At 70.8% G+C, this 113166-nt stretch carries 100 protein-coding genes and 1 pseudogene (1 of these 101 only partly in view); 29 read left to right on the forward strand and 72 right to left on the reverse strand.

Features of this window, described 5'->3' with window-relative positions:
- Window positions 1-72 precede the first annotated feature (72 nt).
- The 5 genes from GWK16_RS22050 to GWK16_RS22070 form a co-directional block, all read right to left on the reverse strand.
- Window positions 73-1836 (reverse strand): thiamine pyrophosphate-dependent enzyme, encoded by a 1764-nt coding sequence (locus GWK16_RS22050; RefSeq protein WP_170056143.1) that lies wholly within the window; start codon window positions 1834-1836, stop codon window positions 73-75.
- Window positions 1837-1900: 64 nt separating this feature from the next.
- Window positions 1901-5032 (reverse strand): efflux RND transporter permease subunit, encoded by a 3132-nt coding sequence (locus tag GWK16_RS22055; RefSeq protein WP_170056144.1) that lies wholly within the window; start codon window positions 5030-5032, stop codon window positions 1901-1903.
- 16 nt (window positions 5033-5048) lie between these two features.
- Window positions 5049-6164, reverse strand: a complete 1116-nt coding sequence (locus tag GWK16_RS22060; protein WP_170056145.1) for an efflux RND transporter periplasmic adaptor subunit — start codon at window positions 6162-6164, stop codon at window positions 5049-5051.
- Window positions 6165-6239: 75 nt separating this feature from the next.
- On the reverse strand, window positions 6240-7232 hold the full coding sequence (locus tag GWK16_RS22065; protein WP_170056146.1) for an ABC transporter ATP-binding protein: 993 nt from the start codon (window positions 7230-7232) through the stop codon (window positions 6240-6242).
- Complete coding sequence (locus GWK16_RS22070; protein ID WP_170056147.1) at window positions 7229-8281, reverse strand: ABC transporter ATP-binding protein; 1053 nt, start codon at window positions 8279-8281, stop codon at window positions 7229-7231. The genes GWK16_RS22065 and GWK16_RS22070 overlap by 4 nt, the downstream gene beginning before the upstream one ends.
- 212 nt (window positions 8282-8493) lie before the next feature.
- Here GWK16_RS22070 and GWK16_RS22075 point away from each other — a divergent pair, with 212 nt between their 5' ends.
- Both GWK16_RS22075 and GWK16_RS22080 read left to right on the forward strand, forming a co-directional pair.
- A complete protein-coding gene (locus GWK16_RS22075) occupies window positions 8494-8748 on the forward strand; it encodes an Lrp/AsnC ligand binding domain-containing protein (protein WP_170056148.1) in 255 nt (84 codons plus the stop codon).
- Between the two features lie 84 nt (window positions 8749-8832).
- A complete protein-coding gene (locus GWK16_RS22080) occupies window positions 8833-9090 on the forward strand; it encodes a hypothetical protein (protein ID WP_170056149.1) in 258 nt (85 codons plus the stop codon).
- Here GWK16_RS22080 and GWK16_RS22085 read toward each other — a convergent pair whose 3' ends face one another.
- From GWK16_RS22085 to ggt (GWK16_RS22100), 4 genes are all read right to left on the reverse strand, one after another.
- A complete protein-coding gene (locus GWK16_RS22085; RefSeq protein ID WP_170056150.1) occupies window positions 9091-9816 on the reverse strand; it encodes a transporter substrate-binding domain-containing protein in 726 nt (241 codons plus the stop codon).
- 5 nt (window positions 9817-9821) lie between these two features.
- Window positions 9822-11318 (reverse strand): amidase, encoded by a 1497-nt coding sequence (locus GWK16_RS22090; RefSeq protein ID WP_170056151.1) that lies wholly within the window; start codon window positions 11316-11318, stop codon window positions 9822-9824.
- On the reverse strand, window positions 11315-11818 hold the full coding sequence (locus GWK16_RS22095; RefSeq protein ID WP_170056152.1) for a macro domain-containing protein: 504 nt from the start codon (window positions 11816-11818) through the stop codon (window positions 11315-11317). The genes GWK16_RS22090 and GWK16_RS22095 overlap by 4 nt, the downstream gene beginning before the upstream one ends.
- Before the next feature lie 86 nt (window positions 11819-11904).
- Window positions 11905-13509 (reverse strand): gamma-glutamyltransferase, encoded by a 1605-nt coding sequence (ggt, locus tag GWK16_RS22100; RefSeq protein WP_170056153.1) that lies wholly within the window; start codon window positions 13507-13509, stop codon window positions 11905-11907.
- A 161-nt stretch (window positions 13510-13670) separates the two neighbouring features.
- Here ggt (GWK16_RS22100) and GWK16_RS22105 point away from each other — a divergent pair, with 161 nt between their 5' ends.
- Together GWK16_RS22105 and gpt are read left to right on the forward strand one after the other, a co-directional pair.
- Window positions 13671-14012 (forward strand): tRNA-binding protein, encoded by a 342-nt coding sequence (locus GWK16_RS22105; RefSeq protein ID WP_170056154.1) that lies wholly within the window; start codon window positions 13671-13673, stop codon window positions 14010-14012.
- Window positions 14012-14488 carry a xanthine phosphoribosyltransferase gene (gene gpt, locus GWK16_RS22110; RefSeq protein ID WP_170056155.1) on the forward strand — a complete coding sequence of 159 codons (477 nt, stop codon included), beginning with the start codon at window positions 14012-14014 and terminating at the stop codon, window positions 14486-14488. The genes GWK16_RS22105 and gpt overlap by 1 nt, the downstream gene beginning before the upstream one ends.
- Window positions 14489-15058: 570 nt before the next feature.
- On the opposite strand, the pseudogene GWK16_RS25920 reads toward gpt, so the two are convergent.
- A pseudogene (locus GWK16_RS25920) lies at window positions 15059-15322 on the reverse strand (DMP19 family protein); the annotation flags it as partial.
- Window positions 15323-15493: 171 nt separating this feature from the next.
- Complete coding sequence (locus GWK16_RS22120; RefSeq protein ID WP_170056157.1) at window positions 15494-16792, reverse strand: hemolysin family protein; 1299 nt, start codon at window positions 16790-16792, stop codon at window positions 15494-15496.
- A gap of 294 nt (window positions 16793-17086) precedes the next feature.
- Here GWK16_RS22120 and GWK16_RS22125 point away from each other — a divergent pair, with 294 nt between their 5' ends.
- From GWK16_RS22125 to GWK16_RS22140, 4 genes are all read left to right on the forward strand, one after another.
- Window positions 17087-17386 (forward strand): hypothetical protein, encoded by a 300-nt coding sequence (locus GWK16_RS22125; protein WP_170056158.1) that lies wholly within the window; start codon window positions 17087-17089, stop codon window positions 17384-17386.
- Window positions 17387-17447: 61 nt separating this feature from the next.
- The gene (locus tag GWK16_RS22130; RefSeq protein ID WP_170056159.1) at window positions 17448-18074 is read left to right on the forward strand and encodes a bifunctional 4-hydroxy-2-oxoglutarate aldolase/2-dehydro-3-deoxy-phosphogluconate aldolase; all 627 of its coding nucleotides are present in this window, start codon (window positions 17448-17450) and stop codon (window positions 18072-18074) included.
- Window positions 18075-18077: 3 nt separating this feature from the next.
- Window positions 18078-19004 (forward strand): sugar kinase, encoded by a 927-nt coding sequence (locus tag GWK16_RS22135; protein WP_170056160.1) that lies wholly within the window; start codon window positions 18078-18080, stop codon window positions 19002-19004.
- Between the two features lie 11 nt (window positions 19005-19015).
- A complete protein-coding gene (locus GWK16_RS22140; RefSeq protein WP_170056161.1) occupies window positions 19016-19402 on the forward strand; it encodes a hypothetical protein in 387 nt (128 codons plus the stop codon).
- Window positions 19403-19413: 11 nt separating this feature from the next.
- Here GWK16_RS22140 and GWK16_RS22145 read toward each other — a convergent pair whose 3' ends face one another.
- The 8 genes from GWK16_RS22145 to GWK16_RS22180 form a co-directional block, all read right to left on the reverse strand.
- Window positions 19414-21345, reverse strand: a complete 1932-nt coding sequence (locus GWK16_RS22145) for an FG-GAP-like repeat-containing protein (protein WP_170056162.1) — start codon at window positions 21343-21345, stop codon at window positions 19414-19416.
- Window positions 21346-21448: 103 nt separating this feature from the next.
- Window positions 21449-22948: a M81 family metallopeptidase gene (locus GWK16_RS22150; RefSeq protein WP_170056163.1), complete on the reverse strand. Its 1500-nt coding sequence runs from the start codon at window positions 22946-22948 to the stop codon at window positions 21449-21451.
- Window positions 22949-22952: 4 nt separating this feature from the next.
- Window positions 22953-24209, reverse strand: coding sequence for a Zn-dependent hydrolase (locus GWK16_RS22155; RefSeq protein ID WP_170056164.1), 1257 nt, complete (start codon window positions 24207-24209; stop codon window positions 22953-22955).
- A complete protein-coding gene (locus tag GWK16_RS22160) occupies window positions 24209-25501 on the reverse strand; it encodes an ArgE/DapE family deacylase (RefSeq protein ID WP_170056165.1) in 1293 nt (430 codons plus the stop codon). The genes GWK16_RS22155 and GWK16_RS22160 overlap by 1 nt, the downstream gene beginning before the upstream one ends.
- 10 nt (window positions 25502-25511) lie before the next feature.
- A complete protein-coding gene (locus GWK16_RS22165; protein WP_170056166.1) occupies window positions 25512-27119 on the reverse strand; it encodes an ABC transporter ATP-binding protein in 1608 nt (535 codons plus the stop codon).
- Entirely contained in the window at window positions 27116-27961 is an 846-nt protein-coding gene (locus tag GWK16_RS22170; RefSeq protein WP_170056167.1) for an ABC transporter permease, read from the reverse strand. Before GWK16_RS22170 ends, GWK16_RS22165 begins: the two co-directional genes overlap by 4 nt.
- On the reverse strand, window positions 27958-28944 hold the full coding sequence (locus tag GWK16_RS22175; RefSeq protein ID WP_170056168.1) for an ABC transporter permease: 987 nt from the start codon (window positions 28942-28944) through the stop codon (window positions 27958-27960). The genes GWK16_RS22170 and GWK16_RS22175 overlap by 4 nt, the downstream gene beginning before the upstream one ends.
- A 3-nt stretch (window positions 28945-28947) precedes the next feature.
- Window positions 28948-30537 carry an ABC transporter substrate-binding protein gene (locus GWK16_RS22180; protein WP_248291560.1) on the reverse strand — a complete coding sequence of 530 codons (1590 nt, stop codon included), beginning with the start codon at window positions 30535-30537 and terminating at the stop codon, window positions 28948-28950.
- 117 nt (window positions 30538-30654) lie between these two features.
- Here GWK16_RS22180 and GWK16_RS22185 point away from each other — a divergent pair, with 117 nt between their 5' ends.
- Both GWK16_RS22185 and GWK16_RS22190 read left to right on the forward strand, forming a co-directional pair.
- Complete coding sequence (locus GWK16_RS22185) at window positions 30655-31689, forward strand: histone deacetylase family protein (protein WP_170056169.1); 1035 nt, start codon at window positions 30655-30657, stop codon at window positions 31687-31689.
- The gene (locus tag GWK16_RS22190) at window positions 31686-32696 is read left to right on the forward strand and encodes a dipeptidase (RefSeq protein ID WP_170056170.1); all 1011 of its coding nucleotides are present in this window, start codon (window positions 31686-31688) and stop codon (window positions 32694-32696) included. The genes GWK16_RS22185 and GWK16_RS22190 overlap by 4 nt, the downstream gene beginning before the upstream one ends.
- Here GWK16_RS22190 and GWK16_RS22195 read toward each other — a convergent pair.
- On the reverse strand, window positions 32693-33265 hold the full coding sequence (locus GWK16_RS22195; protein WP_170056171.1) for a hypothetical protein: 573 nt from the start codon (window positions 33263-33265) through the stop codon (window positions 32693-32695). The two genes, GWK16_RS22190 and GWK16_RS22195, sit on opposite strands and share 4 nt — an antisense overlap.
- A gap of 141 nt (window positions 33266-33406) precedes the next feature.
- On the opposite strand from GWK16_RS22195, the gene GWK16_RS22200 reads away from it, so the two are divergent.
- Window positions 33407-34924 (forward strand): YifB family Mg chelatase-like AAA ATPase, encoded by a 1518-nt coding sequence (locus GWK16_RS22200; RefSeq protein WP_170056172.1) that lies wholly within the window; start codon window positions 33407-33409, stop codon window positions 34922-34924.
- Here GWK16_RS22200 and GWK16_RS22205 read toward each other — a convergent pair.
- Window positions 34921-35313, reverse strand: a complete 393-nt coding sequence (locus GWK16_RS22205; RefSeq protein ID WP_170056173.1) for a YraN family protein — start codon at window positions 35311-35313, stop codon at window positions 34921-34923. The genes GWK16_RS22200 and GWK16_RS22205 overlap by 4 nt on opposite strands.
- 17 nt (window positions 35314-35330) lie before the next feature.
- Here GWK16_RS22205 and ggt (GWK16_RS22210) point away from each other — a divergent pair, with 17 nt between their 5' ends.
- Together ggt (GWK16_RS22210) and GWK16_RS22215 are read left to right on the forward strand one after the other, a co-directional pair.
- On the forward strand, window positions 35331-37013 hold the full coding sequence (ggt, locus tag GWK16_RS22210) for a gamma-glutamyltransferase (protein ID WP_170056174.1): 1683 nt from the start codon (window positions 35331-35333) through the stop codon (window positions 37011-37013).
- Window positions 37006-37737 carry a hypothetical protein gene (locus GWK16_RS22215; RefSeq protein WP_170056175.1) on the forward strand — a complete coding sequence of 244 codons (732 nt, stop codon included), beginning with the start codon at window positions 37006-37008 and terminating at the stop codon, window positions 37735-37737. Before ggt (GWK16_RS22210) ends, GWK16_RS22215 begins: the two co-directional genes overlap by 8 nt.
- On the opposite strand, the gene GWK16_RS22220 is transcribed toward GWK16_RS22215, so the two are convergent.
- The 6 genes from GWK16_RS22220 to GWK16_RS22245 form a co-directional block, all read right to left on the reverse strand.
- Window positions 37734-38765: an ABC transporter ATP-binding protein gene (locus GWK16_RS22220; RefSeq protein ID WP_338144541.1), complete on the reverse strand. Its 1032-nt coding sequence runs from the start codon at window positions 38763-38765 to the stop codon at window positions 37734-37736. The genes GWK16_RS22215 and GWK16_RS22220 overlap by 4 nt on opposite strands.
- A complete protein-coding gene (locus GWK16_RS22225; protein WP_170056176.1) occupies window positions 38758-39744 on the reverse strand; it encodes an ABC transporter ATP-binding protein in 987 nt (328 codons plus the stop codon). Before GWK16_RS22225 ends, GWK16_RS22220 begins: the two co-directional genes overlap by 8 nt.
- A complete protein-coding gene (locus GWK16_RS22230) occupies window positions 39744-40658 on the reverse strand; it encodes an ABC transporter permease (protein ID WP_170056177.1) in 915 nt (304 codons plus the stop codon). The genes GWK16_RS22225 and GWK16_RS22230 overlap by 1 nt, the downstream gene beginning before the upstream one ends.
- A gap of 3 nt (window positions 40659-40661) precedes the next feature.
- Window positions 40662-41645 (reverse strand): ABC transporter permease, encoded by a 984-nt coding sequence (locus GWK16_RS22235; RefSeq protein ID WP_170056178.1) that lies wholly within the window; start codon window positions 41643-41645, stop codon window positions 40662-40664.
- 54 nt (window positions 41646-41699) lie between these two features.
- The gene (locus tag GWK16_RS22240; protein WP_170056179.1) at window positions 41700-43283 is read right to left on the reverse strand and encodes an ABC transporter substrate-binding protein; all 1584 of its coding nucleotides are present in this window, start codon (window positions 43281-43283) and stop codon (window positions 41700-41702) included.
- A gap of 63 nt (window positions 43284-43346) precedes the next feature.
- The gene (locus GWK16_RS22245) at window positions 43347-44435 is read right to left on the reverse strand and encodes an AI-2E family transporter (RefSeq protein ID WP_248291561.1); all 1089 of its coding nucleotides are present in this window, start codon (window positions 44433-44435) and stop codon (window positions 43347-43349) included.
- 104 nt (window positions 44436-44539) lie between these two features.
- Between GWK16_RS22245 and otnI the strand changes: the two genes are divergently transcribed.
- On the forward strand, window positions 44540-45319 hold the full coding sequence (otnI, locus tag GWK16_RS22250; RefSeq protein WP_170056181.1) for a 2-oxo-tetronate isomerase: 780 nt from the start codon (window positions 44540-44542) through the stop codon (window positions 45317-45319).
- Here the strand turns inward: otnI and GWK16_RS22255 are convergent.
- On the reverse strand, window positions 45307-45843 hold the full coding sequence (locus tag GWK16_RS22255) for a hypothetical protein (RefSeq protein WP_170056182.1): 537 nt from the start codon (window positions 45841-45843) through the stop codon (window positions 45307-45309). The genes otnI and GWK16_RS22255 overlap by 13 nt on opposite strands.
- 255 nt (window positions 45844-46098) lie before the next feature.
- Between GWK16_RS22255 and GWK16_RS22260 the strand changes: the two genes are divergently transcribed.
- Both GWK16_RS22260 and GWK16_RS22265 read left to right on the forward strand, forming a co-directional pair.
- On the forward strand, window positions 46099-46983 hold the full coding sequence (locus GWK16_RS22260) for a 2-hydroxy-3-oxopropionate reductase (protein WP_170056183.1): 885 nt from the start codon (window positions 46099-46101) through the stop codon (window positions 46981-46983).
- A 137-nt stretch (window positions 46984-47120) separates the two neighbouring features.
- Window positions 47121-48005 (forward strand): helix-turn-helix domain-containing protein, encoded by an 885-nt coding sequence (locus tag GWK16_RS22265; protein ID WP_170056184.1) that lies wholly within the window; start codon window positions 47121-47123, stop codon window positions 48003-48005.
- Between the two features lie 16 nt (window positions 48006-48021).
- Here GWK16_RS22265 and GWK16_RS22270 read toward each other — a convergent pair whose 3' ends face one another.
- Entirely contained in the window at window positions 48022-50652 is a 2631-nt protein-coding gene (locus GWK16_RS22270) for a bifunctional acetate--CoA ligase family protein/GNAT family N-acetyltransferase (protein ID WP_248291562.1), read from the reverse strand.
- A 136-nt stretch (window positions 50653-50788) separates the two neighbouring features.
- On the opposite strand from GWK16_RS22270, the gene GWK16_RS22275 reads away from it, so the two are divergent.
- The gene (locus GWK16_RS22275) at window positions 50789-51742 is read left to right on the forward strand and encodes an alpha/beta hydrolase (RefSeq protein ID WP_170056185.1); all 954 of its coding nucleotides are present in this window, start codon (window positions 50789-50791) and stop codon (window positions 51740-51742) included.
- 3 nt (window positions 51743-51745) lie between these two features.
- Here the strand turns inward: GWK16_RS22275 and GWK16_RS22280 are convergent, their stop codons facing one another.
- The 10 genes from GWK16_RS22280 to GWK16_RS22325 all read right to left on the reverse strand — a co-directional run bounded on the left by GWK16_RS22280 (window position 51746) and on the right by GWK16_RS22325 (window position 61998).
- On the reverse strand, window positions 51746-53470 hold the full coding sequence (locus GWK16_RS22280; protein WP_170056186.1) for an ABC transporter ATP-binding protein/permease: 1725 nt from the start codon (window positions 53468-53470) through the stop codon (window positions 51746-51748).
- 10 nt (window positions 53471-53480) lie between these two features.
- Window positions 53481-53921 (reverse strand): DUF1499 domain-containing protein, encoded by a 441-nt coding sequence (locus tag GWK16_RS22285; RefSeq protein WP_170056187.1) that lies wholly within the window; start codon window positions 53919-53921, stop codon window positions 53481-53483.
- Complete coding sequence (locus tag GWK16_RS22290; RefSeq protein WP_170056188.1) at window positions 53918-54166, reverse strand: DUF3253 domain-containing protein; 249 nt, start codon at window positions 54164-54166, stop codon at window positions 53918-53920. The genes GWK16_RS22285 and GWK16_RS22290 overlap by 4 nt, the downstream gene beginning before the upstream one ends.
- The gene (locus GWK16_RS22295; RefSeq protein WP_170056189.1) at window positions 54163-54735 is read right to left on the reverse strand and encodes a pyridoxamine 5'-phosphate oxidase family protein; all 573 of its coding nucleotides are present in this window, start codon (window positions 54733-54735) and stop codon (window positions 54163-54165) included. Before GWK16_RS22295 ends, GWK16_RS22290 begins: the two co-directional genes overlap by 4 nt.
- Window positions 54732-55688: an NAD(P)/FAD-dependent oxidoreductase gene (locus GWK16_RS22300; RefSeq protein WP_170056190.1), complete on the reverse strand. Its 957-nt coding sequence runs from the start codon at window positions 55686-55688 to the stop codon at window positions 54732-54734. Before GWK16_RS22300 ends, GWK16_RS22295 begins: the two co-directional genes overlap by 4 nt.
- A 48-nt stretch (window positions 55689-55736) precedes the next feature.
- The gene (locus tag GWK16_RS22305; protein ID WP_248291563.1) at window positions 55737-56498 is read right to left on the reverse strand and encodes a DUF1194 domain-containing protein; all 762 of its coding nucleotides are present in this window, start codon (window positions 56496-56498) and stop codon (window positions 55737-55739) included.
- A gap of 212 nt (window positions 56499-56710) precedes the next feature.
- The gene (locus GWK16_RS22310; RefSeq protein ID WP_170056191.1) at window positions 56711-57412 is read right to left on the reverse strand and encodes a hypothetical protein; all 702 of its coding nucleotides are present in this window, start codon (window positions 57410-57412) and stop codon (window positions 56711-56713) included.
- Between the two features lie 120 nt (window positions 57413-57532).
- Entirely contained in the window at window positions 57533-58105 is a 573-nt protein-coding gene (locus GWK16_RS22315) for a DUF924 family protein (protein WP_170056192.1), read from the reverse strand.
- Complete coding sequence (locus GWK16_RS22320) at window positions 58102-61011, reverse strand: FAD-binding and (Fe-S)-binding domain-containing protein (protein WP_170056193.1); 2910 nt, start codon at window positions 61009-61011, stop codon at window positions 58102-58104. The genes GWK16_RS22315 and GWK16_RS22320 overlap by 4 nt, the downstream gene beginning before the upstream one ends.
- Before the next feature lie 6 nt (window positions 61012-61017).
- The gene (locus GWK16_RS22325) at window positions 61018-61998 is read right to left on the reverse strand and encodes a quinone oxidoreductase family protein (RefSeq protein WP_170056194.1); all 981 of its coding nucleotides are present in this window, start codon (window positions 61996-61998) and stop codon (window positions 61018-61020) included.
- Between the two features lie 148 nt (window positions 61999-62146).
- Between GWK16_RS22325 and GWK16_RS22330 the strand changes: the two genes are divergently transcribed.
- The gene (locus GWK16_RS22330) at window positions 62147-63331 is read left to right on the forward strand and encodes a pyridoxal-phosphate-dependent aminotransferase family protein (protein WP_170056195.1); all 1185 of its coding nucleotides are present in this window, start codon (window positions 62147-62149) and stop codon (window positions 63329-63331) included.
- A 10-nt stretch (window positions 63332-63341) separates the two neighbouring features.
- Here the strand turns inward: GWK16_RS22330 and GWK16_RS22335 are convergent, their stop codons facing one another.
- Entirely contained in the window at window positions 63342-64208 is an 867-nt protein-coding gene (locus GWK16_RS22335; RefSeq protein WP_170056196.1) for an alpha/beta hydrolase, read from the reverse strand.
- Between the two features lies 1 nt (window position 64209).
- The gene (locus GWK16_RS22340; RefSeq protein WP_170056197.1) at window positions 64210-65196 is read right to left on the reverse strand and encodes a Bug family tripartite tricarboxylate transporter substrate binding protein; all 987 of its coding nucleotides are present in this window, start codon (window positions 65194-65196) and stop codon (window positions 64210-64212) included.
- Window positions 65197-65268: 72 nt separating this feature from the next.
- On the opposite strand from GWK16_RS22340, the gene GWK16_RS22345 reads away from it, so the two are divergent.
- Window positions 65269-66018: an aspartate/glutamate racemase family protein gene (locus tag GWK16_RS22345; RefSeq protein ID WP_170056198.1), complete on the forward strand. Its 750-nt coding sequence runs from the start codon at window positions 65269-65271 to the stop codon at window positions 66016-66018.
- On the opposite strand, the gene GWK16_RS22350 is transcribed toward GWK16_RS22345, so the two are convergent.
- The 20 genes from GWK16_RS22350 to GWK16_RS22445 form a co-directional block, all read right to left on the reverse strand.
- Complete coding sequence (locus GWK16_RS22350; RefSeq protein ID WP_170056199.1) at window positions 66019-66852, reverse strand: flagellin; 834 nt, start codon at window positions 66850-66852, stop codon at window positions 66019-66021.
- Window positions 66853-67003: 151 nt separating this feature from the next.
- A complete protein-coding gene (locus tag GWK16_RS25405) occupies window positions 67004-67762 on the reverse strand; it encodes a cold shock domain-containing protein (RefSeq protein ID WP_170056200.1) in 759 nt (252 codons plus the stop codon).
- A 108-nt stretch (window positions 67763-67870) separates the two neighbouring features.
- Window positions 67871-69133 carry an NAD(P)/FAD-dependent oxidoreductase gene (locus tag GWK16_RS22360; RefSeq protein WP_170056201.1) on the reverse strand — a complete coding sequence of 421 codons (1263 nt, stop codon included), beginning with the start codon at window positions 69131-69133 and terminating at the stop codon, window positions 67871-67873.
- A complete protein-coding gene (locus tag GWK16_RS22365; RefSeq protein WP_170056202.1) occupies window positions 69130-69780 on the reverse strand; it encodes a 2-hydroxychromene-2-carboxylate isomerase in 651 nt (216 codons plus the stop codon). Before GWK16_RS22365 ends, GWK16_RS22360 begins: the two co-directional genes overlap by 4 nt.
- Window positions 69781-69785: 5 nt before the next feature.
- Complete coding sequence (locus tag GWK16_RS22370; protein ID WP_170056203.1) at window positions 69786-70190, reverse strand: AtzH-like domain-containing protein; 405 nt, start codon at window positions 70188-70190, stop codon at window positions 69786-69788.
- Between the two features lie 134 nt (window positions 70191-70324).
- Entirely contained in the window at window positions 70325-71116 is a 792-nt protein-coding gene (locus tag GWK16_RS22375; RefSeq protein ID WP_170056204.1) for an FAD binding domain-containing protein, read from the reverse strand.
- A 12-nt stretch (window positions 71117-71128) separates the two neighbouring features.
- Entirely contained in the window at window positions 71129-73519 is a 2391-nt protein-coding gene (locus GWK16_RS22380) for a xanthine dehydrogenase family protein molybdopterin-binding subunit (protein ID WP_170056205.1), read from the reverse strand.
- Between the two features lie 99 nt (window positions 73520-73618).
- A complete protein-coding gene (locus GWK16_RS22385; protein ID WP_168037915.1) occupies window positions 73619-74122 on the reverse strand; it encodes a (2Fe-2S)-binding protein in 504 nt (167 codons plus the stop codon).
- 90 nt (window positions 74123-74212) lie between these two features.
- A complete protein-coding gene (locus tag GWK16_RS22390) occupies window positions 74213-74422 on the reverse strand; it encodes a hypothetical protein (protein ID WP_170056206.1) in 210 nt (69 codons plus the stop codon).
- Window positions 74423-74489: 67 nt separating this feature from the next.
- Window positions 74490-75521 carry an ABC transporter ATP-binding protein gene (locus GWK16_RS22395; RefSeq protein ID WP_170056207.1) on the reverse strand — a complete coding sequence of 344 codons (1032 nt, stop codon included), beginning with the start codon at window positions 75519-75521 and terminating at the stop codon, window positions 74490-74492.
- Window positions 75518-76507 (reverse strand): ABC transporter ATP-binding protein, encoded by a 990-nt coding sequence (locus GWK16_RS22400; RefSeq protein WP_170056208.1) that lies wholly within the window; start codon window positions 76505-76507, stop codon window positions 75518-75520. Before GWK16_RS22400 ends, GWK16_RS22395 begins: the two co-directional genes overlap by 4 nt.
- Window positions 76508-76512: 5 nt before the next feature.
- Entirely contained in the window at window positions 76513-77439 is a 927-nt protein-coding gene (locus tag GWK16_RS22405; protein WP_170056209.1) for an ABC transporter permease, read from the reverse strand.
- The gene (locus GWK16_RS22410) at window positions 77439-78380 is read right to left on the reverse strand and encodes an ABC transporter permease (RefSeq protein ID WP_170056210.1); all 942 of its coding nucleotides are present in this window, start codon (window positions 78378-78380) and stop codon (window positions 77439-77441) included. Before GWK16_RS22410 ends, GWK16_RS22405 begins: the two co-directional genes overlap by 1 nt.
- Before the next feature lie 25 nt (window positions 78381-78405).
- Entirely contained in the window at window positions 78406-79998 is a 1593-nt protein-coding gene (locus GWK16_RS22415; RefSeq protein ID WP_170056211.1) for an ABC transporter substrate-binding protein, read from the reverse strand.
- Between the two features lie 168 nt (window positions 79999-80166).
- On the reverse strand, window positions 80167-81753 hold the full coding sequence (locus GWK16_RS22420; RefSeq protein WP_170056212.1) for an ABC transporter substrate-binding protein: 1587 nt from the start codon (window positions 81751-81753) through the stop codon (window positions 80167-80169).
- Window positions 81754-81765: 12 nt separating this feature from the next.
- Entirely contained in the window at window positions 81766-83358 is a 1593-nt protein-coding gene (locus tag GWK16_RS22425; RefSeq protein WP_170056213.1) for an ABC transporter substrate-binding protein, read from the reverse strand.
- Between the two features lie 66 nt (window positions 83359-83424).
- Window positions 83425-85014: an ABC transporter substrate-binding protein gene (locus tag GWK16_RS22430; RefSeq protein WP_170056214.1), complete on the reverse strand. Its 1590-nt coding sequence runs from the start codon at window positions 85012-85014 to the stop codon at window positions 83425-83427.
- 83 nt (window positions 85015-85097) lie between these two features.
- Window positions 85098-86693, reverse strand: a complete 1596-nt coding sequence (locus GWK16_RS22435) for an ABC transporter substrate-binding protein (RefSeq protein WP_170056215.1) — start codon at window positions 86691-86693, stop codon at window positions 85098-85100.
- A 137-nt stretch (window positions 86694-86830) separates the two neighbouring features.
- Window positions 86831-88357 (reverse strand): aldehyde dehydrogenase family protein, encoded by a 1527-nt coding sequence (locus GWK16_RS22440; RefSeq protein WP_170056216.1) that lies wholly within the window; start codon window positions 88355-88357, stop codon window positions 86831-86833.
- Window positions 88354-89268: an NAD(P)-dependent oxidoreductase gene (locus tag GWK16_RS22445; RefSeq protein ID WP_211187657.1), complete on the reverse strand. Its 915-nt coding sequence runs from the start codon at window positions 89266-89268 to the stop codon at window positions 88354-88356. Before GWK16_RS22445 ends, GWK16_RS22440 begins: the two co-directional genes overlap by 4 nt.
- Window positions 89269-89298: 30 nt before the next feature.
- On the opposite strand from GWK16_RS22445, the gene GWK16_RS22450 reads away from it, so the two are divergent.
- Window positions 89299-89751, forward strand: a complete 453-nt coding sequence (locus tag GWK16_RS22450) for a GtrA family protein (protein WP_170056217.1) — start codon at window positions 89299-89301, stop codon at window positions 89749-89751.
- Between the two features lie 5 nt (window positions 89752-89756).
- Here GWK16_RS22450 and GWK16_RS22455 read toward each other — a convergent pair whose 3' ends face one another.
- Complete coding sequence (locus tag GWK16_RS22455; RefSeq protein ID WP_170056218.1) at window positions 89757-90959, reverse strand: glycosyltransferase family 2 protein; 1203 nt, start codon at window positions 90957-90959, stop codon at window positions 89757-89759.
- A 291-nt stretch (window positions 90960-91250) separates the two neighbouring features.
- On the opposite strand from GWK16_RS22455, the gene GWK16_RS22460 reads away from it, so the two are divergent.
- The 3 genes from GWK16_RS22460 to GWK16_RS22470 are packed head-to-tail and all read left to right on the forward strand — an operon-like array spanning window position 91251 to window position 94656.
- Entirely contained in the window at window positions 91251-92936 is a 1686-nt protein-coding gene (locus tag GWK16_RS22460; protein WP_277613670.1) for a type I secretion system permease/ATPase, read from the forward strand.
- The gene (locus tag GWK16_RS22465; RefSeq protein WP_170056220.1) at window positions 92933-94318 is read left to right on the forward strand and encodes an HlyD family type I secretion periplasmic adaptor subunit; all 1386 of its coding nucleotides are present in this window, start codon (window positions 92933-92935) and stop codon (window positions 94316-94318) included. Before GWK16_RS22460 ends, GWK16_RS22465 begins: the two co-directional genes overlap by 4 nt.
- A gap of 17 nt (window positions 94319-94335) precedes the next feature.
- Window positions 94336-94656 carry a hypothetical protein gene (locus GWK16_RS22470; RefSeq protein ID WP_170056221.1) on the forward strand — a complete coding sequence of 107 codons (321 nt, stop codon included), beginning with the start codon at window positions 94336-94338 and terminating at the stop codon, window positions 94654-94656.
- Window positions 94657-94659: 3 nt separating this feature from the next.
- Here the strand turns inward: GWK16_RS22470 and GWK16_RS22475 are convergent, their stop codons facing one another.
- Together GWK16_RS22475 and GWK16_RS22480 are read right to left on the reverse strand one after the other, a co-directional pair.
- Window positions 94660-96090, reverse strand: a complete 1431-nt coding sequence (locus tag GWK16_RS22475; RefSeq protein ID WP_170056222.1) for an NAD(P)-binding domain-containing protein — start codon at window positions 96088-96090, stop codon at window positions 94660-94662.
- A gap of 63 nt (window positions 96091-96153) precedes the next feature.
- Window positions 96154-96552, reverse strand: coding sequence for a cupin domain-containing protein (locus GWK16_RS22480; protein WP_170056223.1), 399 nt, complete (start codon window positions 96550-96552; stop codon window positions 96154-96156).
- A gap of 180 nt (window positions 96553-96732) precedes the next feature.
- Between GWK16_RS22480 and GWK16_RS22485 the strand changes: the two genes are divergently transcribed.
- Window positions 96733-97104 (forward strand): hypothetical protein, encoded by a 372-nt coding sequence (locus GWK16_RS22485; RefSeq protein WP_170056224.1) that lies wholly within the window; start codon window positions 96733-96735, stop codon window positions 97102-97104.
- Window positions 97105-97110: 6 nt separating this feature from the next.
- On the opposite strand, the gene GWK16_RS22490 is transcribed toward GWK16_RS22485, so the two are convergent.
- The gene (locus GWK16_RS22490; protein ID WP_170056225.1) at window positions 97111-98262 is read right to left on the reverse strand and encodes an amidohydrolase; all 1152 of its coding nucleotides are present in this window, start codon (window positions 98260-98262) and stop codon (window positions 97111-97113) included.
- On the opposite strand from GWK16_RS22490, the gene GWK16_RS22495 reads away from it, so the two are divergent.
- Both GWK16_RS22495 and GWK16_RS22500 read left to right on the forward strand, forming a co-directional pair.
- Complete coding sequence (locus GWK16_RS22495) at window positions 98261-100147, forward strand: autotransporter assembly complex protein TamA (protein ID WP_170056226.1); 1887 nt, start codon at window positions 98261-98263, stop codon at window positions 100145-100147. The two genes, GWK16_RS22490 and GWK16_RS22495, sit on opposite strands and share 2 nt — an antisense overlap.
- Window positions 100147-103941 (forward strand): translocation/assembly module TamB domain-containing protein, encoded by a 3795-nt coding sequence (locus GWK16_RS22500; RefSeq protein ID WP_170056227.1) that lies wholly within the window; start codon window positions 100147-100149, stop codon window positions 103939-103941. The genes GWK16_RS22495 and GWK16_RS22500 overlap by 1 nt, the downstream gene beginning before the upstream one ends.
- A 6-nt stretch (window positions 103942-103947) precedes the next feature.
- Here GWK16_RS22500 and GWK16_RS22505 read toward each other — a convergent pair whose 3' ends face one another.
- The 4 genes from GWK16_RS22505 to GWK16_RS22520 all read right to left on the reverse strand — a co-directional run bounded on the left by GWK16_RS22505 (window position 103948) and on the right by GWK16_RS22520 (window position 108696).
- Window positions 103948-105447: an SLC13 family permease gene (locus GWK16_RS22505; RefSeq protein WP_170056228.1), complete on the reverse strand. Its 1500-nt coding sequence runs from the start codon at window positions 105445-105447 to the stop codon at window positions 103948-103950.
- A 68-nt stretch (window positions 105448-105515) separates the two neighbouring features.
- Window positions 105516-106670 carry an NADH:flavin oxidoreductase/NADH oxidase gene (locus GWK16_RS22510; protein WP_170056229.1) on the reverse strand — a complete coding sequence of 385 codons (1155 nt, stop codon included), beginning with the start codon at window positions 106668-106670 and terminating at the stop codon, window positions 105516-105518.
- A gap of 53 nt (window positions 106671-106723) precedes the next feature.
- Complete coding sequence (locus GWK16_RS22515) at window positions 106724-107593, reverse strand: metal ABC transporter permease (RefSeq protein WP_168037867.1); 870 nt, start codon at window positions 107591-107593, stop codon at window positions 106724-106726.
- Window positions 107594-107946: 353 nt separating this feature from the next.
- Window positions 107947-108696 carry a metal ABC transporter ATP-binding protein gene (locus GWK16_RS22520; RefSeq protein ID WP_170056230.1) on the reverse strand — a complete coding sequence of 250 codons (750 nt, stop codon included), beginning with the start codon at window positions 108694-108696 and terminating at the stop codon, window positions 107947-107949.
- A 181-nt stretch (window positions 108697-108877) separates the two neighbouring features.
- Between GWK16_RS22520 and GWK16_RS22525 the strand changes: the two genes are divergently transcribed.
- Window positions 108878-110158 (forward strand): DUF445 domain-containing protein, encoded by a 1281-nt coding sequence (locus GWK16_RS22525; protein ID WP_170056231.1) that lies wholly within the window; start codon window positions 108878-108880, stop codon window positions 110156-110158.
- Between the two features lie 10 nt (window positions 110159-110168).
- Here the strand turns inward: GWK16_RS22525 and GWK16_RS22530 are convergent, their stop codons facing one another.
- From GWK16_RS22530 to GWK16_RS22540, 3 genes are read right to left on the reverse strand one after another with little or no spacing between them, the layout of a single operon-like run.
- Window positions 110169-110648 carry a hypothetical protein gene (locus GWK16_RS22530; RefSeq protein ID WP_170056142.1) on the reverse strand — a complete coding sequence of 160 codons (480 nt, stop codon included), beginning with the start codon at window positions 110646-110648 and terminating at the stop codon, window positions 110169-110171.
- A 40-nt stretch (window positions 110649-110688) separates the two neighbouring features.
- Complete coding sequence (locus GWK16_RS22535; protein ID WP_170056232.1) at window positions 110689-111168, reverse strand: hypothetical protein; 480 nt, start codon at window positions 111166-111168, stop codon at window positions 110689-110691.
- The gene (locus GWK16_RS22540; RefSeq protein WP_338144543.1) at window positions 111165-111665 is read right to left on the reverse strand and encodes a nucleoside deaminase; all 501 of its coding nucleotides are present in this window, start codon (window positions 111663-111665) and stop codon (window positions 111165-111167) included. The genes GWK16_RS22535 and GWK16_RS22540 overlap by 4 nt, the downstream gene beginning before the upstream one ends.
- Before the next feature lie 234 nt (window positions 111666-111899).
- Here GWK16_RS22540 and GWK16_RS22545 point away from each other — a divergent pair, with 234 nt between their 5' ends.
- Both GWK16_RS22545 and GWK16_RS22550 read left to right on the forward strand, forming a co-directional pair.
- A complete protein-coding gene (locus GWK16_RS22545; RefSeq protein ID WP_170056234.1) occupies window positions 111900-112163 on the forward strand; it encodes a hypothetical protein in 264 nt (87 codons plus the stop codon).
- Window positions 112164-112236: 73 nt separating this feature from the next.
- Window positions 112237-113166, forward strand: the 5' portion of a protein-coding gene (locus GWK16_RS22550) for an LLM class flavin-dependent oxidoreductase (RefSeq protein ID WP_170056235.1). It continues 123 nt past the right edge of the window; 930 of the gene's 1053 nt are visible here — the first part of the coding sequence; the start codon lies at window positions 112237-112239; its stop codon lies beyond the right edge, outside the window.

Below are 113166 nucleotides of genomic sequence, written 5' to 3' on the forward strand. Positions count from 1 at the left end.
AGCTGGTGAGATGGGTGCATAGGGGCCACGCGTACAGACCCCCACTGAAGTTTGAAAAAAAAACAAATTCCATCAGCGCGCCCGCGGCCCCGTCCGCCGCGGCGCCGGCGTGCGCACGGCCTGGGCGGGGGCGGCCTGCGTCGCGCCTGCCGCCGCCTTCGCCGCCTGCGCCCGCAGGTCGGCGATGGTCGCGCGGTTGGTCACCTGCTCGGGGTTGGTCCGCACCTCGACGATCGCGGGCTTGCCCGAGGCGAGCGCGCGCTTCACCGCGGGCACCAGTTCCTCGGTGCGCTCGACGACCTCGCCATGGCCGCCGAAGGCGTCGATGAACTTCGCGAAGTCGGGGTTGGTGAGCGCCGTGCCGGAGACGCGGTGCGGATAGGTGCGTTCCTGGTACATCCGGATGGTGCCGTACATCTGGTTGTTGAAGACCAGGATGATGGGGTTCACCGAGTGGTGGAACGCAGTGGCGATCTCCTGCCCCGTCATCAGGAATCCGCCGTCGCCCACGAAGGCGATGACCGCGCGGTCGGGGTGGGTGATCTTGGCGCCGATCGCCGCCGGGACCGAGTAGCCCATCGCGCCATTGGTCGGGCCGAGGAAATCCTGCTTCTCGCTGAAATGCATGAAGCGGTTCGGCCAGGTGGCGAAGTTGCCGGCGTCGGTGGTGAAGATCGTGTCCTTGGGCAGCTCCTTCTCCAGCGCCTGCAGGGCGGTGGCGAGGTTGAGCGGCCCTTCGTAGTCCTGCGGCTTGGCCTGGGCGACGCGCAGGTCCCGCAGTTCCTTGGTCCAGGCGCTCCAGGCCGGCTTCTTCACCGCGCCGGCGGCCTTGGCAGCGGCGGCGAAGGCGTTGAGCTCGGAGACGATGCCGAGCGCCGGACGATAGACGCGGCCGATCTCGGCCTGGTCCGGGTAGACGTGCACGATTGGCGTCGCACCGGCCATGTCGAGCAGCGTGTAGCCCTGGCTCACCGGCTCCCCGATGCGGGTGCCGATGGCGAGGATGAGGTCGCTTTCCTTCGCCTTGGCGACGAGGCCGGCATCGGCGCCGACGCCGAGGTCGCCGACGTAGTTGGCCGAGGTGCCGTCGAACAGCCCCATGCGGCGGAAGGCGACCGAAACCGGCAGGTCGTTGGCGACCAGCCAGTCGCGGATGTCCGCCTTGCCCTGGTCCGTCCAGCGCGACCCGCCGAGGATGGCGAGCGGCTTCTTGGCCGCGCCGAGCATCTTCATCACCCGCGCCATCGCATCGGGCGCGGGGTGCGGCGGCAGGACCTCGGCCGGGCCGATGTCGGGCACGTTCGCGAGGCGCTTCTGCATCTCCTCGCTGATCGCGACCACCACCGGACCGGGGCGGCCGGAGGTCGCGACGTCGAAGGCATGGGCCATCAGCTCGGGAATGCGCTTCTCGTCGTCGATCTGCGTCACCCACTTGGCGAGCGGGCCGAACATCCGGCGGTAGTCGACTTCCTGGAAGGTCTCGCGGTCGGTCTCGTCGACCGGGATCTGGCCGACCAGCAGCACCAGGGGCGTCGAATCCTGGAAGGCGACATGCACGCCGATCGCCGCATGGCAGGCGCCCGGGCCGCGGGTGACGATGGCGACACCCGGCTTGCCCGTCAGCTTGCCATAGGCCTCGGCCATATGGACGGCACCGGCCTCGAAACGGCAGGTGACGAGCTGGATGCGGTTGCGGACCGAATACAGGCCGTCCAGCAGGTCCAGATAGGACTCACCCGGGACGCAGAAGGCATGGGTCACGCCCTGCGCGACCAGCGCATCCGCCAGCAGCTTTCCCCCCGTGCGCCCAGCAGCGGCGCGACGTGCCTCGGTCATCCGGACATCCTTCCCGTGAATCGAAACAGAGCGGCGCGAAACCTAGCCGTTCCGGCCGCGCCCGTCACTCCGCCGGCTGCGGCCCGTGGCCATGACCTTTCCCGCGGCTGGCCTCGAGTTCGGTCAGCTTCGCCGCGATCGCCCCGATCGGCTTGGTGTAGGGGGCAAGCAGCAGATACAGCGCCGGCACGGCATACAGCGTCACGAAGGTCGACAGGGTGATGCCGCCGACGATGACCACCCCCAGCGCCTGGCGGCTTTCCGCCCCTGCTCCGGTTGCGGCGGCCAGCGGCACCGCCCCCAGTACGGTGGCGATGGAGGTCATCAGGATCGGCCGCAGCCGCACGACGGAGGCCTCGAGCACCGCCTCGCGGATCGACAGGCCGCGGTCGCGCAACTGATTCGCGAACTCGACGACCAGGATGCCGTTCTTCGCCATCAACCCGATCAGCAGGATCATGCCGATCTGGCTGAAGATGTTGAGCGACTGCCCCGTCCACCACAGGGCCAGCAGCCCGCCCGTTACGGCGAGCGGCGTCGAGAGCAGGATGACGAAGGGGTGGATGAAGCTCTCGAACTGCGCGGCGAGCACCAGGAAGACCACCAGCAACGCCATGGCGAAGGTGACGTAGAGCGCGCCGGAGGATTCGCGGAACTCCAGCGACTGGCCGCGGTAGGCGATGCGCGCTTCACCCGGCAGTACCTCCCGCGCCACGCCATCGAGATAGTCGAGCGCGTCGCCCAGCGAATAGCCGGGGGCGAGCGAGGCCGTGATGGTGATGGCCCGCACCCGGTCCTCGCGCGCCAGGGTCTGGGCGCGGGCGCGCTCGGACATGGTCACGACGTTCGCCAGCGGCACCAGCCCGCCCGACGATGTCCGAACGAAGACGTTCTGCAGGTCGTAGGGCGACAGACGGAGTTCCTCCGGCGCCTGGAGCAGCACCTTGTATTCCTGCCCGCCCACGACATAGGTCGTGACCTCGCGCGAGCCCATCATCGTCTCGATGGTGCGGCCCACGGCGGCGATGGAGATACCGAGGTCGGCGGCCTTGCGCCGGTCGATCTCGACGCGGACCTCGGGCTTCGTCTCCTTGAAATTGTGGTCGAGGTTGAGCAGGCGTGGATTCTCGCGCGCGCGCTCCATGAAACGGTCGCGCCACTGGATCAGCGTGTCGTAGTCCGGCCCGCCGATGACGAACTGGACCGGCGGCTGGAACCCGCGCTGGCCGAGCGAGGGCGGGTTCAGCGCGAAGCCGCGCACGCCGGGGATCTGCGAAATGCGGGGGAAGACCTCGGCCGCGATCTCCTGCTGCTTGCGGCTGCGGTCGGCCCAGGGCGCGAGACGGATGAAGATGTTGGCGATGTTGCCCACCGCCGGCCGCTGGAAGCCGCCGACGGTGGCGAAGACCGCCGCCGCCTCCCCGTTGTCGACGTAGCGCTGGAGCAGGCGCTCGATCTGCGTCACGTGCTCCATCGTGTAGCCGAAGGACGCGCCCTCGGGCCCCGTGGTCGGGATGATGACGACGCCGCGGTCCTCGGTCGGCGCGAACTCCTTGGGCAGCGCGGCGTAGAGCAGCACGCCGACGCCGCAGAGGGCGGCCGAGGCGCCGAGCACCAGCAGCGGCGCCCGCAGCGCACGATCGAGCGTCCAGCGCAGCGCGGTGTTCATGCCGAGGAAGACCGGCTCGGTGACGCGCACCAGCCAGGTCTCCCCCTGGTGGGATTTCAGCAGTTTCGAGCACATCATCGGCGTGAGCGTCAGCGCGATGAGGCCCGAGAAGAGCACGGAAGCGGCCAGCGCCAGCCCGAACTCGGTGAACAGCCGCCCCGTATTGCCGCCCATGAAGGACAGCGGCACGAAGACGGCGACGAGCACGAGGGTCGTCGCGATGACTGCGAAGGCGATCTCCCGTGCGCCATAGAGGGAGGCCAGCAACGGCTCTTCCCCTTCCTCGATCCGCCGGTGGATGTTCTCCAGCACCACGATGGCGTCGTCGACCACGAGCCCGATCGCCAGCACCAGGCCCAGCAGCGTCAGCACGTTCACCGAGAAGCCGAGCGCGGCCATGGCGATGAAGGAGGCGATGATCGAGACCGGTATCGCCACCGCCGGGATGATCGTCGCGCGCACCGATCGCAGGAACAGGAAGATGACGCCGATGACGAGCGCGAGGGCGATCATCAGCGCGTGCTCGACCTCGTAGATCGACTGGCTGATGAACAGGCTCTCGTCGTAGCCGATGATGGTGTCCACGCCCTCGGGCAGCGAGGGACGGATCAGCTCCATCTCGGCCTTCACGCCGTTCGCGACGGAAAGCGTGTTGGCGGTGGACTGGCGCAGGATGCCGAGCCCGATGGCGGGCCGGCCGTTGATGCGGTACGCGCCGCGGGTGTCCTCGGCGCCAACCTCGATGCGCGCGACCTCCCCGAGCAGCACCTGCGCGCCGCCGGCGCCGCGCGAGACGACGATCTCGCGGAACTGCTCCGGCCGGCTCATGCGGCTGTCGGTGCGCACGGTCAGCTCGCGCTGCTGGCTTTCGATGCGCCCGCCGGGGAGTTCCACATTCTCCCGCCGGATCGCCTCCTCGATGTCCTGCACGGTGAGATTGCGCGCGGCGAGCGCCTGGCGGTCCAGCCAGATGCGCATGGCGAAGCGTCGCTCGCCCTGAATCAGCACCTGGGCGACGCCTTCGACGATCGCGAGGCGGTCGACGATGCGCCGCCGCGCGATGTCGGTCAGGTCGAGCGGCGACAGCCGGTCGGAGGCCAATGCGATCCACAGGATCGGCCGACTGTCGCCGTCCACCTTGGCGACGACGGGCGTGTCGGCCTGTTCCGGCAGCCGGGCCAGCGCGCGCGCCACGCGGTCGCGCACGTCGTTCGCCGCGGCATCCACGTTCCGCGTCAGGCGGAACTCCATGATGATCTGGCTGCGCTCGTCCCGCGATTGGGAGGAGATCGTCTTGATTCCCTCGATCCCCGCGACGGCGGCCTCGAGCAGCTCGGTGATCTGGCTGTCGACCACGGGGGCGGAGGCGCCCGTATAGGTCGTCGTGATCTGGATGATCGGCGGGTCGATCGCCGGATATTCGCGGATCGGCATGCGCATCAGCGCGAACAGGCCAAGCACCGTCAGCATCAGGCTGATGACGGTGGCGAAGACGGGTCGCTTGATCGAGACGTCGGACAGGACCACCGGCGCGCCCTCCCCCTCAGCTCGTCGGTCTGGCCAGCGTCTCGACGACGCGCACGGGCAGGTCGTTCCGCAGGCGCTGGACGCCGCGGACCACCACCGGCTCGCCGGCGTTCAGCCCATCGCGTACCTCGACCTCGCCGGGCAGCCGCAGGCCGAGCTTCACCTCCTGGCGCCGGGCGCGGCCGTCGCGCACGACGAAGACGAAGGCGCGGTCGCCGACCGGGTCGATCGCCTCCTCGGCGACCAGCAGGGCCCGCTCGCGTTCCTCGAGCACCAGTTCGACCGTCAGGAACAGGCCGGGGCGCAGCGCCTCATCGGCATTGTCGAATTCGGAGATAACGCGGACCGAGCGCGTCGCCGGGTCGAGGCGCGTGTCGATGACCGCGACGGTGCCCTGGAAGCGGCGGTTGCCGTAGGCGCTGCTGCGCGCGGTGACCGCGCTGCCGACACGCACACGGGCGAGGTGCACCTCGGGGACCGAGAATTCCACCCGCACCCGCGCCGTGTCGTCGAGCGTGGTGATCGCCGTGCCCGGTTGGATCAGCGCGCCGGGGCTGACCTGGCGCAGGCCCACGCGGCCGCCGAAGGGTGCGGTGACGCGCAGTTCCTCGAGCCGTGCCTCCGCCTGACGGACCCGGCCTTCGGCTTGGCGCGACAACGCCTCGAGCGTCTCGAGCCGCTGGGCGGCGATGGTCTGGCCTGGCTGGAGCTGACGGGCGCGGATCAGCTGGTTGCGCGCGTCGTCGAGGAGCGCCCGCGCCTGATCGAGCTCGGCGCGCAGGGCGGCGGCATCGAGCTGGACGAGCGTATCGCCGGCGCTGACGCGCTGGCCCTCGGTGAAGCGGATCTGCTCCACGATGCCGGCGACCTTGCTGGTGATGGTGACGGCCTCGCGCGCGCGCACGGTCCCGACGCTTTCGACGCGCTCGACCACCGGAGCAATGCGGACAGGCTGCACCACCACGCCCACCGGGCCACCGGTGCCGCCGCCGCGACTGCCCCCCTGCGGCGCGGGCTGAAGGCCCACCAGCTGCAGCGGCGGCGGCAGGCCAACCCGATCACCGTAGTAGTGCCAGCCCGCGCCGGCCCCGGCCACGAGGGCCAGAACCGCCAGCTGCGTTACCGTCCGCATTGCCGCCCTGCCATGAAACTCGCCCGAATGTGACCACGGCCACGCGTTTCGGCAAGATTCCGTCCGCCCGATCGCTCACGCCGCCGGGATGCGGATGCAGCGGGCCATGCGGTCCGGCCGGACGAGGCGCGCCGGCGGCACGCCCGCAAGGCAGGCAGGTTCCGCCGTAGGACAGCGCGGGGCGAAGGCACAGCTGGTCGGCTCCTTCTCGAGGCTCGGGGGGGCACCGGGAATGGTGGTCAGCCGCTTGCCGCGCATGCTCGGGTGGACGGTGGCGCCCAACAGCCCCTGCGCATAGGGATGCATCGGGCCGCCCATGAAGGGGCCGATCGCGGCCTCCTCGACCACCCGGCCGGCGTACATGACAGCCACGCGGTCGGCGATCTCGCCCGCCACGCCGAGGTCATGGGTGACGAAAATGACACCCATGCCGAGCTTTTCCTGAAGCTCCCGCAACAACAGCAGGACCTGGATCTGCACCGTGGCGTCGAGTGCCGTGGTCGGCTCGTCCGCCAGCAGCAACTTGGGCTTGCAGGCCAGGGCGACCGCGATCATCGCCCGCTGGCGCAGCCCGCCCGACAATTCGTGCGGATAGGCCGCCAGTCGCCGCTTGGCCGAGGGGATCTGCACCAGCTCGAGCAGCTCCAGCGCGCGCGCATCGGCCGCGGAGCGCGAGACGCCCTCATGCCGCTGCACCGCCTCGGCGATCTGCCGGCCGATGGTGAAGACCGGGTCCAGCGCGGTCATCGGCTCCTGGAAGATCATCGCGATGTCGCCGCCGCGGAAATCGGCCAGTTGCCCCTCGGACATCGCCTGCACGTCGCGCCCCGCGACCTCGATGCTGCCGCCGACCTTCGCCTGGCGCGGCAGCAACTTCATCAGGGCCCGCAGCGTGACCGACTTGCCCGAACCGGACTCGCCGAGCAGGCAGAGCACTTCGCCCTGCGCGAGGTCGAGGTCGACGCCGTTTACCGCATGGACGGTGGCATCGCGGTTGACGAAGCGGACCGTCAGATCCCGCGCGCGGACCAGCGGCGCGGGGGCCTCGGGCTTCAGGGCGGCGCTCATGCCGCGATCCTCGGGGCGGCGGAATGGCCGCTGCCCGGCATCACGGCATGGCAGGCAGCCTCGTGACCAGCCGAGAGTGGCGCCGCGACGGGCACGCGTTGGGCACAGACATCCTCGGCCAGGGTGCAGCGAGTGCGGAAGCGGCAGCCGGAGGGCGGGTTGACCGGGTTGGGCGGATCCCCCGTCAACGGGGGCGCCGTGCGGCGCTTGGCCGGATCCATCGAGGGCCGGGAGGCGAGCAGCGCGCGGGTATAGGGATGCGCCGGACGTTCGTAGATCTCCTCGACCGGCCCCTGCTCGGCCACCTGGCCGAGATACATCACCAGCACGCGGTCGGAGATGTACTGCACCACGTTCAGGTCGTGGCTGATGAAGGCGTAGGTCAGGCCGAACTTCTCCTTCAGGTCGACGAGGAGGTTCAGCACCTGCGCCTCGACCGACTTGTCCAACGCGCTCACCGGCTCGTCGAGGATGACGAGGCGCGGCTGCAGCGCCAGCGCCCGGGCGATGTTGATGCGCTGGCGCTGGCCACCCGAGACCTCATGCGGATAGCGCCGGGCGAATTGCGCCGGGGCGAGGCCGACGGCGGCGAGCAGCTCATGCGCCCGTTCCCGCGCCTCGCGACCCGACACGCCATGGACCTGGGGGGAAAAGGCGATCGTCTCCTCGATGGTCAGGCGCGGGTTCAGCGAGGCGTAGGAATCCTGGAAGACCATCTGCACCTGGCGGCGATAGTCGCGCAGCGTCACGCCGCCGGTCTGGTCGGTGCCGCCGACCTGTTCCCCGTCGAAGACCATCTCCCCGGCGTCGGGATCGAGCAGGCGCATCAGCAGCCGGGCGGTGGTGGATTTCCCGCAGCCGGATTCCCCCACGATGCCGAGCGTCTCGCCCTTCCGGATCGTCAGGCTCACCCCGTCCACCGCGCGGACCGTCGCGACCTGGCGGCCGAGCAGCCCGCCATGGATGGGAAAATGCTTCACGAGGCCGGTCACCTCGAGCAGCGGCTGGGCGGGTCCCCCCCGGTCGGGGGCCTGGGTGAGTGCGGTCATGCCCGATCCGAAAGCAACCGGCGTGCCGCGGTCTGACCGCCCTGCGACTCCGCGCCCGCACGGCGACTGCCCAAGCCTTGGGCGCTCCGCCCTGCCCCTGGCCACGCCATGCCCAGCCAGGGGCCGGCCACTCCTGCTTCTGCCGCGCTGCCGGACGTGGGACACTGCGTCAGAACGGGCCGCCTGGCGGCCCCAGTGTCGAGGGACTGCGGATGCGCGCGATTTTCGTCATGGTGAAATGCGAGATGGGCCAGGCCTACCGCGTGGCCCGCGAGATGGCCGACACCATCGAGGAACTGTCCGAGATGCACTCGGTGTCGGGCCAGTACGACCTGCTCGGGAAGTTCTACCTCGAGCCCGGGCGGGACATCGGCCTGTTCGTCGTCGAGAAGATCCAGACCGTGCCCGGCGTGAAGGACACCTATACGCTGCAGACCTTCAACGCCTTTTCCGGCGCGCGCGCCTGACCGGATCATGGCACGGCGCCGCAATGGCGCCGCGCTGCCGACACCAGGGCTGCCGATCATGCAGGGGTCAGGAGGATCCCTGCCATGCGTACCCTTCCCGCCTTTGCCCTGTCCGCCAGCCTGCTGATCGCGGGCTGCCAGCACCCGGACGGCACGACCGACTGGGGCAGCACCGCTGCCCTCGGCATCGGGGCCGCGGCGCTGGTGGGCCTCGCCGTCGCGGCGTCGAACAGCCAGGACGACGGCTACCGCTCCTACCAGCGGCGGCCCTATGACCGCCGCGGTGACTGGCGGCGCTACGGCAGCTACCAGGACCGGCGCTACAACCGCGCCTATTGGTGATCAGCCCGGCGGGGCGACCGACAGCCCCTTCACGCCATGCTTCGCGATCAGGCGGGCGACCAGGCCGCTCGCCTTCGCCTCCTCGACGAATGCGCGCAGGAAGGCGGCGCCCGCAGTATTCTTCCGGGCCGTGCCGATCGCCTGCTGCACCGCGCTGAACTGGCCATCCAGGATGCGCGCACCGGGCATCGACGCCGCATCGGAGATGAGCTTGGGCCGCAGCCCGGCCAGAGCGTCGAGCCCCTTCTCCCGGAACAGCGCGAAGGCGCCGTCCAGGCTCTCCGCCCGCAGCAGCGTCGCCACGCGGATGTTGCGCTCGAGCCAAAGGTCGTAGGCCGCGCGCGCCGTGCTCGCGATGCGCACGCCGGGGCGGTCGACCTCGGCGATGGAGCCGATGGGCGATCCCGGCGGCACCAGGAAGGTCGCCTCGATCTCCGCATAGGCCGCCGAGAAGGCGATCGTCTCGGCCCGCTGCGGCTCCGCGCCGATCAGGCCGATGTCCCACGCATCGGTGCCGCAGGCATCCGCCAGCAGGCCGGGGCTGGCAAACGGCACCAGGCGCAACGGCACGCCGAGCCGCTCGGCCACCGCGCGCGCCATGTCCGGGGCGACGCCCTCGGGGCTGCCGTGCTCGTCACGGCCGGTGACGAGCAGGAAGTTCGAGAGGTTGATGCCAGCCCGTAGCACCCCGCGCGGTGCGAGCTCGGCAATGACCGTGGCGTCCATGGAGATCAGTCCCACCCCACCGCGCCGGGCATCTCCTTGACCGGCGGCGCGGCGCGCAGCGCGGCGAGGTCGGGTGCGGGGCGGCGCAGCACCGGGTCGTGGACGAAGGCGTCCTCGATCGCCGCGGCAACGCGCAGCACCAGCGCATCCCCGCCGCGCGGCCCGACGATCTGCAGGCCGAAGGGCATGCCGAGCTTGTCGACGCCCATCGGCAGCGAGATCGCGGGATGCCCGCACAGCGTCACGTAGTAGGCGCAGGCGAGCCAATGGAAGTAGGTCCGCGTCGGCTTGCCGTCGATCTCGGCCGGATAGAGCTCCTTCCAAGGCCGCGGGGAGAGCGTGATCGCCGACGTGATCAGGATGTCGTGCCGGGCGAAGAAGTGCTGCCAGGCGCGGTACATGCGCGTCTGCGCCGCCGCGGCATTGGCCGCGTCCTCGAGCGTGTAGCGCAGGCCTTCCTCGACATTGGCGCGCACGTTGGGACCGACATCCTGCGGCCGCTCCCGCACCTTCTGCAGGTGGGAAGAGAGGAACCCCGTGGCGCGCAGCACCTCGAAGGCCTCGTCGCCGCCGCGGCAATCGGGGTCGGCCTCCTCGGCCACGCCGAACAGCTTCGCCACTGCCTGGGCACGGCCGGCGAAGACCTCGCGGATGTGCTTCTCGACCGGCGCCTGGCCGAAATCGACGCTGACGGCGAGGCGCAGGGTCGAGAGATCGATCGGCTTCAGCGGATGGTAGTCCTCCGGCACGCCGCGCACGGCGCGCTGCGGCAGGGTGTAGGCGAGCGGGTCCATCGCGTCGTCCGACGCCATCGCCGAGAGCAGCAGCGCCGCGTCCGGCACGGTGCGCGCCATCGGCCCCAGCACCGGCAGGCCCGACCAGCCATGGCCGCGCTTCTCGGACGGCACCAGGCCCGGGGAGGGCCGGTAGCCGACGATGCCGTTGAAGGCCGCCGGGTTGCGCAGCGACCCGCCGGTGTCCGAACCCGAGCAGATCGGCGCCATGCCGGTCGCGAGCGCCACGCCCGACCCGCCCGAGGACCCCGCCGCGGACTTGGTCGGATCGAAGGGATTGCCCGTCACGCCATAGACGGCGTTGCGCGTGTTCGCCCCGGCGCCGAATTCCGGCGTGTTGGTCTTGCCGATGACGACCGCGCCCGCCTTGCGCAGGTTCGCGACCATGCCGCAATCGGCCTCGGGCACGAAGTCCTTGAAGATCGGGCTGCCATAGGTGGTGCGCAGGCCCTTGGTTTCCTCGAGGTCCTTGATGCCGACCGGCAGGCCGTGCAGCGCGCCGAGGCGCTCGCCCTTCATCACCGCCGTTTCGGCCGCCTTGGCGCCGGCGCGGGCGGCGGCCTCGTCCACCGCGACCATCGCGTTCACGGCGTGGTTCACCTCGCCGATGCGCTTGAGGCAGGATTCCATCAGTTCGACGGGGGAGAGCGCCTTGCGCCCGATCAGGCGCCGCGCCTCGAGCGCGGAGAGGTCGCAGGGTTCCGTCATGCACTCAGTTCCTTCGTGTAGGTGTCGAGCGTGTGCTGGTCGAAGCAGGCGAAGGTGACGTCGAGATCGCCGTGGGCGGCAATCTCCTCCCGCACGGTCGCGACGGCAATCCGGGTCGCGGCGGCGAGCGGGTAACCGAAGATGCCGGTGGAGATCGCCGGGAAGGCGATCGAGCGCCCGCCCGCCTCCCGCAGCAGGCGCAGGCTTTCGCGGTAGCAGGATGCGAGCAGCGCCGGCTCGTCCCGGTCCCCGCCGTACCAGACGGGGCCGACCGCGTGGATGACGTGGCGCGCCTTCAGGGCGAAGCCCGGGGTGATGCGCGCCGCGCCGGTCGGACAGGGCGCAAGGGGCGCGCAGGCGCGCGCGAGGAGCGCTTCCCCGGCTGCGCGGAAGATCGCGCCGCAGACGCCGCCGCCCTGGGCGAGCCGCTCATTGGCCGCATTGACGATGGCGTCGACGTCGAGCGCCGTGATGTCGGCGCGGATGGCGCTGAGCGTCATGGCTGTCCTCCCCGCGCCCGCTGCCGGACGCGGGGGGCAGTCTCGACCCGCGGGCCGGGGGCGGCAAGCGCCCCTGGCCCGGCGGATCAGTAGCCCATCGCGCAGCCGTCCTTGCGCGGGTCGGACCCGCCGACCAGGCAGCCCTTCTCCCGGTCGATCAGGATCGCCTGGCCGCCGCCATGCGGCTTGTCGATCAGCTCGCAGACATGACCCATGCGGTTGAGCTGGTCGACGACCGACCCCGGGATGCCGCGTTCGATCTGCACCTTGCCGTCCTGCGGCATCAGGCGCGGGAAGTCGATCGCCGCCTGGACGTCCATGCCGAACTCGAAGTGGTTCGCCAGGAACAGCGTCTGGCCGGTCGGCTGGAAGCGGCCGCCCATCACGCCGTAGGGCATGATCGCCTGGCCGTCCTTCATCACCATGCCGGGGATGATGGTGTGCAGCGGGCGCTTGTTCGGCGCGATGCAGTTCGGGTGGCCTTCCTGGATGCGGAAGCCGAAGCCGCGGTTCTGCAGCATGACGCCCGCCTTCTCGGCGAGGATGCCCGACCCGAAGCCCTCGAACAGCGAGTTGATGAACGAACAGGCGTTGCCGTCCTTGTCGACGACGCAGAGGTAGACGGTGTCCTTGTGCTTCGCGAGGTCGCTCTCGCCCGCCGGCGGCAGTTCCGGCAGCGCGGCGTCGTCGCGAATCAGCGCGGCAAGGCGCTTCAGGTAGTCGGCCGAGGTCAGCTTCGCGACCGGCACGTCGACCATGGACGGATCGGCGAGGAAGGCGTCGCGGTCGCGATAGACCATGCGCGCCGCCTCGATGTGCCGGTGGTAGCGCAGGGCGGAACCGGCGCCCTCCTCAGGTGTCTGCAGGTTGCCCAGGATGCCGAGGATCTGCAGCACATGCATGCCCGAGCCGTTCGGCGGGCACTGGAAGACCTCGAGGCCGCGCCACTTGATCGAGATCGGCTCGACGAACTCCGCGGCGTCGGCGCCGCGGGCGAAGTCCTCCTCGGTGTGCAGGCCGCCGGCGGCGCGCAGGGTCGCGACCATGTCGGCCGCGATCTCGCCCTCATAGAAGGCCTTCTTGCCGCGGGTGGCGATGGCGCGCAGCGTGCGGGCCAGTTCCGGCTGCACGAAGCGGGTGCCGAGGGCGGGTGCCTCCCCGTCCTTCAGGAAGCGCCGCGCGGAGGCCTCGTTCTTCGACAGCTTGCCGACCGAGCCCTCCCAGTCCGCGGCAACGCGCGGGGACAGGGCGAAGCCTTCCTCGGCATAGCGGATCGCCGGCTGCAGGATGGCGTCGAGGCCGAGCCGCCCATGCGTGCGGTTCAGCAGCTCCCAGGCGCTGATCGCGCCGGGGATGGTCACCGAATGGGCCGAGGTATTGACCATGGCGGTCAGCCCGGCGGCGCGCAGCGCCTCGGGCGTCGCGGCACCGGGCGCGCGGCCCGACCCGTTGATGGCGATGACCTTGGCGGAGCCCGCCGGGACATAGAGGCAGAAGCAGTCGCCGCCGATGCCGGTCGACTGGGGCTCGATCACGCACTGCACCGCGCAGGCGGCGATGGCGGCGTCGAGCGCATTGCCGCCGGCGCGCAGGATGTCGAGCGCGGCGAGCGTCGCCTGGGGCATGGAGGTCGCCGCCATGCCGTTGGTGCCATAGGCGGCGCTGCGGCCGGGAAGGTGGAAGTCGCGCATCTCGGGTCCGTTTCCGTGAAGACGTTGCGCCTTCCATGCAACGAGAGGGCCGTCAAGGAAAGGCCACCCCGGCGCCGCCCTGCCCCGCGCCGGGGCGATGGCGGGCCGGGCAAGCGCCGGAACCCCTCGCGCGGCGGGCGCTTCTGCTCTAAGGGCCGGGGATGGACAGCACGGCCACCATCGAGGATTTCGACCGCCTCGACATCCGCGTCGGCACCATCGTCGACGCCCAGCCCTTCCCCGAGGCGCGCAAGCCTTCCATCCGTCTCTGGGTGGATTTCGGCGGCACCCTGGGCGTGAGGCGATCCTCGGCGCAGATCACGGTGCACTACGCGCCGGACCGGCTGATCGGGCGCCAGGTCATGGCGGTGGTGAACTTCCCACCGCGCCGGATCGCGGGCTTCGAAAGCGAGGTCCTGGTACTCGGCGTGCCGGACGAGAACGGTGCGGTCGTGCTGCTGAAGCCGGACCTGCGAGTGCCGGACGGAGGGAGGATGTTCTGATGGCGCCGCGCTACTACACCGTCACCTGGGACCAGTTGCACCGCGACAGCAAGGCGCTGGCCTGGCGGCTGCTCGAACGCGGTCCCTATAAGGGGATTGTCGCGATCACCCGCGGCGGGCTGATCCCGGCCGCGATCATCGCCCGCGAGCTCGATTGCCGGCTGATCGAAAGCGTCTCGATCGTCACCTATGACGAGGAGAAGCGCGGCCAGCCCCATGTCGCCAAGGCGCCGGACGCGGCGGGGGACGGGGCCGGCTGGCTGATCGTGGACGACCTGGTCGACACCGGCACGACCGCCCGCGTCATCCGCGCCCTGCTGCCCAAGGCGCATTTCGCGACGGTCTATGCGAAGCCGGCAGGAAAGCCGACCGTGGACACCTTCATCACCGAAGTGTCCCAGGACACCTGGATCCTGTTCCCCTGGGACACTGAGCCGCAGTTCATCGCGCCGATCGCGCGGAGTGCAGCGCAATAGCAGCGAGGGCGGGGACCAGCAGCGCCTCGAGCGGCCGGCCCGTCCGTTCCGCCACGGCCGCCTCCAACGCGCGCGTCGGCACATCCACCACCGGTATCGCAGGATGCCGGCGGCGGAACAGCCGGCCGAGCCCGAAGGCGGCCCCAGCCGCCCCGCCGCCAGGGCATCGAGTTCCTCCGGCGTACCGAGATACAGACGCGCCAGCGCTGCATCCAGCACCGCCAGCGCCGCGCCGGCATCCGTCTCCAGGGACAGCAGATAGGCCGTCACGCCGTCGGTCCACGGCCCGCAGCGCGGCCACTCCCAGCGGCGCACGCCGAGCGGCGGCACGGACATGCGCGCGAGCACCTGCCCCACGATGAAGTGCCCGTCCTGCCGGTGCCGTTCGCCTTCGAGGGCCAGGCGTTGGGCGCGACGCACCTCGCCCCTGGCCCGGGCGGCCAACAGGCGTTCGATGTGGACGGCCGGCGCCGCGGCTGGCAGAGGGCGCAGGTCCGGCAACGAGCACAGCCAGGCGGCATTGGCCGCGGTCAACGCCCGGACCCCGCCGGCCGCGAAGAACGCCGCATCGGTCTCGTCGAGCATCCGGTCCGGGCCGTCGAACCCCGCCTCGGAGAGTATCCACAGCGCGTCGGGATGGGCCTCGACGAAGCCGACGAAACGATCAAAGACGGTGGCGAAGGCGGCGTCGGGCAATGCACGCAACGCGGCTCGGCACTCCGCCACCGCGGCGGGCGTCCACTCCGGATTGGCCACGAACTGCCGGTGCCCGCCGTTGTGGACCTCGCCGCGGTAGCGGTCGACCGCGACGGACCGCAGCAGGCTGCCGGGCAATTCGTCGCGCGCGTAATGCCCGTCCCGCGTCAGCGTCTGGGCGAGGCCCCCGAGGTCGGCGATCAGTTGCTCGCCGGTCTCCTGGTCACCGGTACCCGGGCCACCACGGCCGCGTCGACGGGGATCTCGGTCAGCCCTTGATCCTCCCCGTCGTCATGCCGCAACGGCAGCCTAGACCGACGCCTCCTCCCGCATCGCCAGCACCTTGTCCACGCGCCGGCCATCCATGTCGACGATCTCGAAGCGCCAGCCGGCCCAGACGATGCGGTCGCCCTCCTTCGGGACGCGCTTGAGCAGCGCGAGCATCAGCCCCGCCACCGTGTGGTAGGTGCCGGCCGCGGGAAGTTGCGGCAGGTCGAGCCGTGCCCGCAGTTCGTCCGACGGCATCGAGCCGTCGAGCAGCAGGGACCCGTCCGCACGCTCGATCGCGACGCCGTCGGCGACCTCCTCGGCCGGGCCGAGCTCGCCGACGATGGCTTCCAGAAGGTCCGAGGCGGTGACCACGCCCTCGAAGGACCCGTACTCATCCATGACGAGCGCCATGCCGAGCGGATCCTCCCGGAGGCGTTCCAGGGCGTCGAGCGCCGTCAGCGTATCGGGCAGCACCAGGGGCTGGCGCAGGGCGGCCGCGATGGACATCGGCGCGCCTTCCAGCATCTGGTCCAGCAGATCCTTCGCCGCCACGACGCCGACCACGTTGTCCACCCGCCCGTCCGCGACGACGAAACGGGTGACGTGGCTCGCGCGCAGCCGCGCGGCGATGTCCTGCGGCGGGTCCGAACGGTCGAGCCAGGCGAGGTCGTTGCGCGGCGTCATCAACGCGCGGACCGGCTTGTCGGCAAGCCGCAGCACGCGCTCGATCATGTGCCGCTCCTCGGTCTCGAGGGCGCCGGCCTCCGCACCCTCGGCGACCACGGCCTTCACCTCCTCTTCGGTGACGGCCTGCTCGCCGGTCGGAGCGGGGCCGAGCAGCCGCAGCACGACGGCGGAGGACTTTCCGAGCACCCAGACGATCGGCGAGGAGAAGCGCGACAGCGCCGACAGAGGCCGCGCGACGACCACGGCGACGCGTTCCGGATTGCGCAGCGCGACCTGCTTCGGAACCAGTTCGCCGAGGATCAGGCTGAGATAGGTGATGGCGATGACCACCAGGCCGAAGGCCATCTCGGAGCCATAGGGCGCGAGAAGGGGGATCGCGTTCAGCACTTCGCCGAGCGTGGTTGCGAGGCGGGCGCCGCCGAAGGCGCCGGCGACGATGCCGACCAGGGTGATGCCGACCTGCACCGTGGGCAGGAATCGCTGGGGATCGTCCGCCAGCGCCAGGGCCGCTTCGGCCCCGACGCTGCCCTTGCGTTGCAGCGCAACCAAACGCGAACGACGGGATGAGACGATGGCCAGTTCGCTCATCGCGAAGGCGCCGTTCAGCAGCACGAGCATGACAATGACGGCGATTTCGAGAGCTATGCCCATCTGATCCTCTGTTTCCATGCGGGTCTTAGAGCATCGGGGCGCGCGCTGGAATTGGCGGTGCGATGACGGCAGGTCGAGCGCTCGGGATCGGAGCGGCGCAGCCCGCATCTACCGATCAGCTTGAGATTTATCCCATAATAAATTGATATAATTGAATTCTTCTTCGATCTCGACCGATCCTGGCATCATCCAGAAGATTTTTGGCGACGAGATTGAAAAATCGAGACGAATTCACCTCGCCTCAGCTGTTGAGATTCGCTAATAATTCGTTAACGAACCGTCGCCGAGGTCCCCATGCCTGCCGTCGATACGCCTGAGGATCCGAGCGAAACGCCTCGGCTCGCCATCTTCCCCCAACGTCCGGAGGACCGGCTTCGCCTCGCGCTGCGGCGCCTGGAGGACGCGCTCGGCGAACAATCCCAGGCCGCCCAGGGGCTGCGCTCGGCGATCGGCGACCTCACGGGCACGATGGCACGGCTCGGTGCCGGCGTGGCCGGCTATCGCTGCGCGCTCGACGTGGCCGCGACCGAGATCGAACGGGCGCTCACCGCGACCCGAACCCTCCAGGGCACCGCCGACCGCATGATGGGCTGACCGCAGCGCCCTTGCCCGGGGCGCGCGGACGGCCAAGCATGGCGGCCGGAGGATCACTGCCATGCACCCCCTCGTTCCCCGCCTCAGGGCGGCGCGCATCATCCCCGTGGTGCGGGCCTCGACCGCCACGCGCGCCGCGACCGCCGTCGCCTGGCTGCAGGAGGCCGGGATCACCGTCTTCGAGATCACGATGACGGTGCCCGAGGCGCCGGCCCTGATCCGCGCGCTGGCCCAGGATCCCGCCCTGCTGGTCGGCGCCGGGACGGTGCCCGACGCCCGCACCGCCGAGACATGCCTCGAGGCCGGGGCGAAGTTCATCGTCGCCCCCTGGGTCGATGCGACCCTCGCCAGCCCCTGCCAGGATGCCGGCGCTTGCCTGATGCTCGGGGCGATGACGCCGACGGAGGTCCGCGCCGCACTCGACGCCGGCGCCGACGTGGTGAAGATCTTCCCCGCGAGTTCCGCCGGCGGTCCGGCGCATATCCGCTCGATCCGCGCGGTGTTTCCCGATGTCGCCTTCTGCCCGACGGGCGGCGTCGATGCCCGCAACGCACCGGACTATCTGGCGGCAGGGGCCGCCTTCGTCGGCATCGGCGGCAAGCTGGTGGACGAGACGCTGGTCGCCGCCGGCGACCGCGCCGCGGTGCAGCGCGCGGCCGAGGAAGCGCTCGGCATCATGAAGGCCTGAGGCATGCCCGACCTGCTCTGCATGGGCGAGCCGATGCTGGAGTTCAACCAGCAGGCGGTGGGGCCGGACGGCCGGGTGCTCTACCTCGAAGGCCATGGCGGCGACACCTCGAACGCCGCGATCGCGGCGGCGCGGTCGGGGGCGTCCGCCGGCTACGTCAGCGGAATCGGCCAGGACGGTCCGGGCGACTCCTTCCTCGCGCTCTGGGCCCGGGAAGGCGTGGATGCGGCGACTGTGATCCGTCGACCGGAGGCACCAACCGGAATCTACTTCGTCACCCACGATGCGCGCGGGCACCACTTCACCTTCTACCGGACCGGCAGCGCCGCCGCCCTCTACGCGCCCGAGGAGGTTCCCGAAGCGGCGATCCGCAGCGCGCGGATCCTGCACCTGTCCGGCATCAGCCAGGCGATCTCGGCGAGCGCCTGCGACGCCGGCTTCCGCGCCATGGAGGTCGCCCGGGCGGCGGGGGTGAAGGTCTCCTACGACACCAACCTGCGGCTCCGGCTCTGGCCAGCGGCCCGGGCCGCCGCGGTGATCCATGCGGCGATCGGGATGGCCGACATCGCCCTGCCTTCGCTCGATGACGCGACGGCGCTGACGGGCCTGACCGACCCCGATGCGGTGGCGGACTTCTACCTGCGCCTCGCGCCGTTGGTGCTGCTGAAATGCGGCGCGGCGGGCTGCCTGGTCGCCACGCGGCAGGGCCGCACACGCATCGCCGCCCACAAGGTCCAGGCGGTGGACGCGACCGGCGCGGGGGATACCTTCGCCGGCACCTTCCTGGCCCGTACCCTGGCCGGCGATGACCCGGTCGCGGCGGCACGCTACGCCAACGCCGCGGCGGCGCTGTCGACGACGGGATACGGCGCCGTCGCGCCGATTCCGCGTGCACCTGCCGTGCGCGCCCTGCTGGAGGCTTCAGCCTGAAACTGGTCGGCGTGGCGATGATGCTCGCCCTGCTGCTCGGCGGGGCGGACGAGGCCCCGACGGACGCGATCACCTCCTATTGCGGTGGCGGCGTCACCGGCGGGGGCGGCGGGTTGCGCATCGCACCGGACGGTGCCGTGGTCCGCCTGCGGCGCCCGCACGCCGGCGCGCCGCTCGAGGAAACGCGGCTCGAGGATCGCGCCGAGGCCTATGCCCGCATCGCGGCCCTGCTCGACACGGCCCGTTTCGAGCGCATGCCGCGCGGGGAGCCGTCGAACATGACCTGCTCGCTCGCGCGACGGCGGGGCGGCCAGTCCCATCTGGTGATGTGGGGCATCGGCCGTGCGCCGGCCGCGCTGCAGCCGGCGTTGCGCGAGATGGAGGCGCTGGGGCGCTGACGCCCCGGACGTCAGATGCCGAAGAGCGGCTCGGTGACCGTGACGCGCAGCACGAGATCGTTGAAATCGGCGTCGCCGTTGGCGAGGCGCAGATCCTCCATCCCGATCACCAGGCTGCCATCGGCATCGAGGCGCGACAGCATCTGCACCCGCCCGCCCGAGTTCAGCGGATTGACGGCATCGAACGGATTCGCATCGAGGCTGTGAAAGATGTCGCCGACGATCGCCCCGCCCCCGGGGCCGTCGCGGACCAGCATCGGGTCATGGGAGCCGAGCCGGGCATCCTCGCCGGTCTGCCTGTCGACGAAGCGGAATGCCCCGCCGAGATCGTCGTTCAGGAAGGCCCCGTTGGCCACGAGGAAGAGCCCGATGCGGCTGCCTGCGTCCGGGGTGCCGAGGTCGATGCCCTGCGTCGCGGCCTTGAGATCGATGAACCGGGCCGGGCCGAAGCTGCCGTCCGCACGCATGTCGAACCAGCCCAGCGCGTTGTCGTAGGACGATCGGCCACCAAGGACCGTCACGGTATAGGCCGCGTCGCCGCCACCGGTCATGAAGCCTGCGCCGACGCCGTTGATGGCGCGCCCGGCGACCGGAATGCCCTCGTTCAGCCTCACCTGGCCGACGTCGGAGGTCGTCGCGGTGGTGTTCTCGTAGACGTAGAGATAGTCCTTGAAGGGCCCGAAGAAGTCCGGCTTGCCATCGCCGTTGAAGTCGAGCCCGGCGCCGCCGTCGATGTCCGTGCCCAGCGTCATGCCGCCCGCCCCATAGGCGAAGCTGCTGCCGGTCGCGGTCCAGTCGAAGCCGAAGAACATCCCGGAAGCGTTGCCATCCGCGACCATGACGTCCGGGCTGCCGTCGAGGTCGTAGTCGAGCGACGTGCCGAGATTTCCCCGCGGGGTATTCGAGATGGAGGTGTCCTGGTTCAGCGTACGGTCGGCGTTGAAGCTCGCGATGTGCAGCGAGGAGTTGAACGCGATGACCAGCTGGTCCGCCGTGGCCGAGGCCGAGGGTCGCACGGCGAGCGCGTCCTGCGGATTGTCCCAGCTGTTCGTGTAGGTGTTGCTGGACGCCACGTTGAGCACCGGCGTGCTCGAGGAGGAGCCGGCATCGCCCCAGACGATGAACGCGGTCGGATAGGGGGTCGAGAAAGGCAGGCCGTTGTCGGGGTGATAGGCGAAGGCGACGTCGACCAGGCCGTCGCCGTCGAAATCCCCCGCCGTCACGCGGGCCAGGATCCCCGATTGCAGCCCGGCGGTCCCGCTCTGCCCGCCGGCTTCGGTGCTGGTGTACTGGAAGCCCTGGAAGGCGAAGGTGCCGTCGCCGTTGCCAAGGCCGATGGCGTAGCAGCCATAGACGTCGATATCGTTCCCGCCGCTGACGCCGCTGACGTCGTATTGGTTCACGCCGGCGACGATGATGTCCATCCTGCCGTCGCCGTTGAAGTCGGCGAAGGCCGAGTCATGGACCTGCACGATGTCGTTGCTGCTGAGCATGACCATCGCGCCGATCGGGATCGTGTTGTAGGAGCCCGCGCTGAAGGGTGCCGCGCCGGGCGCGGCGTCCGGCTGCGCGACGTAGTTGTAGACGCGGACGCTGTTTGGATCCCCGGAGGTCGGGCTGTCGCGGTTGGTGCCGACGAGGTCCAGGAAGCCATCATTGTTGAGGTCGACGGAGTGGACGTAATAGGCGTCGCCCGCGCCCCCGAAGACGACAGACCCGTCGAAGGCGTTCGACGACGGGTCATAGGCTCGCCAGTGCAAGCCGTCCGCCTGCGCGAAGACCAGGTCACTGTAGGGGCCCTCGCGATACAGGCCACCTGTGACGCTGTAGATCTCGTTCGATTCCTTCAGCGACTGGAACAGGGTGTAGCTGAAGGTCCCCGATGAACTCGACTGCGCCCCGATCACGACATCATCGGGCAGACTATCCAGGCCAACCGGCAAGACCGCGTTCCCATTCCCAGCGCCGCAGAAACGCGACCAGAACGAATTTGGCGATCCCGATCGATCCGCTCAAGTCACGATTCTGCGGCGCAGGCGCGCAGATTCAGCCGGTGCGGCGGTTGTCGCCCGGCCGGAGGCGCAGTCCAGGTCGCAAATTCGTGAAGGGCAGCACCGCGGGATCTGCCACCACGGGGCCCGGCGCCGTCACGACGATCACCTCGGAGGCAATCGGCTGGAAGTCGGCACGGAAATGCACACTCGACTTCACCGCGACGATCTTCTGCTCCGCGGGCTCGATGCCGAGGAAGCGGAACAGCGCCTGGTCATGCGCCTGCATCTTGCGGCTGACCAGCACGACGCGCACGCCCGGCGCCACGCGGATCAGGGCGGAGGGGCCGAGATTGGCCGGATTCCCCTTCCCCATCGGGCCGGTCAGCGTGAACTTGCCGTCCGACAGCTTCTCGACCAGCGCAGTCACGCGCAGCGGCGCGCCGTCGCTCTTGCCGCCGAGGTCGAGCTCGATCGTCGCCCCCTCCCCGGCCGCATGGCAGGCGGCGGCGGCCTCGGCATCGTTCATCGGCGCCAGCACCGCGCCCTGCGCGTCCTGGCGGATGAGTTCCGCCAGCAGCCCCGTCGTGTCGCCGTGCCCGCCGCCGCCCGGATTGTCCTGCGTGTCGGCGAGGATGACGGGTCCCTCCCCGCGCATGGCCATGGCGCGCTTGACGCCTTCCGCCGCCGCGACGACGCCGAGCGCGAATTCGGGTTCCTTCGCCGCGATGAAGCGGGCAAGGCCGTCGGCCGCCGCATCCGCCTGGTCGAGCGTATCGGCATAGGTCGCGATCGCCATGCCGCAGCCCGGGAAATCCGCATAGGGAAAGCCGAAGCAGAAGCCGACTTCCCAGACGCCCTCGCCCTCGCCGAGGCGCGCGCGTTCCTCCATCACCTCGGACATCGGCGCGACCATCGTGCACTGGCCGGGCAGCGGGGTCCAGAAATCGAGCTCGCGGAACGCCTTGGCGGGCTTGCGGCCTTCCCGGATCATCCGCAGCAGCAGGCGCATCGCCTGGGCGCCCGCGGGCTTCATGTCGATGTGCGGATAGGTGCGGTAGGGCACCAGCACGTCGGAATGCGCGACCATCGCCGCCGTCTTGTTGGCATGCGGGTCGAGGCTGACGGCGATCGGCCGGTCGGGGCCGACCACGGCGCGGACACGACGCAGCACCTCGGCCTCGGCATCGGGGAAGTCGTCCGAGACCATCGCCCCATGCAGTTCGAGGTAGACGCCGTCGAGCGGCCCGGCGTCCATCGCGTCCGACAGGGCGGCGACGATCAGCGCCGTGATGCGCTCGAAGGCCTCGCGCGTCACGGGGCCGGCGGGGTTGGCGAAGGCCCAGGCGAGCGGCGCGATCTCGACGCCCTCCGCCTCGGCCACCGCGATGGCGCCGGCGCAGGGGACCGAGGTCGGGCGCAGCGTGTCGAGCAGCGTCGCCGCGTGCTGCACGGGCGGGAAGCCGCCCGGCTTCACGAAATCCATCCACGCGGTAGGGCGCGGGGCGAAGGAATGGCTCTCGTGCTGGAAGCCACCGATGGCGATGCGGGTCATGGGGTCAGTCCTTGGCAATGCCGGCGGTGGCGAGCACGGCGTCGGCGAGCACGCGCATGCCGGCCTCGGCCCATTCGGGGGTGATGCTCTCGGCCTCGTTGTGGCTCAGGCCGCCATGGCAGGGGCAGAAGATCATCGTCGTCGGCACGCGGCGCGCGACATAGACAGCGTCGTGGCCGATGCCCGTCGGCATGTCCATGTGCGGATAGCCGAGCCGCTCGGCCGCATCCCGCACGCGCCCGACCAGCACCGGGTCGAAGGGCGTCAGCGGCGAATACCAGAAGTCGGCGACGGTGATCCTCACGCCGCGCGCGGCGGCGATCGCTGTGGCCTCGGCGCGGATCTCCTCGGCCATCTTCGCGAGCAGGTCCGGGTCGCCATGGCGCGTGTCGACCGAAAACCAAATGCGGGAGGGGGCGATGTTGCGGCTGTCAGGATAGACGGTCAGGCGCCCGACCGTCGCACGGCCCGGTTCACCCGATGCGCTGACGGCGCCGAGCGCGATGCGCTCGATCGCCGCGATCAGCGGGGCGGCGGCCATCAGCGCGTCGCGCCGCCCGGCCATGGGGGAGCCGCCATGCGCCTCCTCGCCCTCGACCGTCACCTCGAGCCAGTTCTGTGCCAGCGCCTTGGTGACGACGCCGATATCCTTGCCGGCATCCTCGAGCAGCTTCCCCTGCTCGATATGCAGCTCGAGATAGGCGCCGATGTCGCGCAGCGCGGCGGGGTCGGCCGCGCCCTTCCAGCCGATCCGCGCGAGTTCCTCGCCGAAGACCTTGCCCTCGGGGTCCTGCTTCGCGAGGACCTCTTCCTCGGTGAAGATGCCCATGGCTGCACCGCTGCCCATCATGGGGGGCGAGAAGCGCGCGCCTTCCTCGTTGGTCCAGTTGATGAGCATGAGCGGCGCCTCGGTCTCGACGCCGGCCTCGTGCACCGCGCGCAGGATCTCGAGGCCCGCCAGCACGCCGAGGATGCCGTCGAACTTCCCGCCCGTCGGCTGGGTGTCGAGATGACTGCCGAAGGCGACCGCCTTGCGCGAAGGATCGCGGCCGGGGCGCGTGAGCACCATGTTGCCGACGCGGTCGACGGACATGGTGCAGCCCGCCGCCTCGGCCCAGCGCTGCAGAAGGTGGCGGCCTTCGGAATCGAGGTCGGTCAGCGTCTGCCGGTTGCAGCCGCCCTTCGCGGTGCCGCCGATCTTCGCCATCTCCATCAGGCTGTCCCAGAGCCGCGCTCCGGACAGGGGGACGTTCGTCGCCATCACGTCGTCTCCACCCCGCACCACTCGGCCATGGTCAGCGCGATGGTGCGCGTGATGTCGTGCATCGAATCCAGCCCGACACTCTCGTCGATGCCATGGATCTCCTGCGCGTCCGGCCCGAAGCAGGCGACCGGCGTTTCCTGGTACAGGGTGAAGAAGCGCCCGTCGGTCAGCCCCGTCGCCGGGTAGTCGCGCAGGAAGCCACCCGAGACATCGGCGAAGTTGCGCTTGGCCATGGTCACGATCGGCGCGTTCATGTCGAAGACGCAGGGGTCTGCCATGAAGCCCTTGAATTCCAGCTTCACGGTCGCGCCCTTCAGGGCGGGATCCTGCGCGGCCTCGGCCACCAGGCGCTCGATGTCGGCCTTCGTCTGCGCCGCCGTGTAGCCCATCATCACGCCGACGCGCATGCCGATGCGCGCGCGGGTGGGCACCGAGGAATTCCACTCCCCGCCCTCGATGGTGCCGAAGTTCACGTTCACCGGATGGTTCACGCCGCGGAAGGAGGGATGGATGCGCTCGGCCTTGTTCATCTCGGCCTGATAATCCTCGAAGCGCGCGGCGATGGCGTTGGCGGCCTTGATCGCGTTGAGGCCGGCCTGCATGTCGCGCACATGTGCCGGCCGGCCGCTGACCGTCACCCAAGCCCAGACCACGCCGACCTCGGCCGAATACATCGCCGGCAGGCCGGGGCCGGGTTCGGGGATGATGACCGCATCGGTGCGCGGCAGCGCCAGCATGGCGGCGAGCGCGCCGTTGCCGGTGCATTCCTCCTCGATCACCGACTGCATCTGCACTTCGGCGGCCGGCTGCAGGCCGGCGAGGCGCAGCGCCTTGAAGGCCGTGACGTAGGACACGATGCCCGCCTTCATGTCGCCCGCGCCGCGACCATACATGCGGCCGCCGCGGATGGCGGGCTCGTAGGGCGGCGTCTCCCACATGTCGGCCGCCCCTTCGGGCACCACGTCGACATGTCCCTGCAGGGCGAGGCTGCGGCCCTGCCGCTCGCGCGGCGTGAACACGGCAACGACGTTGTCGCGGCCTTCATAGGAGACGAGCGGCGGCGAGAAGCCGGGATGCGACGCAAGCCGAGCCGGTACCGTCGGCACGCGGCGCGGCGCGAGGCCCAGCCCTTCGTAGATCCGCGCCATTTCGTTCAGCGCCGACTGCTCGTTGCCGAGCGTCGAGGGGCAGCGCACCAGGCGCTCCAGCGTGCGGACGGCGTCGTCGCGCAACGCGTCCACGGCATCCAGGATCGAGCGCCGCGCGCCGGGGTCCAACATTTCAGTCATCATCAACTCCTCAGGCGGCGATCACCGGCGGGGTCCAGGACCGCCCCGGGATGCTGTCCAGCAATTGCCGGGTATAGGCGTGCTGCGGGCTGCCGAACACCTCTGCGGTCGGCCCCTGCTCGACGATCGCGCCGCGCTGCATCACCGCGATGCGATCGCAGACCTGGGCCGCGACGCGCAGGTCATGCGTGATGAAGAGCATCGTCAGCCCAAGCCGTGCGCGGATGTCGGCAAGCAACGCCAGCACCTGCGCCTGCACCGAGACATCGAGAGCCGAGACCGGTTCATCCGCGATCAGCAGTTCCGGTTCCATGGCGAGCGCCCGGGCGATGCCGATGCGCTGCCGCTGCCCGCCGGAGAATTCATGCGGATAGCGGTCCATCGCGCCAGGATCGAGCTGCACCAGCCGCAGCAGGTCCCGCGCCCGGGCCAGCGCCTCGCCCCGTTCGACGCCATGCGTGACGGGCCCCTCGGCGATGATGTCGCCGACGCGCCGCCGCGGGTTCAGCGAGGCGAAGGGGTCCTGGAAGACCATCTGGATCTTCTTGCGATAGGGCTTCCAGGCCCCCCGCGAGAGCGGGCGGAGGTCGGCGCCTTCGAAGATGATCTCGCCCTTCTCGGGTTCGACCAGGCGCACGACGCAGCGCGCGAGAGTCGACTTGCCGGAGCCGGATTCGCCAACCAGGCCGAGCGTCTCGCCCTTGCGCAGGACGAAGTCGGCGTCGTGGACCGCTTTCACGACCGGCTTCGGGCCGAACCAGCCGCCGGGGCGACGGTAGGTCTTCTCGACGCCCTTGGCCTCGAGGACCAGGGGCGCCGTCGAGGCCGCGGCGCCGCTCGGCGCGCCATGCGGCACCGCGGCGATCAGCGCGCGCGTGTAGGGGTGCTGCGGGTTGTTCAGCACCTCCGCGGCCGTGCCCTGCTCGACGATGCGGCCCTTCTGCATCACGGCGACGCGGTCGGCGATCTCGGCCACCACGCCGAAATCATGGGTGATGAACATGACGCCGGTGCCGCGGCGCGATTGGATCTCGCGGATCAGGCGCAGGATCTGCATCTGCGTGGTCACGTCGAGCGCCGTCGTCGGCTCATCCGCGATCAGCAGCGAGGGTTCGAGCGCCAGCGCCATGGCGATCATCACGCGCTGCCGCTGGCCGCCCGACAGGCGGAAGGGATAGGATCGCGCCGTCGCTGCCGGATCGGGCAGGTTCACCGCGGCGAGCAGTTCCGGCACGCGCTTCGCGGAATCGCCGCCGGCGCCATGGACGCGCATCGCCTCCGCAATCTGGTCGCCCACCCGCATGACGGGGTTCAGCGCCGTCATGGGCTCCTGGAAGATCATGGAGACCCGCGCGCCCCGCAGGCGGCGCATGGCCTCGGGGCCAAGGGGCAACAGGTCCTCGCCCTCGAACAGGATGCGGCCGGACGTTACCGGCAGGCCCTTGGGCAGTAGCCCCATCACGGCATTGGCGGTGATCGACTTGCCGGATCCGGACTCGCCCACGACGCAAACGATCTCGCCCGGGTTCACCGACAGGGTGATGTCTTCGACAGCGTTGGGGCGGTCGCCGCCGGGGGGCAGGGCGACGGTCAGCCCTTCGACCGACAGGAGGCTCATGCCGCGCCTCCCCGCTGGCGGGCGAGGCGCGGATTCAGCGCGTCCGACAGCCCCTCCCCCACCAGGTTGAGCGCCAACACGGTGAGGAAGATGGCGAGGCCCGGAAAGACGCTCATCCACCACGCCAGTCGGATCACGGACCGCCCGGACCCGATCAGGAAGCCCCAGGTCATCAGGTTTGGATCGCCGAGGCCAAGGAAGGACAGCGCGCTCTCGAGCAGGATCGCGGAGGCGACCATCAGCGAGGACAGCACCACGATGGGCGACAGCGCATTCGGCAGGATGTCGGTCACCACGATGGCGATGCGCGACTTGCCCAGTACCTCCGCCGCCTGGACGAATTCGCGCGAGCGCAGGGAGAGGAACTCGGCCCGCACAACCCGCGCGACCGGCGGCCAGGAGACGACGGCGATGGCGAAGACCACGGACCCGATGGTCGGCGTGAAGATCGCCACCAGCAGGATGGCGAAGACGAAGGAGGGGATGGTCTGGAAGAACTCGGTGAAGCGCATCACCGCATCGTCCGCGACGCCGCCGAGATACCCGGCAACGGCCCCGAGCGAGACCCCGATGAACAGCGCCGCGACCGTCGAGACCGCGCCCACCATGAGCGAGATCCGCGCCCCATGCGCGATCCCCGCCGCCACGTCGCGCCCGAGGCTGTCGGAGCCAAGCAGCATCCCCTCCTCGCCCGGCGGGACGAAGGGGGCCGTCGCCATGTCCCAGGGGCTGCCCGGGAAAAGCACGGAGGCGAAGGCCGCGACCGCGATCACCAGCGCCAGGATCACCAGGCCCACCACAGCGCCGCGGTTGCGGCGGAAGCGTCGCCAGAAGTCGCTCATCCTTCGACCTCCACGCGCGGATCGACGACGGCATAGAGGAGATCCGTCACGAGATTGAATCCCACCACCATGACCGAGGTGCAGAAGAACACGCCGAGCAGCACGGCGTAGTCGCGTGCCAGCAGCGCATCGAAGGCAAGGCGCCCGATGCCCGGCCAAGCGAAGACCGTCTCCACCAGGATCGACCCGCCGATCAACTGCCCGGCCTGGATGCCGGCGAAGGTGATGACCGGCAGCAGCGCGTTGCGCAGGATGTGCCGCCGGACGACCTGCCCTTCCGGCACGCCCTTGGCACGCGCGGTCTTCACGAAGTCCTGGTCCGCGACCTCGAGCATCGTCGCGCGCGTCAGCCGCGCATAGACCGCGAGGTAGAAGAGCCCGAGCGTCAGCGCCGGCAGCAGCAGGTGCTTCGCGACGTCCAGCACCGCGTCGATGCCGTGCAACTCGACGCCGACCGTCGCCATGCCGAAGCTCGGCAGCCATTCCAGCCACACCGAGAAGAACAGCACCAGCATCAGCCCGACCCAGAAGAGCGGCGTCGCGTAGAAGGTCAGCGCAATGACGGTGATGATGGAATCCGCCCAGGTGCCGACCCGCCGCGCGGCCAGCGTCCCGAGCGTCACGCCCGCCGCGACGGCGAAGGCGAAGGCCGCCCCCGTCAGCAGCAACGTCGCCGGCAGTCGTTCCCGGATCAGCGTCCAGACCGGCATCTGCTGGCGATGGCTGAAGCCGAGGTCGAGCGTCAGCACGCCCTTGAGGTAGATCCACAACTGCACATGCAGCGGCTGGTCCAGGCCGAACTGCTGGCGGAGCTGCGCGAGAAAGCGTTCATCCGCTGCACCGGACTGCCCGGCGATGACGCTCGCCGGGTCGCCGGGCGCCGCATGGATCAGGAGGAAATTGCAGACGACGATCGCCAGGATGACGACCGCCGCCTTGACACCACGCCGCAGCAGGAAGCCGGGCAGCCGCGACGGGTCCATCCGTCAGCCGGCGATGAAGACGTCGTCGAAGGACTTGCTGACGCCGAGGCCGGTGGTGATGACGTTGCGGACCTTCTTGTCGTAGACGGTCGGGAAGGACAGCTCCATCAGCCAGATCTGCGGCACATCCTCCACCAGGATCCTCTGCACCTCGCTGAAGGCACGGGCGCGGTCGGCCGCCGCGGCCGCGGCGCGCGCCTGCTGGAACAGCGCATCCACCTGCGGATTGGCATAGCCGCCGGTGTTGGTGAAGGTGACCTTCTGGATGTTGGTCGAGACATAGGTGCGCTCGACGCCCAGCGTCGGGTCGCCGAACTGGTAGACGAAGTTGATCGTCGTCTCGTACTCCCAGTTGCCGACGCGCCGCGCCCAGGACCCGGCATCGGTGCTCTCGAGCTCCAGCGCGATGCCGACGTTGCGCATCGCCTGGCGCAGGTACTCGGACAGGCGCGTCCAGATCTCGCCATAGGGCAGCGGGATGTGCTTCAGCGTGAAGCGCACGCCCTGCGCGTTGCGCGGATAACCCGCCTGGTCGAGCAGCGCATTGGCCTGCTGCACGTTGAAGGCGGCGATCTTCGCATTGGCGTCGAAGAAGCGCGTGGTCGACGCCACCGGCCCGGTCGCAGGCTTGCCGACGCCGAACCACAGCCGGTTGACGATGAAGTTGCGGTCGATCGCCATCGACATCGCACGCCGCACGCGCGCATCGTCCAGCGGCTTCACACGATGGTTCAGCTCGATCCATGACAGCGGGGAGAAGTACTCCCAGCCCTTCGTCTCGACCTCGAGGTTCGGCCGCTGGCGCAGCTGCGGGATGTCGAAGGGCTCGATGTCCGAGGACTGGCTCAGCAGCACCTGGCCGGATTCCAGCGCGAGGCGACGGCTCTGGCTGTCGGGGATGATGCGGTAGATGATGGTGTCGAGGTAGGGCTGACCCGGCTTCCAGTAGGTCTCGTTGCGGTCCATGCGCACGAAGTTGCCGCGCTGCCATTCGGTGAGCTTGAACGGACCGGTGCCGACCAGGCGCTGCACCGCCGGCGCCGTGCGGTAGTCCTGCCCATCGAACAGGTGCTTGGCCACGATCGCTGCCGCGGTCGCGTCGAACATCAGCAGGAAAGGCTGGAAAGCCTGCTTCAGCACGATCCGGACCGTGAGAGGGTCCTTCGCCTCGCAGGTCTCGATCAGGCTGAAGATCGCCCGCGCGCGGGGCGAGAGCTCCATGTGGAACTTCATGATGGAGAAGACCACGTCGTCCGCTGTGAAGGGCTGGCCGTCATGCCACTTCACGTTCTCCTGCAGGGTGAACACGTATTCCTTGCCGTCCGGGCTGATCGTCCAGGACTTGGCGAGGACCGGCTGCGGTTCGAGCGTCGGGGAGAAGGTCAACAGCCCCTGGAAGATCTTCGGCGCGGCCGCGAGCGTGGGTCCCTGCTGGTTCACGCCGATCTGCAGCACCGGTGGTTCCGGCGTCAGCATCATCTGCAGCGTCCCGCCGCGACGCGGGGCGACGCCCTGGGCCATCGCTTCCTGCACGGTCATCAGGACGGGGGCGGAAGCAGCGGCAGCCATGAAGCCACGACGCGAGACGGCCATGTTCGAAGTCTCCCTGGATTGTGCCGCGAGGCTATCCCCCCGGCCGCAAGGGGGACAAGGGGACCCGCGCCTCGGTGCGTGGACAAGCGCGACGTGCCTGCCTAGCCTCGCGCCACGATGAAGACCTTCGCGCATCCCGATCAGGCAGGGCATACGCCCACCTTCTTCCTCCAGCGCGGCCAGGTTCGCCGCAACTTCGAGATTCCGGCGCGCGCCGAGGCGCTCGAAGCGGCGCTGCACCGGATGGGGCTCGCACCTTCCGCACCGCCGCCGCTCGCACCCGGCGCGCTCGAGGCCGTGCATCGCGCGGATTATCTCGACTTCCTCGCCACGGCCGCGACCGACTGGGCCAAGCTGCCCGAGCCGGGCCCGGAGGTCGTCGCCAACATCCATCCCGTCCCCGAGATGGTCGCGCAGGGCGGGCGCACGGGCGCCAACATCATCGCGCGGACTGGTTGGTACACCGCCGACACGGCCTGCCCGATCGGGCCCGGATCCTGGGCCGCCATCCAGGGGGCGGCGGCCTGCGCGCTCGCCGCCGCGGCGGAGGCGGCCCAGGGCCGCACCGCCTATGCGCTCTGCCGTCCGCCCGGCCATCACGCCTATGCGGGCCGCGCCGGCGGTCATTGCTATGTGAACAATGCGGCGCTCGCGGCGCAGGCGCTGCGCGACGCCGGGGCGGCGCGCGTCGCGGTGCTCGACATCGACAGCCACCACGGCAACGGTACGCAGGGTATCTTCTGGGAGCGCGGGGACGTGCTCACCATCTCGATGCATGGCGATCCGGACAACTACTATCCCTGGTTCGTCGGCCGCACCTCGGAACGCGGCGCGGGCGCCGGCGACGGACGCAACATGAACCTGCCCCTGCCCTTCGGCACGCCGGATGAAGGATGGCTCGATGCGCTGCGCTACGCGCTCGCGCCGATCCGCGACTTCAAGGCGGATGCGCTGGTCGTGGCGCTCGGCTTCGATGCATCGAAGGACGAACCGCTCGGCGCCCTTGCCGTAACGGAAGACGGCTTCGCCCGCGCCGCGCAGATGATCGGCGCGCTGAAGCTGCCGACCGCGATCACGCAGGAAGGCGGCTACAACGTCGACGTCATCGGGACGCTGCTCGAGCGCTTCCTCGGCGCCTGGGGTGACGCATGACCGACGCCGCGACGATCCACGCCGCCACGCTGACGCTGGACACGCATATCGACATCCGCTGGCCCGAACCGCCGGATGCGACGCGCGAGACCGACCGGCGCGTCGACTTCCCGAAGATGCTGCGCGGCGGCCTGAAGGCGGCGGTCTTCATCGCCTATACGCCGCAGGGCAAGCGCGATGCGGAAGGCCTCGCCGCCGCCGCGACGCGGGCGGATGCGATGCTGCGCCACATCCGGTCCCGCGCGGACGGCAAGGCGCGCCGCTTCTGCGCCACGGCCGCGGAACTGGAAGCCGCGCATGCGGCCCGCGCGCTCTGCGTCCTGTCCGCCGTCGAGAACGGCAACGCGCTCGCGCGCGACCTCTCGCGCCTGGCGCTGTGGCGGGATCTCGGTGCGATCTACCTCACGCTGACCCATGACGGGCACAACGACCTCGCCGACGCGGCGCGGCCGCGGCCCGAACTCGGCGACGGCCCGTCCGAACATGGCGGGCTGTCGGAGCTCGGGCGCGCCGCCATCGCCGAGATGAACCGAGTCGGATTGCTGGTCGACGTCTCCCACGCCGCCAAATCCAGCATGATGCAGGCGGCCGAGCTCTCCCGCGTGCCGGTCGTCGCGACCCATTCCTGCTGCAAGGCGCTGTGCGACCATCCGCGCAACCTCGACGACGAACAGCTCGACATGCTGCGGGCGACGGCGGGGCTGGTGCAGATCACCGCGCTCGACAGTTTCCTCCGCGCGGCGCCGTCCGGCGGGAAGTCTCCGGCGACGGTGAAGGACATGGCCGACCACGTGGACTACGCGGTCGCGCGCATCGGCATCGACCATGTCGGACTGTCCTCGGACTTCGATGGCGGTGGCGGCATTCCCGGCTGGAAGGATGCCTCCGAGACGATGAACCTCACGGCCGAACTGCACCGCCGCGGCTATGGCGCGCGGGAACTCGACCTGCTGTGGTCGGGCAATTTCCGGCGGCTGATGCGGCTCGCGCAGCGCGCGGCCGCCTAGTTCCGCGCTGGCTCGCAGCGGCCCGAATAGGCGAGCGCGCCGCCGCCGCCGAGGCGGAACCAGATCTCGCGCGTCTCGCCACTTGCCGGGTCGCGCGCCGTCTGGACGTCGTAATAGCAGCTGCCGCGGTTGACCAGAGCCTGCACGCCCCGCTCCAGGCCCATCAGGCGCAGGATCGCATATTCCGCGGGGATCGCCCCGCCGACCACGAAAGCCGTCTCCGGCGTCAGCCCGTCGCCCGATGTCAGGATCCGGCGGACGTTCCGCTCCGCCTCCCGCTGCTCGGGCGGAAGGGTGTCGGGCGCGGGCACGCGGAAGTGGATCTCGTGCTCGGCGCCATCCGTGCCGCGCACTGTCCAGATGTCGAGCACGGTCGCGTTCTCCTCGACGGATCGCTGCCGGAGGAAGGGCGACCTCAGGTGCAGGATCACCGAATGCGCCTCGATCGCGCGGGCCACGACATAGGCCGTGGCGGGTCCACGGCCATCACCACTCGCCAACACACGGGCGATCGCCGCATCCCGCTCCGCTTGGGCGGCATCCGGCGCCTGCGCCCGGGCAGGCAGCATCAAGGCGATCGCAACCAGGATGAGACATGCAGCGCGCATGACAATGACCATTGGCTCAGACCGTAGCTGGTGGGGCAGTGGGTTTGAGAAGGAAACTAATAGGTTGATTATTGCATCAACCAACGCTCGTATGCAGCAATCATGTCCATCGCGCGCATTGCCACCTTCGCCTTTTCCGGCGTCGATCCCGTGCCGGTCGAGGTGCAGGTCCAGATCGCGCCTGGCTTGCCGGCCTTCCTTCTCGTCGGCCTGCCTGACAAGGCGGTCGCCGAAAGCCGCGAACGCGTCCGCGCGGCGCTGACCGGGCTCGGCCTCTCCCTCCCGCCGAAACGCGTGCTGGTGAACCTCGCGCCCGCCGACATCCTGAAGGAGGGGTCGCATTTCGACCTCCCCATCGCGCTCGCCCTGCTCGCCGCGATGGAGATCGTCCCGAAGGAGGAAGCGGCGGGCTATGCCGCGCTTGGTGAGCTGGCGCTGGACGGGTCGATCAATCCAGTCGCCGGGGTGCTGCCCGCGGCCCTCGGCGCGAGCGAGCGCGACCTCGGCCTGATCTGCCCCGCCGCGCAGGGTGGCGAGGCCGCCTGGGCCGGGCGGATAGAGGTGCTCGCCGCCCCCGACATCCATGCCCTGCTGAACCATTTCCGCGGCACGCAGTTGCTCTCGCCGCCGGCCCCGCCTGTGGCCGAAGCCGCTCCGCGCGCCCTGCCCTGCCTGTCCGAGGTGAAGGGACAGGAAAGCGCGAAGCGCGCGCTCGAGATCGCCGCCGCCGGCGGGCACAACCTTCTCATGATCGGGCCTCCAGGTGCGGGGAAGTCGATGCTGGCAGCCCGGCTGCCGGGCCTGCTGCCGGACCTCTCGCCGGCGGAGGCGTTGGAGGTTTCCCTCGTCCACTCCGTCGCCGGGATGCTGGAAGGCGGGCGCCTGGTGATGCGGCCGCCCTTCCGCGACCCGCACCATTCGGCCTCGATGCCCGCGCTGATCGGCGGCGGGCACCGCGCGCGCCCGGGCGAGATCAGCCTCGCGCATCGCGGCGTGCTGTTCCTCGACGAATGGCCGGAGTTCCCGAGGCCGGCGCTGGAGGCGCTGCGTCAGCCGATGGAAACCGGCCGCACCGTCATCAGCCGCGCGAACGCGCATGTCACCTATCCCGCACGCTTCCAGTGCATCGCCGCGATGAACCCGTGCCGCTGCGGCTATCTCGGTGAGGCCGGGCGCGAATGCGGCCGCGCGCCGCGGTGCGGGGAGGACTACCAGGGCCGCCTCTCGGGCCCGCTGCTGGACCGCATGGACCTCACGATCGAGGTCATGCCCATCCCCGCGTCCGAACTGACGCGCGCCCCGGCGGGCGAGACCAGCGCCACCGTCGCCGCCCGCGTCCAGGCCGCGCGCGACGCCCAGCGCGCCCGCTGGAGCGATGCGGGCCCACGCAACAACGCAGAGGCCGAGATCGGCCACCTGCACCCCCTGCTCGACGCCGAGGCCGAGGCGCTGCTGGAAACCGCGGCGACGCGGCTGCGCCTGTCCTCCCGGGCCCATGTGCGCATGATGCGGGTCGGCCGCAGCATCGCCGACCTGGCGGGCAGCCCGACCATCCGCCGCGCCCATGTCGCGGAGGCCCTCGCCTTCCGCCACCGCATGCCGGGTCGCGCCGCCGCCTAGTCGCCGATCCGGAAGGCGTCCGCTATCCGCCGCACGGTGCCGTCCGCCGCGACGATGACGACGTCGAAGCGCATCCCCGCCTCCCCGTGGCCGGGATTCGCCGCGACCCACCATTCGGCCGCCGCGACCAGGCGCATCCGCTGCCGGGCGCCAAGGGCGAAGGCGGCCTCGGTCAGGGACGGCCTCGCCTTCACCTCGACGAAGGCGAGCAGCCCGTCGCGTTCCGCCACCAGGTCGAGTTCCCCCGCCGGAGTCCGCGTCCGCCGCGCCAGGACCCTCCAGCCGTCGCGGGCCAGCGCGGCCGCGGCGACATCCTCGGCACCGCGCCCGGCGGCCTCGGCACGCCGCCCGCGCAGCAGGCGTCGTGTCGTGTCGCCGAAACCGCTCATGCCGCTATCATGCCGGCATGATCCTGCGCCGCGCCATCCTCCTCCTGCTGCTCCTGACCGGCGTCGCCGCCGCGCAGGCGCCGGCGCGACGGCAGATGGTCGCGGCGGGCCATCCGCTGGCCGCCGAGGCCGGGCTCGAGATGCTGCGCGCCGGGGGCAGCGCCGTCGACGCCGCGGTCGCGACGCAGATGGTCCTGACGCTGGTCGAGCCGCAATCCTCGGGCATCGGCGGTGGCGCATTGCTGCTGCACTTCCAGGGCGGATCCGGCCGCATCGTCGCCTGGGAGGGCCGCGAGGCCGCACCCGCCGCGGCGGGTCCGGACCTCTTCCTCCGCGACGGGCGGCCCATGCCCTTCCTGCAGGCGGTGGCGAGCGGCCGCTCCGTGGGAGTGCCAGGCACCGTCGCGATGCTCGAGGCCGCGCATCGCGAGCATGGTCGCCTCCCCTGGGCGCGCCTGTTCGATCCGGCGATCCGCCTCGCCGAGGAGGGCTTCCCGGTGAGCGAGCGCCTGGCTCGCGACATCGCCTCCGACGCGACGCTGCTGCGACGCGACGCGAACGCCGCGCGCTACTTCTTCACCGAGCAGGGCGCGCCCCTGCCGGCCGGGCACCGCCTGCGCAACGCCGCCTTGGCCGCGACGCTGCGCGCCATCGCCGCAGAGGGTGCGGCGGCCCTGGCGCAGGGGCCGATCGCCGAGGACATCCTCGCCGCGGTCACGCACCATCCGGTGCTGCCGGGGGCCATGGCGGCGACGGATCTGTCGACCTACGCGCCACACCGGATGGAAGCCGTCTGCGCGCCCTATCGCCGCTGGCGCGTCTGTGGCTTCCCCCCGCCCTCCTCGGGCGGGATCGCGGTGGCGCAGATCCTCGGCCTGCTGGGGCATTTCGACATGCCGCGGATCGATCCGCGCGGCGTCGATGCAGCGCATCTGATCGGGGAGTCCGGGCGCCTCGCCTTCGCCGACCGCAACGCCTATGTCGCCGATCCGGCCTTCGTCTCCGTGCCGGTGCTGGGTCTCGTCGATCCGGGATACCTCACGACGCGCGCGCAGCTGATCGACCGCGACCGTGCCATCGCCGCCCCGCGCGCCGGCAACCCGCCCTGGCGCGAGGCGACCTATGCCCCCCAGACCCAGGACCACGAGGCCGGCACCAGCCATGTCTCGATCGTCGATGCCGAAGGCAATGCGGTGTCCATGACCACGACGATCGAGGCGCTGTTCGGCGCCCGCATCATGGTCCGTGGCTTCATGCTCAACAACGAGCTGACGGATTTCTCGTTCATTCCCGAACAGGATGGCCGCCCGGTTGCGAACAGGGTCCAGGGCGGCAAGCGGCCGCGGTCGTCCATGTCGCCAAGCCTCGTCCTGGATTGCGAGGGACGACTGTCCATCGTCGCGGGATCGCCGGGCGGGGCGCGCATCATCGGTTATGTCGCGCAGGCGTTGGTGGCGATGCTGGACTGGGGGATGACGCCGCAGGAAGCGGCCGCGCTGCCGCATGTGGGCAGCGTCGGCAACGGGATCGAAGTGGAGGCGGACACGCCGGCAGCCGCGCTCGCCCCCGCGCTGCGCGCGCTCGGGCACGAGGTGCAGGTCCGCGAGATGAATTCCGGCCTGCAGATCATCCGCGTGACGCCCGAAGGCCTGGTCGGCGGCGCCGATCCGCGGCGCGAAGGCGTCACGATCGGTGACTGACGCCCTGCCCTACGCCGTCGAACAGGCCGCCGCGTCGAAGGCCGAGACGACGCGCATGCGCAAGCGCGCCGACGAGATGGATGGCGGCGGACGCACGCATTTCGGCATCGCGCCGGTCGTGCTGATCATCTTCGCAGCGCTCGGGCTGCTCGACTACGCCTTCGGCATCATCGACACCGCGTCCTGGATCGTGCTGATCGTCGGATCGATGATCCTGCTGATCCCGGCGGCAATCATCCATCGTCGCGGCGCCGCGGAATCGGAGCGCGTGCGGCAGGTCGCCCTCGCGCTGCGGCGCGACGCGAAGGCCGGGTGTGTCCAGCGCCACACGCTGCATCGCGACGCCCGCCACTGGTTCGTGGAGCACGAGCACGGCGTGATGCACCTCAGCCCAGCCGGGCCGGGCCGGACGCTGTTCCTCGACCTGTCGAGCGTCAGCGACGACCCGCGCCACGATGGCTGGTACGCGAAGCGCCGGATCGACCGCGACACCTGGCGATGGACCAGCGCGGCCGATGGCGCCGTGCTGCTGTTCTTCGCCGCCGAAGGCGCGCCGGTGGCGCCGAACAGCTTCGCCGCCGCGCTGGGCCGCGAGGATTCCGACCTTGCCGCGGCGATCTTCGAGGCCGTCGGCTCCCCGGGCGACGGCGACATCATCCCGCGCGACTTCGCGGAGATCGACGCCGATCTCCGCGCGCGGATCGCCGCCGCGAAGGCGACCTAGGCCGCCGTCCGGGCGATCGCCGGCATCGGCATGGCGTCGTCGCGGCCTTCCTCGACGGCGTGGCAGGCGACCATCGCGTCGCCCGCCGGCTTCATCTCCGGCCGTTCCCGCTTGCAGCGTTCGTTCGCCAGCGGACAGCGCGGATGGAAGGCACAGCCGGACGGCGGGGTGATCGGGGACGGCACCTCCCCACCCACCGGAATGCGCTCCCGCCCCGTCATGTCGAGGTCCGGGATCGCTTCCATCAGCGCGCGCGTATAGGGATGCCGCGGGCGCTTGAAGAGGCTTTCGGCCGGCGCGAGTTCCGCCAGCCGCCCGAGATACATCACCCCGATGCGGTCCGAGATCTGCCGCACCACCGCGAGGTTGTGGCTGATGAAGAGGTAGGTCAGCCCGAGCCGCTGCTGCAGTTCCTTCATCAGGTTCAGGATCTGTGCCTGCACCGAGACGTCGAGGGCCGAGGTCGGCTCGTCGCAGACGAGGAATTCCGGGTTCGAGGACAGCGCGCGCGCGATCGAGATGCGCTGCCGCTGGCCGCCCGAGAATTCGTGCGGGAACTTCTCGCCATCGAGCGGGGAGAGGCCCACCTGCGTCAGCAGCTCGGCGACGCGGTTCTCCTCCTCGCCCTTGCTCTTCACCAGGCCGAAGGCATGGATCGGCTCGGCGATGATGTTCTTCACCCGCCAGCGCGGGTTCAGCGAGGCATAGGGATCCTGGAAGATCATCTGCATGCGCCGGCGCTGGTCGGCGAGCGACCGCGCCTCCGCGAGGTCGCGGCCCTCGAAGCGGACGGACCCCGCGGTGGGGCCGTAGAGGCCGACGGACAGCCGCGCCACGGTCGACTTGCCGCAGCCGGATTCCCCGACCAGGGACAGCGTCGTTCCCTTCGGAATGGTGAAGGAGATGCCGTCCACCGCGCGGAGCGTGCGTCGTTCCTCCCGCGCCAGCAGGCGCTGCAGGAAGGGACGCGAGACGTCGAAATGGCGCGCCAGGTCGCGCGCCTCGAGCATCGGCACCGGGTCAGCCACGGGGCGCCTCCGTGTCGTAGAGCCAGCACGCGGCCTGTGTCGTACCGGCGTTGATCAGGTCCGGACGGTAGGTCCGGCATTTGTCGAAGACCTGCGGGCAGCGCGGGTTGTAGGCGCAGCCCTTCGGGATGGCCGACAGCCGCGGCATCGCACCGTCGATCTGCGCGAGGCGTTCCACTCGCCGGTCGAGCGGCGGAATCGAGGCCATCAGGCCCGCCGAGTACGGGTGGTTGGCGTGCTTCACCACCTCCCGCACCGGGCCGATCTCGGCGACGCGGCCGGCATACATGACCGCGACGCGGTCGGCGGTCTCGGCGATGACGCCCATGTCGTGCGTCACCAGCATCATCGCCGTGCCCTTCTCCCGCGCCAGGCGCTTGAGCAGCGCGATGACCTGCGCCTGGATCGAGACGTCGAGCGCGGTGGTCGGTTCGTCCGCCACGATCAGCCGCGGCTCGGCGCACAGCGCCAGCGCGATCACGACACGCTGGCGCATCCCGCCCGAGAACTCGTGCGGGTAGCTGTCGATGCGCTGCGCCGCGGCGGGGATGCCCACCATCTCGAGCCATTCGATCGCGCGCTTGCGCGCCTCGCCTGGCCCGATCGGCAGGTGCGTGGTCATGGTCTCGGCGAGCTGGCGACCCACCGTGTAGAGCGGGTTCAGCGTCGTCAGCGGGTCCTGGAAGATCGCGCCGATCTCCTTGCCGCGGATCCGGCGCATCTCCTCGTAGCGGAGATTGTCGATACGCCGGCCGCCGAGGAGGATCTCGCCCTTCGCGATGCGCCCGGGGGGTTCGAGCAGGCCGATGATGGCCGCCCCCGTCATGGACTTGCCGGCGCCCGATTCACCGACGACGCCGAGCACCTCGCCCGGCGCGATATCGAAGGAGACGTCGTCGAGCGCGACCAGCGTGCCACGCCGGGTCGGGAATTCGACGCGCAGGTTCTTCACCTGCAGCAGGGGAGCAACGTTGGACATCAGCGCAGCTTCGGGTTGAGCGCGTCGCGCAGCCAGTCACCGAGCAGGTTGACCGACAGCACCATCGCGATGAGGGCGACGCCCGGGAAGATCGTGATCCACCACTCGCCCGAGAACAGGAAGTCGTTGCCGATCCTGATCAGCGTGCCGAGGGAGGGCTGGGTCGGCGGCACGCCGACACCCAGGAAGGACAGCGTCGCTTCCGACAGGATCGCCAGGCCGAGGTTGAGCGTCGCGACGACCAGGATCGGCCCGATCACGTTCGGCAGGACGTGGCTGAACATGATGCGCAGCGACGGCACCCCGATGACGCGCGCCGCCTGGACGTATTCCTTGTTGCGCTCGACCAGCGTCGACCCGCGCACGGTCCGCGCGAATTTCGGCCATTCGCTGATGCCGATGGCGAAGATCACGACGAACAGGGCGATCTGGTCGTGCACCTCGCGCGGCAGCACGGCACGCACCACGCCGTCCACCAGAAGGGCCACCAGGATGGACGGGAAGGTGAGCTGGATGTCGCAGATGCGCATCAGCACGCTGTCGACGTGTCCGCCGGCATAGCCTGCCGTCAGGCCCAGCGAGACGCCCAGCACCGTCGCGAAGATCGTCGCGGACAGGCCGACCAGCAGCGACACCCGCGCGCCGTACATGATGGCCGAGAGCACGTCGCGCCCCTGGTCATCGGTGCCGAGGAGATACTCGGCGGCGCCGTCCTCGTCCCAGGCGGGCGGCTTGAAGGCGTCGCTGAGGTTCAGGCTGGCGAGATCGAAGGGGTTGTGGGGCGCGATCCAGGGCGCGAGCACGGCGCCGAGGATGCAGACGAGCGCGACGATGGCCGAGACCACCGTTACCGGAGACCGGCGGAAGGACCACCAGAGGTCGGAATCGAGGAAACGCTGCACGGCGGCGGCCATGGTTCAGTGCCCCCCCTTCCCGCGCCCGATGCGTAGCCTCGGGTCCACCGCGTAATAGAGGAGGTCGACGATCAGGTTGATGGTGACGAAGACGAGGGCGATCAGCATCAGGTAGGCGCTCATGACGGGGATGTCGGCCGCACCCACGGACTGGATGAACAGCAGGCCCATGCCCGGCCACTGGAAGACCGTCTCGGTCACGATGGCGAAGGCGATGATGGCGCCGAGCTGCAGGCCGACGATGGTGATGACGGGCACCAGCGTGTTCTTCAGCGCATGGCCGAAATGCACCACCCGGTTCGGCAGGCCGCGGGCACGGGCGAACTTGATGTAGTCGGTGCGCAGCACCTCCATCATCTCGGCGCGCACCAGGCGCATGATGAGCGTGAGCTGGAACAGGCCGAGCGTGATCGCCGGCAGCACCAGCGCCTTGAGGCCCGACACCGTCAGGAAGCCTGTCGTCCACCAGCCCAGGTTCACCGTGTCGCCCCGCCCGAAGGAGGGCAACCAGCCGAGCCAGACCGCGAAGACCAGGATCAGCAGGATGCCGATCAGGAAGGTCGGCAGCGACACGCCGATCAGGCTGAAGGTCAGGAAGAAGCGGGACAGCCAGGAATGGCGGTAGAGGCCCGTGTAGACCCCCATCGGCACGCCGATCAGCAGCGCGAGCGCCGCCGCGGTGAAGGCCAGTTCCAGCGTCGCCGGCGCGCGCTCTGCGATCAGCTCGGCGACCGGGCGGGACAGGCGGTAGGACAGGCCGAACTCGCCCTGCGCCGCATGACCGATGAAGGTGGCGAACTGCACCCAGAAGGGCTGGTCGAGGCCGAGGTCGCGCACGAGCTGGTCGCGCTGCGCCTCGGTGAAATCCTGCCCGAGCATGATCGCCACGGGGTCGCCGACATAGGCGAACATCGCAAACGAGATCAGGGCGACGGTCAGCATGACCGGCACCGCCTGCAGGATACGGCTGATGATGAAGGCGAACATGCTCTCGCTCCGGTGCGGGCGCGGCGGCGATGGCCACCGCGCCCGCGTCACTCCTCAGTTCATGCGCGCCCAGCGGAAGTAGGGCTGGTTGTTCGCCATGTGCGGAATGGTGAGGTTGGACCGCATCGCCCAGGGGATCATCTGGTGGTGCAGCGGGATGTGGGGAATGTCCTCGCGGTAGATCCGCAGGGCTTCCCGGATCGCCGCGTCGCGCGGCGCGCCGGACTGGTTGGTCATGATCTCGATCAGCTGGTCCATACGGGGGTTGGAATACCGCCCGTAGTTCCAGATGCCGTTGCCCTGCCCACCGTCGCGAGACCGCAGCAGCGACTGGAACGAATACAGCGCATCGAGCGTCGGCACGCCCCAGCCGAGCAGGTAGATCGAGGTGTCGTCACGCTGGATCTTGGCGAAGAAGGGCGCCAGCGGCATCGCGTTCAGCCGCGCCCGGACGCCGACGCGCGCCCACATCGCGACGATCGCCTGGCAGATCTGCTCGTCGTTGATGTAGCGGTTGTTCGGGCAGTCGAGCGTGATCTCGAAACCGTTCGGATAGCCGGCCTCGGCCAGCAGCGCGCGCGCGCGGGCCTGGTCGTAGGGCAGGCGCACGTCTTCCTCGCGCGAATACCCGTTCACCTGCGGGGGGAAGAAGGTGCCGGTCACCACCGACTGGCCGCGCATCGTGGTGCGGTGGATCGCCTGGATGTCGATCGCCTGGTACAGCGCCTGCCGCACCCGGAGGTCCTTGAGCGGATTGCGCCCGCGCACGTCGGAGTACAGCAGCTCGTCGCGGTGCACATCCATCGCGAGGAAGATGGTGCGGACCTCGGGGCCCTCGACCACCTTGATGTTCGGCGCGGCGCGCAGGCGGTTGAGGTCCTGCAGCGGCGGGTCGAGCACGAAGTCCACCTCGCCGGACAGCAGCGCGGCGATGCGCGTCGCGTCGGAGGAGATCGGGCGATAGATGATCTCGGTGACGTTCGCCTCGCGGCTCGACGGCTCGTTCCAGCCCCACCAGTCGGTGTTGCGCACCATCACGGTCCGCACGTCCGGCTCGCGGCTCTGCAGGCGGAAGGCGCCGGTGCCGTTGGTGTTCCGGGTGGTGTACATCTCCTCCCGGTTGCGGGTGTTCTGCGGGCGCGTGGAATTGTGCGCCTCGGACCAGGACCGCGACATGATCATCAGCGACGCGATCTTGTTGGGAAGGATCGGGTCCGGCACGCGGGTGATGACGTCGACCACCAGCGGCTCCACCTGCACCGAGCGCTCGATCGTATCGACATAGATGGCGTAGTTCGAGGTGGGCTGCTGCGCGCGGGTCACGCTGAAGACGACGTCATCGGCCGTGAAGGCCTGCCCTTCGTGGAACTTCACGCCGTCGCGGAGCCAGAAGCGCCAGCGGGTCGGCTCGACCTGCTCCCAGCGGGTCGCGAGGCCCGGCGCCAGCCCGAGTTCCTGGTCCCGGGCGATCAGCGTGTCGTAGATCTGCTGCAGCACCATGGTGACGGTGCCGACGTTCTGGCTGTGGGGATCCATGGTGTTGGGATCGCCCGAGGCGGCCCAGCGCACGGTGCGCGCCTCCGCCCATCCCGCGCCGAGCCCGAGGGCCAGCGCGGCCGCCAACAGCAGCTTCCGCATCCTTTGTCTCCCATCCCTGCCGGCCCCGGCCAGCCCGGCCCGGCAACCCCCGGAGGCCGGGGGCTATACGGCCCCGGCCGCGGGCGGGGAAGGGGTTTGAGGCTCCTCCTCCGCCGCGCCGGCGAATTCCAGCATGAGCGTGTACCCCACCGCCAGCACCACGGGGCCGAGGAAGAGCCCGAGGAAGCCGAAGGCGAAGACCCCGCCGAGCGCACCGAGGAGGGTGAGCAGGAGCGGCAGGTTGGCCCCGCGGGCGATCGCCCAGGGACGGATGAAGTTGTCGACCGAGGAGATCACCAGCGCCCCGTAGAGCGCCATGAAGATGCCGGAGCCGGTATGCCCCTGCGTGAGCAGCCAGAGGCTGGCGGGGATCCAGACCAGCGGCGCGCCCACCGGCAGGATGGAGATGACGCCGGTGACCACGGCGAGCAGCACCGGCTGCGGCACCCCGGCGATCCACAGCCCGATCGCCGTCAGGACGCCCTGGGCCACGGCGGTGCCGACCAGCCCCCAGACGACGCCCCGCGTCACATCGGCCGCGAGCCCGAGCATGCGCGTCCCAGTCGGCCCGCCCAGCCGTTCCATCAGCGCCTCGGCGCGGCCGGCCATGGCGGGCCCGTCCCGATAGAAGAAGAAGGCCAGGAAGATCGCGAGCAACAGTTCGGCCAGGCCGGACAGCACCGCGAGCAGGATCGACACCGCCTGCTGGGTGATCGTCCCGGCGAAGGGGCGCAGCAGCCCGGCCACCCCGGACAGGTCGAAGGCCATTTCGCCGATCCAGCCGTGGATCCAGGCGCCGATCACCGGCAGCGACGACAGCCAGATGCCGACGCCCGGCAGGCCGTCGACCAGGAGGTTCTCGATCTGCCGGCTCAACGCCTCGACATCCTCGCGCCGGGTCGGCGCGGCGATGGCGATGGGCAACCCGACCAGGAGGAACATCGCCAGCACCATCAGCGTCGCCGCCCAGGAGGGCCGGATGCGCGCCTGGTCGCGCAGGAAGGCGTAGATGGGCCAGGTCGAGAAGGCGAGGATCGCCGCCCAGATCAGCGCGGAGATGAAGGGCTTGAGGACCAGCAGGCAGGCCACCGCCAGCGCCGCGATCGCAGCCATTCCAGCGAGACGGGCCGCACGCGGCGTTTGCATGGTCATGACACCCATCCTGCCCGATCGTCGCCGGATACGCGAGGCGGGCACTGGCCCGGCAGGCCTCGCGCCGCTAGCCTCCCGCCCCGCTGACCAAGGGGATCGCCACCATGCCGCGCTTCGCTGCGAACCTGTCGATGATGTTCAACGAGGCGCCGTTCCTCGACCGCTTCGCCCAGGCGGCCGGGGCGGGATTCAAGGCGGTGGAGTTCCTCTTCCCCTACGAGTTCCCGGCGGCCGAGATCGCCACCCGGCTCCGGGACAACGGCCTGCAGCAGGTCCTGTTCAACGCCCCGCCCGGCGACTGGGCCAAGGGGGAGCGCGGCATGGCCGCCCTGCCCGGCCGCCAGCAGGAATTCCGCGATGCGATCCTCAAGGCGCTCGACTACTGCGCGGCCCTCGCCTGTCCCCGCCTGCATGTCATGGCAGGGCTCAAGCCCCAGGGCGTGCCGCATGACACGCTCACCGCGGTCTATGGCGCGAACCTCGCCTGGGCGGCGGAGGAATGCGGCAAGGCGGGCGTGAAGCCGGTGATCGAGCCAATCAACCACCGCGACATCCCGGGCTTCTTCCTCAACACCACCGACCAGGCGGCGGCGATCATCAACGCGATCGGGCCGGACAAGGTCGGCATGCAGTTCGACCTCTACCACTGCCAGATCACCGAGGGTGACATCGTGAAGCGGGTCGAGAAGCACCTGCCGCTGATCGCGCACATGCAGATGGCCGACAATCCGGGCCGCAACGAACCGGGCACGGGCGAGGTGAACTGGCCCTTCGTGTTCCGGAAGGTGGACGAACTCGGCTTCCGTGGCTGGATCGGCTGCGAATACCGCCCGGCCGGGGAGACGACGGCCGGCCTTGGCTGGTTCCAGCCCTACCGGGCGTAGTCGATCCGGCGGACCGACGTGGCACCGCGGCGTGCTGCGACGGGCGTGGCGGCCGGCGGATCGCATTCGCGTGCGAAGTCGGTCATTTCGCGGACCAGCGCGTCCCGGTTCACCGCGAGGCCCACGGCATCGCCGATGACGATGCGGACCTCGGCATCCCGGGCCTCGGGGTAGTCGGCACGGGCCTGCATCAGGGCCGCGCGGAAGGCGTTGCGATCGAGGTTCACGCTCAGGCTGCGGTCCTCATAGCGGGTCGGCGCCGCATGGATCGGCGTCCAGCCGCCGCCAGGGTCGCCGAAACCCAGCATGACCGTGGTGCCGAGCGGCGCCCGCACGCCGTTGACGACGACGGTCCATGCCTGGCTGGCCGGGCAGCGCATCTCGAGCGACAGGCTGGCATAGGCCATGCCGATGCCGGTCCCCAGGATCGACAGGACCGGTCGGCCGGTGTCCGGGTCGGCGACGCGGACGAAGCTATCCTGCGCCCGGGCGGCAGGCGCGAAAAGCAGAGCGGCCAGCAGCACCGGACAGATATGCCAGCACCTGCTCAGAAATCGGGGGGACATGGCAGCGCAGCTCATTTTTTGGACCACGTTGCCAATTATTCTACCCGAAAAATCATTGACATCCAGCTAATTCTTTTCCTCGAACACAGCGAATCGGAAGCACCGCGGGGCGGCATGTTCGTCCCCCGAACCGTCGGCTATGTGTCGCCGTCCTGAGGCCGCATCCGACCCGCCGGGACGGCGCGCGGCCTCGTCCTCGACGGAGCGAAACGCATGAAGATCGCCTTCATCGGCCTCGGCATCATGGGCCGGCCCATGGCCGGTCACCTCAAGACCGCCGGCCACGACATCACCGTCGTCGAGCGGCGCAGCCTGACGGCCGAGGACCGGGCGAACTTCAGCGTCGCGCCGGACGCGAAGGCGGCCGCGGCGGCCGCGGAAGCCGTCATCCTCATGGTCCCCGACACCCCGGACGTGGAGGCCGTGCTGTTCGGCGCCGGCGGCGTGGCCGAGGGGCTGAAGCCCGGCACGCTCGTGATCGACATGTCCTCGATCAGCCCGACCGCGACCAAGGCCTTCGCCGAGAGGATCGCCGCCAAGGGCTGCGACTACCTCGACGGGCCGGTGTCGGGCGGGGAAGTCGGCGCCAAGCAGGCGACGCTGACCATCATGGTCGGCGGCTCCGAAGCCGCCTTCGCCAAGGCGAAGTTGCTGTTCGAGGCGATGGGCAAGAACATCACCCTCGTCGGGCCCGTCGGCGCCGGCCAGACCTGCAAGGTGGCCAACCAGATCATCGTCGCCCTGACGATCGAGGCGGTGGCCGAGGCACTGACCTTCGCCTCCAAGGCCGGCGCCGATCCGGCCAAGGTGCGCCAGGCGCTGATGGGCGGGCTCGCGACCTCCCGCATCCTGGAACTGCATGGCGAGCGGATGATCAAGCGGACCTTCAACCCCGGCTTCCGCATCCGCCTGCATCAGAAGGACCTGAACCTGGCGCTCCAGGCCGGCCGGGACCTCGGCGTGGCGCTGCCCAACACCGCCTCCACCCAGCAGCTGTTCGCCGCCGTCGCGGCGGCGGGTGGGGCGGAGCTGGATCATTCGGGGCTGGTGAAGGCGCTTGAGACCCTCGCCGCGCACAAGGTCGCGGAAGACGCCTGACCGCGCCTCACGGAGCTGTGTCACCTGCTGGAACCGGTGCGGATTTCCGCACCGGCGCCGCTGTTAGCAGAATAGCGTCTCGAAAATCTTAACGGCTGGGCCTATCCTGATACCGTCCTAGACTTCGGGAGCCTCCCATGCGTTTCGCGGAAATCGGCCAGCAGCTGCGGGCCTACCGGCTCGAATCGGGCCTGCGTGCGGAGGAAATCGCTGCGCGTCTCGGCGTTTCGCGGGCGGCCCTCTACCGATATGAGAAGGGCGAGGTCATCAAGCTCGACACCATCCGCCGCCTGGCGGAGCTGTTGAAGATCTCCCCCCTCTCATTGCTCGGCATCGGCGTGGAGTATTTCGCCCGCCCCGCCGCTTTCCAGGAACGCCTCCGGCAGGTCGAGGAACAGTCCGACCAGGTGCTGCAGGTGGGTGGCGCCCTGTGCTATCCGGTCAGCACGGATGCCTTCGACGGCGCCATCGCCGAAGCCTGGACCGAGGCCGCGGACGCGTCGCCCGACCGCCTCCTGGCCCGGACGCAGGTCGAGCAGATGCTGGGCCTGCTGACCGCCCGGAAGCGCCTGCACCAATCCCGCAAACCCAATGTCATCGCCATCCTCTCGGAGGCCGGCCTGCGGCGCATGCTGTCCGACGGCGTCGCCCCGGGCCTGACCGTCTCGGATCGCGCCCGCACGCGCTGCCGTCTTGCCGCGCGCGCCGAGGCCGAGAGCATCGCCGAGCAGATGGAAAGCGTGCCGATCGGCCTGCAGATCGGCCTGATCTCGGGCCCCGACCCCTCCGGCCCCTTCATGGTCATGCGCGGCCGCGAACGCGCCCATGTGGTCGGCAGCGCCTTCCCGGCCGACACGCATCCGGGCGCCACCACGGGCGTCGCCTTCATCACCTCGGCCGACGAGGCGATCGGTACGCATCAGCGCGTCGCGGAGAACACCTGGCGCGATGCGTTGAAGGGCGCCGAGGCCGCGGTCCGGCTGCGCGCCCTGATGGCCGAGGCTCCGGCCGCCGCCGCCTGAGGGCGTCGCGCGGCGGCTACAGCGGCAACCGCGCGTCCATCACCTCGGGGTCCTCGGCGCTGGCGCGCACCCGAAAGCCGAGGGCGCGGACGAAGGCGAGCATCGGCTTGTTGTCGGCCAGCACGGAGCCGACCACCTCGCCCACCCCGACGGCCCGGCCCCATTCGAACAGCCGCTCCATCAGATGGCGCGCCAGTCCCTGCCCCTTCCAGGACGGGTCGACGATGACGGCGAATTCGGCTTCCACCCCGCCGCCCTCGCGGATCAGGCGGGAGACGCCGACGGTACGGTCCGGACCGCCATCCACCCGCTCGACCGCGACGAAGGCGATCTCGCGGTCGTAGTCGATCTGCGTCATGCGCGCGATCTGGGTCGGGCTGAGCTCGGCCAGGGCCGAAAAGAAGCGGTAGCGGATGTCTTCGGGCGTCAGCCTGGCGAAGAACTCGGCATGCGCGGCGGCATCCTCCGGCCGTATGGGGCGAACCAGGACCTCCCGACCACCACGGCTGCGCCAGGTCCGTGCGAACTCGGCCGGATAGGGCGGGATGGCGAGCATCGCCTTCTCGCCCGGCGGACGGAGCGAGATCATGGCGTCGAGCGCAAGAACGCCCTCAGCATCGGCTCGTAACGGATTGATATTGCAGTTATCGATCTCGGGAAAATCGACGGCGATCTGCGACAGGCGGACCAGGGCATCCGCGACGGCCGGCACGTTGGCCGGTGGATGATCGCGCCAGCCGTCCAGCAGCCGCGCGGTCCGGGTCCGCCGGATCAGGGAATGGGCCAGCGCCAGGTTCAGCGGCGGCAGGTCGAAGCCCTCGTCCGGGTCGATATCGGCCGCCGTGCCGCCGCGCCCGAAGGCGATCCAGGGCCCGAACATGGCGTCGTCGCCGAGGCGCAGGCGCAGTTCCTGCCCGGCGCCGGCCTTGCGCTGCACCAGGAAGCCGGTGATGCGCGCCTCCGGCCGCGCGGCGGCGACCCGTTCGCGCATCGCCGTCGCAGCCGCCAGCACCGCGGCGTGGGAAGCGAGACCGATCGCGACGCCACCCACCTCCGTCTTCCGCGGCAGATCCGGACTCAGGATCTTCAGCACCACCGGGAAGCCCAGCATCACGGCGGCGTCGGCGGCTTCCTCGGCGCCTGTCACGGCACGGCCCGGCACGGTCGGGATGCCGTAGGCGGCGAGGACGGAAAGCGCCTCCTCCTCCGTCAGGTCGCACCGCCCCGCCGCCCGGACACGCGCGAAGAGCGCCGCGACGAAGCCGCGGTCGGGCGCGAGGTCGAGCACGTCGCGCGAGGGCAGTTCCGCCGCCATCGCCCGGTTGCGCCGGTCTTGGGCGAGGTGGAGCGCACCGCGGACCGCCGCCTCGGGCGTCGGGAAGGCGGCGACTCCGGCGGCGGCGAGCCGCGCGCGCTGCGCCCCGGCGCTGGCCTGGCCGGCCCAGCCGACCAGGATCGGCGCGCCGCGGCTCGCCTTCACCGCGGCGGTAAGGGATTCGCGGACGACCTCCGGGTCTTCCTCGGCCGCGGGAGCATGGAGGGCAACGACGGCGTCGACCTCGGGCAGCGCGGCGAGCATGGCGGCGGCTTCGCCCAGCCGCGCGCCGGCGGTGGGGCCGAGCGCAAGCGGGTTGCGCCCGCTCCAGCCCTCCGGCAGGCCGAGGGAGATGGCGGCCAGGCCGGTTTCCCCGATCTCCGCGAGGCGCGCCCCGCCCGTCAGCACCGCATCCGCGCCGAGCGCCCCGAAGCCGATGCCGTTGGTCACGATGGCGATGCGGTCGCCCGGGCCCGAGGCGCGGGCCGACAGGCGCACCCGCGCCAGGGTCTCGGCCGCGGACAGAAGGTCCTCGAAACCCGCCACCCGCAGCACGCCGGCGCGCCGCAACGCGGCTTCCATGACTTCGTCCGCGAGGCCCGAGGCATCCTGCAGCCGTCCGCCGGCCCGGATCGCGACGACCGGGCGCATCCGCGCCGCCGCCCGCGCGGCGGAGACGAACATCCGCCGGTTCTTGATGCGCCGCAGATCCAGAAGGATCGCGCCCGTCCCCGGATCCCGCGCCAGCCAGTCGAGCACCCGAGCGAAGCCGAGGTCCTGGTTACCGCCGATGCCGACGATGTGACTGAAGCCGACGGATTCCGCCGCCGCCCAGTCGAGCACGGCGCGCGCGATGGCCGAGGACTGCGTGACCAGCCCGAGCCGCCCCTTGGCCGGAACGACATGGCTCAGCGTCGCGTTCAGGCCGATGGCGGGCACCGCCACGCCGAAGGACCCCTGCCCGATCGCCCGCATTCCCGTCCGGGCGGCCGCGCCGGCGAGGTCCGGCGCCGGACCGGGCACGACCGCCGCGAAGCAGCCGCGCGTCGCCAGGCGCCTCATCGCGTCCTCGAGCGCATCCGGCGGCAGGCACAGCACGGCAAGATCCGGCGCGACCGGCAGGTCCTCGATGGTCGGGACGGTCTCGAAGCCGTCGCGTGACGCACCAACCGCGAGCAGCCGGCCCCGGAAGCCGCCGGCTGCCAGGTTCCGCGCCATGAGCGGCGCCTCGGCGCTCGTCTCGGCAGCCAGAAGGACCACGCTTTCGGGGTGAAGCAGCGACCGGTCGCGGTAGCCGCCGCTTCGGTACATCCCGGAGATGAAGTCAGGCATTGTGCGATGCAACATGGCGCCTGCGCCTCCCCATCGCAACCGAGGAAAGCGTTGCAGGACCGGGCCGTCCGCGCCAGCCCCCTTGCCGGCCGGGCCCTGGGCGCCTGAACTGCATCCACACCGCAGGAGTGGATGAATGAGCCAGGACCGCTGGGACCCCGAGATGCGCGCCTTCACCGCCATGATGGAGGAGCGCGGCCGCGCCTTCCCGCCGGTGGTGCTGGACCTGCCCCTGGACGGGGCGCGGGTGTCGAATGATGGGCCGGGCCTGACGCTCGCGGCGGCCGGTGGGCCGAAGATGGCCGAGAGCGGCGACCGCTGGCTGCCGATCCGCGGGCGGCGGCTGGTCTCGCGCGTCCATCGGCCGACGACGAACACGGCGCTGCCCGTGATGGTCTACATCCATGGCGGCGGCTGGGTCTGGGGCAGCATCGACACCCATGACCACATCATGCGCGGCTACGCCGGCGCGTCGGGCTGCGCGGTGGTCGGGCCGGATTACGCGCTGAGCCCCGAAGCCCCCTTCCCCCAGGCGCTCGAGGAATGCGCCGCGGTGGTGCGCTGGGTGGCGAAGAAGGGGGCGGAATGGGGCCTCGACCCGTCGCGCATCGTCATCGGCGGGGATTCGGCCGGCGGCAACCTCGCCCTCGCCACCGCGCTGCTGCTGCGGGAGACGGACCCGGACCTGCAGCTGCGCGGGCTGCTGCTGAACTACGGCGTCTTCGATTCCCGCCTCGACACCGCCTCCTACGGGGAATTCGCGACCGGCCACACGCTGACGCGGGAGAAGATGGACTTCTACTGGCGCTGCTACGCCCCGCGCGAGGCCGACCGGCTGAACCCCCTCGCCGCCCCGCTGCGCGCCGACCTGCGCGGCCTGCCGCCCTGCCTGCTGCACGTCGCCGAGCTCGACGTGCTGGCGAGCGAGAACCACGCCATGGAGAAGCGCCTGCGCGAGGCCGGGGTGGCGGTGGAAGCCACCACCTTCCCCGGCGTGCTGCACGGCTTCCTGCGCGCCATGGGCCATGTGAAGGCCTCCGACCGCGCCATCGCGGAGGCCGGGGCCTGGCTGAAGCGCGTCCTGGCCTGACGCCTACGCGACCAGCCGCTTTTCCTCGAGCCGCAGCGTGCGGTCGTGGAAGGCGGCGACCGCCGGGCGGTGGGCGATCGAGAGGATCGTGCTGCCCGGCAGCCTCTCCTTGAGCCGCGTGTAGAGCCGTTCCTCGGCACCCGGGTCGAGGCTCGCCGTCGCCTCGTCGAGGAACAGCCAGTCGGGCTTCAGCAGCAGCGCGCGGGCGAGCGCGATGCGCTGCTGCTCGCCGCCCGACAGGCGCTTGTCCCAGGACTCCGCCTCATGCAGGCGCGGGACGAGATGGGCGAGTTCGGCGGCTTCCAGAGCCTCGGTGACGGCTTCGTCGGTGAAGGCCGCCTCATCCTCCGGATAGCAGACGGCGCGCTTGAGGCTGCCGAGCGGGATGTAGGGCCGCTGCGGCAGGAACAGCGCGCGGCCCGTCGCGGGCAGGTCCACCCGCCCGCCGCCGAAGGGCCAGATGCCGGCGATGGCGCGGAACAGCGTCGACTTGCCGGATCCCGAGGGACCGGTGAGCAGCACCGCCTCACCCGGTTCGATCCGCGCCGAAGCCTGGTCCAGCAGCACTCGCCCATCGGGCAACGCCAGCGTGACATCGGCGATGCCAAGCCCCGCATCGGCGCCCTTCGCCGCCACCGGGCCGGTATGCGCCGCGGCGGCGGCCGTCACGCCGCGGGTGAAGCCGGTGAGGCGCTCCACCGTCGCGCGCCATTCCGTCAGTCGCGCATAGTTGTCGACGAACCAGGACAGCGCGCCCTGCACCTGGCCGAAGGCGGAGGAGGTCTGGATCAGCCCGCCGAGCTGGATGCGCCCGGCGAAATAGGCAGGTGCCGCGACGACGATCGGGAAGATGATGGCGACCTGCGTGTAGCCGGCGGTGAAGAAGGTCAGCCGCTTGGTGGCGGTCATGATCGCCCACCAGTTCTCCATCAGCGCGCGGAAGCGCTGGGTCAGGCCGCGCTTCTCATCCGCCTCGCCGCCATAGAGCGCGATGCCCTCGGCGTTCTCGCGGAAGCGCACCAGGGCATAGCGGAAATCGGCCTCGACCTTCTGCTGGGTGAAGTTCAGCGCGACCAGCGGCCGGCCGATCAGATGCGCGAGCCAGGTGCCGACCACCGCATAGATCAGCGCCACCCAGACCATGTAGCCCGGGATCTCGACACCAAGCACGTTCAGCGGCCCCGAGAGCGACCACAGCACCAGGATGAAGGAGAACAGCGTCACGACCGAGTTCATCAGCCCGAGCCCGAGCGAGAGCGTGTCGTCGACAAACAGGCGCGCATCCTCGGCGATGCGCTGGTCGGGGTTGTCGGTGACCGGGTCGGTCAGCGCCATGCGGTAATAGGCGCGGCCGTCGAGCCACTGCGTCAGGTAGATCTCGGTGAGCCAGCGGCGCCAGCGGATCTGCAGCGCCTGGCGCAGATAGAGCTGATAGACCGCGATGAGGATGTAGAGCGCCGCGACGATGGCGAAGGAGGGCAGGAAGCCCTCGGCCTCCGTGGTGTGCCAGGTGAACAGCAGCGCGATGAAGGCGTCCCAGTCCTTGGCCTCGAGCGCGTTGTAGAAGGCGCGCTGCCAGTAGGTGAGCAGCACCGTCATGCCCACCAGGGAGAGGTTCAACGCGACGACAACGGCCAGCAGCCCGCGCGCCTTCCAGCGATCCTCGCTCGACCAGTAGGGGCGCGCGAGATGCCAGGCATCGCGCAGGAAGGGTCCGATGCGGCGCATGCGCTCTCCTTCAGCGGCGGCGGAGCCGCGCCTCGATCTCCGTGAGCCAGGCCATCACCCGGGCGCGGTTCACCCCGAGATCCGACCAGCCGATGAGGCTGCGGGAATAGAGCCAGAGGCCGGTCCCCTGCCCGGCCGGCGCGGCCTCGGCGACGATGATGTCGGGGTAGTTCATCAGCCGCGTGCGCGCGACCCATTGCGCCTGGTGCCGTTCGGGAAAGTCGACGAGCGGATAGGTGCGCGGCTGCGCGGCAGCCGTCGCGCGGATGGCGGCGAGCAGCTCGTCCACCGTCACCGGGAAGGGATCGCGGTGCAGGTGGCCCGCACCCGGCGCCGTGGTCGGCGTCAGCAGGCAGGTGTTGGGCGATGGCGGCAGCGCCAGCGTCGCGAAATCGACCGGGCCCTGCGGCGGAATGCCGTTGGCGCCACGCGAGAACAGCAGGCCGATCATGGACGGATCCTCAGCCGGATGACGCCGCGGATCTCGGCCTCGGGGTCGACGGGCTTGCCCTTGCGGAGGATCTCGATGCGTCCCTCCCGTGCCAGCACGATCGCCTCCCGCCGCACGCGGGTCATCAGGGAACGCCATTCCTCGGGCTTCAGCGCGCGCGCGACCTCGGAGGGGCAGAGGCTCTTCTCCGCGCCGAGGGCTTCCGCCTGGGCGAGGATCTCGGCGCGGATGACGGGTTCGCTCATGGCGCGATCCAGCGGGCGGTGGGTCGGCCCGCCGCGTCCCATTCGGCATGGACGCGGCGGTGGCCGTCATGGTCGAGCAGCAGCCAGTCGAGGCTCTGGATGGTCAGCACGATGGCCACGAAGTTCCCTCGCCCCGCATCGGGATCGCGCGGCGCCGGGGGCGGCGCCGCCACCGTCTCGCCCGGGGCCTCGGCTGCGGCGTAGCACATGCGCGAGGAGTCGCGGCTGCCGGCCCAGGCGGCATCCGCCAGAGCGTCGTCGCCATGCAGCCGGGCGAGGCCGCGCAGCCGCACCTGCACCTGCGCCACGGCGTCGTAGGCGTGCAGCATGGCGCGCGGATCGGCGGCGAGTTCCGCCGCCTTTGCGCTGCGCCGGTCGGTGTGGATGTGCAGCGTCCGTGCCTTCGGGTCGAAGGCCCGCAGGATCACGGTGCGCAGGTTCGGCCCGCCCTCGGCATCGCGCGTCGCCAGCGTCGGGGTGTGGAAGGGGCTGCGCCGGTCCGTCACCCCGGCGGCGAGGCGTGCCAGCGCGTCGGCGAGCGCGTCCCCGGGCGAGGCGGGCGGCGTCACGCGACCGCCTGCGCAAGGGCGCTGCCGCTGTCCCAGGCGGCCTCGGCGCGGCCGGCCAGGCACCAGTCGCCGGCGAGGCCGATCCGCTGCGCGGGATCCCACAGGAAGGGGGCGCCGAGCGGGGCCTCGAGCAGCGAGTAGCGCCAGCGATGCGCCGCCGCCCAGGCCGGCGGCCGCAGCGGCGCCTTCGCAACGCAGGCGAACTCGGCGAGCAGAGGGGCGACGATGTCGTCGGCGCGTCGCTCGAGATGGGCGCGGGTCCAGGCCGGCGCGGCCTGGATCACCCAGCATTCGGCGGCGCCGTCGCGGCCGGGCTTGGAGGAATCGCGGGCGGCCCATCCGATCGCGTGTGCCTCGGGGCGCAGCGTGTCGGGCAGCGGCAGGGCCGCGTCGAAGCCCGCCATCACGGTCCAGCAGGGGGCGTAGCGCACGCCGCCGAGCGCCGCCGCGAAGCCGGGCAGCAGCTCCGCCGCCTGGGGCGCGGGGATGGTGAAAAGGACGGCGTCGAAGGGGCCGTCCTCCTCGGGCGGCGTGGCCGGCAGCGGGGCGCCGGGCTTCGCCTCCTTCGCGTCCCAGTGCCGTAGGCGCCAGGCACCGGGTTCCCCCACGACGGTGCCGACGTGGCGCGAGGCGCGCAGGTCGAGCCCACCGAGCAGCGCGCGCGGCAGCGCCGACATGCCCGGCACGCCGACGCGCCGGTCCGCATCCGGCCAGGGCGCGGCGCCGGCCTCGGCCAGGGCGGCGGCGAAATCCGCCCCGGCGGCGCGCAGATACTGCGCCCCATGGTCGAACTGCAGTCGGCGGCCGGCATGGTCGGCGCGGCGGGTGGCAAGGCGCCCGCCGGGCGCCCTCCCCTTGTCGAACAGCCGCACGGCGATGCCGCGCGCGGCGAGGTTCCGTGCGGCGGCGAGGCCCGCGAGCCCCGCACCGATGATGGCGACGGATCTGGTCATGCCCGCCGGTATGGCGCCGACGCGCCGGGGCGCAAGTCCCGGGCGGCGTCAGGCGGTCTCGCGTTCGACCAGCGGGCCGGGCGTCGGCAGGGCCGCGATCTCGCGGATGATCTTGCGGCGGACGGCGCCGGCGAAGGTCTCGTAGCCCTCGGCGACCATGAGGAAGGCCCCGGGGCCGCCGATCACCTCGTCGCGGTAGTACTCGTCCACCGGCGGGATGCCGGCGAGCAGCGCCGAAGGCTGCGGCGTGCGGTCGAGCACGGCGAGGCCGTTCAATACGATCCCCTGTTCCAGCGCATCGGCGCGTGCCTGGGCCAGCGGCCGGCCGGAGTTGTTCACCCCGTCGCCGGAGATGTCGACCACGCGGCGCAGCCCGCTGTAGCGCTGGCCGAACTGGCGGGAGGCGAAGTCGATGGCTCCGGAGATCGAGGTGTAGAGGTAGGTCTCGCGCGAGGCGCCGTCGACCGCGGCGGCGAAGCGCTCGCAGGCGGCAGGGCCGTCGAGCTTCGTCCAGGGCACCAGCACATTCTGGATGTTCCAGTCCGACCAGACGAAGAGCGTGACGGCGATGGCCCCGAGCGGCCCGCCGGCGATGCCCTCGGCCAGGCGCGGGTCGCGGAAGGCGGCGGCATAGCCCTGCATCTGCATCTCCATCTCCTCGGTGTCGACCGAGCGGGAGACATCCACGGCGAGGACCAGCTCGACGTCCACCTCCTCGGCCGCGGCGCGCGCGGGGCGGGCGGCGATGAGGGCCGGAGCGGCGAGGCCGGTGGCGAGGAGGAGATGACGACGGGACAGCGGACGCGACATAGGTACCCTCCGTAAGGGCCATGCGTCCGGGGTCTGTCCTTCCCGATGCCTCCGTCACCGGAGGTGTTGGCGAGACAAATAGGGAACTTTTTTGTGCATCGCAACAAAGATGCACGACGCGGAGGCTGATCGCGCCGCCTGAGGCGCTCGATGTGGCCTCCGCACCACAGGTCCTGGATGCGCCTCGGACCTCAGTCAGGTCCGCCGTGCGATCAGGCCGCGAAGGGATCCGCCTGCCCGATCGTGCTGAAGCTGCCCGATGGCAGCAGCTCCGCCAGGGTCGAGTCGATCGAATGCGCATCCATGCCCGTGCGCGGGCTTTCGAGGCGCACGACGCGGCCGAGCCAGTTGCCGACATTGCCGGTGTGGTTGATCGGATCGTTGCGCACGCGCAGGCAGGTGATGCGCGACCGCGTACGCTGCCATTCGCCTTCGACGCCGGACACCGCGGTGACCGCCGGGGCCGAGATGCCCACCGCCGGCACGCCGGTCCGCGCGGAGACGATCTGCGCGATGCCTCCCCCCAGCGAATGGCCGGTGATGAAGAGCCGGTGGCCGCGCCCCATCACCTGGTTGGCGTTGCGGACCATGTCCTCGGCGCAGGCGCATTGGTGCCCGAGCAGTCCGCTGCCCAGGAGGCCAAGCGCGCCGTTGACCATGCCGGTCAGCGCGCCGCCGAAACCTGCGTCGGCGACGATGTCGGCGACGTCGCCGTCGGTCGCCTGCGTGCCCGCGATCGCGACCACCCAGTCGAGGCCGCTGCCGTTGGCGCGCCGGAAGACGGCGGCCTGGAAGCCGGACAGGCGAAGGTCGAGGTCGCCGAAACGCGCGAAGCCGGCCGCCGTGGTGCAGCCCCGGTTGTAGATGCCGGCGCAGAGTGCGGCGAAGTCGCGGAAGGGGATGGGAGCGGGCATCAGGAGTTCCTCGGGCCAGGCGGACGAAGGGTCCGGCAGCGCGCCGCCCGTCGTTCTCGCTGCCGAAGCTTCTCCGCCATGCGCGGCACCGCCGCTCTGCAGTGCTTCAGGGAACCTCGATCAGAAGCCGCCCCCGGCGGCAAGCCAGGCGGCTTCCTCGGGCGTGCTCGCGCGGCCCAGCGCGGCGTTGCGGTGGGGGAAGCGGCCGAAGCGCCGGATCACGGCGCGGTGGCGCCAGGCATAGTCGATCGTGCCGCCCGGTGCGGCGTGGCGTGGGTCGTCGCGCAGGCCCTCGAACAGCGCGACCGAGAGATCCTGGTCGGCCATCGCCTCGGAATGCTCGAAGGGCAGATAGAGGAAGATCCGCTGCGTCGGCGTCAGCGCGACGTCGAAACCTCGCGCCAGCACGGCGTCCCGCGCAATGTCCCGCATCATCGGATCGGCAGCGAAGGCCTCGGCGCTGCCGCGGAACAGGTTGCGCGGGAACTGGTCGAGCAGGATGGCCAGGCCGAGCGCGCCCTCCGGCGTCGCGCGCCACGCGTTCAGGCCGTTGTCGCGCGCGGCGTCGACCAGCGACGCGAAGCGCTCGCGGATCTCGGCATCGAAGGCGTCGTCGCGCTTGAACCAGGCCTCGCGGAAGGTGTCGGGCCCCTCCGAGAACCAGAATCCCAGCAGCTTCTCTGGCCCGATCATGCGAGTGCCCTTTCCAGCACACGGACGGAATGCAGGGCCTCGCGCCCCGAGAGGTCGGCGATCTGGTGACGGCAGGATGTACCGTCGGCGACGATGATCGCGTCCCGCGATGCCGCCCGGACCGCGGGCAGCAGCGACAGCTCGGCCATGGCCTTGGAGGTGCCTAGCGTCTCCGCCTGATACCCGAAGGCACCCGCCATGCCGCAGCAGGACGATGTGATCGGCGTGACCTTCAGGCCCGGAATGCGCTTGAGCAGCGCGACCGCCGGCGGGAAGGCGCCGAAGGCCTTCTGGTGGCAATGGCCATGGATATGGGCTTCGGTTGCGATGGGCTTCAGCGGCAGTTCTGCCTTCTCGCGGTCGAGGAACTCCGACAGCAGGTACGCGCGGGCGGCAAGCGCCCGGGCGGCTTCGCCCGGCAGCACGGCGAGGAATTCGTCGCGGAGCGTGGTGAGCGAGGAGGGCTCGATGCCGATGACCGGCGAGGCGAAGGGCGAAAGGGCTTCGAGCGTGCGGAGGGCCTCGGCGCGTGCCTGCTCCACCAGGCCGGCGGCGAGCAGCGTGCGTCCCTCATCCAGCGGGCGCGTGCCGCGCGCAGGCCGCGCGACAGCGGGGTCGTAGCCGGCGGCGCGCAGCACGGCGATGGCGGCGCGCAGGTTCTCGGGCTCGAAGTAGCGGTTGAAGACATCGGGGAAGAGGATGACCTCCCCTGCCCTTCCATCCGGCGCGCGCAGCTCGTGGTCATGGAACGCGTTCCAGCGGAAGCGCGGCAGGCTGCGTTCGGCAGCAAGGCCGAGCAGCCATTCGGACATCGCTGCCAGACCCGGGATGGTGTCGCGCGCATTGGCCAGCGGCGGGAACAGCGAGGCCCAGCGCGCCCAGCGCGGCATGGTCGCGACGATGCGCTCCCGCCAGCCGATGCCATGTGCCTTGGCGCGCGCGGACAGAACCTCGATCTTCATCCGCGCCATGTCGACGCCGGTGGGGCATTCGCGCTTGCAGCCCTTGCAGGAGACGCAGAGCGAAACCGCCTGCGCGACCTCGTCGGAGGCCAGCGCCCCCGCTCCCAATTGCCGGGTCAGCGCAAGACGCAGCGTGTTCGCTCGTCCACGGGTCAGATGCTGCTCGTCCCGCGTGACGCGGTAGGAAGGGCACATGACGTTGGCGTCGAACTTCCGGCAGGTGCCGTTGTTGTTGCACATCTCGACTGCGCCCAGCAGGCCGCCGAGCGGGCCGGGATACTCCGACCAGTCGAGCACCGGCGTGACCGCCGGATCGGCCGCGTAGCCCGGCGCGTAGCGGAACAGCGTGCGGTCATCCATCTTCGGCGGCCGGACGACGCGACCAGGATTCAGCAGCGCATGGGGGTCGAAGGCGTCCTTCACTTCCTCGAAGGCGCGGGCGATGCGCGACCCGAACATCGGCTCGTTGAACTCGGAACGCACGATGCCGTCGCCGTGCTCGCCGGAATGGCTGCCCTTGTATTCGCGCACGAGCGCGAAGCATTCCTCGGCGATGGTCCGCATCTTCTTCACGTCCTCGCCGTCCTTCATGTTCAGGACGGGGCGGACATGCAGGCAGCCGACGGAAGCATGGGCATACCAGGTGCCCTTGGTGCCGTGCTTCGCGAAGACGTCGTTGAGCCGTTCCGTGTAGTCGGCGAGGTCCGGCAGCGCGACCGCACAATCCTCGATGAAGGAGACCGGCTTACCGTCGCCCTTCATGGACATCATGATGTTGAGGCCGGCCTCACGGACCTCAGCGATCGCAGCCTGGAAACCGGGATCGGTGGCGCGCACCACGGCGTCCGGATAGCCGAGGTCGGCCATCATCTCCTCGAGCCGGTCCAGCGCCTGCAGCAGCGGCGCGTCGTCATGGCCGTGGAATTCCACGATCAGCAGGCTGTCCGGTTCGCCCTTCACCATCCTGTCGATGGTCGCGCGGTAGATCGGGATCGACCGGCCGAGGTCGATCATCGTGCGGTCCACCAGTTCCACCGCCTCCGGATCCAGCGTGACCAGGTGCTGGGACGCCGCCATGGCCGCGCGGAAGGTCGGGAACTGGCAGATGCCCAGCATCTTGCGCGGCTTGATCGGCCACAGTTTCAGGTCGAGCGCCGCCGAGAAGGCCAGCGTCCCCTCCGAGCCCACCAGCAGCCGCGCGAGGTTGCCGCGCCCTTCGGCGCGCGCCGCCGGTGTCAGGCTCTCGATGTTGTAGCCGCCCACGCGACGCAGCTGGTGCGGGAAGCGGGCGGCGATCTCCTCCGCCTCGCGTGCGCCAAGTGCCCGCAGGCGCTGGATCAGTTCGGCCGCCGGCGCCGGGATGTCGCCGCCGAGGTTGTCCGGCAACTCGCCGAAGGCGAAGCGCGACCCGTCCGCGAGCAGCGCGTCGATCCCCGACACGTTGTCCGCCATCAGCCCGTAGCGGATGGACTTCGACCCGCAGGAATTGTTCCCCGCCATGCCGCCGATGGTGCAGCGCTGCCAGGTGGAGGGATCCACGGGAAAGAACAGGTTGTGCTTCTTCAGCACATCGTTCAGCGCGCCGAGCGTGATGCCCGGCTGCACGCGCGCCGTGCGTGCGTCCGCATCCACGCTGACGACGTTGCGCAGGTACTTGGTGCAGTCCAGCACCAGCGCGCGGTTGACCGTCTGCCCGCATTGGGAGGTGCCGCCGCCGCGCGGCAGGACGGGGATGCCGTCCTCCCGGCAGATCGCCATCGCGGCCTGCACGTCCTCGATCGAGCGGGGGACCAAAACGCCGTAGGGCTCGATCTGGTAGATGCTCGCATCGGTGGCGTAGCGGCCGCGGTCGGAGGCGCTGAACAGGACTTCGCCGCGCGTCTCGCGGCGCAGGCGGTCGGCCAGGCGGCTGTCGCCGATGGTCGGGCGGGTGGTGACGTTCATCCGGACTTATTCCTGCGGCAGCAGGACGAGGGGCGCCTCGGCCTGCCGGGATTCGAGAAGGTGGTGGGCGCGCGGCGCCTCGGCCAGGGGCAGCGTCGCGCCCGGCTCGGCGCGCACGGCACCGCTGCCGAGCACGGCGAACAGCGCGGCCGCCATGCGTTCGAGCGCGGCGCGCTCGGCGATGTAGTGGAACAGGATCGGCCGCGTCAGGCTGTTCGACTTCGCCGCCAGACGCTGCACCTGGAAGGGCGGCACGGGGCCGGAGGCCTGGCCGAAATTCACCAGGTGCCCGCGCATCGCGAGACATTCCAGCGACCCGTCGAAAGTGTCGCGCCCGACGGAATCATAAGCGGCGTCGACGCCGCGCCCGCCCGTGATGCGCTTCACCTCGGCGACGAAATCCTGCTCGCGGTAGAGGACCACATGCGCGCAGCCGGACGCCCGCGCGACCTCCGCCTTCGCCGCCGACCCGGCGGTGCCGATCACCGTCGCGCCGAGATGCGCCGCCCATTGGCACAGGATGCGCCCGACCCCGCCAGCCGCCGCGTGGACCAGGATGGTCTGCCCGGCCTCGACGCGATGCACCTGGCGCAGCAGCATCTCCGCCGTCAGGCCCTTGAGCAGCACGCTCGCGGCGAGCCGGTCGTCCATTCCGTCCGGCAGACGCAGCGCGATCGCCGCCGGCAGCACGCGGTGGGACGCATAGGCGCCGTAGGCGCCGGTCACGTAGCCGATGCGATCGCCGGGCGCGAAGCCCGTCACGTCGGGGCCGACCGCCTCGACGATGCCTGCGGCCTCGATGCCCGGCGCGCCCGGCAGCGGGAGTGTCCGATACAGCCCCGAGCGAACGTAGCAATCGTGGAAATTCACGCCGACGGCCGTCTGGCGAATGCGCAGTTCGCCGGGCCCGGGCGCAGGCACCTCGACAGATTCCAGGCGCAGCACTTCCGGCCCGCCGAAGTCGCGCAACATGATCGCCTGGGGCAAGCCTGCGTCCTCCCGTCAACCCGGCCGGACCCTAGCCGCGAAGCCCGCGCTTGTCCGATCCATAGTGTTCATCGCAGCGACAAGCCGAACTCATTGGCGCCGCCGCCCTGTTCCCGGCATGAAGCGCCCTGAAGAGAGGAGCCGCTCCATGGCCTATTTCCAGTCCAAGCCCGTCGCCGGCCGCCATTTCCTGCAGATCCCGGGCCCGACCAACGTGCCCGACCGCGTGCTGCGCGCCATGGACAACCCGACCATGGACCATCGCGGCCCCGACTTCGGCAAGATGGGCAAGGCCCTGCTGGAGAAGGTCCGCCACGTCTTCAAGACCGAGGGCCCGGTGGTGATCTACCCGGCCTCCGGCACCGGCGCCTGGGAAGCGGCGCTGACCAACACGCTGTCGCCCGGCGACCGCGTGCTGATGTGCGAGACGGGCTGGTTCGCGCATCTGTGGCACGAGATGGCCGGCCGGCTCGGCATCGTGACGGATTTCGTGAAGACCGACTGGCGGCGCGGCGCCGACGTCGCGCAGATCGAGCAGCGCCTGCGCGAGGACAAGGCCCACGCCATCAAGGCCGTCTGCGTCGTGCACAACGAGACCTCGACCGGCTGCACCTCCCGCATCGATGAGGTCCGCAAGGCGATCGACGCCGCCGGCCACCCGGCGCTGCTGCTGGTCGACACCATCTCCTCGCTCGGCAGCATCGACTACCGGCATGACGAATGGGGCGTGGACGTGACGGTGGCGGGGTCCCAGAAGGGGCTGATGCTGCCGCCCGGCCTGTCCTTCAATGCGATCAGCGCCAAGGCGCTGAAGGCGTCGGAGACGGCGAAGCTGCCGCGGTCCTTCTGGGACTGGAAGCCGATGCTCGCGGCGAACGCCACCGGCTACTTCCCCTACACGCCGGCGACGAACCTGCTCTACGGCCTCGACGCCGCTGTCGACATGCTGATGGAGGAAGGCCTCGACAACGTCTTCGCCCGCCATGACCGCCATGCCGAGGCCACCCGCCGCGCCGTGCGCCACTGGGGCTTCGAGATCCAGTGCGAGGAGCCGCGGCACTACTCCTCCTCGCTGACCGCGGTGCGGCTGCCGGAGGGCCAGAGCGCCAACGGCCTGCGCGCGACGATCCTCGAGAAGTTCAACATGTCCCTCGGCAACGGCCTCGGGCAGCTGAACGACCGGGTGTTCCGCATCGGGCATCTCGGCGATTTCGGCGACCTGCAGCTGATCGGCACGCTGGGCGGCGTCGAGATGGGGCTGCGCGCGGCCGGCGTGCCGCACAAGGCGGGCGGCGTCCAGGCGGCGATGGACTACCTCGGCGGCAACGCCTGACGCGGGACGCTCAGCCGAACAGGATCGGCGCCGCGGCCTCGGCCATCCCGGCATTGGAATGGCCGACGCCCGGCACCGTCACCACGCGCCAGGCGAAGGGCGCGCCGGCCTCGAGGGCCGCGCGCCGCGCCTGGTCGAAGAAGTGCCAACCGCGCGCGAAGCGATGGCTGCCCTGCGCGACGGCCCAGGGCTGGCGCGGCAGGCTGGGGTGATTGGGGTCGGTGTCGGCCTCGCCCAGGTGCAGCACGACAGGCCGCGCGAGAACCGCGCGCAGGACGGCCGGATCGGCCGCCGTCCCGCCAAGCCCTTCCGGGAAGGGCCGATCGAAGCGCGGCAGCGTGTAGGATCCCGCATTGGCGATCATCACCGCCTCGACGCGCGGCGCGCCGGTCAGGAGCGTGTAGCGATGCGTGAACTGCGCGCCGGCCGAATGGCCGTAGAGGATGAAGCCGTCGCGCTGCGCGCCCGCCATCGCCATCGCCGCCAGCACCACGCGATCGAAGGCATGGAAGGACCAGGCCGCCGACGGGGTCGCCCGTCCGGCGCCATCCTGCAGGTTGCCGAAATTGTACCAGCGCGTGCCGGGGAACTTGTCCTGTCCGAACTCGGGAACCAGCAGCAGGACGCCGTGACGGTCGGCCAGATCGCGCCATTCGTCCCGATACCGGTCCGCGTCGCGCCGCAATCCATGCAGCACGACGGCGACCTTGCCGCCCGGGCCCCAGGACGCCGGGCGATGGTACCAGACGGGCATGGGCCCGGGTGTCGCTCCGGTGGCTTCCGCCACCTCCACGCGACCACTGCCGACCGCGATCTCCGCCGCACGCGCAAGCCCTGGCGCGGCGAGCGCGCCGAGGATCACCGCGCGGCGGCGCATCTCAGTCGACCTGCGCGCCGGAGCGGCGCACCACCTCCGCCCATCGCGCCACGTCCGCGCGGAGCGTCTGGGCGAACTGCTCGGGCGTGTTCGGCGCAACGGGCGGCGTGATCGCCTGGTTGTTGATGAGCCACTCGCGGAATTCAGGTGTGGAGATGATCCGGTTCACCTCCTGGTTCATCCGCCGCACGATCGGCTCCGGCAGGCCCGCCGGGCCGAGGATGCCGTACCAGGTGGAAGTGTCCATCGGCGGCAGGCCGCAGGCCTCGGCGACCGTCGGCACGTCCGGCAGCGCGGCCAGACGCTCACGCGTCAGAACGAAGATCGGCCGCACCTGCCCCTGGCGGATCGGGCCCATCGCCGCGCCGGACTGGTTGAAGAACAGGTCGGTATCGCCGGCCAGCAGCGAGGCCATCGCCCCCGGCTGCCCGCGATAGGGCACGTGCAGCACGTCGAGGTTCGCCGCCGCAGCGAACTGCGCCCCGGCCAGGTGCGTCGAGGCGCCGTTGCCGGTCGACCCGTAGGACACCGCCTGCGGCCGCGCGCGCGCCGCGGCGAGCACGTCCTGGCAGGTCCGCAGGTTCGGCCGCTTCTCCGGGCTGACGATGAGCACGTTCGGCACGTCGCCCAGCAGCACGACAGGCGTGAAGTCGCGGATCACGTCGAAGGGCAGCGAGCGGTAGAGCGCCGCGTTGATCGCATGCGTCCCTGCCGTGCCGAAATAGAAGGTGTAGCCGTCCGGACGCTGCTTCGCGACGTAGTCCGATCCGATGTTGCCGCCCGCACCGGTTCGGTTGTCCACCACGACAGGCTGGCCGAGGACGCGCGACAGCGGTTCGGCGAGGCGCCGGGCATAGATGTCGGTGCCCGCCCCGTTCGGGAATCCGCCCATCAGGGTGATGGGGCGTGATGGCCAGGCATCCTGCGCGATCGCCGGCAGGGCGGTGGTGGCAGCGATGGCGGCGGCCATCAGCGAACGACGCAACATGGTTCCCGGTCTCCTTGCTTCCAGAACGGCACAGGCTGGGCCAGGCCACGAGGGATGCTAGCCTGCCCGGCCATGAACGCATCCTCCCCTGCCCCGAGCCTCGCGCGGATCGCGCGCGGCGGGAAGTCCGTCTACGGCGCGCCGCTCGGCATCATCATGCTCGAGACGCGCTTTCCCCGAATTCCCGGCGACATCGGCCATGCAGGAACCTGGCCATTCCCGGTGCTGTATCGCGTGGTCGCCGGTGCGACGCCGGAACGGGTGGTGCTACAGGGGGCGAAGGGCCTGCTGCCGGACTTCATCGCGGCGGCGAAGGACCTGGTCGCCATGGGCGCAGAGGCGATCACCACCTCCTGCGGCTTCCTCTGCATCTTCCAGAAGGAAATCGCGGCGGCGGTCGGCGTGCCGGTCGCGACGTCGTCCCTGCTGCAGGTGCCCTGGGTGGAGGCGCTGCTGCCGCCCGGCAAGCGCGTGGGCGTCGTCACGGCGAGCAAGGCGTCGCTGACACCGGCGCATTTCGCCGCCGCCGGCATGGCGCCGGACACGCCGGTGATGGGCATCGAGACCGGGCGGGAGCTGTTCCGCGTGCTGGTGCGCCAGGACAAGCCTGACCTCGACATCGACGCGGCCGAGCAGGACATCCTCGAGGCCGGCCGCGCGCTGGTCGCGGCGCATCCGGAAGTCGGCGCGATCGTGCTGGAATGCACCAACATGCCGCCCTATGCGGCAGCGCTGCAGGCCGCGCTCGGCCTGCCGGTGCATGACATCCTCTCGCTCGGGACGTGGCTCCAGGCCGGGACCCGGCCGCGCCGCTTCGCCTGATCAGCCCTTGAAGAGGCTGAGCAGCGACTGCGGCGCCTGGTTGGCGATGGACAGGGACTGGGTGCCGAGCTGCTGGCGGATCTGCAAGGCCTGCAGTCGCGCCGATTCCTTCGCGAGGTCCGCGTCGATCAGCGCCCCGAGTCCGGAATCGAGCGCATCGAGCTTGTCCCGGTTGTAGGCGATCTGGCTGTCGACATAGCGGCTGTCCGAGCCGAACTGGTTCAGCGCGTTGGCGATGACCGTGTTGATCGTCGGCCAGTCCCCGCCCGCCGCGATGGCTGCCTGCGCGGCGGCCGCATCGGCCGGGGCGGCCGCCACCACCATCGTCCCGGCGCCGTCCACGGCCGTGAGCGTGTAGGTCGTGCCGGCCTCGTTGCGGGTGGTGGTGATGTCCCCGCCCTCGGGCGGGGTGATCGAGATCAGCGTGCGCCCGTTGTAGGTCGCGTCCGCCAGGAAGTTCTGGATCTGCGTGCGCAGCGCCTCGTACTGGGAGTTGTACTGCGTGCGCTGGTCGGCGTTCAGCGTGTCGTCGGCGAGGCGCACCAGGGTCTCGCGCACCTTGATCATGGTGTCGGAGACCTTGTTCAACCCGGCCAGCGCGGTGTCGAGCACGCCCTTCACGCCGCCGAGCTGTTCGTTCGCCGCCGTCAGGCCCGCGACGTCGGCGCGCACCGATTGCGCCACCGCGAAGGCCGCGCCGTCATCCTTGGCGTCGGACACGCGATAGCCCGTCGAGACGCGCTTCTGGGTCGCGTTCAACGCCTCATTGGTACGGTTGAGCGACTGCAGCGCCACCATGGCGCCGACATTCGTGTTCACGGAGTTGAGGCTCATCGGGATCTTCCCTTCGGCTCGGCCGGATCTTCCCGCCGTCGACTCACTCTGGCGCGCAAGCATGAAAGGATCGCTAACGACGCCCGGGATCCCGAAACGAAAAAGCCCCGCGACCTTGCGGCTGCGGGGCTTTCGCGGACCGATCGGGAGATCAGTCCTTCATGTTCACCGCCTGGCGGCCACGCTGGCCGTCGCGCACCTCGAGCGAGACCTTCTCGCCCTGCTGCACGTCCTGCTTGCCGGCGCGCTGCAGGACGGAGGAGTGCAGGAACACGTCCTGGCCGCCATCGTCCGGCGTCACGAAGCCGAAGCCGCGGACCTGGTCGAACCACTTGACCGTGCCGTTGATGTCGTAGGTCGGCCCACCCTCGTCGCGGCCGAAGTCGCGGCGCGGCGGACGGTCGCCGAAGGAACGCGGGCCGCGGTCGCCGAAGCCACCGCCGCCGCCACCGAAGCCGCCGCCGCCGAAGTCGCGACGCGGCGGACGGTCGCCGAAGCCGCCGCCGCCGCCGAAGTCCCGGCGCGGGGGACGGTCGCCGAAGCCGCCGCCACCGCCGCCGAAGTCCCGGCGCGGGGGACGGTCGCCGAAGTCACGACGCGGGGGGCGATCACCGAAGCCACCGCCGCCGCCGAAATCGCGACGCGGCGGGCGAGCCCCGCCGCCTTCGCCGCGCTTCAGCTCGACGATGCGGGTGACGAGGCGCCGGCCCTGTCGGTCGGTGCCGATCTCACAGACGAGCTTGTCGCCGGTGTCGGGCGTATCGATGCCCGCCTCGGTCAGCGCCGAGGCATGAAAGAAGACATCGTTCCCATCGGGGCCGAGAACAAAGCCAAAGCCTTTCCGGCCATTGTACCACTTAACTTCGGCCTCGATCGGGCCGGAGCCACCCTGGTTGTCGTATTCAGACACGTTCCTGCAGGTCCACACAAAACACGCGAGCCTGCGGGATGCAGGGCCGCTAACTGTCAGGATGGCACCAGCGCCCCTTGAATGCGAGAGAAATCCGCTGGCCGCCGGTCAGGCGAATCGGCGGGGATCGTAGGGCCCGATGGGAATCTCGGGCGCCTGTCCGGCCAGCAGGGCGGCGACCACCCTGCCCGTCCGCGCCCCGGCGACCAGCCCGGTGTGCCCATGCCCGAAGGCGTGGATGATGTCCGGGGATGCGCTGGACAGCCCGAGGCAGGGCTTCCCGTCCGGCATGGACGGCCGGTGCCCCAGCCAGACCTTGACCCGGTCGGTCGGCAGGTCCCGCGGCAGGCCCGGGAAGCAGCGCAGCAAGTGGTCCCGGAGGATCTCGGCCCGCTTCCAGTTCGGCGCGGCCTCGAGGCCCGCGATCTCCACCTGGCCGGCGCAGCGCAGCCCGTTCCGGGTCCGCATCACCGACATCTTCCCATCCGAGGGCATCAGCCCATGGCGCGGGGAGACCTCGGGGTCCGCGACCTCGGCGTGGTAGCCGCGCTCCGTCTCGAGCGGCACGCGGTCCCCCGCGGCGGCGGCGAGCGGCTTGGCATGGGCGCCGGCGGCGAGCACCGCGGCGTCCGCGGCGATCTCCCCCTGGTCGGTGCGCACGGCACGCAACTGTCCGCCCTCGATGGCGAAGCCCGTCGCGCGCGCGCGCGCCAGCGTCGCGCCCTGCGCCACGGCATGGGCGACGAGCGCCGCGGTGTAGGCGCCGGGGTCGGTGCAATGACCGCCCTCCTCCACCATGATCCCGAAGGTGTAGCGGCGGTCGAGGTCCGGTTCGCGCTGGCGCAGTTCGTCGGCGTCGAGTTCCAGCCAGCGGACGCCGACGTCGTGGCGGATCTGCCAGGCCTTCGCCTCGGCCTCGAAATCCGCGCGCGAAGGATAGATGTAGATCAGGCCGCGGCGCTCGATCAGGTGGCCGACGCCGGCTTCCTCGGCCAGCGCCCGATGCAACGCCGGGGCGTCGACGACCAGCGGGCGCAGGGCGCGGGCGGCCGCGGCCACGCTCTCCCAGGTCCAGCCGGCGCGCAGGTACTGGATCAGCCACGGCGCGACGCGCGGGAAGTAGGACCAGCGGATCGCCAGCGGCCCCAGCGGGTCCATCAGGAACTTCGGGACCTTCTTCCACAGGCCCGGCACCGCCGGCGGGATGACCGACATCGGACTCAGCCAGCAGCCATTGCCGTAGGAGGCCGATTGCTCGCCCCCAGGTTCCGCCGGATCGACGATGGTGACGCGATACCCCGCCCGGACCGCCTCCACGGCCGAGCAGGCGCCGACGATGCCGGCGCCGATGACGACGACATGCCTGGTCATGATGCGCGCGTCTTGCCGATCACCTTGGACGGGCCGGACTGCACCTCCACGCCCGCGAGGTACTGGTCGAGGAAGAACAGCCGGTCCTGTCCCCACAGCCAGATGTCGCCGCAGAAGAAGGTCGGCGCGCCGAAGACGCCGCGCTGCACCGCCTCCTGGTCGTTGCGCTCCCATTCCGCGAGGATCGACTGGCTCTCCTCCTCCCGGTGCAGGGCGTCGCCAGGAAGGCCTTCCTCGTCGGCAATCGCGATGCGGACCTTGGGGTCGGCGATGTCGCGTTCCTCGACCCACAGCGCGCGCAGCATCGCGTGGGACAGCGCCATCGCATCCATCCCCCGCGCCTGCGCGGCCATGACCATGCGGCCCGCCGGGCGCTGGTCGGTCGGCGGATAGTGCTTTGGCTTCAGCTTGAGCGGCATCTTCAGGAAGCGCGACCAGCGGTCGAGCTCCAGCGCGTGGTAGTCCTGCCGCGGCTCGGGGCGCGTCCGCAGCGGGATGCCGCCGGTGTGCTTGATCACCAGGCGGAAATCATAGGGCTTGAGCACGAGCGTGGCGCCATGGCGCTTCACGATCTCGGTCAGCTGTGGCCCGCCGAGGTACATCCACGGCGAGGACAGCGTGTAGAAGCATTCGACCGTCTGGCCCATGGCGCTCACCCCTTCTGCGTGCGGCCGGGATCATGCCCCGCGAGCAGCGAGACATGGGCGGAGACGACGCGCCAGCCATGTTCGGGCAGGCGGGCCATGATCTTGGTCTCCCGCCCGATCAGCCCGGTGCCGACGCGTTCGTATTCAAGATGGGTGCAGGCGAAGTCGCGCCCGAAGGCAGTGATGTGCACCTTGCGCGTGATGCGCGGCGCATAGGACTTCACCGTCGACCGGAAAGCACGGATGGCATCGATGCCATACAGGATCTCGGTGACGCCGAAGCGGACCGTGCGCGGGTCCGGCCAGAAGGAGGCGTCGAGAACGTCGGTGTCGTTCGAGGCGATCGCGGCTTCGTAGCGGTCGAAGACCGCACGGGCCTCGGCGATCACATCAGGGTTGTCGATCTCCACGGCGGGGCTCCCGGATTCGGGGGAAACCATGCCGTCACGGTGCGGGCTTGGCGAGAGGGGAAGACGGAGAGGGGCGCCGCCCCTCTCCGAACCTCACCTCGCAAAGGGCCGAAAGGCCCTTTGAACCCCGGTCGTCAGCCGGCGGCGGCGATGGCGCGCTTCGCCATTACGCCCACCAGGTGCGCGCGGTATTCGGCGCTGCCGTGGATGTCGCCGTTCAGGCCATCGGCGGACTGCTTCACGCCGGCGACGGCGTCGGCGGACCAGTTGGCCGCAAGGGCCTTCTCCATGTCCGCCTGGCGGAACACGCAGGGGCCGGCGCCGTTGACGGCGACCCGGACGGCGCCGCCGGTCTTGGCGACGAAAACGCCGGCCATGACATAGCGGCTCGCCGGGTTCTTCATCTTGGCGTAGCCGGCCTTCTCCGGGATCGGGAACTCGATCGCGGTCAGGATCTCGTCCTGCTCAAGCGCGGTCGTGAACATGCCCTGGAAGAAGTCGTCCGCGGCGATCTTGCGCTTGGAGGTGTGGATCGTCGCCCCGAGGCCAAGCACCGCGGCCGGATAATCCGCCGCCGGGTCGTTGTTGGACACCGACCCACCCAGCGTGCCGCGGTTGCGCACCTGTACGTCGCCGATATGGGAGGCGAGATAGGCGAGCGCCGGGATCGCGGCCTTCACCTCGGCGCTGGTCGCCACTTCGGCGTGGCGTGTCAGCGCGCCGATGACGATGGCGTTGCCGACGCGCTTGATGCCCTTCATCTCGGCGATGCCGGACAGGTCCACGACCGCCGAGGGCTTGTTCAGCCGGTGCTTCAGCGCCGGGATCAGCGTGTGGCCGCCCGAGATCGCCTTGGCGTCCGGATCGGCCAGCAGCTTGACGGCGTCGGCGACCGTGGCGGGCTTGTGGTAGGCGAAATCGTACATGGTCTGACCCCCTTACTCCGCCGCCATCCTGCGGCCGCCATTGATGATGCCCCAGATCTTGGACGGCGTGGCGGGCATGTCCAGTGTCCGCACGCCGTAGTCGCGCAGCGCATCCACCACCGCGTTGATCACGGCGGGCGGCGAGCCGATCGCCCCCACCTCCCCGCAGCCCTTCACCCCGAGCGGGTTGTGGGTGCAGAGCGTGGTGTGCGTCGCGACCGAAACCGGCGCCAGGTCGTCCGCGCGCGGCATGGTGTAGTCCATCATCGAACCCGAGAGCAGTTGCCCGTCCGCGTCATACACGCAGGTCTCGAGCAGCGCCTGGCCAATGCCCTGGGCGATGCCGCCCTGGACCTGCCCCTCGACGATCATCGGGTTGATGACGCGGCCGACGTCGTCCACGGCCGTGAAGTTCACCATCGAGACCTTGCCCGTCTCGGGACAGATCTCGACCTCGGCGATGTGGCAGCCGCCGGGATAGGTGAAGTTCTTCGGGTCGTAGAAGGCCGTCTCTTCGAGGCCGGGCTCGAGCTCCTCGATCGGGTAGTTGTGCGGCACGTAGGCCGCGACGGAGATGTCGACCAGCGCCTTCGTCTTGTCGGTGCCGGCAACGCGGAAGATGCCGCGTTCGAACTCGATGTCGTCGACATCGGCTTCCATCAGGTGGGCTGCGATGCGCTTGCCCTTGGCGATGATCTTGTCCATCGCCTTCATCATCGCCGACCCGCCGACAGCGAGCGACCGCGACCCGTAGGTGCCCATGCCGAAGGGCACCTTCGCCGTGTCGCCATGGACGATGTCCACCTGCGCGACCGGCACGCCGAGCTTGTCGGCCACCAGCTGGCAGAAGGTCGTCTCGTGCCCCTGCCCGTGGCTGTGCGCCCCGGTCAGCACCGTCACGCTGCCCGTCGGGTGCACGCGGATGGTGCCGACCTCATAGAGGCCCGCACGGGCGCCGAGCGAGCCCACCACGGCCGAGGGCGCGATTCCGCAGGCCTCGAGGTAGGTCGAGATGCCGATGCCGCGCAGCTTGCCGCGCTTCGCGGCTTCCGCCCGGCGCGCCTCGAAGCCCGCCCAGTCGGAGGCCTTCAGCGCCTGGTCCAGCGTCGCATGGTAGTTGCCGCTGTCGTATTGCAGCGCGACCGGCGTCTGGTAGGGGAAGGCGTCGGTCGGGATGAAGTTGCGACGGCGGAGCTCGACGCGGTCGATGCCGGTCTCCTGCGCCGCCACGTCCATCAGGCGTTCCAGCAGGAAGGTCGCTTCCGGCCGCCCGGCCCCGCGATAGGCGTCGACCGGCACCGTGTTGGTGAAGACGGCCTTCACCTCGCAGTAGATCACCGGGGTCGTGTACACGCCGGCGAGCAGCGTGGCGTAGAGGTAGGTCGGCACGCAGGGCGCGAAGGTCGACAGGTAGGCGCCCATGTTCGCGAGCGTCGAGACCCGCAGGCCGAGGAACTTCCCGTCCGCGTCCAGCGCGAGTTCGGTGTGCGAGACATGGTCGCGCCCATGCGCGTCCGACATGAAGGATTCGGTGCGATCTGCCGTCCACTTCACCGGCCGCGCGAGCTTGCCCGCCGACCAGGTGACAATCGCCTCCTCGGCATAGTGGTAGATCTTGGACCCGAAGCCGCCGCCGACATCCGGTGCCACCACCCGAAGCTTCGATTCCGGGATGTGCAGCACGTTGGCACCCATCAGCAGCCGGATGACGTGCGGGTTCTGGCTGGTGGTGTGCAGCGTGTAGTCGCCGGTCGTCGGGTCGAATTCACCCAGCGCCGCGCGCGGCTCCATCGCGTTGGGAATGAGGCGGTTGTTCACCAGGTCGAGCTTCACGACCTTGGCCGCCGAAGCGAAGGCCGCGTCGACCACCGCCTTGTCGCCGATATGCCAGTCGTAGCAGAGGTTCCCCGGCGCGCCGTCATGCACCTGGGGCGCGCCGGCCTTCAGCGCCGCGTCCATCGACACGGCGGCCGGCAGCACCTCGTAGTCGACGCCTACCGCCTCGGCCGCGTCACGCGCCTGCTGGCGGGTCGCGGCGATCGCGACCGCGACCGGGTCGCCCACATGGCGCACCTTGTCGAGCGCGAGGACGGGATGCGGCGGCTCGGCCATCGGCGAGCCGTCCTTGTTGTGGATCTGCCAGCCGCAGGGCAGCCCGCCGACATTGTCCTTCGCCATGTCGGCGCCGGTGAAGACCGCGACCACGCCCGGCATCCGGGACGCGGCCGAGGTGTCCACGCCCTTGATCCGCGCATGGGCGTGCGGGCTGCGCACGATCCAGGCGTAGAGCTGACCCTGGCGGTTGAAATCATCGGTGTAGGCGCCACGGCCCTGGAGGAAGCGGAAATCCTCCTTGCGCCGGACGCTCGCGCCGATGCCTTCGAACGGTGCCACCACGTTCATGACCTGTCCCCTCCCTTGAAGGGCTTTTCCGTTGCTTCGGCCCGGGATTTGCCGGTGCCGGTCTTCCTTGGGGCGCCCGACGGCGCCCGGGGCGCGGCCTTATTCGGCCGCGCGCGCGATCTCGCTCCGCTTGCCGTGCATGACCTCGGCCGCGGCGGCGATCGCCTTGACGATGTTGTGGTAGCCCGTGCAGCGGCAGAGGTTGCCCTCGAGACCCTCGCGGATCTGCTGCTCGGTCAGGCCCTCGGGGTGCTTCTGCACCAGGTCGATGGCCGACATCACCATGCCCGGCGTGCAGAAGCCGCATTGCAGGGCGTGGTACTCGCGGAAGGCTTCCTGCATCGCGTGAAGGGTGCCGTCGGCCTTGGCCAGGCCCTCGATCGTCGTGACGTTCGCCCCGTTCGCCATCACGGCGAGGGTGGTGCAGGACTTCACGCTCTCCCCGTTGATGTGAACGACGCAGGCGCCGCACTGGCTGGTATCGCAGCCCACATGGGTGCCGGTGAGGCGCAGCGTCTCCCGCAGGAGCTCAACGAGGAGGGTCCGGCCCTCCACTTCCGCCGTGTGGGTCTGGCCGTTCACGGTCAGTGTGACCTGCGGCATCGCGCGTCTCCCCAGAAAGTCCGGTTTGGATGTCGGGCATGTGGCGCCCGGCCGTCGGGGCGCAAGCCTCGCCTCGCCGCCCATGCCTCGTCAAGCGTCGCTGGCGGGGCCCCGCTGATTCCGCGTCAGCAGCATCAGGATGAGCAGCACCGGCGTCGCCACGGCCCAGACGGGCCCCAGCACAGGCAGCAATCCCAGCGGCAGCACCAGCACGCGCAGGACGGGCGAGGCCGGCGATGCCTCCTCGATCAGCAGCCCGGCGACGAGCATGACGAGGCAGATGGCCGCGACCGCCTGCAAGGCCCAGAAGGCCCGGCGGACCAGGAGCGCGACGCCGCCCGCGGGCGGCGCCGTCTGTCCCCCGCGGTCAGTGATGCGCGATCACCGCCGCGCCCCGGGCACCCGCGAGCGGGTTCTCGGCCGCGGGCCGGTCGTGCAGGTGGCAGGCCGCGAAGTGGCCATCCTCGGTCTGCCGCAGCTCCGGTTCGTCCTGCCGGCACCGATCGAAGGCATACGGGCAGCGCGTATGGAAACGGCAGCCCTTCGGCGGCTTGATCGGGGACGGCACGTCGCCCTTGAGGATGATGCGCTCGCGCGCCGCGCCTGGCTCGGGCACCGGCACGGCCGACAGCAGGGCCTCGGTGTAGGGATGCTTCGGGGCCGCGAACAGCTGACGCCTCGGCGCCACCTCCACGATCTTGCCGAGGTACATGACCGCGACGCGGTGCGTCATGTGCTCGACGATCGCGAGGTCGTGGCTGATGAACAGCAGCGCCAGGCCGAGTTCCTTCTGCAGGTCCTGCAGCAGGTTCACGATCTGCGCCTTCACCGACACGTCGAGGGCCGAAACCGCCTCGTCGCAGATGATCAGGTCGGGTTCGGGCGCGAGCGCGCGGGCGATGCAGATGCGCTGGCGCTGCCCGCCCGAGAACTCGTGCGGCCAGCGGTTCACCGCGTCCCGCGGCAGGCGCACGCGGTCCATCAGTTCACCCACGCGGCGTTCGAGGTCCGCCGAGTCCTTGGCCAGGCCGAAGTTGCGGATCGGTTCTGCCAGAAGGTCCCGCACCCGCATGCGCGGATTGAGCGAGGAGAACGGGTCCTGGAAGACCACCTGCATCCGCCGGCGCATCGGCCGCAGCGTGCCGGGCGCCATGTCGTCGATGCGCTGCCCGTCGAGCACCACCTGCCCGGCCGTGATGTCGAACAGCCGCAGGATCGCCTTGCCGACCGTCGACTTGCCGCAGCCCGATTCACCGACGAGGGAGAGCGTCTCCCCCTTGGCGATCGAGAAGGACACGCCGTCCACCGCATAGACGTAACCCGTGGTGCCGCCGAAGAAGCCAGCACGGATCGGGAAATGCTTCTTGAGGTCGTTGACCTCGAGGATCGGCGTGCTCATGCGGCGACCGCTTCCTTGATGGCGTAGTGGCAGGCCGCGATGTGACCGGGGGCCTTCTCCTCGAGGGCCGGGGCGACCTTCCGGCAGAGATCGGTCGTATGCGGGCAGCGGCTGGCGAAGACGCAGCCTTCGATCTTCTTCTTCAGGCTGGGCACCAGGCCCGGGATCTCCTGCAGGCGCGTCTCCTCGCCCGTCAGGGAGGATCCGAGCTTCGGCATCGAGCCGAGCAGACCCTGGGTGTAGGGATGACGGGGCGCGCCGAACAGCTTGTCGACCGCCGCCTCCTCCACCTTCCGGCCGGCATACATGACGATCACCCGCTCCGCGACCTCGGCCACGACGCCGAGGTCATGGGTGATGATGACGATCGCCGCGCCGACCGTGCGCTTGAGGTCGCGCATGAGATCCAGGATCTGCGCCTGGATGGTCACGTCGAGCGCCGTGGTCGGCTCGTCCGCGATCAGCAGCTTCGGATTGCAGGCGAGCGCGATGGCGATCATCACGCGCTGGCGCATGCCGCCCGACAGCTGGTGCGGGTACTCCTTCACGCGCCGCTGCGGTTCGGGAATGCCGACCAGCTTCAGCATCTCGACCGCCCGGGCCTCGGCCTGGGAGGCCGACATGCCCTGGTGCAGCCGCAGCGTCTCGCCGATCTGGCGGCCCACGGTCAGCACCGGGTTGAGGGAGGTCATCGGCTCCTGGAAGATCATGGAGATCTCGTTGCCGCGAACGGCACGCATCTCCCTGTCCGACAGCTTCAGCAGGTCGCGCCCGTTGAAGCGGATGGAGCCGGCGATCTTGCCCGGCGGCTCAGGGATGAGCCGCAGGATCGACATGGAGGTGACGGACTTTCCGCAGCCGGACTCGCCCACGATCGCGACCGTCTCGCCGGCCTCGACGCTGAAGGACAGCCCGTCGACGGCGCGGTTGACGCCGTCGGGGGTGCGGAAATGGGTCTGCAGGTTCTCGACTTCGAGCAACGCCATCTGAATCAGAGCCTCTTGGCCATGCGCGGATCGAGCGCATCGCGCAGACCGTCGCCGAGGAGGTTCACCGCAAGCACGGTGATGGACAGGAACACCGCCGGGAAGAAGACGATGTAGGGCTTCACCTGCCACAGGGCGCGGCCCTCGGCCATGATGTTGCCCCAGGACGGGATGATCGGCGGCGTGCCGGCGCCGATGAAGGACAGGATCGATTCCACGATCATCGCCGAGGCGCAGACATAGGTCGCCTGCACCGTCATCGGCGCGATGGTGTTGGGCAGGATGTGCCGCCAGATGATGACCGGCGTGCGCGTGCCGCAGGACACCGCCGCGTCGACATAGGGCTGTTCGCGCAGGCTGAGGACCACGCCGCGCACGAGGCGCGACACGCGCGGGATCTCCGCCACGGTGATGGCGAGGATCACGTTGCCGACCGAACCGCGGGTCAGCGCCATCAGGGCGATGGCGAGCAGGATCGACGGGATCGACATCAACCCGTCCATGACGCGCATGATGATGCCGTCCGCCCAGCGCACGAAGCCCGAGATCAGGCCGATGGCCAGACCCGCGACCGAGGCGAAGAAGGCGACCGCGAAGCCGACGATGAGGGAGACGCGGGCGCCGTAGACGACGCGCGAATAGACGTCGCGCCCCAGCATGTCGGTGCCGAACCAGTACATCGCCGAGGGTTCGCGCGTGCGCCGCGCCGGCGCCAGCGCCGTCGGGTCGACGGTCCAGAGCAGCGGCGCGAAGACCGCCATCAGGATCATCAGCAGCACGATGGTGCCGCCGATGGCGATGGACGGGTTGCGGTACATGAAACCCCAGAGGCCCTTCCGGACCTTCACGGGGGGCATGATGTCGGGCGTCGGCGCCGCGGCCTTGACGGCCTCCGGCGCGACGTCGCCCGGGCTGAGAACGGAAGCGGACATCAGTACCGGATCCTCGGGTCGAACAGGGTGTAGAGCAGGTCGATCGCCAGATTGACCAGCACATAGACGAAGGAGAACAGCAGCACGACGCCCTGGATGACGGGGTAGTCGCGCCGCAGGATCGCATCCACCGTCAGGCGTCCGAGGCCGGGAATGGCAAAGACGCTTTCGGTGACGACCGCGCCGCCGATCAGCAGCGCGATGCCGATGCCGATGACCGTCACGATCGGCACGGCCGCATTCTTGAGGGCGTGGAGGAACAGGATCGACGTCTGCCCCGCGCCCTTGGCGCGCGCGGTGCGGATGTAGTCCTGCTGCAGCACCTCGAGCATGGTCGCGCGCGTGATGCGCGCGATCAGCGCGATGTAGACCGACCCCAGGGCGACCGCGGGCAGGATCAGGTTCTCGATCCAGGGCACGAAGCCCTGCGAGAACGAGGTGTATCCCTGCACCGGCAGCCAATCGAGCTCGAGCGCGAAGATGTAGGCCAGCAGGTAACCGACCACGAAGACCGGCACCGAGAAGCCCAGCACCGCGAAGCCCATGACGGCGCGATCGATCCAGGTCCCGACCTTCCAGGCCGCGACCACGCCCATCGGCACCGCGATCGAGACCGCGAGGCAGAGCGTCACGATCATCAGCGACAGCGTCGGTTCGATGCGCTGCTTGATCATCGTGACGACCGGCAGGTTGGTGAAGATCGACACCCCGAGGTCGCCCCGCATGATGTCGAACACCCAGGATCCGAACCGTACCAGGTACGGCCGGTCGAGACCGAGGCTCTGGCGGATGCGTTCGACATCCTCCGGCGTGGCCTGGTCACCCGCGATCACCGCCGCCGGGTCGCCAGGGGCGATGTAGAGGAGACTGAAGACGAAGAGCGCAACGATGGCCATCACCGGGATGGTGGCCAGCACGCGCCTGACAACATAGGCGAACATGATCGCGGATTACCCGTTCAGTGGATCAGGACTTGGAAACGCCCCAGACGAAGGGAATTGGACCCTTCACGATGCCGGAGACATTCCGGCGCCAGGCCTGGTAGCCAACGAAGAAGCCGGTCGGGCAGTAGACGACATTCTCGACCGCGGCGCGGTTCAGGCGACCGATCGCCGCACGCTCCTGCTCGATACTCGTCGCGGCGAGCCAGTTCGGAACCTCGGCCTCGACCGCGGGCACGTTCGGCCATCCGAACCAGGCACCATCGCCGTTCGCGCGAACGGCGTTGTAGATCACCGGATTGATGGCGTCCGCGCCGGCGTGCCAGGTGTGGAACATGCTCCAGCCGCCCTGGTTCGGCGGGTTCTTCATCGCGCGGCGCTGGCCGACCGTGCCCCAGTCCGTCGCGACGAAATCGACGTTCATGCCCAGCCGCTTCAGCAGGTCGGCCGTGACGTCGCCGAAGGCCTTCGTGATCGGCTGGTCCTGCGCGACGATGCAGATCACCGGCTCGTTGTTGTAGCCGGCCTCGCGCAGCAGCTGCTTGCCGCGCTCGAGGTTCGCGGCCTTCATCATCTCGCCGCCTTCCTCGGTATAGAGCGGCGTGTTCGGCGTGAAGAAGCCGCCCAGCGTCTTCCACAGCGCGGGGTCGTCGCCGACCAGCGCGCGCATGTAGTCTTCCTGGCGCAGCGCGGTCATCACCGCCTGGCGTACCTTCACGTTGTTGAAGGGCGGGTGCAGGTGGTTCATCCGGAAGGATCCGATATTCCCCAGCGGATCCGCGATGTCGACCATGATGTTGCGGTTGCGCCGCAGCACCGGCACGAGGTCGGTGATGGGGTTCTCCCACCAGTCCACCTCGCCGTTCTGCAGGGCGGCGGACGCGGTCGCCGGGTCGGGCATCACCACCCATTCGACCCGGTCGATGAGCGCACGCTTGCCGCCCGCGAGCCAGGAGGCCGGCTCGTTGCGCGGCACATACCCGTCGAACTTCTGGAACACGGCCCGCGCGCCCGGCACCCATTCGTTGCGCACGAAGCGATAGGGGCCGGAGCCGACATACTCGTTGATCTGCGTGAAGGAGTCGGTCTTCGCGATCCGCTCCGGCATGATGAACGCCATCGGCGTCGCATTCTTGCCGAGCGCCATCTTCATCTTCGTGAAGGGCGCCTTCAGGCGCCAGCGGAAGGTCCGGTCGTCGACCGCGACCAGTTCCTCGTTCAGCGCGCGCAGCAGCTGACCCATCGGGTCGCGCGGCATCCAGCGGGTGAGCGAGGCGATGACGTCGACCGAACGGACCGGTTCGCCGTCGTGGAACCGCAGGCCCTCGCGCAGCTTGAAGGTCCAGGTCTTGCCGTCCTGGGACACTTCCTCGCCTTCGACCATCTGGCGCTGCGGCTCAAGTTTGTCGTCGAAGCCGTACAGCGTGTCCCACACCAGCACCGCGGCGTTGCGGACGACGTACTGCGTACCCCAGATGGGATCGAAGTTGGCGAGGTTCGCCTGCGGCACGAAGCGCAACGTGCGTGCCGCTGCGCCCTGCGACAGCGCCGGCGCGGAAATGCCGCCCGAGGCGCCGATCGCCACCGCGCCCGCCTTGAGGAACGTCCTGCGGTCCATTCACCGTCTCCCTTGTGTCATCCGGGCCAGCCCCTGATGCCCGTCTTGAAGTCACATTGCATCAATAACGTGCGGCCGACCAGCGGCCCGGCGGGGTCTACCCCCGCCGGGCCGCGGCCTGGCGTCCGCTCGCACCGTCAATGCAGCACGGGGCGTGCCAGAGCCCGCTCAGGTCTTGCTGATGTTCCAGAAGACCGTCGCAGGGGCACGGAAGACACCGCTGACGTTCCGCCGCCATACGGAAGGCTGCCAGTAATAGCCGAGGGGGATGTAGTACATGGCCTGCATCGCCTCACGGTTGAGCGCCTCGGCAATGCGGCGCCCCTCGGCCGGGTTGCCGCCCTTCTCGACCCATTCGGCACGCAGGCGCTCGACTTCGGGGACGTCCGGCCACCCGAACCAGGCATCGTTGCCGTTCGCGCGCAGGAACAGATGGAAGACGGGCAGCGCCAGGGACTGGCCCGAGGAGGTGGTGTGGATGATGCTCCACCCGCCGCGCTCCACCGGCTCCTTGCTCGCCCGGCGCTGGATCAGCGTGCCCCAGTCCGCCGAGATGAGCTCGAGATTCATGCCGAGGCGGCGAATGATGTCCGCCGTCATCAATGACAGCGCATTGATCTGCGGGTAGTCGCCCGGCGCGATCAGGACGACCTTCTCGCCGTTGTACCCCGCGGCCTGCAGCGCGGCCTTGGCGCGTTCGATATTGCGCACCTTGAGCACGTCGCTGCCCACCTCATTGGCAAGCGGCGTATCGCAGGTGAACACGCCTTCGCATGCCCCCCAGCCGGCCGGGTCGTCGCCGGCCACCGCACGCAGGTAGTCGCGTTGATCCACCGCCATCGCGACCGCCCGACGGATGGCCGGGTTGTTGAAGGGCGGCTGCAGCGTGTTGAAGCGGCAGATGCCATAGGTGCCGTCGGTCAGGCGCTGCTCGACCACGACCCCGCGGTTCCGCCGCAGCATCGGCAGCAGGTCGTGCAGCGGATACTCCCAGTAGTCCTGCTCGCCCTGCGCCATGGCGCTGCCGCTGGTGGCCGGGTCCGTGATGATCGTCCATTCGACGCGATCGAGCCGCGGCACGCGTCCGCCGGCGAGGCCGTCCACCGCCTCCTGCCGAGGCACGTACCGCTCATTCTTCGCCCAAACGGCGCGCTGGCCGGGGTTCCACTCGTCGCGCAGGAAGCGGAACGGGCCGGAACCGACCGTCTCGCGCACCTGCTGGAAGGCATCGGTGCGCGCGATGCGCTCCGGCATGATGAAGCAGGGGAACTGCGTCTGGCCGAGCGCCACCAGCAGCAGCGGCGTCGGCTTGTGCAGGCGGAAGCGGAAGCGCCGGTCGTCGAGCGCCGTCAGCTCCGCGACATTCGGCCACAGCACCTGGGTGAAGGGATCGCGCCGCCGCCAGCGGTCGATGGAGGCGACGCAATCCTTCGCCAGGACCTTCTCCCCGTCATGGAAGACGAGGCCCTCGCGCAGCGTGAAGGTCCAGGTCAGGCCGTCCTGGGAAATGTCCCAGCCCTCGGCCATCTGGGGCTTCACCTCTCCCTTTCCGTCCGTCGCGCAAAGCTGGTCATAGACCAGGAAGGCGTGGTTGCGGGTGACGACCGCCGTCGTCCACACCGGGTCGAGGCTGGTGAGGTTCGCCTGGGGGATGACGCGCAGCGTGCGCGCCGCAGCCCCCTGCGACAGCGCCGGCGCCGACACGCCGGCCGTGGCAATGCCGGCCGTGGCGCCGAGGAAGGTCCTGCGTTCCATGATCCCTGCCCCTTACGTGCGCCGGATGTTCCAGAAGAGCGCGAGCCCCGGCACGCGGCCGGTCAGGTTGCGGCGGATCGCCGTCATCGACATGTACGACCCGATCGGGACGTAGGGCAGGTCATCCATCGCGACCGTCTGCATCTCGCGCGCGAGGCGCTGTTCGGTCGCGAGGTCCGGCGCCTCGAACCAGGCGTCGCGCAGTTCCTCGAGCCGCGGGACGGTCGGCCAGCCGAACCAGGCATTGGCCCCATTGGCACGCATCGGGAAATGCGCCGCCGGGTCGACGAAATCCACCGAGGAGAAGGAGGTGAACAGCATCGACCAGCCGTTGCGCTCCACCGGCTCGCGCGACGCGCGGCGGGTCACGGTGGTGCCCCAGTCGGACAGCGCGATGTCGGCATTGAAGCCGAGCCGCCGCACCAGATCCGCGCCGACCTGCGTCATGGCGGCGGGGGCGAGGATGTCGGTCGGCCCGATCAGTCGCATCAGCTGGTTGGTGTAGCCGGCCTCGCGCATCAGGGCCTTGGCGCGGTCGATGCTGCGCGGACCCATCAGGGGCGCGAGCCCGGCATCGTTCGCGAGCGGCGTGCCCGGCGTGAACAGGCCAACCCCGGTGCGGTAGATCGAGGCATCGGTGCCCACCACCGCCTGCATGAAGTCCTCCTGGCTGATTGCCGGAAGGATCGCCTGGCGCATCTTCTTGTCGTTGAAGGGCGCATGCAGGTGGTTGAAGCGCAGGATGCCGGTCAGCGGCAGCGGGTCGATCGCCTCGATCGCGATGCCGCGGTTCCGGCGCAGCAACTGCTGGATCTCGGGCGGCGGCTGCTCGTACCAGTCGATCTCGCCGGTCTGCAGCGCCGCCGCGGCGGTCGAGGCGTCGGTGATGATGTTCCACTCGACGCGGTCGAAATGGGCGATCTTCGGGCCCGCGGTCAGGCTCGGCGTACCGGAGGACAGCGGCACGTAGTCGGCGAAGCGTTCGTAGACGACGAGGCTGCCGGAATTGAACTCGTCCGCCTTGAACTTGAAGGGGCCGGAGCCGATCGCCTCGCGCACCTGCTGGAACGCGTCCGTCTCCGCAAGACGCTGCGGCATGATGAAGGCCGGGCTGTTGGAGACCTGGCCCAACGCCTTGAACAGGAGCGGGAACGGCCGCTTCAGCTTGAAGCGGAGCCGGCGGTCGTCCACGACCTCGAGCGACTCCACAACCGTCGCGAGCTTCTGCCCGAACGGGTTGCGCTTCATCCAGCGCGCGATCGACGGTACCGCGTCCTGCGCGCGCACCGGTTCGCCGTCGTGGAACTTCAGCCCCGGGCGCAGCGTGATCGTGACGGTCTTGCCGCCATCGTCGAGGACATGGCCTTCCGCCATCTGCGGCTGCGGCACGAAGTTCGCGTCGAGGCCATAGAGGCTGTCGAAGATCATGTGCCCGTGGTTGCGGGTGATGTTCGCCGTCGTCCAGATCGGATCCAGGCTCGTCAGATTCGCCTGCGGCACCATCTTGAGGACGCGGTTCTGCGCAGGTTGCGCGGTCGCGAATCGCGGCAGCGCCCCCGCGGCCCCAGCCACGGCGGAGGCCTTCAGCAGGTCACGGCGGTTCATGTCAGTCTCCCAGCCTTAAAGCGGCCGGCATCAGACCAGCCGCGGCCGGGATCGGCAACCCTCGGATCAGCCCTTCTGAACGTTCCAGAACAGGGGCAGCCCCTTGAGCAGGCCCGAAATGCCGCGCCGATAGGCGGTTGCCTGGAAATACTGGCCGAGCGGCAGATAGGCCCCCTCGCGAAGGGCCTCGGCCTGAATCTGGCGCGCGAGGCCCTGCTGGGCCGCGAGATCCGGCGCGTCGAACCACTGCGTGCGGAGTTCTTCCATGCGCGGCATGGTCGGCCAGCCGAACCAGGCGCGTTCGCCATTGCCGCGCAGCGCCTGGTGCACGCCCGGATTGGCCGTGTCGATGCCGGACCAGAAGGTGAAGAACATGCTCCATCCGCCCTCGGACGGCGGGGCACGGTTCGCACGGCGGCGCACCAGCGTCGCCCAGTCGTCGGCGACAAGCTCGACCTGCATGCCCACGCGGCGCAGCAGATTCGCCCCGGCATTGGCGATCGCCGCCAGCGTGGGAAAGTCCGTCGCGGCGAGCAGCACGACCTTCTCGCCCGCATAGCCGGCCTCGGCGATCTCGCGCTTCACCTTGTCGATGTCGCGGCTGCCGGTGAGGACCGACAATCCTTCATCATTCGCGAGCGGCGTGCCGGGGCCGAAGATGCCGACATCGTCGCGCCACAGGCTGCGGTCGGCCCCGACGACCGCGGTCATGAACTCTTCCTGGTCCACGGCGCCGAGCAGGGCATGGCGGATCGCCATCCGATCGAAGGGCGGATGGAGGTGATTGAAGCGCGCCATCCCCACGAAGCCTGTCGGGTCGGGGATCTCCATCACCACCGCGCGGTTGCCGCGCAGCGCGGCCTGGCGATCGACCGGCGGGTTCTCCCACCACTGCGCCTCGCCGGCGATCAGCGCATTCGCCGCCGTGCCGGAATCGGGCATGGCGAGCCATTCGACACGGTCGAGATGCACCCGCTTCGGACCCGCGGTCCAGGTGGTGACACCCTCCGCCCGCGGCACATAGTCGGCGAAACGTTCATAGACCGCGCGGCTGCCGGGTTCGCGCTCCGCCGCGACGAAGCGGAACGGACCGCTGCCGATGATCTCGGTGACCGGCTGGTTCGGCGGGGTTGCCGCGATCCGCTCCGGCATGATGAAACAGACGGGCGGCGTCACCTTCGCCAACGCATCGAAGAGCAGGGGGAACGGGCGCTGCAGGCGGAAGACGATGCTGCGCTCATCGGGCGCGACGATCTCCTCCGTCCGCGCCATCAGCACCTGGCCCATCGGGTCGCGCGCCGCCCAGCGACGGATCGATGCGACGCAGTCGGCGGCCCGCACCGGTTCCCCATCGTGGAACTTCAGGCCCTCGCGCAGGCGGATGGTGACGCGTCGGCCGTCATTCTCGACGGCGTGGCTCTGCGCCATCTGCGGTTCGGCCGCATAGTCCTGGTTCAGGCCATACAGCGTGTCCCAGACCGCGAAGCCATGGTTGCGCGTGGCCGCGGCGGTCGTGACGATCGGATCGAGCACGGCCGGGTCGGCCTGAGGAATGAACTTCAGGACGCGCGAGGCACCGGAGGTCCCCTGCCCCAGCGCAGCCCGCGCAGGCGTGGCGGCCGATGCCGCCGCGGCAAGGAAATGGCGTCGCTTCATTCTCGGGCCTCGGCTCACCGGGCCCCTTCTGGCCGGATCGCCCGGCGCCTTGCAAGGGGGCGCCGGGCATTCACGGACCCGTGTCAGGCCCGCCGGACGTTCCAGAACAGCGGCGGCTGGCCCTTCAGGATGCCGGTCAGGTTCCGGCGATAGGCGGTCGGCTGGTAGTACATGCCGGTCGGCACATAGGGCACTTCCTGGAAGGCGATGCGCTGCATCTCCGTGGTCGCCGCCAGCGCCGCGGCCGCGTCCGGCGCGTCGAACCAGGCGTTGCGCTGGGCCTCGATGGCCGGGATGGTCGGCCAGCCCGGCCAGGCCGCGTCGCCATGGCCGCGGATCGAGGCGTGGCTCGCCGGGTTCCAGTGGTCCACGCCCGACCAGAAGGTGAAGAAGCCCGACCAGCCGCCCTGCTCGAGCGGATTCTTGCTCGCGCGGCGCTGCACCACCGTGCCCCAGTCGGCCGAGACCAGGTCGACATCGAAGCCCATGCGGCGGAACAGGTCCGCACCCACCAGGGTCGCGGCATTGATCGAGGCCAGGTCCGTCGCGTTCATCAGCACCAGCTTGGCACCCATCGCGCCCGCCGCCTGCAGCTCCGCCCGCGCGGCATCCACGGACTTCTTCAGCCGGTCGATGCCGACGGTCGAAGCCGAGGGGGATTCGGGCGCGAAGTAGCCGATGTTCTCGCGCTTCAGCGTCTGGTAGCCCGGCACGGTCGCATCGCCGATCACCGCCGTCATGAAGTCCATCTGGCTGATGGCGGTGATGACCGCGCGGCGCACCGCGGGATTGTTGAACGGCGCGGTCAGGTGGTTCGGGCGGAAGATGCCGATCAGTCCGGTGGCATTGATCACGTCGACCGCGACGTTGCGGTTGCGCGCGACCAGCGGGAAGAGGTCCGCGGTCGGCTGCTCCCACCAGTCGATCTCACCCGATTGCAGCGCGGCCGCGGCGGTCGAGGCGTCGGGAATGATGCGCCATTCGACGCGGTCGAAGTTCACCACCTTCGGGCCGGCGGTCATCGACGGCGTGCCATTCGGCACCGGCACGTAGTCGGCGTTGCGCGTGTAGACGACGTTCGACCCCGGCACCCATTCGTTCTGCACGAAGCGATAGGGGCCCGAGCCCACCGCCTCGGTGATGTTGGTGAAGGGATCAACGTTGGCGAGCCGCTCGGGCATGATGAAGAGGCAGCTCGTCGTGACCTTCGAGAAGGCCTCGAGCATCTTCGGGAAGGGCCGCGACAGCTTGATGGTGAAGACGCGGTCGCTGTCCTCGGTCATGTCGGCGACGCGGGCGATCAGCTCCTGCCCGAAGGCGTCGCGCCGGCCCCAGCGCTTGATGGAGGCAATGCAGTCCCGCCCGCGCACCGGCGTGCCGTCGTGGAACTTCAGCCCCTCGCGCAGGGTGAAGCGCCAGAGCAGGCCCCCGTTCTCGACCACATGGCCCTGCACCATCTGCGGCACGGGCTCGAACTTGTCGTTCATGCCGTAGAGCTGGTCGAAGACCAGGAAGGCATGGTCGCGCGCCACGAAGGCGGTGTTGGTGAAGGGGTCGATGTTGGGCAGGTTGGCGTGCGGGACGTATTTCAGCGTGCGCGCCGCGGCCGGCTGCGCGATGGCGAAACGCGGCAATGCGGCGGCAACGGCCGCGGCGGCCAGCAGGTCGCGTCGGAACATCGGAACTTTCTCCGTTCGGTGAAGCCGAGGGGGAGCCTAGCGGCGCGCGCTCATCCGATCCAGCGGGGGCCGCGCCCCTTCCGCGCGGCCGGACGGGACCGGTATGCACGCTCTGGACGGGCGGCGGGCGGGCCGACCTAGTACCCCGCCGGCCGGTGCCCGAAGCCGAGCGCCGGGGTTTCCGCGGTGTCGATCCAGACCGCCTTGGACTGGGTGAGCTCCGCCAGCACCTCCGCCCCCGAGGACCGTCCGTAGCCCGAGGCCCCGAACCCGCCGAAGGGCACCGAGACATGGATGGTCCGGTAGCCGTTCACCCAGAAGGTGCCCGCGCGCACCGCCGCCGCGACCCGGTGTGCACGGCCGACGTCGCGCGTCCAGACCGCCCCGGCCAGGCCGAATCGCGTGTCGTTGGCCAGCGCGATCGCCTCCGCCTCGTCGTCGAAGGGAATGGCGGCGACGACCGGCCCGAAGATCTCCTCCTGCGCCGGCCGGGCGCCGTTGGTCAGGCCCGCGAGCACCGTGGGCGGCACCCAGAAGCCCTCGGCCGGCAGGCCCGCGGGCGGCGATGCGGCGATCACCTCGGCACCTTCGGCCGCGCCTGCGCCGACCAGGGCGCGGACATGGTCGAATTGCCGTGCGTTCGCGACCGGGCCCATCTCGGTCGCGGCATCGAGCGGATCGCCCATGCGGATGCGCCGCGCCGCCACGGCCATGGCGGCGACGAAGCGGTCATGGACGGATCGCTGCACCAGCAGGCGCGATCCGGCGACGCAGGATTGCCCGCTGCCGGCGAAGATCGCCTGCTGCGCGCCCTGCACCGAGGCCGCGAAATCGGCGTCGTCGAAGACGATGTTGGCGCTCTTGCCGCCGAGCTCGAGCACGCAGGGAATGGTCCGCGCCGCGCAGGCCGCCGCGACCGCCGCACCCGAGGCCGGGCCGCCAACGAAGGTGACGCGCGCCACCTCGGGCGCGCCGAGCAGCGCCGCCCCGGTCCCCTGCCCCGGCCCGCAGATCACCTGCACCAGGCCGCGCGGCAGCCCCGCCTCGAGGCACAGCCGCCCCAGCGCGAGGGAGGTCAGCGGCGTGAATTCGGACGGCTTCAGCACCACCGCGTTGCCCGCCGCCAGCGCCGGGAACACGTTCCAGCCGGCGGTGAACAGCGGCGCGTTCCACGGCGTGACGGCCAGCACCACCCCGTAGGGCTCGCGGCGGACGATGACGGTGTGGCCCGAGGGCACGGGCACCGTGCGGCCCTCGATCTTGTCGCACCAGCCGGCCCAGTACTCGGCCATCTCGGCGACGCGCGCGGCCTCGGCGCGGGCATCGCGCAGCGGCTTGCCGGACTGCGCGGATTCGAGGCGGGCCAGCGCCTCGGCATCGCGCCGGACCAGGGCGCCGACAGCCCAGAGGCGCCGCCCACGCTCGGCGGCCGACAGCGCCATCCACGCGCGCTGCGCCCGCGCCGCGCCGGCGCAGGCCGCCGCGACCGTCGCGGCATCCGCCGCGGCATAGTCCAGCAGCGCGGACCCCGTCGCCGGATCGGTCAGCGCGACCCGGTCGCCGCTGCCTTCCACGACCTCGCCATCCACGAGGCTCCCGGCGCGCCCGCCGAGCAGCGCGTCGAGACCGGACAGCAGCGTGTCCCTGGCGGCGAAGGCGGTCATGCGGTCGCCCCCTCGAAGATCGCGGCGGAGAGGCGATTGAAGTCCTCGACATCGGGCACGGCACCGGACAGCGCCTCCCAGGCAGCGGCGGCGCGGGCCGTTGCGTCGAGCGGCGCGCCGACCGCCTCGGCCAGGGCGACCGCGAGGCGCACGTCCTTGCGCATCAGCCCGGCGCTGAAGCCGGAATCGAAGGTCCCGCTCGCGATCCAGCGGGGCCAGTTGATCTCCGTCGCGGCGGAACGCCCGGTCGCGCCGTTCAGCACCGGCAGCAGGGCCTCGGGCGCGACGCCGGCGCGGGCACCGAGGCGCAGCGCCTCCCCCGCCACCACCAGGTTGGTCGCGACCATCAGGTTGTTCACCAGCTTCGCCACCTGGCCCGCGCCCGAGGCGCCGATATGCAGGATCTTCGTTGCGACGCGATCGAGGTCCGGCCGAGCGCGGTCGAGGGCGGCTGCCTCCCCCCCGATCATCATCGCCAGCGTGCCCGCGGCCGCTCCCGCCGGTCCGCCCGAGACCGGCGCGTCGAGATAGGCGCAGCCCGCCGCCGCAACCCGTGCCGCGAAGTCGCGAACGGCGCCCGGCGAGAGCGTCGAGGTGTCCGCGATCACCGCCCCCGCCGGCAGCCCGGGCAGCAGCGCTTCGAGAACGGCCGCGACGGCCGCCTCGTTCGGCAGGGAGAGCAGCACGACCGCATCGGCGATCCCGCCGAGCCCTTCCGGGACCACCGCCCCGGTCGCTTCCGCCGCCGCGCGCTTCGCGGGATCGAGGTCCCAGGCCGGGGGCGCCAGCCCGAGGCCGCGCAGGCGGGTGACCATCGCCATGCCCATGTTGCCGAGACCCACCACCGCGACCATGCAGCACCCCGTGCGGACGACGCCGCGGAAGGTGGCAGCGGGGCCGAGGCTGGGCAAGCCGCGCCGGCCGCCCTACACCCCTCCCCCATGACGGAAATCCCGATCATCGGCCCGGCGCTGACACGGCTGCTCGGCGCCCCACGCGCCGCGTTGCTGCAGCAGTTCCTGCGCTTCGGGGTCGTCGGGGTGATCGGCTTCGTGGTCGATACGGCGGTGCTCTATGCCGGGCTCGCGCTCGGCGCGGGCCTTTATCTGGGCCGCGCGGTTTCCTACGTCGCGGCGGCGACGGCGACCTGGGCGCTCAACCGCGCCTGGACCTTCCGCGGGCGCGGCACCGGCGGGCCGATCCACCGGCAATGGCTGCTTTTCGTGGTGGTCAATCTCGGCGGCTTCGTCCTCAACTACGGGACCTACGCGCTGCTCGTGACCTTCGTGCCGACCGTCGCCGCGCACCCCGTGCTGGGCGTCGCCGCCGGTGCCCTCGCCGGCATGTTCGCCAATTTCGCGCTGTCGCGGCAGATCGTCTTCCGCGACGGCTGACCGCGTCAGGCCTCCGGCCCCTTCGCGCGCATCATGCCGAGCAGGGCGACGAAGAACGCCCCGAAGGCGAGTTGCAGCCCGAGCAGCATGGACGTCACCGAGGCGATGGTGACGCGCATCGCGGCCATGCCGGTGAGCGGCCCGAAGCGCTCGGCGCCCCAGATCGCCACCGCCGCGACGCCCAGGCCCAGACCCAGCACCACCAGCACCGCCGCGACGATCAGGGCCGGCTCGAGTCCGAAGCGCCGCAGCGCGGCGGTCAGGCGCGGGTCTTCGGGCACGACGCCTTCCTGCGCGCCATAGATCCGGGCGAAGACCCAGAACTGCACGGCCTGGAACCCCATGACCATGGCGCCCGAGGCATAGAGCAGAGTGTGGACGTCCAGCGTCACCCGGCCCAGATGCAACGACCCCGGCAACAGCAGCGCCATGCCGACGGCACCGAGCAGGAACAGCGCGGCACCCGGGTAGAGGAACAGCCAGCGCGGACAGAAGGCGAGCAGGAAGCGCAGGTGCCGCCATCCGTCCCGCCAGGAGCGCAGATGCGGCGGGCGCGACCGCCCGTCCGGGGATAGGGTCGTCGGCACCTCGGTGATGCGCAGGCCCTTCACCGTCGCCTTCACCACCATCTCGGAGGCGAACTCCATCCCCGGCAGCCGCAGGTCGAGCGCCAGCATCGCGTCGCGGTTGAAGCCGCGCAGCCCACAATGGAAGTCCCGCACCGGGCTGTGGAAGAAGACCCGCCCCACCGTCGAGAGCACTGGGTTTCCGAGGTAGCGATGCAGGGGCGGCATGGCGCCCGGCTTGATGCCGCCGCGGAAGCGGTTGCCCATCACCAGTTCGTAGCCCTCGCGCAGCTTCGCGACGAAGGGGTCGAGCGCCGTGAAGTCATAGGAATCGTCGCTGTCGCCCATGATGACGTAGCGCCCGCGTGCGGCCCGGATGCCGGCGATCAGCGCCGCGCCGTAGCCGCGCTCGGGCACGGGTAGGACGCGCGCGCCAAGCCCTTCGGCGATGGCCTGACTGCCATCGGCGCTGCCGTTGTCGGCGACCAGGACCTCGCCGCGGACGCCGCTGCGCGCGAGGTAGTCCATCGCCTTGCGCACGCAGACGCCGAGGGTCTCCGCCTCATTCAGGCAGGGCATGAGGATCGTCAGTTCCACCGTGCCGCCGTCCGATGCCGAGCCTGGCCGCGTCGCCGTATCCATGTTGTCCTGCCGCTCCCGTTACGGCGCGCTACCGCAGGTCGGAGTCCCCGTCCAGCGGCCCGCACTTGCTTCTTTCATCTAGATTTCGTGATTCCGAGGGCAATAGTGTCGGGGGCGGCCTGCGCCGCAGGCGGTCCGGGGGTCGGCTGCCCCCGAGCGCCGACGACAGGGAGAAAGCCGTGACCGCGCCCATATCCGATGCCGCAGCCGAGGACCCCGCGGCGCGTGGTCTCTGAGATCCGACCGTTGCCGGGGGAGACGGCCCTTGCCGCCACGCCGCTGGCCCGCGCGATGGCCGCCTGCCGGCGGCAGCTCATGGCGGTCGGTGTCTTCAGCGGCGTGGTCAACATGCTGCAGCTCACCGTCTCGCTGTACATGATGCAGGTGTTCGACCGGGTGCTCGCCACCCGCAACGTCAACACCCTCGTCTACCTGACGATCATCGCCATCGCCGCTCTCGGCCTTCTCGCGGTGCTCGAGGCGGTGCGCACCCGCGTCATGCAGCGCATTGGCGGCTGGATCGAGGCGAAGGTCGCCCCCGAGGGCTTCGCCCGCGCGGTCGAGAGCCAGCTGCGCGGCCGCCCCTACCGGATGGAGGCGCTGCGCGACCTCGCCACCTGCCGGACCTATCTCGGATCGCCGGCGTCGCTGTCGCTGTTCGACGTGCCCTGGGTGCCGGTCTTCCTGCTCGTCATCTTCATCCTGCACCCCCTGCTGGGCGTGGTCGCCCTCGGTGGGGCGCTCATCCTGCTGGCGCTGACGCTGCTGAACGAGGTCGCGACCTCGAAGCTCCTGCGGGAGGCGAACAGCGCCGGCCTCGCCAGCCAGCGCCGCGCGGAATCGATCGTCCGCAACGCCGAGGTGATCGACAGCATGGGGATGCTGTCGGCCGTGCTGGCGCGGTGGCAGGCGAGCGTGGCCCGCACCGCCGAACCGATGAACCGCGCGCTCGACCGCGGCGCGCCGCTGCTGGCGCTGACCAAGTTCGCGCGGCTCGCGGTGCAGGTCGCGGTGCTCGGCGTCGGGGCCTGGCTGGTGCTGGAACAGCAGCTGACCTCCGGTGCATCGATCGCCGCCTCGATCATCATGGGTCGGGCGCTGGCGCCGGTCGAACAGATGATCGGCGGCTGGCGACAGCTGGTGCAGGCGCGCCAGTCCTGGAAGCGGCTGCAGGCGTTCCTGGTGCTGCCGCGCCTTCGCCCGCCGGGCATCGCGTTGCCGGCCCCGCACGGGCACCTTTCGGTGGAGCGCGTCACCTTCGGTTTTCCCGGAACCAACGTCCCGGTGGTCAAGGGCGTCACCTTCGCGCTCGAAGCCGGCGAGAGCCTGGCGGTGATCGGCCCGTCGGCCGCCGGCAAGACGACGCTGATCCGGCTGCTGACCGGCACGCTGCAGCCGGCCTCGGGCGCGGTGCGGCTCGACGGCGCGGATGTCCACGCCTGGCAGCGGGAGGATTTCGGCCAGTATGTCGGCTACCTGCCGCAGGATGTGGAGCTGTTCGACGGCACGGTGCTGGACAACATCGCCCGCATGGCCGAGGCGCCGGCCGAAGCGGTATTCGATGCCGCGCGCCTCGCCGGCTGCCATGACATGATCCTGCGCCTGCCCAAGGGCTACGAGACCGAGATCGGCGAGGGCGGCCAGCATCTCTCCGGCGGGCAGCGCCAGCAGATCGGCCTCGCCCGCGCGATGTTCGGCGGTCCGCGATTCGTCGTGCTCGACGAACCCAACAGCAATCTGGACGGCGATGCCGAAGGCGCCCTGCTGCGCGCCCTGCATGAGTTGCGCCGGCGCGGCACGACCGTCGTGCTGGTCTCCCATCGCCCGGTGCTGGTGCAGGGGGTCGAGAAGGTCCTGCTGCTGCGCGACGGCGCCGTCGAGATCTTCGGTCCGCGCGCCGAGGTGATGAAGCGCCTGATGAAGCCGGCCCAGCCGACGCCGATCGCGGCACAAGCGGGCCGGGAGGCGCAGGCATGAGCGACCTGTCCACCCTGCCGCCGGCCCGGGACGTCGCCGAACAGCGCACGCCGCTTCCGCCGATCCGCCTGGCGCTGCCGGCCCTCCCCGAACCGCCCGCGGCGCCGCGCACGCGCGGTGCCATCCTGTTCGGCTTCGCGGCCATGCTGGTCTTCTTCGGCGCCTTCGCGGCCTGGTCGGTGCTCGCCCCGCTGTCCGAGGCCGCGATCGCGCCCGGCATGATCAAGGTCGAGGGCACGCGACGGACCATCCAGCACCTCGAAGGCGGCATCGTGCGGGAGATCCTGGCGCGCGACGGCGACCGCGTGCGGGCGGGCCAGTTGCTCATGCGCCTGGACGACGTGCGCGCCGCCGCCGACCTCGAGGCGCTGCGCAGCCAGCGCTGGGCCTACCTGGCCCAGGATGCCCGGCTGACGGCCGAACTCGAGGACCGGCTCGACATTCCCTTCCCGGCGGAATTGCTGGCCGCCAATGAGCCACGCGCGGCGGACGGCATCGCCGGACAGCGCGCGGTCCACGAGGCGCGGCGCGCGGCAATCCTCAGCCAGGTGGCAGTCCAGGACGCAAGGATCGCCCAGCAGGACGCCCTCATCGCCGGCGTCGGCGGCCAGTTGCGGGCGCAGCGCAGCCAGCTCGAGCTGATCCGGCGCGAGGAGGAGCTGACCCGCACGCTGGTCCAGCAGGGGCTGCAGCGCCTGCCCACCCTGCTCGCCCTGCAGCGCACCGCCGCCGGGCTGGAAGGGCAGATCGAGGACCTCCAGGGCCAGATGGAGCGCGCCCGCCAATCGATCGCCGAGGCGCGCAGCACCATCGACAGCATCGTCGGCCAGCGCCGCCAGGATGTCGCGGCCGAGCAGCGCGATGTGCGCACACGCCTCGCCGAGGTCGAGGAACGCCTGCGCGCGGCACAGGACGTCGCGGTCCGGCGCGACATCGTCGCCCCCGAGGACGGAACCGTCCTGAACCTGCGCCTGTTCAACATGGGCGCCGTGGTGCGGCCCGGCGACCCGGTGATGGACCTCGTCCCGGCGCGCGATCGCCTGATCGCCGAGGTCAATCTGCAACCCTTCGACATCGACGTGGTCCATCCCGGCCTGCTCGCCGAGGTGCGCCTGCCGGCCTTCAAGCAGCGCCTGGTGCCCTACCTGCACGGCCACGTCACCTTCGTCGCGCAGGACGTCACGATGGATGAGCGCACGCGCCAGACCTATTACCGCGTGCACATCCTGATCGACGCCGACCAGCTCGAACGCCTCCAGGGCGTGCAACTTGTCCCCGGCATGCCGGTCGAGGCCATGATCCAGATCGGCGAGCGCAGCTTCCTGCGCTACATCACTCAGCCGCTGCGCGACAGCTTCGCGCGGGCCTTCCGCGAACAATAGGACGAGGACACGCCAGCATGGCCGATATCCGCCCCACCGTCTTCTGCGACGGCGTCATCGAGGCGCAGGTCGCCCATGGCGTCGCGCGCATCTCGCTCGCGGTGACCGGCAGCGACGGCAAGGCCCTGCCCTGCGCCACGCTCTGCGTGCCGGTCACGCAACTGCCTGGGCTGGTGAACGGCATGGGCAACCTGCTGCGCCAGATCGAGGAGCGCGTCCGCGCCCAGGTCGCGCAGCAGCAGGCGCAACTCCAGGCGCAGCAGGGCGCCGCTCAGCCGGCGGAACAGCCCGCCGCCGACGGATCCCAGCCGACCGGTGCCTTCCGCTTCGACAGCTGAAGGTCAGAGCGCCACGCCGGGCCATTCGTCGCCGGTGATCTCCGGCTCGTCGAAGGCGGCGAGCCGTGCGGCGTGCACCGCGACATCCGCGGCGAACAGCCGCGCACAGATTCCCTGCGCCAAGCGTTCCGCACCGGCGCCGATCGCCGGGATGTCGCCGGTCAGTTTCCCGTGGCTCAGCGTCGCGGCGAAGTTCAGGCAATGCAGGCGGGCGAGGTGCGGCGCGGTGCCCGGCACCCGCTCGGTGAAGGCGAAGGCCTCGTCGAGCCAGGGGTTGAGGCCGAGTGCCGCGTCGCGTTCCTCGGGTGGCGGCACGTAGACGTCGCGCCAGAGGCGGATCTGCTCGGCCACGTCGGCGAGTTCCGGCCGCATCCCCGCATCCTGGAGGAAGCCGGTGCCGAGGATGACGAAATCGGCGCGGATCTCCCCACGCGGCGTGGCGAGGCAGAGTGCTTCGCCCTCCAGACGCACCCCCTCCACGCCCGCGCCCGTGAGCAGCGTGGCGTTGGCGTGCGCGCTGACCCGGCGCACGCTTTCATGCGGCGGCGGGGTCTGGCGGCGCTCGACCGTCAGGGCGAGGCGCCAGCGCCATTCCGCCGGCAGGCCGTGCCAGCCATGCCAGGTGCCCCGCCCTTCCAGCGCCTTGCCGGAGTTGACCCGCGGCAGGGATGTCCGCCGCAGCAGCATGGTCATCCGCCCGCAGCCGGCCTCGAGTGCGGCCGCGGCATTGTCGAAGGCCGACGCGCCCGCGCCGATCACCACGACATGCCGCCCGGCAAGGGCGTGGAAGTCGATCTCGTCGGCGGAATGCGCCCAGAAGCGATCCCGCCAATCGGGCTGAAACCCGTCCAGGATGCGCGGACCGCCCAGCCCGTCGCGTCCGGTCGCAAGGACCACGTGCCTGGCATGGGCCGTGGCGCCATCCGACAGATCCAGTCGGAACAGCGCACCCTGCGGGACGATCCGGACGACGCCGATGCCGTTGCGGACGTCGAGCCCGGAGACGCGGCGGTACCAGCGCAGGTAGTCCATCCACATCCCGGTCGGGATCTTGCCGAGCGCATCCCACGCCTCGGCGCCGTGCTGCGCCTCGAACCAGGCGCGGAAGGTCAGGCCCGGCAGGCCGAGCGCGGGTCCGGCCAGTTGCTTGGGGCTCCGCAGGGTCCGCATGCGGGCATAGGTCGCCCAGGGGCCCTCCAGCCCCTCGGGCGCGGGATCGAACAGCGCGACCCGGCCCACGCCTTCCCGCCGCAGCGCGAAGCCGACGGCAAGTCCCGCCATGCCGGCGCCGAGCACCGCGACGTCCAGTGCGATCGCTCCGTCCGGGCCCATGGTCGGCGGCACCCAGCCGGTCGAAGGTTCCTGGAGGCGTTCGAGGTCGGCGGCGAGGCTCGCCTCGAGCGCGGCGAGACCGGGGGCGCGGAGATGCTGCATCGCATCACCTTAGAGCCAATTCCGGTCACCGGCACCGGCCCTTCGCCGCCCAACGTCCGTGCCTCAGGCCGGCGAGGCGAGCGGCTTGTCCTTCTCCACCGTGAAGGTCACCGCGGCCTTGCACCCGGCCGCCCCGGCGCGTTCGACATGCGGGCGGGCATTCGGGATCAGCAGGCTGTCGCCGGCCTTCAGCGTCGCCGCCGGCACGCCGTCGATCACGAGTTCCAGCTCGCCCTCCAGCACCAGGCCGGTGGTCACGCCCGGATGGGTATGGCGCGGATTGCCCCCATTGGCGGGGAATTCGACCATGACGAGATGGGTGACCATGTTGGTCCCCGGTACCTCGGCCGATTGCAGGATGGTGCGTCGCGTCGCGGCGGGCTGCGCACCCGCCTCGCGGGTCGCGACACCGATCGCCGCGCAGATCGCGCAGCCGGCGAAAACCCTGCGTCCCAGTGCCATGCGCTTCCTCCCTTGCTGGCAACGCGAAGCCTAGCGCCATTTCGCGGGGGAAACAGCGGGTCTGCGTGGCTTCACAACGCCGCGACATTGATCTGGCCCATTGCGGGGAGCCCGGGCGAAGCGCATCCGTGCGCCGCGACCCGCATTGCGGGCGCCCAGACAGGCACAGGAGCAGAAGAGATGGAACGGAGCACGCCGCATCAGGCCGCCCCCCGGACCGGAAGCCTGGATTTCGGCCTGGCCGCCCTGCCGAACGGCGAGGCCGTGGCCCGCGCCGCGACCACCATGATGAAGGAGGGCATGGACTTCATCAGCGATCGGCTGCGCGCCGACTCGCGCCTGTTCGAACAGGCCTGCGGCTGCGGCAACATCGCGGACCTCGCGGCCCTGCAGCAGCAATGGATGACCGAGGCGGTCCGCGCCTATTCCGAGGTGACGAACCGCATGCTCACCCAGGCCCTCGCCGCCGCGACGCCCGCCGAGACGACGGAAGCCGCGGGCGAGCCCGAAGGCCCGCCGTCGCACGCCGGCAAGCAGGCGGCGGCCGCCTGACGGGGCTCAGCTCCCCGCCAGCGCCCGCTTCGCCGTCTCGGCGAGGAACTTCGCCGCGACGGGCAGGATGTCGTCGTTGAAGTCGTAGCGCGGGTGATGAAGCTCGCGTCCGTTCTCGGCCGGCCCGTTGCCGATCCAGACGAAGGCGCCCGGCACCTCGCGCAGGAACCAGGCGAAGTCCTCGCCGGTCATGGCGGGCAGCACGTCGCGGCGCAGGTCCGTCACCGCGGCCGCGGCATCGGCCGCGAGGTCCCGTTCCGCCGCGTGGTTAGCCGTGACGCCGACGCCGGCGCGGAAAGAGAAGGTCGCGCGCACGCCGAAGGTCTGCGCGATGCCGTCGGCGATCCGCGCGAGGCCCTGTTCGATCGTCGCCTGGTCCTCGTCCCGCAGCCAGCGCGCAGTGCCCTTCAGCGTGACACGGGCGGTGATCTGGTTCTGCGCCTCGCCACCCTCGACCACCGTGACGGACACGACGCCGCCGGTCAGCGGATCGAGGTTGCGCGCGACGATCGACTGGATCGCGACGATGGCGTGCCCGGCGGCGATCATCGGATCGCGCGTCAGGTGCGGCAGCGCGGCGTGGCCGGCATGGCCGTCGAAGACGATCTCGAACCGCGCCCCGGCGGCCATCACCGCGCGGTCGTGCACGCCGATGGTGCCCGCGGGCAGGCCCGGCCAGTTGTGCCAGCCGAAGATGCGCTCCATCGGGAAGCGCTGGAACAGCCCGTCGGCGATCATCTTGCGCGCGCCGCCGCCGCCTTCCTCGGCCGGCTGGAAGACCAGGCGGACCGTCCCGGTCCAGTTGGGGTCGTCGAGCAGCACCTTCGCCGCGCCGAGCAGCGCGGTGGTGTGCCCGTCATGCCCGCAGGCGTGCATCACGCCGGGCACGGTGGATTTCCAGGGCAATTCCTCGCTCTGCTCCTGGATGGGCAGCGCGTCCATGTCGCCGCGCAGGCCGACAGAGCGGTTGCCGCCGCCCCGCCGCAGCGTGGCGACGACGCCGTGACCGCCGATACCCTCGGCGATCTCGGTGACGCCCATCTCGCGGAGACGGGCGACGACGAAGGCGGCGGTCTCGCCCTCGTGAAGCGTGAGGCCCGGGTTCGCGTGCAGATGGCGTCGCCAGGCTGTAAGGGTCGCGGGAAGATCGGTGCTCATGATTTCACCACCCTATCCCGGTGCCCTGCGCAGCACCACCGCCCGCGGGGCCTTCTTCGCCGCCCTGGCCCTGGCATTGCCGGCGGCGGGGCTGGCGCAGGAAGCAGCCCCGGAACCGCCCTCGGTCCCCTACACGGCCGAGGTGACGGCGCCCGATTCGGATGCCCTCGCCGCGCTCGGCAACGCGGTGGCGCAGACCGTGACCCTGCGCGAACGCGCGCCGACGGACGCCTTCGGCCTGATCGGCCGGGTCCGGGCCGACCTGCCGCGCCTGCAGGATGCGATGCGCGCCGAGGGCTACTGGGGTGGGTCGGTCGCCGCGACGATTGCGGGCCGGCCGCTGGACGATCCCGCCCTGCCCGCCCTGCTGCAGGCGGCGACCGCGCCGGTGCCGGTGGTACTGACGCTCACCCCGGGGCCGCTCTACCGCATCGGCCGCGTCACCGTGACGGTCCAACCGCCCGATGACGCCCCCGCGGTACTGGCCGCCGTGACCGAATCGGGCCTTGCGGAGGGCGAGCCCGCACGGACCGCGACGGTGACGGCCGCCGAAGGTGCGATGACCGACGCCCTGCGGCGTGGCGGCCACCCGACCCCACGGATCGAGGACCGCGAGATCTGGGTCGATCACGACCGCCGCGCCATGGACATCACCTGGCGCATCGCGACAGGCCCCGTCGCGACCTTCGCCCGTCCGACCGTGACGGGGGAGGTCCGCACCAATGCCGGCCTGTTGGAACGCACCGCGGCCCGCCAGATCGAAGGGCGCGAGTACTCCCCCGCGACGCTCGAACGCGGCCGCCGCGCCCTCGTCGCCCTCGGCGTCTTCGACAGCGTGCGGGCGGAACCGGCGACGGAACTCGTGCCGGGCAACCGCCTGCCGGTCACCTTCCACGTCACCGAACGGCCGCTGCGGGCGATCGGCGGCACCATTTCGTGGGAGACCAACTACGGCCTCGGCATCAGCGCCTTCTGGGAACACCGCAACCTGTTCGGCGGCGCCGAACGGCTGCGCCTCGAAGCCGAGGCGACGCGTCTGACCGAGACCGACGCGCCCGACGCCACCTACCGCGCCTTCGCCACGCTCACGGTGCCCGAGGTCCTCGGCTACGACGCGCGCCTGATCGCCCGCGTCGGCGCCGTGCGCGAATTCCTCGACGCCTATGACCGCCAGGCCGTGGTCGCCTCCGCGCTCGCGGAGCATTCGCTCTCCCCGCGGCTTGCCGTCCAGGCCGGGCCGACCTTCGAAGCGGGGCGCATCGGGCGCGACGGGAACCTCGATCCCTATTCGCTGCTCGGCGTCGTCGGCGGCGTGCGCTGGGACGGCACGACGAGCCTGCTCAACCCGACCTCCGGCCAGCGGGCGAGCGTCACCGCGACGCCGTACTGGTCGATGCAGGACGGCAGCACCTTCACGCGGTTGCTCGCGACCGGCAGCACCTATTTCGATGTCTCGGGCGATGGCGGCAGCGTGCTGGCACTGCGCGCGGCAGTCGGATCGGTGGTCGGCGCCTCCTTCGACCAGATCATCCTCGACAAGCGCTTCTACGCCGGCGGCGGCGGATCGGTGCGCGGCTACACCTACCAGTCGATCGGGCCGCGCGACGCCCAGAACCGGCCGCTCGGCGGCGCCAGCCTGCTCGAACTGAGCGCCGAATGGCGCCAGCGCATCTCCGGCCCCTGGGCGGCCGTTGCCTTCGTCGACGCCGGATCGGTCAGCGAGGACGTGATGCCCGGCACCGGCACCATGCGGATCGGCGTCGGCGGCGGCATCCGCTACAACACCGCCATCGGGCCCATCCGCGTCGATATCGGCATGCCGCTCAATCCCCAGACGGGCGATGCGGCCTATGCGCTCTATGTCGGCATCGGGCAGGCCTTCTGATGCGCCGGATCCTCCGCATCACCGGCTTCCTGCTGCTGGCGCTGCCGGTGCTGCTTCTCGCGATCCTCGGCGGCGGCGTGTTCTGGGCGAACACCGAAGGCGGACGGGCGACGATCGCGCGGCTGGCGTCCGAGACCGTCCCCGGCCTGCATGTCGAAGGGCTGACGGGCCCCCTGCCCGGCCGCATCGGCGTCGCGCGCCTGACCATGTCCGATGCCGAGGGCCCCTGGCTGGAGCTCGAGGATGCGCGCATCGCGCTCGACCTGATGGCGCTGGTGCGGCGGGAGGCGCGCATCGAGGTGGTGACCGCCCGCCGGGTCGCCCTGCTGCGCCTGCCGCCCGGCGACGGCACGCCGCCCCCGCCGCCCGATCCCGACGCGCCGCTGATCCCCGCGGTGCCCGATCTGCCCGTGGCGCTCCGGCTCGATCGGCTGGCGGTGGAACGCATCGAACTCGGCGCACCCGTCATCGGCACGGCCGCCGTGCTGTCGGTCGATGGCGAGGCGGCCCTGACCGCCGGGCGACTGTCGGCGCGCGTCGAGGCACGACGGATCGACACGCCCGCCGAGGTCCGGCTGACGCTGGACCTCGCCCCCGGCTCCGACCGGCTGATGGCGCGGCTGGACGCCTCGGAGCCGGCTGGCGGACTGCTCGCGACGATGATCGGCCTGCCGGACCGCGCGGCGACGGCACGGATGGTGCTCGACGGGCCGGCCAGCGGCGCGCGGCTCGACCTGCAGGCGTCGCTCGGGGCGGACATCACCCTCGCCGCCGAGGGCCAGGTCAGCGCCGCGGCGGATGGCGCGGCCGCGGCGGCCCTCACGCTGCGCGTCGCCGCCGCCCCGCTGCTGCCCGAGGACCTTCGCGCCCCGGCCATGCCGGCCGAGATCGCGGTCGACGCCGGCATCGACGCCGCGCGGCGGGTCGCGCTGCGGCGCCTGGCCGTGCAGGTGCCGGCGGGTCGCATCGAGGCCTCGGGCCGCGCCGACCTCGCCGCGGAAACCCTCGACATCGCCCTGCGCGCAGCGATCGGGGAGAGCACGCTTCTCGGCCCGCTGCTGCCGCCGGTCGCGCGGTGGGACGCGGTCACCGCCGAGATCCATGCGGACGGCGCGATGCGTGCGCCACGGGTGAGCGCCGACATCGCCCTCTCGGGCTTCGGCAGCGAGACGCCGCAGCTCGTCGCCGCCCTCGGACCGACGCCGCGCCTGAACCTGCGCGCCGTGGCGCCCGACCGGATCGAGGCGCTGACGCTGATCGGCACCGTCCTGCGCGTCGAAGCCGAAGGACAGGTCGGCGAGACGCTCGACGCCACGCTGCGCGCGCAGGTCGCCGACCTCGCGCCGCTTGTGCCCGGCCTCGCCGGCGCATTGCAGGCTGAACTGCGCGCGACCGGGCCGCGCAGCGATCCTTCGCTCGCGCTGACCGCACGCGGGGAACGGGTCGAGCGCCAAGGCCAGGTGCTGGAAGCGCCGGAGGTGACGCTCTCGGTCGCGACGCCGCTCACCGCGCCGCGCGCGGAAGGCCGCGCCACCGCGGTCTTTGCGGGCCTGCCCGTGTCGCTCGACCTGCATGGCGTCCCGGACGGCGAACGGCTGCGCCTGGAACGCCTGATCGCCGCCTTCGGTCCTGCGCGCCTGCAGGCGCAAGGCGTGGTCGATCCGCATGCGGCCACCTTCGTCGGGTCCGCGGCGCTCGATGTCGAGAACCTTGCTCCTTTCTCCGCGCTCGCCGGCACGCCGATGGCGGGGCGTGTCGCGCTGCGCAGTACGCTCGACCTGCGTGAGGGCGTGCAGGGCTTCGACGCGACGGTCGAGGTACCCGGCGCGACGATCGGCGGCACGCCGCTCGGCGGCACCCTGACGGCCCGCGGGACGCTCGCTGCGCTGGAGGCGACGCTCGAGGCACGCGCGATGGATGCGCGCCTAACCACCCGCGCGCGCGTCGCCCAGGACGGCGATACGCGGCGCATCGAGGTCCCCGACCTGCTGCTGCGTCGCGGCGCCGACAGCCTGCGCCTGACCGCCCCGGCGCGCCTCGGCATCGGCGGCGACGGGGCCATCGCGATCGAAGCCTTGGCGCTCACGACCAGCCGGGGCGGCACGCTGCGGGCGGAAGGCCGCTGGGGGCCCGAAACCGCCGACATCCGCGCCAACCTCGCCGCCCTGCCCGTCTCCGCCATCGCTGCGCTGGCCGCGCCGGAACTCGCGGTGCAGGGCAACATCAGCGCCGAGGCCAGGATCACCGGCCCTGTCGCCGATCCCGCCGCCCGCTTCCGGCTGGAAGGCACCGGCCTGGGGTCGACCGATCCGTCGCTGCGCGGCCTGCCGACGGCACGGCTGGTGATCGAGGGAACCGCCGCAGCCCGCAGCGCCGAAGCGCGGCTCGATCTTTCCGCCGGCCAGGCGCTGCGCGCGACGGGCACCGCCCGCCTGCCCGGCGGCTTCGAACCGCGGTCGCCCATCGCCGCGCGGCTCGATGCCAACGCCGATCTCGGCGCCGTCGCCGGGCCGCTGCTGGCTGCTGGGGCTCAGCGCGTGAGCGGTCGCGTGACGCTCCAGGCCGAAGCGGCCGGCACCGTTGGCGCACCACGTGCGACCGGACGGCTCACCCTCGCCGACGGGTCGTTCCGCGATCTCGCCCAGGGCGTGACGCTCACGGCCATCGCCGCGACGCTGCGCGGGGACGGCGACCAGGTCACCATCGAGCGCTTCGAGGCGCGTACCCCCGGCAACGGGACGATCGGCGCGACCGGCACGCTGTCCCCCGCCGCGCCGGGGCTGCCGGCGGAGATCAGTATCACGGCGCGCAATGCGCGGCCGCTGCGCTCCGACATCGTGACCTCGGTCTTCGATGCCGATCTGCGCCTCGTCGGGCGCATCCTGCAGGATTCGCGCCTCACGGGCCGCATCGGCATCCAGCGCGCCGACATCACCGTGCCGGAGCGCCTGCCGCAGGGCGTGCAGCGTCTGGACGGCGTGCGCGAGCGCGGCCGGCGGCCGCCGAACACGCCGCCGCTCGCGCCTCCCGCGCCGGCGTCGGCGGCGTCACCGGGGCCCGACATCGGGCTCGAGATCGCGGTCGAGGCGCCGCGCGCCGTCTTCGTCCGGGGCCGCGGCATCGATGCGGAGTTCGGCGGCACGCTGGGCATCGGCGGCACGGCCGCGGCGCCGGCGGTCACCGGCGGGCTGAACCTGCGGCGGGGGAGCATCTCGGTCTTCGACCGCCGGCTCGAGTTCCGTCGCGGCACGGTCGCCTTCAACAGCGGCACGCTGACGCCGACACTCGACTTCCTCGCCACGTCCAGGGCACGGGAGGTGACGGCGAACGTCACGGTGACGGGGGCGGCCAATGATCCGAAGATCGAGTTCTCCTCGAGCCCCGAGCTCCCACAGGACGAGATTCTCGCACGCCTCCTGTTCGACCGGCGCGCCAGCGAGCTGAGCCCGTTCCAGCTCGCGCAGCTCGCGCAGGTGCTGGCTGGCGCCGCCGGGATCGAGACGCCGGGCGCCGGCGGCATCCTGGACCGCATCCGGCGGACGCTGGCGCTCGATCGCCTGTCCGTCGGGGAGGAACGGAACCGCCAGAACACCCGCACGGAAGGGGCGTCCCTCGAAACGGGGCGCTACGTGGCGGACGGCGTCTACCTTGGTGTCCGCCAAGGGACGGAAGGCGGCCCGCCGCGCGTCGGGGTGCAGGTGGACCTGCTGCCGCGCGTCCGCGTCGAGGCCGAGACCGGCGGCAACAGCGCCGGCGGCGACCGCGTGGGGCTGTCCTTCGAATACGAATACTAGCGGGGCTCAGCCCCTCACATAGCCCAGCCAGTCCCACCAGGTCGCGGTCAGCAGCAGGATCAGCACATAGCCGATCCCTGTGAGGACGATGCCCGACCGCATGAAGTCGCGCGCCTGGAAGGCGCCGGTGCCGAAGGCGACCATGTTCTGCGGCGCGTTCACCACCAGCATGAAGCCGAAGGAGATGGTGAACTGCAGGACCATCGTCAGGCCGACCACGTTCACCGGCACGCCGGCGCGCGCGACCTCCTGCAGCACGGAGATGACGATCGGGATGAAGGCGGCCGACAGCGCGGTGGCCGAGGCGAAGCCCAGATGCACCACGATCAGGAAGGCCGCCATCACCGCCACGACCACGAAGGGGGTCGCGTGGCGCAGCGCGAAGAGGTCGACGATCTGGTTCGCCATCCACCCCGCCCCGCGCGTCTGCACCAGCACGGTGCCGAGTGCGATGCCCACCGAGAACAGGATCAGCGTGCCCCAGGGCACGGCGGTCTGGGCCTGCTTCCAGCTCATCACCCCGATGCGCGGCAGCAGCAGCACCGTGACCACCATGATGGTCGAGGAGGCGGTGTCCAGGGCGTGCAACTTCGTCTCGGTCGCCCAGAAGCCGAGCAGCACGATGGCGGCGAGCAAGGTGCGCTTCTCCGCCCCGCTCATGGGTCCCAGCGCCTGCAGGTCACGCGCGATAGAGTCCGCCCCGCCCGAGGCGACCTCGGCCTCGGGCGTGTGGAAGCGCCACAGCACGACGAAGACCACCGGCGTCATGATCAGCCAGAAGGGTGCCGCAGCCATCAGCCAGTCCAGCCAGGTGACATGCGCACCCGGAATCGCGCGCCCGATCAGGCCGAGGAAGGTCGCGTTCTGCGCCGCAGCCGTCAGCACGCCGATGTTCATCACCGAGCAGATCTGCGCCGAGCCGATCATCAGCAGCGCGGCGAGCCGCGAATCCCGCTGCATCCCGAAGGCCGCGATGATGCCGAGCACGATGGGCACAACGGCTGACACGCGCGCGGTCGCGGACGGCACCAGGAAGGCGAGCAGGATGCCGACCGCGAGCGTGCCCGCGAAGATCCCCTGCGGCTTCGTGCCGACGCGCGAGAGCGTCGCGAGCGCGATGCGCCTGTCGAGCCCCGTCGCCGTCACCGCCGCGGCGAAGACGAGCGCGGCCGCGACGAGGGCAACCGCGTTGTTGGCGAAGCCGGCGATCGCCATGTCCCGCGCGCGGGCGATGCCGATGACCTTGGTCGGGTCCTGCATGTCGGGCGCGGTGCCGACCAGCAGGATGATGCAGGTGCCGATCAGGAAGGCCGAGACCGTCAGGTCCACCGCCTCCGTCACCCACAGCACCACGGCAAAGAGCAGGATGCCGATGGCCCGCTGCCCGGCGACCGGCAGACCGGCCAGAGGAGGCGCAAGCACCGCGGCGGCCAGCACCGCGAGCGCGAGTCCGAGGCCGATCCACCGCCGTGCCCCGTCCCCAGCCTCCGCCGCTGCCGTCGCCATGTGCTCGCCCCTTCCCCGACCTTGGCGCGGAGGATCGCTTCAGACGCGGGGGCGTGCCTTGACGCGCATCAAGCGGGCGGCGCGCCCAGCGCCTCGAGCACCGCGGCGCGCTTCTCCATCCACCAGCCATGCTGCGGCGGCCAGCAGGCGAAGATATCCTCCGTCGTGCCGGGTTCGAGGACGGCGCGGGCCATGAGCGCCCAGTTCGGATTGTTCATCGCCTCGCGCCCCACGGCGACGAGGTCGGCCTCGCCGTTCGCGAGCACCGCCTCGGCCTGGTGCGGGCCGATGATGAGGCCGACGGCCATGGTCGCGAGGCCGACATCGCGGCGGATCTCGGCCGCATAGGGCACCTGGAAGCCGAAGCCGCGCGGGACGCGTTTGCTGCCCGTTGCCGACCCACCGATGCCGCCCGAGGAGCAGTCGACCACATCGACCCCGAGCGGCCGCATCGCGCGCGCGAAGGCGATGCTGTCGGCCATCTCCCAGCCGCCCTCCATGCCGTCCACGGCCGAGATGCGCACGAAGACGGGGCGGTCCTCCGGCCAGGCCTCGCGCACGGCGCGGATCACCTCGAGCGGGAAGCGCATCCGGCCGGCCAGGTCGCCGCCGAAGCCGTCGTTGCGCGTGTTCGACAGCGGCGAGAGGAACTGGTGCAGCAGGTAGCCATGGGCGCAATGGACCTCGACGGCCTCGAAGCCGGCGGCGTGGGCGCGCTTCGCGGCGGCGGCGAAGGCATCGCGGATGCGCGCCATGCCCCCGGCATCGAGGGCGGCGGGCGTCAGGTGGCCCTCGGCGATCGGCTTCGCGACGGCCGAGACGATGTCCCAGGTCGTCTCGCCCTTGGCGAATTCCCGGGCGCCGAGCGGCCCGTTGCCTTCCCAGGGCCGCTGCATCGACCCCTTGCGCCCGGCATGGCCGAGCTGGATCGCCGGCACCGCGCCCTGGGCCTTGATGAAATCGACGATGCGCTTCAGCGGCGCGACGTGGTCATCCGACCAGAGGCCAAGGTCGCCATGGGTGATGCGCCCGTCGCGCAGCACGGAGACGACCTCGGAGAACACCAGGCCGAAGCCGCCGACCGCGAAGCGGCCGAGCTGGACCATGTGCCAGTCGTTCGCCATGCCCTCGACCGCCGAGTATTGGCAGAGCGGCGGCACCACGGCGCGGTTGGGGATGGTCAGACCGCGCAGCATCAGCGGCGAGAACAGCAGCGATCCCATGCGGGGACGTCCTCCTGGGGCGGTTGGTTGCTCCCAGGATGGAACGGGTGGCGCTACCCCGCCAGATGCCGCCGCCGCAGCAGGCGCGGCAGCAGGCCGTCGACCGGGCCGATCAACACCGACACGGCCCAGGCGCCGCCGGCGACGAGCACGATGGCTGGTCCGCTCGGCACATCCGCGTGGAAGGACAGCACGAGGCCGGCATAGGAGGAGACCAGCGCGAGGCCGACCGCGGCATAGGCCATGCCCGAGACCTCCCGCGCCCAATGCCGAGATGCGATGGCGGGCAGCATCATCAGCCCCACCGCCATCAGCGTGCCGAGCGCCTGGAAGGCGGACAGCACGTTCACGACGACCAGCGCCTGGAAGACCATGTGCCACAACCCGCCGCGCGCGCCGGCGGCAGCGGCGAAGGCGGGGTCGAAGCATTCCAGGACCAGCGGCCGCCAGGCGAAGGCCAGAACTGCCAGCGTCACCGTCGCGACCCCCGCCATCAGCAGCAGCGCCGGGTCGTCCACGCCGAGAACGGATCCGAACAGGATGTGCGTGATGTCCGCCCCGCCGCCCCCGCCCATCGAGATCAGCGCCACGCCAAGCCCGAGCGCGAGCAGGTAGAGCGCGGCAAGCGTCGCGTCCTCCCGCCCGCCGGTCGCGCGGGACAGCGCCCCGGCGCCGACGGCGACAAGCAGCCCCGCGACCAGCCCACCGAACCACAGCAGCGGCGCCGAGAACCCCGCCAGCAGGAAGGCCAGCGCCACTCCGGGCAGCGCGCCGTGGGCCAGCACATCGGCCGTGAGGCTCATCCGCCGCAGCACCAGGAAGACGCCCAGCACCGGCGCCGAGACCGACAGCGCAAGGCATCCCACCAGCGCCCGCCGCAGGAAGCCGAAATCGGCGAAGGGGGCGATCAGCAGATCGTACATGTCAGGCGATCAGCCCCATGACCAAGGCGGCCCGATGCGGCGGCATCGGGCCGGGAGCGCAAAGCGCGACCGCGCCCAGACCGCCCGCTGCGCCCAGCGCAGCAGTCCACGGCGCGCAAGCCAAGCCGGCGTACGCCGGCGGCGGCGCCTGAGGCCCAAAACAAGCGGCCCGATGCCCTGCATCGGGCCGGGAGCGCAAAGCGCGACCGCGCCCATACCGCCCGCTGCGCCCAGCGCAGCAGTCCACGGCGCGCAAGCCAAGCCCGCAGATGCGGGCGCCGGCGCTTGAGGCTCCAAATAAACCGGCCCGGGGCGCCGCCTCGGGCCAGGGGCGCCGGCGCCTGAGGCAAGCATTACGCCGCCCGATGGCAGTGCTCGGCCTCTTCCGACCAGGCCTCGGCCATCATGCGCGCCTTCAGGCGATTGGCGGCGGACAGCGCCTCGGCCGTCGGGCCCCAGGCGATGGCGTCGCGCGCCAGCAGCAGCGTCTCGGGGAATTCGCGGGCAACGAGGTCGAGGTCGTGCAGCACCGCGATCACCGTCCGCCCCTGCCCGTGCCAGTCGCGCACCAGGCGCAGCAGGTCGGCCGAGGTCTTGGCGTCCACGGCGTTGAAGGGTTCGTCCAGCAGCAGGATGTCGGCGTCCTGCACCAGCAGGCGGGCGAACAGCAGCCGCTGCGTCTGCCCGGCGGAGAGCGTCCCGACCGGCCGCTTCTCGAAACCGCCGAGGCCGACCGCGGCCAAAGCATGCTCCGCACGCAGCCGATCCTCGGCAGACACGCCGCGGAAGGCGCCGATGCGCGGCCACAAGCCCTGCATCACTACGTCGCAACAGGCGATCGGAAAGGCGCGGTCGAGCGCGGCCAACTGGGGCAGCAGCGCGATCCGGGCGGTGCCCTCGGCGGTAATGCGCCCGCTCTCCGGCTTGTGAAGACCGGCCAGCGCCCGCAGCAGCGTCGTCTTGCCAGCCCCGTTGGGCCCGACGACGGCGGTCAGGCTGCCCGGCGCGAAGCGGCCCGAGACGTGGTGCACGGCCGGCCGCTGCCCGTGGGTCAGCGTCAGGTTCTCGAGCGTCAGGCCCGCGGGGAAGCGATGCGTGCTCATGCCGCCAGCGCCCAGGCGACACCCGCCCACAGCACTGCCGCCACGCCGCCCGCCAGCATCAGGCGGGACGCGGCTCCGGAGGAGAGCGCCAGGGGGTCGGGAAGGCCGAACATGATACGATATGATGTAACACTACGATCCCGCTGGGCAAGGCGCCCGTCGCACCCTATCTCCGCGACCCATGCAGGGCAGCCCCGCGACCGACCCCGACGCCGACCTCCGCCGCGGCCTGCGGCGCCACCGCATGCTGGCCACGGGCCTGCTCGCCGGCATGGGCGGGCTGCTGGTCGGCACCTACTACATGCCCCCGGGCTACTGGACCGAGCTGCTGCAGGCCTCCGCCAAGGCAGGCGTGGTGGGTGGCCTGGCCGACTGGTTCGCGGTGACGGCGCTGTTCCGACACCCGATGGGCATCCCCATCCCGCATACCGCGATCGTGCCGAACCAGAAGGAACGGCTCGGCCGGGCGCTCGGCCGCTTCGTCTCCTCCCATGTGTTCACCGAGGCCGAGGTCCGCCGCGTCATCGGGCGGCTCGACCTCGCGCGCATCGTGCAGAAGTTCCTGGCCGACCCGGCGGCGTCGAAGCCGGCCGCGGCGGCGCTGGCGCGCAGCCTGCCGAAGATGGTCGAAAGCCTCGAGGACGGGCGCGCGCGCCGCCTGCTCGTGCGGCTGCTGCCGCGCATCGTCTCAGGCCCTGCCGGGGCGCGGCTGGTCGCGCGCGTGCTGCGCGCCTTCGTCGCCTCCGGCCGGCACCAGGAGGTGTTCAGCCTCGCCATCGGCCAGCTGAAGGTGCTGATGGCCGCGCGCGAGGAGGCTTTGCGCACAGCGATTGCGACCCGGGTACGGGCCGAGGGCGGCGCGGTGATCGGCTGGCTCGCCGGGGCGACGGTGGCGAAGCGCGTGCTGCATGCCATCAACACCGAGCTCGACAAGGTCGAGCCCGAGGATTCCGACCTGCGCGCCGCCTTCGCCGAATGGCTGGGGCACGAGATCGAACGGCTCGAGACCGATCCCGAGCGCGCCGCGGCGATCGGCCGCGTGCTGCGGGAGGCGCTGGCTCATCCCTCCGTCGCCGCCTGGCTGCTGGATGTGTGGGCGCGTCTCCGGGCCGCGCTCGTCGCCGACGCCCAGCGTCCGGACGGACGGACGGTCGCGCTGCTGACCGGCGTCTTCGCCAATGCGGGCACGCTGCTCGCCGAGGACGCCGGCGCGCGGGAGAGGCTGAACCGCGCGACCGAGGGCGTGCTCATCACGCTGCTGCCTTCCGCACAGGCCCAGCTGTCGGACTTCATCGCCACCGTCGTCGGCAACTGGGATGCCAAGGCGGCGGCAGAGAAGATCGAACTGCGCGTCGGGCGCGACCTGCAATACGTCCGCATCAACGGCACGTTGGTCGGCTTCCTCGCCGGCGGGGCGCTGTTCGCGCTGCTGACAAAGGTCTTCGGCGGCGTCGCGCACTGACCCCGCGAGATCAGCGCCCGAGCCGCACGAGGCCATGGATGAGGCCCACCACTGCGCCCGCGGGGAAGCCGATCGCGCCGAACAACAACCCGAACACGCCGACGCCGATGGCGCAGTTCCCGCTGCTGCCGGGCCGCGTGCAGTCCGGATTGAGCGCCGAGTTCGCGAGTCCGAGCAGCACGCCGCCGATGAGCCCGATCGCGCAGAAGATCGCCGCATAGAGCAGCATCCGGCCGAACATGCCCGCGACCGTTCCCCTGGCACGCGGATCCCCGGCCAGGATCTGCGCCTGGTAGCCCATGGCCTGCACCGCATCCCGCAGCGCCCGCGCCGGCGCGGCCGAAGAGATGGCGATCCGCCCCCGGGCCCAATCCGTCCAGACCTGCGCCGCCGGGTCGAGCCGCCGGATCGCGTCCTGCACCGCCGCCTGGTCCGCCGGCACATGGAGGCCCGACAGGCCCAGGATCACCGCCCCCGATGGTGGCTGCATCGTCATCCGAAGCGGCCCCTGCCCTCTGCCCCCGGACGCATCATCGCCGGCGGCGGCGCAGGAAGGCGAGCGCGAAGCCGATGGGCGCACCGAGCAGGGAGGTGCCGATCGCGATCATCGGGATGCCCATCGCGCAGCCTCCGGAATCCCCCGGCGCATTGCAGGACGGATCGAGCATCAGCGCCGCGATTCCGAGGGCCGCGCCGACCAGACCGCCAAGCACGAAACCTGCGAAGGTGAAGCCGATGACGCGCAGGATCATCTCGCCGATGCCGCGCTCCGGCGCGGTGGGCACGCCATGCAGCAGCGCAGCGATGAAGCCGGCATCCTGCACGGCGCGGCGCAGCGCTTCGCCCGGCACGACCGACTGCACGGCGACCATCCCCTGCGGCCAGTTGGTCCACAGCCGCGCGGCGGGGTCGTCGCGGCGCAACGCCTGCTCGACCCGCATCCGGTCGAGCGCCCCGCGCACGCCCTGCACCGACAGCACGACCGCGTCGGGCGGCGGATCGCCGGTCAATAGGGCACCTTGTCGGCCTGGGCGTCCCAGAGGCGGAAGGCCTCGATCGCCTCCGCCGCCAACAACCGCCGCAGCGGCAGGCGCCGCGCCGGAAGCGGCCGGCACACCTCCTCGTAGATCGCCGCATCGTCGAAACCGATCGCCGCGGCATCGGCACGGTCATTCGCGTAGACGATCTCCCCGATGCGCGCCCACCAGATGGCGCCGAGGCACATCGGACAGGGCTCGCAGCTGGTGTAGATGACGGCGCCGGTCAGATCGTGGGTGCCGAGCGCCGCACAGGCGCGGCGTATGGCGACGACCTCGGCATGGGCCGTCGGATCCTGGTCCGGCACGACGGCGTTGCGGCCTTCGCCGACCACCAGGCCGTCCTTCACCACAACAGCGCCGAAAGGACCTCCGCCCGCCGCGGCCCCCTGGCAGGACAGCGCGATTGCCCGTCGCATGAAGGCCGCTTCGTCCACCGGCATCGTCCCGAACCATCCGACCGCCACCATAGCCGGGCACCGTGGCACCGACGCAACAGGTCCCCGGCAAAGAAGCGCCATACAGCCATCGGGCGAATACGAATCGGGAAAGGACAACCATCGCGAGAACAAGATACTGGGGCTGCACCATGCGTGATCCACCAGATCTGGTGTTCACACAAGGTCAGTGCCTCATCTCGCAAGCAATTGATTACACTGATTCTTTACCCTTAGACTCAGGCGCCGCTCCGGTTTGGGGGAACAATGAGCAGCATTCTGATCGCCTCTCTTCATCAGGAAGAGGTCGCACTTCTCGAGGAACTCCGCGCATCGACGATGTTCCGTCGGTACGAGGAAATTCGCCGCCTTCTCACCCTGTATGACGTGCCGCGCCCCGTCGGGGCCGAGCTCGACGCCATGCTGGCCGAAGTCGAGGCCAAGGCCCTGCCGGACCGCGCTCGCCGGGCGGCGACCTCGTCCATCCTGGCAAGCCTGGGATCGGAGATGCGGCGCGCCGAAGTCGCCTGACAGCAAGCGGCGGTGCGGCGCCGCAGCGATCGCCCCGCTGCCGCCGCGGCGCATTCCGTTCTAGCCTGCCGCCATGACCGGCTTCACCCTGTCCGTCCTCGACCAGTCTTCCGTCGCCTCGGGCCGCACGCCGGGCGAGGCGATCCGGGAGACCCTGGCCCTCGCCCGACATTGCGACGCGCTGGGCTTCCGTCGCTACTGGTGCGCGGAACACCACAACAGCGCATCGCATGCCGGCGCGGCACCCGAGATCCTGATCGCGGCCATCGCCGCGACGACGCAGCGCATCCGCGTCGGTTCGGCCGGGGTGATGCTGCCGCACTACTCCTCCCTGAAGGTCGCCGAGCAGTTCCGGGTGCTCGAGGCCATCGCGCCGGGGCGCATCGACCTTGGCGTGGGCCGTGCGCCGGGATCGGACGGGCGCACCGCCTTCGCGCTGAACCCGAATGCCAACCAGGCTGCCGACCGCTTCCCGGCGCAGGTCATGGAGGTCATGGGCTGGCATGGCGACGGGCTGCCAGAGAACCACCCCTTCCGGAGCATCGTCGCCCAGCCCAACGTCGCGACGCGGCCGGAGATGTGGATCCTCGGCTCGTCCGACTACGGGGCGCAGGTCGCGGGGTATTTCGGCCTGCCCTACTGCTTCGCGCATTTCTTCTCGGATGGCGGCGGATCGGAGCAGGCCATCGCGGTCTATCGCGAATCCTTCGAGCCGAAGCCCGGCATGCCCGGCCGGCTCGCAGCGCCGCATCCCGCGCTCGGGGTCTATTGCCTGGTGGCGGACACGGAGGCCGAGGCGAAGCGCCTGTTCCGCTCGCGCGAACTCTGGCGGCTCAAGCGCGACCGGGGGCTCTACCTGCCGCTGCCGAGCGTCGAGGAGGCGGAGGCGTACCAGTATTCCGACCTCGAGTTCGCCCGCGTGGAGAAGATGCGCGAGGGCGCGATGGTCGGCACGCCGGAACAGGTGAAGACGAAGCTCGAGGCGCTGTCGGCGGCGCACGGC

It is taken from the genome of Neoroseomonas marina (genome assembly GCF_012927745.1).
Taxonomy (GTDB): domain Bacteria; phylum Pseudomonadota; class Alphaproteobacteria; order Acetobacterales; family Acetobacteraceae; genus Neoroseomonas; species Neoroseomonas marina.

Coding starts and splice junctions, on each gene's coding strand:
- GWK16_RS22270 (WP_248291562.1), bottom strand. CDS start 50,652: ATGCCTGACTTCATCTCCGGGATGTACCGAAGCGGCGGCTACCGCGAC.
- GWK16_RS22265 (WP_170056184.1), top strand. CDS start 47,121: ATGCGTTTCGCGGAAATCGGCCAGCAGCTGCGGGCCTACCGGCTCGAA.
- GWK16_RS22340 (WP_170056197.1), bottom strand. CDS start 65,196: ATGTTGCGTCGTTCGCTGATGGCCGCCGCCATCGCTGCCACCACCGCC.
- GWK16_RS22475 (WP_170056222.1), bottom strand. CDS start 96,090: ATGCAGCATCTCCGCGCCCCCGGTCTCGCCGCGCTCGAGGCGAGCCTC.
- GWK16_RS22505 (WP_170056228.1), bottom strand. CDS start 105,447: ATGGCGACGGCAGCGGCGGAGGCTGGGGACGGGGCACGGCGGTGGATC.
- GWK16_RS22170 (WP_170056167.1), bottom strand. CDS start 27,961: ATGAGCGACTTCTGGCGACGCTTCCGCCGCAACCGCGGCGCTGTGGTG.
- GWK16_RS22395 (WP_170056207.1), bottom strand. CDS start 75,521: ATGAGCACGCCGATCCTCGAGGTCAACGACCTCAAGAAGCATTTCCCG.
- GWK16_RS22205 (WP_170056173.1), bottom strand. CDS start 35,313: ATGAGCGGTTTCGGCGACACGACACGACGCCTGCTGCGCGGGCGGCGT.
- GWK16_RS22435 (WP_170056215.1), bottom strand. CDS start 86,693: ATGTTCCGACGCGACCTGCTGGCCGCCGCGGCCGTTGCCGCCGCATTG.
- GWK16_RS22385 (WP_168037915.1), bottom strand. CDS start 74,122: ATGCCGCAGGTCACACTGACCGTGAACGGCCAGACCCACACGGCGGAA.
- GWK16_RS22095 (WP_170056152.1), bottom strand. CDS start 11,818: ATGACGCTCAGCGCCATCCGCGCCGACATCACGGCGCTCGACGTCGAC.
- GWK16_RS22125 (WP_170056158.1), top strand. CDS start 17,087: ATGCCTGCCGTCGATACGCCTGAGGATCCGAGCGAAACGCCTCGGCTC.
- GWK16_RS22415 (WP_170056211.1), bottom strand. CDS start 79,998: ATGGACCGCAGGACGTTCCTCAAGGCGGGCGCGGTGGCGATCGGCGCC.
- GWK16_RS22530 (WP_170056142.1), bottom strand. CDS start 110,648: ATGCAGCCACCATCGGGGGCGGTGATCCTGGGCCTGTCGGGCCTCCAT.
- GWK16_RS22465 (WP_170056220.1), top strand. CDS start 92,933: ATGAGCGACCTGTCCACCCTGCCGCCGGCCCGGGACGTCGCCGAACAG.
- GWK16_RS22310 (WP_170056191.1), bottom strand. CDS start 57,412: ATGCCCGCTCCCATCCCCTTCCGCGACTTCGCCGCACTCTGCGCCGGC.
- GWK16_RS22425 (WP_170056213.1), bottom strand. CDS start 83,358: ATGAACCGCCGTGACCTGCTGAAGGCCTCCGCCGTGGCTGGGGCCGCG.
- GWK16_RS22300 (WP_170056190.1), bottom strand. CDS start 55,688: ATGACCAGATCCGTCGCCATCATCGGTGCGGGGCTCGCGGGCCTCGCC.
- GWK16_RS22225 (WP_170056176.1), bottom strand. CDS start 39,744: ATGTCCAACGTTGCTCCCCTGCTGCAGGTGAAGAACCTGCGCGTCGAA.
- GWK16_RS22290 (WP_170056188.1), bottom strand. CDS start 54,166: ATGAGCGAACCCGTCATCCGCGCCGAGATCCTCGCCCAGGCGGAAGCC.
- GWK16_RS22105 (WP_170056154.1), top strand. CDS start 13,671: ATGGACAGCACGGCCACCATCGAGGATTTCGACCGCCTCGACATCCGC.
- GWK16_RS22305 (WP_248291563.1), bottom strand. CDS start 56,498: ATGTCGCGTCCGCTGTCCCGTCGTCATCTCCTCCTCGCCACCGGCCTC.
- GWK16_RS22495 (WP_170056226.1), top strand. CDS start 98,261: ATGATTTCACCACCCTATCCCGGTGCCCTGCGCAGCACCACCGCCCGC.
- GWK16_RS22335 (WP_170056196.1), bottom strand. CDS start 64,208: ATGCGCCGCCGCGCGGTGATCCTCGGCGCGCTCGCCGCGCCAGGGCTT.
- GWK16_RS22275 (WP_170056185.1), top strand. CDS start 50,789: ATGAGCCAGGACCGCTGGGACCCCGAGATGCGCGCCTTCACCGCCATG.
- gpt (WP_170056155.1), top strand. CDS start 14,012: ATGGCGCCGCGCTACTACACCGTCACCTGGGACCAGTTGCACCGCGAC.
- GWK16_RS22120 (WP_170056157.1), bottom strand. CDS start 16,792: ATGGGCATAGCTCTCGAAATCGCCGTCATTGTCATGCTCGTGCTGCTG.
- GWK16_RS22430 (WP_170056214.1), bottom strand. CDS start 85,014: ATGAAGCGACGCCATTTCCTTGCCGCGGCGGCATCGGCCGCCACGCCT.
- GWK16_RS22515 (WP_168037867.1), bottom strand. CDS start 107,593: ATGTACGATCTGCTGATCGCCCCCTTCGCCGATTTCGGCTTCCTGCGG.
- GWK16_RS22545 (WP_170056234.1), top strand. CDS start 111,900: ATGAGCAGCATTCTGATCGCCTCTCTTCATCAGGAAGAGGTCGCACTT.
- GWK16_RS22150 (WP_170056163.1), bottom strand. CDS start 22,948: ATGACCCGCATCGCCATCGGTGGCTTCCAGCACGAGAGCCATTCCTTC.
- GWK16_RS22070 (WP_170056147.1), bottom strand. CDS start 8,281: ATGACCGCACTCACCCAGGCCCCCGACCGGGGGGGACCCGCCCAGCCG.
- GWK16_RS22075 (WP_170056148.1), top strand. CDS start 8,494: ATGCGCGCGATTTTCGTCATGGTGAAATGCGAGATGGGCCAGGCCTAC.
- GWK16_RS22455 (WP_170056218.1), bottom strand. CDS start 90,959: ATGGATACGGCGACGCGGCCAGGCTCGGCATCGGACGGCGGCACGGTG.
- GWK16_RS22240 (WP_170056179.1), bottom strand. CDS start 43,283: ATGCGGAAGCTGCTGTTGGCGGCCGCGCTGGCCCTCGGGCTCGGCGCG.
- GWK16_RS22365 (WP_170056202.1), bottom strand. CDS start 69,780: ATGGGCCAGACGGTCGAATGCTTCTACACGCTGTCCTCGCCGTGGATG.
- GWK16_RS22285 (WP_170056187.1), bottom strand. CDS start 53,921: ATGATCGGCCTGCTGTTCTCGCGTGGCGCCAACGGCATTCCGCCGCAG.
- GWK16_RS22165 (WP_170056166.1), bottom strand. CDS start 27,119: ATGAGCCTCCTGTCGGTCGAAGGGCTGACCGTCGCCCTGCCCCCCGGC.
- GWK16_RS22050 (WP_170056143.1), bottom strand. CDS start 1,836: ATGACCGAGGCACGTCGCGCCGCTGCTGGGCGCACGGGGGGAAAGCTG.
- GWK16_RS22245 (WP_248291561.1), bottom strand. CDS start 44,435: ATGACCATGCAAACGCCGCGTGCGGCCCGTCTCGCTGGAATGGCTGCG.
- GWK16_RS22380 (WP_170056205.1), bottom strand. CDS start 73,519: ATGAACGTGGTGGCACCGTTCGAAGGCATCGGCGCGAGCGTCCGGCGC.
- GWK16_RS22175 (WP_170056168.1), bottom strand. CDS start 28,944: ATGGACCCGTCGCGGCTGCCCGGCTTCCTGCTGCGGCGTGGTGTCAAG.
- GWK16_RS22480 (WP_170056223.1), bottom strand. CDS start 96,552: ATGGCACTGGGACGCAGGGTTTTCGCCGGCTGCGCGATCTGCGCGGCG.
- GWK16_RS22280 (WP_170056186.1), bottom strand. CDS start 53,470: ATGCGCCGCATCGGACCCTTCCTGCGCGATGCCTGGCATCTCGCGCGC.
- GWK16_RS22320 (WP_170056193.1), bottom strand. CDS start 61,011: ATGAACGTCACCACCCGCCCGACCATCGGCGACAGCCGCCTGGCCGAC.
- GWK16_RS22130 (WP_170056159.1), top strand. CDS start 17,448: ATGCACCCCCTCGTTCCCCGCCTCAGGGCGGCGCGCATCATCCCCGTG.
- GWK16_RS22525 (WP_170056231.1), top strand. CDS start 108,878: ATGCAGGGCAGCCCCGCGACCGACCCCGACGCCGACCTCCGCCGCGGC.
- GWK16_RS22330 (WP_170056195.1), top strand. CDS start 62,147: ATGGCCTATTTCCAGTCCAAGCCCGTCGCCGGCCGCCATTTCCTGCAG.
- GWK16_RS22180 (WP_248291560.1), bottom strand. CDS start 30,537: ATGGCCGTCTCGCGTCGTGGCTTCATGGCTGCCGCTGCTTCCGCCCCC.
- ggt (WP_170056153.1), bottom strand. CDS start 13,509: ATGCGCGACTTCCACCTTCCCGGCCGCAGCGCCGCCTATGGCACCAAC.
- GWK16_RS22200 (WP_170056172.1), top strand. CDS start 33,407: ATGTCCATCGCGCGCATTGCCACCTTCGCCTTTTCCGGCGTCGATCCC.
- GWK16_RS22490 (WP_170056225.1), bottom strand. CDS start 98,262: ATGAGCACCGATCTTCCCGCGACCCTTACAGCCTGGCGACGCCATCTG.
- GWK16_RS22080 (WP_170056149.1), top strand. CDS start 8,833: ATGCGTACCCTTCCCGCCTTTGCCCTGTCCGCCAGCCTGCTGATCGCG.
- GWK16_RS22195 (WP_170056171.1), bottom strand. CDS start 33,265: ATGCTGCCTGCCCGGGCGCAGGCGCCGGATGCCGCCCAAGCGGAGCGG.
- GWK16_RS22500 (WP_170056227.1), top strand. CDS start 100,147: ATGCGCCGGATCCTCCGCATCACCGGCTTCCTGCTGCTGGCGCTGCCG.
- GWK16_RS22510 (WP_170056229.1), bottom strand. CDS start 106,670: ATGGGATCGCTGCTGTTCTCGCCGCTGATGCTGCGCGGTCTGACCATC.
- GWK16_RS22460 (WP_277613670.1), top strand. CDS start 91,251: ATGGCCGCCTGCCGGCGGCAGCTCATGGCGGTCGGTGTCTTCAGCGGC.
- GWK16_RS22345 (WP_170056198.1), top strand. CDS start 65,269: ATGAACGCATCCTCCCCTGCCCCGAGCCTCGCGCGGATCGCGCGCGGC.
- GWK16_RS22135 (WP_170056160.1), top strand. CDS start 18,078: ATGCCCGACCTGCTCTGCATGGGCGAGCCGATGCTGGAGTTCAACCAG.
- GWK16_RS22440 (WP_170056216.1), bottom strand. CDS start 88,357: ATGACCGCCTTCGCCGCCAGGGACACGCTGCTGTCCGGTCTCGACGCG.
- GWK16_RS22375 (WP_170056204.1), bottom strand. CDS start 71,116: ATGTACGATTTCGCCTACCACAAGCCCGCCACGGTCGCCGACGCCGTC.
- GWK16_RS22190 (WP_170056170.1), top strand. CDS start 31,686: ATGACCGACGCCGCGACGATCCACGCCGCCACGCTGACGCTGGACACG.
- GWK16_RS22450 (WP_170056217.1), top strand. CDS start 89,299: ATGACGGAAATCCCGATCATCGGCCCGGCGCTGACACGGCTGCTCGGC.
- GWK16_RS22260 (WP_170056183.1), top strand. CDS start 46,099: ATGAAGATCGCCTTCATCGGCCTCGGCATCATGGGCCGGCCCATGGCC.
- GWK16_RS22235 (WP_170056178.1), bottom strand. CDS start 41,645: ATGTTCGCCTTCATCATCAGCCGTATCCTGCAGGCGGTGCCGGTCATG.
- GWK16_RS22065 (WP_170056146.1), bottom strand. CDS start 7,232: ATGAGCGCCGCCCTGAAGCCCGAGGCCCCCGCGCCGCTGGTCCGCGCG.
- GWK16_RS22410 (WP_170056210.1), bottom strand. CDS start 78,380: ATGTTCGCCTATGTTGTCAGGCGCGTGCTGGCCACCATCCCGGTGATG.
- otnI (WP_170056181.1), top strand. CDS start 44,540: ATGCCGCGCTTCGCTGCGAACCTGTCGATGATGTTCAACGAGGCGCCG.
- GWK16_RS22520 (WP_170056230.1), bottom strand. CDS start 108,696: ATGAGCACGCATCGCTTCCCCGCGGGCCTGACGCTCGAGAACCTGACG.
- GWK16_RS22360 (WP_170056201.1), bottom strand. CDS start 69,133: ATGACCAGGCATGTCGTCGTCATCGGCGCCGGCATCGTCGGCGCCTGC.
- GWK16_RS22090 (WP_170056151.1), bottom strand. CDS start 11,318: ATGACGGAACCCTGCGACCTCTCCGCGCTCGAGGCGCGGCGCCTGATC.
- GWK16_RS22085 (WP_170056150.1), bottom strand. CDS start 9,816: ATGGACGCCACGGTCATTGCCGAGCTCGCACCGCGCGGGGTGCTACGG.
- GWK16_RS22230 (WP_170056177.1), bottom strand. CDS start 40,658: ATGGCCGCCGCCGTGCAGCGTTTCCTCGATTCCGACCTCTGGTGGTCC.
- GWK16_RS22160 (WP_170056165.1), bottom strand. CDS start 25,501: ATGACTGAAATGTTGGACCCCGGCGCGCGGCGCTCGATCCTGGATGCC.
- GWK16_RS22350 (WP_170056199.1), bottom strand. CDS start 66,852: ATGAGCCTCAACTCCGTGAACACGAATGTCGGCGCCATGGTGGCGCTG.
- GWK16_RS22540 (WP_338144543.1), bottom strand. CDS start 111,665: ATGGTGGCGGTCGGATGGTTCGGGACGATGCCGGTGGACGAAGCGGCC.
- GWK16_RS22470 (WP_170056221.1), top strand. CDS start 94,336: ATGGCCGATATCCGCCCCACCGTCTTCTGCGACGGCGTCATCGAGGCG.
- GWK16_RS22485 (WP_170056224.1), top strand. CDS start 96,733: ATGGAACGGAGCACGCCGCATCAGGCCGCCCCCCGGACCGGAAGCCTG.
- ggt (WP_170056174.1), top strand. CDS start 35,331: ATGATCCTGCGCCGCGCCATCCTCCTCCTGCTGCTCCTGACCGGCGTC.
- GWK16_RS22315 (WP_170056192.1), bottom strand. CDS start 58,105: ATGATCGGGCCAGAGAAGCTGCTGGGATTCTGGTTCTCGGAGGGGCCC.
- GWK16_RS22420 (WP_170056212.1), bottom strand. CDS start 81,753: ATGGAACGCAGGACCTTCCTCGGCGCCACGGCCGGCATTGCCACGGCC.
- GWK16_RS22400 (WP_170056208.1), bottom strand. CDS start 76,507: ATGGCGTTGCTCGAAGTCGAGAACCTGCAGACCCATTTCCGCACCCCC.
- GWK16_RS22185 (WP_170056169.1), top strand. CDS start 30,655: ATGAAGACCTTCGCGCATCCCGATCAGGCAGGGCATACGCCCACCTTC.
- GWK16_RS22060 (WP_170056145.1), bottom strand. CDS start 6,164: ATGCGGACGGTAACGCAGCTGGCGGTTCTGGCCCTCGTGGCCGGGGCC.
- GWK16_RS22155 (WP_170056164.1), bottom strand. CDS start 24,209: ATGGCGACGAACGTCCCCCTGTCCGGAGCGCGGCTCTGGGACAGCCTG.
- GWK16_RS22405 (WP_170056209.1), bottom strand. CDS start 77,439: ATGTCCGCTTCCGTTCTCAGCCCGGGCGACGTCGCGCCGGAGGCCGTC.